Genomic DNA, 115,343 nt, shown 5'->3' on the forward strand with positions numbered 1-115,343 from the left:
CACCATTTTAATTCCATTGATGAGGTCTGTATGTCCATCAGCATCAGGCTCATGAATCAATCCTTTGTAGCCATCTCCGTTTGTTCTAGGTTTTGCGGTATAAACACGCATTACCATAAAAATTTTCTCTTTAACTTCTTCTTGAAGTTTCGCTAAACGGCGTGCATATTCAAGAACCGCTTCTTCATTATCTGACGAACATGGACCAATAATCAGGAGCAAACGGTCATCTTCACCTTTGATAATTGCCTCTAACTCTTTATCACGCTTAACTTTTCTTGCTTGTTGTTCACTATTCAGATGGTTAATTTCTTTTACAGCTTCAACATCAATTTGCGCGCTAACTTTTTTGAATGTCATTCTTTTTCTCGCTTTTCTAAATATTTTTTAATTATTGATTTATTTGCTTTTTTTGATAACTAATGTAAATCACAAAGTAGAGAATTACAGTGAGCACAGTTACTCCGATAGGATTGGTAAATAAAATTCCAATACAAATCAGAAATAGTGCGGCAAGAGCAAATATGCTCATACTTCTACCAGAAAGTGACCCATTTTTACAAGCAAGTACAAAACCTGCACTACTGATGAGGAACCAAATTAACAGTACAGTATAAGATAGAGAACCTGCCAAATAATTGAATAACTTATCTCCAAGAAAATAAGATAAAACTACCCCGATATAGAGTGTTCCTGAACAAAAGAGTACAGCTCTTTGAGGGACTTGATGTTTATTTAGCTTTGCAACAGCGCTCACATGCTTTCCTTTTCTGTTCTTTAGTCGGAAAAATAAAATTCTTGAAGAAGCATAAATTCCTGAATTGATAGAAGAGAATAGTGCTAAGATAATGACAAAGTTGACAATATCCCCTGCAAAAGGAATATGCATCTTATTAAACACCATTACAAAGGGACTCATCGAAGAATCAGTAAGAGTATGCCAGTTATAAATGATAAGTAATAAAAACATTGGAACAATATAAAACGATATAATCCGTCCAATCACGCCTCGAATTGCTTTTGGAATCGCTACTTTTGGATTCTCTGTTTCACTAACTGTTATAGCAATCAATTCTGAGCCACCATAAGAGTAAATAACAATGAGTAAGGAATTAATAACTCCTTTTATTCCATGAGGAGCAAATCCTCCATGATTATTCATCCTAGAAAATGTGGCTATTAGATTAGTATTGAACACCTCCTTAGCCACCAGAATCACGCCAAAAATAATAAGTAAAATAATGACACTTATCTTAATAAACGCAAGCCAATACTCCGTTTCAGCAAAAAAAGTAACTGAATACAAATTAATGAGTGAGGTCAATACCGCGATGATTAATACAAATATCCACGCTGGAATATTAGGAAACCATAGTTGCAAAAAGCTTGCTGCTGCAACTGCTTCCGCAATAATATTAATCATCCAAAGTGACCAATAAACCCAGTCTGTAAAGTCTGCTGCATGATTACCCAGATAGGGTTGAACCAAGCCTGATAAGCCATGTGGTTCCTCTGAAGCCAATACAAGTTTCTCCAAACTTTTCATTACAAAAAATAGTACCAATCCACCAATCAAATAAGCAATTAGTACAGAAGGACCTGCCACGCTAATCGCCGAGGCACTCCCCTTAAATAGTCCTGCTCCGATTGCTCCTCCCAGTGCAATCATCGTTATATGGCGTGTTGCCATTCTTTTCTTCAAACCCTGATTATTCTCCAATTATATATCCCCTTCTTCGTAAAAAACCTCTGAAACATTTGATATTTCTCAATCTTTAGGGTCCCTTTTTTTCCAATTTTTTCCCTCCTTGCTCTTTTGTTCCCGTCCACCTCACAGCAACAAAAGTTCTAAGCAACTAAAAAAGACGCCCCGAGGACGTCTTCTTGTCCTCAAAATGACTAACGCCAAAGAGGACTCACACATTTCACCAAATAGGCTAATGCAAGTCCTCCTTCTTAAACAACAAGAAAAATGTGTTGTATACGTAAATCATTTTTTAGACCTCTGAATTTTAATTATTTATTCAGTATAGTTAAAATTATTTTATTTGTCAATAATTTACCAATATACAGTCATTTTAATTTTTTTGATATTTTTTGGATTCTATTCGTCCGTTTAAAAATAAAAAATCCGATATTACTCATCGGATAAATTCTCTAATAAAAGGTTTATTAACAAATCACGCGCTTTAATCCATTTCTCACGTTCGTCTTTTAGGTGGACTCGATTTGATAAAAATATCACTGCTTTCTTTGCTCTTGGATTGAGCAAAATAAAAGTTCCTGTATAGCCTGTGTGTAGTAGCCAATCATTACTTTTTGCTGGTAAATCCCAAGCCAAACTCCTCTTTTTTGCGACTAAAGTATAGTTAGCCAACAGTTTGATATATTTTTCTTCAGCAAAATATCCTTTAACAAAAGCAGTCAAGTCAGACATCGTAGAAAATAGCCCTGCGGAGCCACATTCCACTCCTAAAACGCGTGCTTTTGGGTCATGGACAATTCCTACTGGCAAGTCATAGCTCGTTGGTACAGCGTGAGAAACAGGTCCAAAAGTTGTCTCATTCATTTCCCATTTTTTAAAAACTTGAGTGAAAAAAATCTCATCTAGTTTTTTGCCATAATATTCTTCTAACATAAAACCAAGTAGGATAAAATTGATGTCTGTATAATGAAAATTTTTATCGTCAGTGACTTGAATATGATTGATTGCCTGTTTTAACTCGTCAGCTGATAACTGGTCTCGATGAGGGATAAATGGATTAATGCCAGACGTATGTGTCAGTAATTGTCGCACACTGACAGAACTGTCAGCAAATGCTGGATAATATTTCTGAGCTGGAACATCAAGTTCAAAAACTCCATCAAAAACAAGATTAATGACAGCCGTACCTGTTCCTACAACTTTTGTCACTGAAGCTAAATCCCAGTATTCACCTGCTGACAGCACTACTTCCTTAGGTAAAATTGCAGCATTGCCCAGCACAAATTCTGTCACTTTTTCGTTTTCAATAATTGCAAAATTTGCACCAGGAAAAATTTCTTTAGCAATATAATCCTTAACCATTTTCAATACTTGCTGTTGATTTCTCATTTTTTCTACTTCCTTTCCTGAGATTTTTTCATGACAAAAATCTTGTCAGTAGATAAATAAACTCTGTCAGCACTGACAGAGTTTTCACTAGCTTAAATTGCTTATTTTACAAACCAAAGTTCAACATGGCTGGGAACTTCCAATGAGAAAGTCTTTGCTGATGCATCCAAATAAGTACCATCTATATCCTCAAATTGAGTCGAAAATGCTTCCAAATCAAACATTTTATCAATCATAAAGATTAAAAATTCTAAATCAAATGTTTCATCTGTCGCAGCACTCAAATCTTCTCCGTCAGCCACTGACAGCTTCAGCGAAACAAAAGGAAAATCAAACACTCCATCAGTAGTTTTCATCGAAAAAACGGATTCATAAAATTCAATAATCTCGTTATCAGCTACATTCAAATCTATCTCACTAATCGCAAAATCTGACAAGCCTTTAAAGTTTTCATCTTTGACAAAACTAACTTCATTTTTTTCGATTTCTGTCAGTGCTGACAAGTCTGTCAGTTCTTCCGCGGTTACCAAAAATACATCATTTTCAGGAGATACTGCTTCAAAAGTATAGCCAGCTTTGCCACGATAAAGCTTATCTACTTTTTCCAAATCACGTGCCAAAAGTTGCTCAATCTCAGATGCAGCAGCTTTGATTACTGTACGTGAATGTTTTTTATATCCATTGACAGAGCGCAAGCCTGGTGACTCTTCCAATTGAAAACGGTCAAGTTTCTCCTCATGTCCACCTAACCACACCATCGCACCCTCTTCCATTAGAACTTTCAATCCGAGCACATCACGGAAAAAATCCAGATTTTCCTCACGATGAAGAACACGATATACAGGTTGGAAAGCGACGATACTATTTATTATCTCACTCATTGTTTCCTCCAGTTATATTTAATCTCTCATGATAGAACAAGTCGCTTCGTCTTGCTATCTATTAGTTAGTAGCTTAGAACGAATGAACCTCTAACGTATAGATGCTCAAAAGTCCGTAACATAAAAATCCATCAGATTTTAAAGCAAGACTAGCATGCGCCAAAAGCATATTTAGTACAATATCACACTCATACCGTTCAGAAAAGACCAATACAATCTCATAACATATGTATTCCTATTTTCGCAAATTTCTCGAAAATTATCAAAGATTTACTCGTCATTTATTGAAGTATGATACAATATGTGCATGATTAGTAAAGATAAACTCCAACAGTTCTCTAAATTTCGCGCCTTTCCGGTCGTCCTTCTTGCTGTAATTTTTTCATTGCTCTTTGCCCCTCATCATCTCACTTCATTTATTACTACGGCTGTTGTTTTATCAATTGTCGGCAATCTCTTGGCATATAATAAATGGCAATGGCTCATCCTATTTATACTCTCTCTTGCTCCTACATTTACATCAACATTTTTTAGTATCCATCCACCTTTTTCAGTACTAGATAATATTATCTTTTATCTTATCTTTCTGCTCTCACTTGGTTTTTCTTATTTTATTGCAAGAAAAACAGATATTATCCCGAAATTCAATTGGAAGTACTTCTCAATAACAAAATTATTAACTGGATTTGCTCTTTTATTTCTTGCTTCTATCCTGACTGGTATCATTGCTCAACTCATCCGTCAAAGTCCCGATACGGCAAATCAAGAGGCTCTGAATCAGCTTCAAAAATTGATTCCTGTGGCAATATTTGTAATACAAACTGTTGCAGCAGGCTTCTTTGAAGAATTAACCTATCGAGTGGGGATTTTTGAAATTGTCTTCAAAAAGCACAGAAATATTGCTTTTCTTGTTGCGATGCTCCTCTTTGCATATATGCACGGTCCAACAGACCTCTACAGTTGGTTGACTTACGGTTTAATGAGTCTTATTTTAACTAGTTTTTATGCCAAATATCGCAACTTTTATCTCAATATGAGCATTCATATGCTTTGGAATCTTTTTGGTATTCTCGTCGCATTTCTTCTCAAATGAAAAAGCTGTTCAATATGAACAGCTTTTATTTTATCGAAGTGAGTGCGTGCTTCATCTCCTATAGATAGGACTATCTCCGCTTCGCTACGCTGTCCATTCGCTCTATCTCCGTTTCACTGCGCTGTCGATTCTCGCTACGGCACGAACGTGCCTAGTCGAAGTAGCAACTTTGAATTTCGCCCGACTTCCATAGGGCGTTGGCGCTTTTAGCGCCTAGGCTTCTTGGACAAGACCACTTCGCCTTGCGACTTCAGTCGCTTAGAGCGAATGGATAACGAAGTGAAGCGGAGGTGTGACCTCATATCGAAGATGTTAAGCAGACTGTTGCATACAGGTCGCTTAGTTGTTACACCTAGAGGTTGTACCTTAAATTCAGTGGGGAGTTAAAACTCCCACCGAATAAGTCTTGACTTTATTTAAGATAAAGCATTTTAAAGATGGCAACAGCTGCGAGTGCTGCGAGAATTGGTGACACGACTGGAACCCATGCATACCACCACTTAGATGAACCTTTAGATTCTCCAAGAATTGATTTTGGTAAAATGCTGTGAACCAAACGTGGTCCAAAGTCACGCGCAGGGTTAAGTCCTGGACCTGTAGGTCCTCCAAGTGCAACAACAAGTCCCATAACAAGGAAACCGAGGAATAAATGAGCAATCATTTTAGAGGCTGAAGCTCCTGAAACTGAAGCCCAGATTTGATTGATTGTATCCGATGAAGCAACATTTGCTCCTTGTTGTTTTGCATAGTTTGTCATCCAAGTAATTGATTGACTACCGAAGAAGATATTAGTTGCAGCAATCGCTCCGAAGAAAAGGACAAATGAACCCACGAATTCATTCAAGAAACCATTAATTGTTGCACCCATGCGTGTTTTTTCGTCATTGTCATCTACATTATCAATTGTTGAGAATGTACCGAGAATAGCGTTTGGGTTTGTTGTTTTAAGATAGTATGGACGATAAACCATAACAATCAATAATTGACCAAAAATTGCCCCTAAAACTTGCGCAATAATGTATTGAGCAACATGTGCCCAAGGAAAAAGTCCTGAAGCTGCAAGTCCAAGCGTAAACGCTGGGTTAATTTGTGAAGTAACATTACCAAAAGCGATAGCTGGCAACATTACACCAAGACCATATCCCCAACCAATAATCATCCAAGATTGCGCATGCGCTTTAGTCCCTTTAAGTTCAACGTTTGCTACTGCACCATTCCCCATAATGATGAGAAGAGCAGTTCCGATGAATTCAGTGATATATTTCACTGTCCATGTAACATCCATTTTTGTGGAGTCCTCCGAAATTTAATTTTGATATAATAACCTCAGCTATTATATCAAAAAAGGTAGGCTCCTTCAAATATTCAATGAATGGTATATATCCTTTAACGACTGCGAATTTCCTGAAAATTTGCTATAATTATAACAATTATCATGAATGGTGGTACCGCTAATTTCTTGTGGACAATAACAACGAATTAATGTTCCATTCTCAAATTCAGCGCCAGCTAGTTAGTGTGCTACTGGTCTGTAATAATTCTAAGACTGATAATAAATAGGGGGTTATTTGTATGCGATTTAATCATTTTTCGATTGTTGAAAAAAATTTTGATGAGAAATTAAATGAATTAGACCAACTCGGTTTTCGATGGTCTGTTTTTTGGGACGAAAAAAAGATTTTAAAAGATTTTTTGATTCAAAGTCCTATTGATTTGACTGTACTTCAAGCGACACTAGAGATGGATATTCTCCAATTCCTAAAATCTGAGCAATCTTTAGATTGGGAAATTTTTTGGACTTTAGCCCTGCAACTTCTCGATTTTACAGCAAATTTTGACTTTGAAGTAGGAAAAGCTACTGAATTTGCGAAATCACTCAATCTTCCCCAAGTTGATGCAGAGATAAATACTGAACATCTGATTTCTGCTTGTTATCTTCTTTTATGCACTCGTCGTAAAAATGGGATGACACTTGTTGAACACTGGGTTTCAGAGGGTCTTCTCCCAACTGATAATCAGTACCATTTTTTTAATGACAAGTCCCTCGCAACTTTTGACACCACTCAGCTCAAGCGCGAAATTATTTGGGTTGAAAGTCCAGTTGATACTGAGCATCGTGGAACTTATGACCTTATCAAAGTTCAAATCATTCGCCCAATTTCCGAACACAAACTTCCCACCATCATGACTGCGAGCCCTTATCATCTAGGTACGAATGAAAAAGCTAATGATTTAGCACTCCATGACATGAATGTCCCTCTTAAAGAAAAAGAGAACTGTGAGATAACCGTAAACAATCAACTTCCAGAATGTGAAGATTATAAGAATAATGAGAAACCTGTTGTAGATGGTGCTCCTTATCATTTTAGTCATGGTTGGACTTACTCTCTGAATGATTACTTTCTAGCTCGTGGTTTCGCTTCTATTTATGTAGCAGGTGTTGGAACCCGTGGCTCTGATGGTTTCCAAACCTCTGGTGATTATCAACAAATCTACAGTATGACTGCAGTTATCAACTGGCTCAATGGTCGCGCTCGTGCTTTTACTTCCCGTAAAAAAACTCACGAAATAAAAGCAACTTGGGCAAACGGCAAAGTAGCAATGACAGGAAAATCGTATCTCGGTACGATGGCTTATGGTGCTGCAACAACTGGTGTTGATGGGCTTGAAGTTATTCTCGCTGAAGCAGGCATTAGTTCTTGGTACAATTATTATCGTGAAAATGGGCTTGTTCGTTCACCTGGCGGATTTCCTGGGGAGGATTTAGATGTTTTAGCTGCACTCACTTACTCTCGTAACCTTGATGCCTCTGATTTCTTAAAAGGAAATGAACAGTATGTTAAGTCGCTTTCTGATATGACTCATGCCTTAAATCGTGAGTCTGGAGATTACAGTCAATTTTGGCATAATCGTAATTATCTTACTTATGCGGATAAAGTTAAAGCAGATGTTTTAATCGTACATGGCTTGCAGGACTGGAATGTTACCCCTGAACAAGCTTATAATTTCTGGAAAGCCTTGCCTAAAAGGCATGTAAAGCATGCTTTCTTACATCGTGGAGCACATATTTATATTAATTCTTGGCAATCTATTGATTTTTCAGAAACAATTAATAGTTACTTTGTGGCAAAATTATTAGGTAAAGATTTGAATTTGAATCTCCCTCCAATTATTTTGCAAGAAAATTCTAAGGAACAAAGTTGGACAACACTTTCAGACTTTGGTGCTACTGACAGCGTTCAAATACCTCTTGGTAAAACTGCTGTGTCATTTGCCCAATTTCAAAATCATTATGATGATGAAACTTTCAATAAATACAGTAAAGATTTCAATGTATTCAAAAAAGATTTATTTGAAAATCGTGCCAATGCTACTGTCATTGATATAGAACTTCCATCAGCACTGACTGTTAATGGTCCTATCGATTTAGAAGTAACATTAAAAATAAATGATACTAAAGGATTGCTTTCAGCACAAATTTTAGATTTTGGTGAGACAAAACGTCTAGAGGATAAGGCTCGCATTAAAGATTTAAAAGTGCTTGACCGTGGACGGAATTTCATGCTAGATGACCTCCTTGAATTACCACTGACCAGTAGTCCTTATCAAGTCATCACTAAAGGATTTTTGAACTTACAAAATGAGAATTTGATGACAACAACTTCTGTAAGCAGTGACGAATGGATGACTGTAAAATTTAGCCTCCAACCAACAATTTATCATTTAGAAAAATCTGATAAATTAAGGGTTATTCTTTACAGTACTGATTTTGAACATACCGTTCGAGATAATCGTGATGTGACTTATGATATTGATTTATCTCATTCAAAACTTATCATTCCCGTAGAAAGTGAGAAAAAATAATATGGCTATTATTGGAATCTTAGGAACTCCTTATAATGTAATAGAACGTTCTCCTTTTTGGTGGAATAAAGTAAGTTATACTCGTCAGTCTTTTATTGATGTTTTTCAAGATTTAGGACATACTGCCATTATCTTACCTGTTGACCAGCCCGAAAATGCTGAAAAATATATGAAACTCGTAGATAAAATTGTCCTAACTGGTGGCGCTGATATTGCTCCACGTTTTTACCACGAAGAACCACATCAAAAATTAGAAACAACTGACCCAAGCCGTGATGCTTTTGAATTGGCAGCAGTAAAAGCTGCCATTAACGAAAATAAAGCTATCCTCGGCGTTTGTCGTGGTTTACAACTCCTTAATGTTTATTTTGGTGGTACACTTTACCAAGATTTAAGCCAAACTTCAAGCGATATCAAACATCGTCAAAGTCCAACACCACAAGAAATCCCGACACATCATGTTACTATAAAAAAGAACAGCAGTCTTGGATTTCTTCCAGAAGAGTATCTAGTTAACTCTTTTCATCATCAGGTCATTAAAGATTTAGGTCAAGATTTAACGGCCATTGCCCACGCGACCGATGGATTTGTAGAGGCAATCGAAAATACCAATAAGCGAATCTTGGCTGTTCAATGGCATCCTGAATGTACTTGGCAAACTGAACATTTTGATAAGGAAATTTTTAGGTATTTCGCAGAAGAATTATAAGTTTTTAAGAATAATAAGAAAACACTCTATTTGAGTGTTTTTATTCGACGTAAAATAAGCATAACGATTGGGAAAAAGATAAAAGTCGAAATAGCATGAGCTAAATCAAAAGGTAACCCTGCAAGCCAGTAACCAACAAACCCTCCTGCACCAAAACCGTAAATCATACCTGATATAAAACTAATCAATACCCCAAATATCATCGCAAGCAGCGCTGTCAGTGCTGACAAAAACCAAATATTGTCTGTCAGTACTGACAGACCCTTAAAGATAACAATAATAATCGCATAAACAATAATCTGTCCCAAGACTAGTGGTGAAAATCCTAATAATAAACCTGTCGCTAACATCGTAAGCGCCATAATCCATAAACTATCTGATAATCCTAGTACGATTGCAAAAGCAAAAAACATTGCCGTAATTGGTTTGACATTAGGAAAAGCAGCCATCCAAATTCTCAAAGCCGAACTCAAGGCTGCCAATATTGCAATGATTGCCAAGCGATACACTAATTTTTTTCTCATTGTTTTATTATAGCTAATTCATTGTAAAAATCAACAGTCAAGTGATGCCAGAGTTGATTTCATAGCAAAGAAATACCACTATGCCACACTGATTACAGTTACTCCTTGCCTCCTTTCAATAGGTGCATTACAAAAAAGCTGAAATTATCAGCTTTTCTTTTCATGTGATAGGTTCAAGATAGGGGAGCACCTCGGTAGTCGCTCCAACACTACTTGCATAAATCCATGATTTCTCACTAAGTTGAGCAAAGTTCTCCGTTCGTCCTGTTAATATTACTCCCGCGAATTTTGCTGTAGCAAGCGTTGGGTGTTGCTTGACTTGCTTGAGAGCATCTCGGTAAGGGTAATACATTTTTACATCATCAGGTCCTGTGCCAGAACCAAAGCCTAATGCAGTAAAGTCAGAAATCGTATTCGCTTTCTTAATCGCTGCAACAAAATCACCATAGAGCTTATCATCCAGTCCGTAAATCGTATTTGTTGTGGTGGCTCCTAATATTTTCCGCTCATCTTGTGAATTTAATTTCCCTGTGGCCTCATCATAACTTGGCTCACCTTTACTATAATTATCTACATTCGTACTCAAGCCAATATATAAATTTGAACCTCCGATATTCGCCGTTTTATCGTCAGTTGCAAGCAAACACCAGTTAATCAATAAATTTTGAGGAATCATACGCTGAATTTCCTTGTAAGTATAGGCCTTATCAAAAGTAATCGCAACTTCTGCCAAATGATTCGGTAATTTTGTCAAGGTTCTTAATTCTTGAGGAGCTCCCTTTCCACCATTTAATAGATAATTATTTTCGGCAGTTGGACTATAAAAACTAGGTTGCTTTTGCCCATTCTTAAAAAACACACCATCTCCGATATTGCTATTCACCGATGAAGATAGCCACGTACCGCCATTATATGTATCTTTGTTTTCCTCAAGCATTTGCCCATAACTTACCGTATTCCCACCGATCGAAACCAGATAGCCATCCACATTTTTATAATTTTCTGTTGTATAACTCCCTCCAAGAAAACCCAACGTTTGTCCCGTTACATTAGTAATAACATTTGGATTTTGCGTTTCATAGGCAATATTGGCTTTGACAGCCTCCTGCTCCAGTGCCTGTTTCACATATACATTTCGTGCAAAGACAGCACCCACAACAACCACTCCTGTCGCCAATAGTGAAATCCCTACTCCCACCCAACGCCGACGCTTTTTGGTCTGTTTGACTAATTTTTTGAATTCTTTATCTAAATTTTCCATTCATCATAACCTTCTTCTAACAATATTTTTTTCAATTTTTTTCGTGCGCGGTACAAATCAATCTTAATTTTACTGACAGAATATCCTGTCAGCACTGACAAATCTTTAACAGACAGTCCCTCATAATAAAAATGCTCCAAAAGTTTTCTGTCAGTAACTTTCAACCTCGCTAAGAAAGGATGTAAATCAGGAGATGTTTCTGTCAGTACTGATAATTCCTCTGTCAGCGCTGACAAGATTTCTTGATACCTTTTATCTCGACGATAATGATCAATGTAGCTCCTTAGTGACACTCGATACATCCAAGAACGCAACTTTGATGGTGGGATAATGAGGTCAAGCTCAAGCATTTTAACAAAAACATCCTGCACAGTATCCTGCGCCTCTTCTGGTTTGATTCCTTGTAAGACTAGCCATTTTGTCACTTCTATCGCATAAACCATCAGTATATCCTCGTATTCCTGAAGCTCCAGCTCCCTCACCTCCTTTCACTTATATAACGAACAATAATTAAAACGGTTACAATTTATTTTCATTTTATCAGATTTTTTTACAAATCACTGCATGAAGTTGATATTATCAAATGAAGTCAAGACTTATTCAGTGAGAGTTTCGTAAAACATTTGTTCATTTTCTCTAGTCGATAAAGCGACTGATAAAAGGGCAACTCACCACTGAATTTAGTCGGACACACTTACTTCGATAAAAAATACTGACAGAAAGCTGTCAGTATACTTACAAAAATTATTTTACTTCATTTTGAAACAAATCGTTTAAGCCTTCACCCATTGTGGGATGAGTAAAGATTTGGTCACGCAAAACAGTATATGGAGTGTGCATCTTCATCGCTAAACTTACCAGATTAATCACCTCATGTGAATCCTCATGATAGAGTGTCGCTCCCAAAATTTCATCTGTTTCAGGGTCTACAAGAGCTTTCAATAATCCTCGCATCTCTTGCACAACTTTTGTCTTAACAATTGGTGCCGCCGCCATCTTAAACAAACGATAATCTACCCCAACCGCTTCGCTTCCTGTTCATCCAAACCAACACGCGATAAAGTCGGTGTGATAAAAACAGAATAAGGCACAATCGTCCGATCACTCAACAATCTTGACCCGTCACCAAATAATTGATTGTTCACAATCCGAAAATCATCCGTTGACAGATAATAAAATTGTCCACCTCCCCGAACATCTCCGAGCGCCCAAATATTATCACTGCTTGTTTTAAGCGTATCATCAACCTTGATATAGCCATTATCCAAAAGAGCAACACCTGCATTTTCAAGCTTTAATTCAGAGATATTAGGTCTACGTCCAGTTGCAACAAGTACTTTGTTTGCTGGATAACTTTTTCCACCAGCCATAACGCTGTCATCTGTAATCTTATCAATAGCAACACCAAGATGAACTTCTACTCCACTCTCTATCAAATCATTCAAAATACTTTCTGCCACATCTCTATCTTCCTTATGCAAAAAAGTCTCATGAGGTTCAAGAATCGTAACTTTAGAGCCAAATTTATTAAACATTCCAGCAAATTCTAAACCAATATATCCCGCTCCAATAATTACCAAATGCTCTGGCAATGAATCTAAATCCATCGCACCTTCCGATGTCACTACATTCTTCGCTTCATGAATCCCTGCAATTTCAGGAATAACTGGCGTAGCACCAGTATTGATAAAGATTCGCTCACCAGTCACTCTCGAAATTTCCCCATGATTGTCCACTTCAATCGTATGTTGATTAATAAATCGTGCAATTCCATCAATCACAGAAACAAGCGGTTCATCAGCAGCACCATGATAAGCACCATTATGAAGCATTTCTCGGACTTTGTACTTTGTTGCCATCGCCTCTTTGAAATCCATATTTTTGTGACCTGCGACAATCAATGTCTTCGATGGCGCACATCCAACATTTGGACAAGTGTCCCCATACATTGCTTGATCTCGCTCAATAATAACGACATCCTCACCATGTTGAGACAGTGATTTTGCTAATGCACGTCCTGCTTTTCCAAAACCAATAATGACATTTTTAAAAGTTTTCGTTTCCATAATTGACCCTTTTCTTATTTTTCTGAAACCATTTTATAATAATTTGAATCATTTAAGAAATATTTTGTTTACGATTATTTCGTATTAAGCAAAAAAACGCCAAAAAGCGTTTTTATATTTCATCATTAAAATCTTCTTCATCTACAAAGCAAAGCGCATTACTTGTTCAATGCTGCATCTAAATGTGCTAGTACTTTTGCTTTACCAAGAAGGGCAATTGTTTCTGGCAATTCTGGACCGTGCATTGAGCCAGATGCAGCAATACGGATTGGCATCCAAAGCATTTTTCCCTTGACCCCTGTTTCCTTTTGAGTCGCTTTAAATAATGGGAAGATATTTTCAGCAGTAAAATCTGCCTCATCAAGTTCTGCCAATTTTGCTCGGAAACTATTCAGAGCAACTGGTGTCGTCTCAGCAGCAAGCATTTCTCGTGCTTCCTCTGTCAACTCAGGAAAATCTCCATAGAAAAGTTCTGTCAATTCCACAATTTCATCTGCTGATTTCATTTGCGGTTGGTAAAGTTTAACCAACTCTTCTGCATGGTTATCTAGTCGTCCCGCTGCTTCAAGAAATGGTTTAGTGAGCGCAAAAACATCAGCAAAATCTGCATTCTTGATGTATTCATTGTCCATCCAGTCCAATTTCTTTTGATCAAAAGCTGCTGGAGATTTAGACAAACGTTTTTCATCAAAAAGTTCAATCAATTCCGCACGAGAGAAGATTTCTTTTTCCCCTCCAGGATTCCAACCAAGTAAAGCAATAAAGTTGAAAATCGCATCAGACATATAACCTTTTTTACGATAATCCTCAATAAATTGCAAAGTATTTGTGTCACGTTTTGACAATTTTTTCCCTGTTTCAGAGTTAATAATCAAAGTCATATGACCAAACCGTGGAGCTTCCCAGCCAAGCGCTTCATAAACCACCAGTTGTTTTGGAGTATTAGCAATATGGTCATCTCCACGAATCACATGCGAAATTTGCATATCATGATCATCAACAACAACAGCGAAATTATAAGTTGGATAACCATCACGTTTTTGGATAACCCAATCTCCGCCTATATTTCCACCCTCAAACTCAATATCACCCTTGACAATATCATTCCATTTGTAAATTGCTGTTTCATTTACAGAAATACGGACAACAGGCGTAATTCCTTGAGTTTTACGTTCAGCGATATAAGCTTCTTTTTCTGACGCATTCATCCCTGCATATTCATTGATATAATGCGGTGGAATTCCTGCCGCTTCTTGTTTTTCATGGTCAGCTTCAAGCTCTTCGGGTGTCTTGTATGAGTAGTAAGCTTTCCCTTCAGTAAGAAGTTGGTCTATATATTTTTGGTATAAAGAAAGGCGCTCAGACTGGCGATAATTTTCATGAGTCTCAGGACTTTCATCCCAATCAATCCCTAGCCAGCGGAGATTTTCAAGCTGTGAACGTTCCCCGTCTTCAACATGTCTTTCACGGTCAGTATCTTCAATACGGATAATAAAATCACCCCCATGATGACGAGCAAAAAGATAGTTAAAAAGAGCAGTACGAGCATTACCTATGTGTAAAAGTCCTGTTGGTGACGGTGCGTAGCGAACGCGAATTTTGTCTGACATTTCAGTTTTTTCTCCTGTAAATTTTTATAGTCTATAATACCATCAATCAAATCTATTTTACCACAAATTAAGATGCATTGGAAAAATGCAACTAATCCATAAATTCAAGAAAACGATGTTCCCAAAGATGTTGCTCATAGAAATCAATCGTAGTCTGGGCAGTCATCTGTTGATGATCAAAAGTCGAAGTCGCACCATGTTGCATAAAGTTTCGATAGCCCAAACCATGAGCGAAAACCAATGTACTATTCACACAAAACTCCGTTTGAGCGCCACAAAACTCAATACTTTCAACTTGTAAATCAGTCAACAACTCTTGGAGAGGCGTATGATAAAAACCATTTGCGTGCGTTTTGTCCATATATAAATCAACTTCACGCGCATCAAGGCTATCCACCAATTGCCACTCACTGCTTCCCTTTTCAAGCCAAGGATCATTATGCTGAATAAATAAAATAGGTCGACCCACCCTTCGATAAAGCGCAATCCGCTCATTCACTTGAGCCAGTAGTTCCTCTCTACGATAAATTCCATCGCACACATCGTTTTGCAAATCAATCACAAATAAAATATCTTGTACCATCACACACTCCTTTCAAATAAAAAACTAATCTTATTTCATATCATACAAGATTAGTTTTCAATTTCCAAATAGTAGCTCTGATTTTCAGAAAAAATTCACTTCTTCTCTTTCACAATATAAATCGGACGACGTTTCGTTTCTAAGAAAATCTTACTAATATATTTCCCGATTACCCCCAACATCAACAAAGTAAAACCGAAACAAAAAATGATAATAACTGTCATTGATGTCCAACCACTTGCTGAACGATGAAAAAATAATTGACGAATAATCAGAAAAAGAATCACTAAAATCGAGAGAAAAGTAGAGACGACTCCACTATAAGTTGCAATATTTAAAGGAGCTTCAGAAAAATTAATAAAACCATCAATAGAATATCGTAGCAAGCTCCAGAAACTCCACGATGTCTTTCCTGCTATACGCTCTCGATTTTGATAAGCAACATACTCCGTGCGATACCCCACCCAAGTCAGCAAGCCTTTAGAAAATCGGTTATACTCTGATAACTCTAAGATACTATCTGCCATTTGCCGTGTCATTAATCGAAAATCGCGTACTCCATCAATCACAGGCGTTGAACTAATCCGATTCATAATCCGATAAAATAAGCGAGAAAAAAGACTTCTCAACACTGGCTCACCTTGACGGTCTGAGCGTCTCGCTGCTACACAGTCAATATCAGGATGTTGAATTTTTTCATACATCTTAACTAATAACTCCGGAGGGTCTTGTAAATCCGCATCCATCAACGTCAAATAATCTCCCGTTGAAGCCTGCAAACCTGCGTATATTGCCGCTTCTTTCCCAAAATTTCGAGAAAACGAGAGGTAATGTACCTTTCTCGAATACTGATTTTCTAACTCACGCAACACTCTTAAAGTACCGTCACTAGAGCCATCATCAACAAATAAATATTCAAAATCTAATGGGAGTCGATTATGAATCTCCTCCATCGCCGAAAAAAAGAGTGGGAGAGATTCTTCCTCATTATAACAAGGAACAATGATTGATAATTTTTTCATACGATTTCTTTCTTTGCTTTTGAATTTTGTAAAACAGCTAGCCATTTATCTAATCCAAGAAAGGCCACAAACCCAATGAGTATTAGATACAAAGCCCAAAATTCTGGTAACCTTTGCCAAAATGGCTTTTGTACGATATTAATCACAACGTTCTGAGTAAATCCTGTTACTGGAACTTTTTGTGTCAACTGTTTGTTTTTTACTGCTTTATAACCATATGGCATTTTCACAGTGATTTTATCTCCGACAAGACCACTCACTGCTTGAGTTGATATGATTGTATCTCCGACGTTGTACTGAACGGTGTAATTTTGCGTATTTGGATGAACCCAAAGTGGGAAAATTTGATTTTTAACATTTGTAAATTTATAAGATTGTGGATTTGCCACATCTTGTGTATAGCCTTGCGGATAGAGATTTCTTATGTCATAATTCGTCTTCGGCCATGCAGTAATTTTTTGACTGCCAACAAGTTTGCCTGTCCTATCATTATAAAACTCAACCGTAGTCGTGCATATCCCCGTCGTTGTTTCTGGTTTTATCGTAGGTTTATTATTTTCTAACTTTTTACTAGTGCTTTTGTTTTCTGCTGCATAAGCTTTTTCTTCAAATCCCTTATCACCATACCACCATTTTGCAAACTTATTTGCCGTTGGGGCAACATAAGTATTATAGAGCGTTTCAACGGCGATAACCGTCTTATCAGGTAAAAGAGGATTAACTTCTATCGGTCCAGTATAACCTAGCGTGATTTTTTTCACACCATAATATCTTTCTTGCCAAATGCTCATAGGTGCGTTCACTCCCTTTGGAGTGTACCAGATAAGATATCCAGCACCAAACGGAGTATCTGCTCCAAGAGTTGATGTTCCTGGCATCCCTGTTGCGACTGCTTCGTTTTTTCCTTCTTTTCTCGCCTGCGCAAAAATCTTATTACAAGTATAAATGATATCATCACCAATTCTTACATTAGCAAAAAATTTTTCATAACTAGGAATATTGATAAACACAAGCACAAGAGAAATAAGAATAGGATAACTTCTTGTTACAAAATGGTTTTTTCTTAATTCGATATATCCAGCTAACAAGTTTAAAAAACTGATGAGAAAGAATATATTATTAGACCAGAAAATACGCGCTTCAATCAGTGGAGAAATAATCAATGCCCCACTCCAGCAAGTGCTGCTATAAAAAATACTAGACCTACAAATAAGCGACGATGGATTTGGAACGGAAGCGTAGAGTCAACCATTTTCTTTCGGTTAATCACTAAGATTATAATCAAAAACAAGCAAGCTAGGATAAGTAAGCCTGATGTACGAACTGTTTCCGAAATCAGTGTCCCAATCTGAAAACTCTTTGTTCCATAAGCTCCTGACATCTCTCCACCTGCAGTGACATCCCTAAAGATTGAGATAAAATCCGCCATCCCAAGCGTAATCAGTCCAATCCATTTCCAATCATTCTCAAAATGTTTATTATCAAAAAAAGAAAGTAGAAAAACAGCAATTACGGTCTGAGAACTTGCAATCTCATTTGCAGTCCCTGCTAAAATGCCCATGATGATAATAAATCCAAAACGTAGCGCTGGAAATTTCGTTTGATGATTGAAAACATAGGGAATTAAGAACACTAAATAAAGCGGAGTAACCCAAAGATAGTTCGCAGTTCCCGAATGCCATAATGCATCCATTCCAAAATTTGGAATAACCACCCAAAGAAGCAAGAAAGTCAACGCCATATACTGTGGACGAATCAATACTTTTTTTCCGAACACTAAAACATTAACCATAATTCCCATTAGAACATAAACCAGACCATTTAAAATTGCGAAAGTGCTCTGCTTTATGACGACTGTAAAAAAAGTCTCAAAAGCAATGGCTGAAAGCCTAGCGTTCCAAAATAAAAACTGAAAGACAACTGAGTAGGCAAATTGAGAAAGGTTAGTAATTCTTGGTAGTTTCCACGGATTTCCTCCCTTGTATAAAAAAGCAAAACGCACGTCATCTGTACTATATACGGGAACGTATTTGCTAAGATTATGCACAAAGATATAAGTAAGCAGACAAATAAGCACTGTTATCACTACTGCAATCAGTTTTCTTATCAAATGTTTTGGAATTTTTGAAGATACATTCATCTGCTTTCCCTTCCATATTAATTGTCCGTCTCATCTTTATTTATTTTCACGCGTGTTGGCGATTTCCAATTTCCTTTGGCATCGTAGTTGGTCGTATTTTTAATAGCCAGAAAGATTGTATTCACCACTGTGATGACATTAATTTGCCAAAAAAACAAAAGGTATAATGGTGCGAATAAAAGATATTTCATCTTTTTCCCCGAATCATCCAACACAAGTGCTAAAATAAGCTGACTCAAACCAAAAACAACCATAAACGAAAGAAAGATGACAAAACTTTGGAAAGTATAACTCGCGGAACTATACTCACCAATAACCATAAAGAGTACCACATCTACTAGCATTGTAATCGTGGTCAGAAAATAATACAAACACCAAGTAATTGATGAAAATTGGTCAATCAACATAATTACTTTATTAATGTTTTTAATCGGATGACGAAAGATACGTCTAAAGTTATCAATAAATGACTCTGTTCCTCCCATTGCCCACCGTAATCGTTGATGATAAAAATCTTGTCCATTATCAGGAATATTCATATAAAACAAAATTTCAGGAGCAAATATCGCGCGCCAACCATTATACTGCATATCCCATGCAATCGAAATATCTTCTGTTGCGCGATCCTGTCTAAAGCCACCTACATCAAGTGCCGCAGCTTTTCGATACATTGTGTTAGCACCATTAAAAGCATAGACAGAACCTAATGTTCCTTGTTGCGCTCTTTTAATCAATCCCATGATTGATGCAAACTCAACTGTAGTTGATTTTTCTAGTAGTCCATTTCTGTTCTGTGTTCCCATGTTTGCTGTGACTGCACCTGTATTTTGATAACGATTTCCGACAAAATAATTAACATATTTCCATATGGCATCTGGCTCTGGTGTCGTGTCAGCATCATTGGACAAAACATATTCACCTTTAGCAAATCCCATCCCAATATTGAAAGCGTGAGCCTTCCCATGATTTTCAGTAATTTGGATTAATCGAAGATTGGGAATACGGAGCTTCATCCGCTGGACAATACTCACTGTCAAATCTGTCGAGGCATCATCAATCACAAGAATCTCATAGTTATGATAATTAAGTCCATGCGCTAGATAGTTTAAAGTGTCTTCTATGACAACTTCCTCATTATGCGCAGGAACCATAATCGTAACTAATGGTTCTTCTTCAGGTTTAAAATGATAAAATGTTTTGATTTTTCCTTTATAGGAATGATGATAAACATAGCCACCAATCGTATAAGCAATCGCTGCAAGCAAGGGATACAAAAGCAGTCCCATGGACAAATAGGTCATAATTTTCATTATAAACTCATCAATCCTTTCTTGCGTTCAACTCCTTTTCGTTATCTTTATAACGTGCTTTGATATATTTTTTTGAGAAGTTTTGCTCAGGCTGTACGATATAATAGTCAGTATTTTCTCTAAACTGCTTATCTCCAAAACGCTCAGTATAAATCTCATCCATCAGAGCAAGTCGTGCTTCTGTGCGTGTTTCATCATAAAATTTTCTTTTGGCAAGCTCCTCAGTTTCAACTTTATTATTTCTTTTGACTAAAAAGATACTCACTGGAATAAAGATGACAATGGCAGCAAAGGCAACAATTGAGACATAGTCTAAAAATAGTCTTCCTTGTTTACCACTCCAGTGATAGATACCTGAAAATAAAGGTTTAGGAAAAATTGAATTAATCATTATCAGAAGGGGGAAAAGTAACACCAACCAGCCAAAAACTGAAACAGCGATCTGACCTGCTTTATACAGTGTTGAGCCATTAGCAAAAAAATCATCTTGCACTAATTTTTCTTCAATTTCGCTATTTCCCTGTGTAAATTTTTCTATTATTTTCTTGATAAATATGACTAATCGCTTCATCTTGTCCCTTCACATCATTTATAGAGAACCTCTGGTTATCTCCAGAGGTTCTCGTAAATACTTTAATCACCTAAATCCATTGGTACATTTCTTTGACCACTATTGTCTGTATAATCATAATAAAATGTTCCTGTACTCCAGTTTACCCCAACAAGGATACGATTCGTTTTCCATGTGGTTGTACCATAGTTATCACCAGCATTAAGGTCTTGACCTCCTGGCATTTCATAAACACTCAGATAAAAATCATTGCCCCGCTATAAGTAACAAAGCTATTATGTTGTTTAGTGATCGCATACAAAGCATTGAGAACCAATGACGGATTTACAGAAACACCATTCACTGTTGCGCTCGTGGTTGTTACATGGAAGTCTAAAGCGGATGGGTCTGAACAGCTTGTATCACCAATTGATGAAGCTTTGACTGTTTCAACATCTAGTGTGACCGAGTAAGACGCATCTACATTACTAATGGTCGTCTTCCCTGCCAGAGTCATTGTATGTCCATTCAAACCAAAGTTCATAGAATCAACATTGGGATTGAAGTTGGACAAACCAATCCAGTTCGTTGCCCTTGAATACTTTGTTGCATATTTACACTAAAATCTGCCATTGCTCCTGAAGATTGTTGACCATCTCCTTTAGGAAAGCTACTATCATTGAATCCCGGAGCTACTTTTATAAAGTCTTGCCCATTTGTTGCATTAACATTTACGGCAATCAGAAGATTAGGAACAGTTTGACCTGTGGTAGACTCTAGGTAACCTGTATAGTTTGCACCATTCAACGTATATTGATAAGGTACATATTTTGTAAGGGTATAGGTACCATCAATCACAAAATTCAAGCCTTTAACAATAGCATCAATATTAGTTGAAGTAATCAACGCGTTGCTCCATGAATTAGCCCCTGATACTCCTGTTGTTATCGCTGTGTTGTAAGTTCCTGTAAAGGAAACATTACCAAGTGAAGCTGTATAAGCACTAAAAGTTCCCGAAGTGGGACCTGTAACTTTGGCACCTGTTGTTCCCAAAGAAGCATCGTAACCAATATTGTAATTAATACTAATTGATTGAGGTTGAGCCGATGGGTCCGTTGTGTATGCAGGAAGCGGTGTGCTTGTTGCCGCATTTGACAGTTTTTTGTTGGATAAACTCAATCCAAAGAGTGCAATAACAAAAACTGTACTTAGGATAATATTTCTGATTATCTTTTTATTCATTTTGCTTACCTTCTTTTTTTATCCTGCTTTAACGTCCGTTAAGAAATCCTCTTGTTCTATTTCTTTAAACTTGCGAATAAGCGATTGTTGTTGTTTCAAACTGGCTGCGTCTTTATCTTTTTGAATAAGCTGAACTGCTTCGTTGAGATTTTTGGCTCTGCCATCATTGATATACTGCATTAGCATACCAACTGTTGGAATATCTAGGTAGCCTTCTGGTATTTCTGAATTTACTAACTCTTGCTCTATAACGGGTTTAACACTTTCAACCAGTTTTTGTTTTTTCTCTTTATAAGCTGGAGCTAATTTCTTCCGTTTTGTTGTTCTACCTGCAGGCAAGTAATCTCGATAAAATAAATACTTGAATGTAAAATCAAGCAAGACACCTAGTGTCCATGTCACAAAGCCAACACCAAACATCCGTAAACCGACAATCGTTGCTGATTCATTCAAGATATTACTTGAAAACATCCCACTCCCATTGATTGTATAAATAATCAAAAACAATGCAGGACCAACTGCGGCAGCAATCAATGCTTGTCGATTTACTAGTTTGTTGACCTGATACTCAAACTCACGCTTTAGGTCATTAATCTTAAAAATACTTCGCTCGATTTGCTCAAGCGCATCCATCAATCTCAAAAAATAATTATTCATTGCTATCTCTTATCCTTGCTACTCTCTCCAGTGATAAAGTCATCGAAACTGGTCGGAATGAACTTTTTAATCAAATACCAGAGTCCTCCTGAACCTAGCATTCCTGCGACAGCACCAAGTATTCCCACTTCTATTTTTATATTTATCGAAAGATAATAGACGAGTTTTGCTATCACCATATTTTATTCTTCTTCATTCTTCTTTTTCTTTCGCCTTTTTCCCAGAAGAAAGAAAATGAATCCTGCTGGAATAAAGCGTTGCGCTAATGTAAATAAACCTGCAGAAATCGCCATCCCTGCTATCGCACCACCAGCTCCTGCAGTTTCGACTTTAGCAACTTGAATCATTTTTTGTGTAGCTGTCATTGTTGGTTTAGTTTTATTTGCTGATGTTTGTTTTGCTGATGTACTTGTGCTGCTTGCTACTTTTGTCGTTGATTTTGGAACAGTATCTACTTTTGTTTTTTTCGTTGGAGCTTGGAGTGGTTTGTTCTTGACTACTGGTTTCTGATCTGCCTGCTCTACTGGTGGTATTGAAACTAAAGGTTCCTGACTCACATTATTAGCGGCTGGTGTTGCTACTGTTTGTGATTGAGCAGGAGAACTTGGAACATCTGATGTACTATCTGATGCGCTATTTGGTGGTGTTGCTTCTGTAGTTGGCGATTTTTCCCAAATTGTATAGCTTGTAATTGTAGTCGTCTCATCTCCGTTATCTGCGATTACTGTTGATGTCGTAGATGGTTTTGTTTGAGAAGATTTGATGTAACCTGTTGTATCTTTTAGTGTTGCACCTGACTCATCAATGTTAGCTGTTACATTAGTTGTAGTGACTATAATTTTGTGGTAGACATTGGTGGTTGTGTTTGTTATCGTAATATCACCATTTGTTGCCGTCGTGGTTGTTGGTGCTGATGTTTGTGAGCTTATCAGATGATAACCTGTTGTGTCGCTAAGAGGATTTCCCTGCTCGTCAACGTTATCCACTTGATTGACAGTCGTTGTGACAACTTTATGCCAAATGAGATAGCTTGTGATTGTAGTCGTGATATCACCGTTATCTGCTGTACTTGTCGTCGTTACTGACGGTTTTGTCTGAGTAGAGGAAACATAGCCCGTGAGGTCTGTAATGGTATTTCCCTGCTCATCAAGGTTTACAGTTGTGCTTATAGTGTTCTCTGCAACTTGATGCCAGATATTTGTAACAGTGCTTGTGGTTGTCGTATCTCCATTTGTTGCCGTCTGAGTAGTAATTACTGGTGTACCTGCTTGAACAAGTGTATATCCAGTTGAAGTATCAACGATTGGCTTGCCTGATTCGTCAACATTATTTACAACATTGACGGTTTGATTTACAGGGAGATGCCAAATGTTTGTCGTCGTTGTATCACCATTTGCTGCTGGTGTACTAGTCGTTGTGCTAAGCTTAACGTAACCTGTCGTATCTACTAGATTGTTTCCTTGGTCGTCTTGGTTGACGACTGTATCAACTGGCTTGTGCCAGATGACAGTTGTAGTATTAGTAGTAGTACTATCCCCATTATCATCGGTTACTACGGTATCTGCGCTTGTACTGCTAGAAAGTTGTACATAACCCGTTGTATCGGTCAATATATTACCTTGGTCGTCTTGATTAACCGTGACATCTTTTACTGTATTTACTGCTGTTGGGGTGTAGTAGACATTGATACTATTGGTTGCACTATCATTGTTTGCCACGGTAATGGCAGGGTCCGCTGAACTATAATCGAAACCTGCAATTGTTGGAGCATTATAAGTATAGGTATAATCATCGGCCGAGGTGTTGGTACTCACTGCATCTGGTGCTGTGACGTCAATGCTATCTCCTACATTTGCCATAATTGTTGATGAACTTGCAATTGTTTCGTTTGTGTTTTTATTGATATAGTTGACCGTTACAGGATTTGTTCCTTTATATGCTGTGAATGAACTGCCATCATTAGCAAAAGTCATCGTACCATAGTTATTTCCTGTTGCTCCAACTACTCCAAGAGAGAGTGAAGCGCTTAGTGTTGCCACGCTGGTCACTGTTACTGATTTACCTGCATTAGTCCCTGTTTGAGGTGTCAAGACGTAGGTCAATGTACCTGTTACTGTACCATCACTGTTTGTGACAGTATTTCCGTTGCTATCTGTATTTGGCTGCCAACTGAATGCCATGGTTTCGGTAATGGTGTTGTTGCTACTTTTCATTACACCTGGGTCGGGAGCAGTTGTGGCTTGGTAAGTTTTGCTTAAAGTGCCTGTTGTGTCGGTTGTACGGATACAAACTACATTTTGTCCAGCTGTTGCTCCAGATGTCCCTGAGCCTGAGTTTGCAATGGTTTGGTCAACATCAGTATTGTCGTACAAGTCTCTTCCTAAAAATACAGAGCTAGGTAAACCACCAACGCCCAGATTTTCATTTGTTGAATTGGGCAGGTTTGCTGAAATCTGGTCTGTAGAGTCTGGAGTTAAGATAAAACCAAGAGAGTCTCCTCCATCAAGGGCATTTGCTGTATAGCCGAAGGAACCATTTACTGTAATCGAAAAAGTGCCTTGAAAATTTGCAACTTTTGTCATATCCAGCGCGCCTTTAAAAAGTGCTAGTCCTGCAGAACTTTTTGTATTCGAAACCAATGTCGTAGAAAAGTTTTGTCCAGCTACAGGTGCTGTAGCTGTTCCTGCTGTTATCCATGAATCACCAGTTTCGATATCTGCTAGACCATAGGTATGATTACCTGTATCTGTCGTCTGACCTGCTATAAGCTGTTGGTTTGTTGTATCTGCAAAAACGTGTGCTTTCAGTGCGAAACTTCTACTCCCTAACATTGATGGATACTGACCACCTCCAAGAATGCTTGTACTAACGAGCAAACCTACTAGGAGCTTTGTCCGATGCCTTTTTTTAGTATTAGTTTTTGTTAAATTCGTGCCCATGATGCTCTCCAAAGTGCTACTCTATCTCTTTATTCCTTGATATCGCTGCTTATCTAATCATAGTAATTATACAATTTTAGCCCTAACATTACAATAGCTTTGCACAATATATTTTTAATGTGTATTAAATTAACGTGTCATCTTTTTATTACACGTTATGTAATGTAACTAAGTTTTTAATTATAAGAGCTTATGTTAGAATGGAGTTATGACTGAAATTACTTATAATCGTGTCGTTCCTAGCGATATTGACGTTGTGATGCATATTGAAAAACTTGATTTTTCCGAAAACGAGGCGCTATCTGTAGCGTCCATGGTTGAGCGGATTGAGTTGATTTCTGATAGTTTTATTGCTGCCAGAAATACTGATGGTCGGGTGGTCGGATATATTACTGGACCTGTAACTGAAAGTCGCTATTTGAGCGATGAGTGTTTTGAACATTCTGAGCCAAATCCTAATAGTGGTGGTTTTCAAAAAGTCATCAGCCTTGCAATTGACCCTGAATATCAAGGTTTGGGGATTGCCACTAAGCTTCTCATTCTTTTAGAAGAGGAAGCAAGGACTAAGCACCGTGCTGGAATCAGCTTGACCTGTCATGATTACTTGATTGATTACTATGAAAAGCATGGTTTCAAGAATGAAGGACTTTCCGAATCAAAATTTGGTGGGGATACTTGGTACAATATGGTAATGGAATTTTGATGAAAAATCTCACTGACAGAATCGTTGTCAGTGAGATTTTTTGTTAATTTTTACTGACAGAAAGTTGTCAGCGTTGATTTTGGGTAAAATATTGATTTAATTCGCGGCGATATTTTTCATGCCAGTCTTGTTTTTTATCGTCAATGAAATTGTCTGCAAAAGCAGCAACATCTGTGCCAATGACCTCTTTGACAGTCTGTCCATCTAAGCTAGCACGCTCCAGAAAATCAACAATTTCGTAAAAAACCTGTCCATCATAAAGTCCCATGTTAAATAAATATTTCTGGATGGCTTTGTAAGTTTTATAAAAATCTGCTGGAAGTGATTTTGCTCTTTTTTGCAGAGCATTCCACTCTTTTTTCTTGGCGACTTCGCCCAAGATTTTATCTCCTAGTGCCATTTTGTTTCCTTTCGTAAACTATAAAATACTTTGCTCGTGCATGATTTTATTTAATTTGTTTTTCTGCTTGTCCTCCCAGCCCTTATGCTCCACCATTTCATCAAGAAAAGTGGCGACATCTGGTCCTGTGATTGCCGTGACTTTGCGACCATCAGCGGCGGCTTCTTCAAGCAAATCAAGGATGTGGTCAAAGATAAATTTGAAGTCCTTCCATTTTTCAACGCCAGAGACCCAGATGTATTTTTTCATCGCATTATAGTCCGCGTAGTAATCATCGCCCAGCGCTTTTGCGCGTTTTTCAAATTTACGCCATTCACGTTTTTCCTCAAGTCCAAGCATTCGGTCGATCAGAGTTCTGTTTTCCGTCATTTTTTCAAATCCTCCAGTTTCGCTGAGATAAATTCCCATTTTTCCCAAAAACTTTGTCGCTCTTGCTGCCCTGATGTGCTTAGAGTGTACCATTTTCTAGGCGGTCCCATTGTCGAAGGCTTTTTCTCTATAGTGACAAGATTTTTCCTTTCTAGCCGCAGGGTAATTGTATAGACCGTTCCTTCCACGACATCATCAAAACCGAGCGCACGCAGTTTTTGCGTGATTTCATAGCCATAAGTTTCGCCCTGTCCGATGATTTCAAGGACGCAGCCCTCAAGAACACCTTTGAGCATCTCTGTGATATTATTCATTTTTTCCTCTCAATACTTTGTATTACTTAGTTCAACTATATTGTATCACGCACTAGCGGTAGTTGTCAATACTTATTAGTGATTTTATGCTCTGATGACAATAAAAAAAAGTCTGTCAGTATACTGACAGACTTCTCAGCTGTGCTGATAAGTCCTCTAGTCGCCGATTCAATGCTCACCCTAATCGCATTGAACTGACAGACTTCTCAGCTGTGCTGATAAGCTCTCTATTCATTGATTCAATGCTTATGGTAATCACATTGAACTGACGGAACTTATTTTTCAAAGTCTAAAACTTTTAGACCATCTTTGAAATTCTCATACAAGGCAGATTGAATCGTCAATTTAATGATGGACATATTTACTGCATTTTCATGGAGAGATAAGATATTTGGTTCATCCTTAATGACTGTGGCAGCAGAATCTCCCTCAATAATTTCAGCAATTGCTTGATTGGACGATAGACGTCCACCTGATTCTAGTGTGTCAAACCAAGTTGTGAAACTAACTGCAGATTGGTGTTTCATCACAGCAACTTTGCGTGCCGTTTTATCAGAAACCATATACAGCACATTTTCTAAATGTTGAGATTGCACAAAACTCATAATTGTTGTCGCTGTTTTTCCATCGCCAGACTGAACAGATAATGCTATATAACCTGGAAGCTTCTGCAGAATTTCAGCAAGCTCACCCTCTGTTCGCTTGGTTCCCACAATATTGGCTTTTTTATTCGCTTTTGCAATAGTTAATATGACCAAAGGAAGTGTCAGCACAGCGTAAGCTACAATGAGTCCCAAAATAAATCTTAGCCAAAATGTACCAAAATTTCCTTCCAAAATCATCGAAAAAATACCAACTGCAATCAAAAAAATAACGAAAAGTTGGGCAAAACGTTTAAAATACATGATTCAAACCTCATTTTTGAATTTACTTGTTTTTATCAAAGCAAGAGCTTGCTATCTCCGCCCTTCAGGCTACGCTGTCCGTTTGATTGCCATTTGGCGTTGCCTCTATTCTTGTCACTTTAGTGACTTAGAGATAAAGGACAAATGTCCTAGGACCATGCGAAGCTAGCTGCTAAAGAAAATAGACAAATGTTTTACGAAACTCCCACTGAATAAATCTTGACTTCATTTTATCATAAAAAGCCAACATAGTGTTGGCTTTTATAAAATATTAATTTCTTTTAGCTATTAATGTTTGTACTCAACTCCGCACAGAAACACTACCACAGAAATCGAGCGAATAGACACTCGTGGTATAAAACGCTGCCAAATTTTGAAGTGATTACTTCATCTGTGGATAATCTTTCCCTCCACCGATATTCGCATCAAAGAGTAGAACGAAAGCAGAGCCTAGTGTTGCTAGGTCAAAATGGAACTAGTAGACAAATTCAATCCTGCACTAAATCAGCAAAAATCATTCGCCCTGCACTTGTTTGCAGCACTTTTGCAACTTCAACAGTGACCGTTTTATCAATCATTTTCGCCGTGTCCTCAATGACAATCATTGTTCCGTCTGGCAAGTAAGCAACCCCTTGCTGACGTTCCGAGCCCGCACGGATAATCTGAACTTTGATTTGCTCTCCAACTACTAGTTGAGTCTTAACTGCATTCGCAAGGTCATTGATATTTAACACCTGAACCCTTGGATCTCTGCAACTTTATTGAGGTTAAAGTCATTTGTAATCAATTTTGCATGAGTGGCAGCTGCGTATTTAAGCAACTTGGTGTCTACTTCCCGCACCTCTTTGAAGTCTGTTTGAGAAATCTCAACATTGTCAAATTTAGTTAATTCATTGACCAAATCTAATCCTCGACGTCCTTTAGCACGTTTCAGCGGGTCAGAGCTATCAGAAATTAACTGTAACTCCAAAATCACAAAATTAGGCACAATAATCTTATCCGAAATAAATCCTGTTTTAAGCACATCCAAGATTCGACCGTCAATAATCGAGCTAGTATCTAGTAGAATACTTCTGTCAGCACTGACAGACTTATCGTCAGTAACTTCTGGTGCCAAAATTTCACGACGTTTACGGAACAGAACTTTTGTAATCTCATCCCCTCGTTTATCAAATAAGGAATAACCAAGATAAATCATAATCAAAATGAGCAAAAATGAAATAATATTACTCAAAATTGGTACATTTAGCAAAGTCAGTGGGATACTAGCAAGAACACCTACTAAAAGTCCTAAAATAATCCCAATGATATTGAATACCATTTTTGACATATTCATTTTTGAAATCTTAGAATCAATTTTCCTTAATCCCTTAAGCATTGAGCCGGCCAAAACAAATGAAAGAATAATAAAAATAATTGCACCAATCACACCGTCAACAACTTCGTACTGTAAAATTCCTTTGTTCCATCCGAACAATTTCCATAGCGCGGGTAGAGCAGCAATTCCTAGCGATGCCCCAACGATTGTCATGACAAGATGAATAATCCAACGACGCATACATTCCCTCCTCTATTATTATAAAATGGTTGGGCTTACAAAAAAGCCCTGTGTTAATTATAACACAAGACCTTGAAATATTCTTAATTCACTTTTTATCTTAATAAATTTCTAATTACTCTTTATCCTCTAATTCGTTATCACTAACGGTTTTTTTCAATTTATCTTCCATTTCAGCTAATCGAGCTTGGAGTTCAGCTTTTTCATTTTCATCCTTTTCTGCTTTTTTGCGACGCTTCGCTAAAAGAACAAAAACAAGAATCAGCACAAGTACCAATGCTAACGCACCGGCGATTAACCACCAGATATTTAATGGTTTATCATGCTTAATCGTTACGTCCTTAGCATTCAATTTCTTAGCTTGATTTGCTGTAATCTCAAAATCTCTATCAAACTCCCAGCGGTAAGCATAACGTGTTTTCTTACCATTTACCGTTGTTTCATATTGACCATTAGCATCCTTTTGACCATAAACAGTCAAATGCAACTTATACTTCCCTGCCTCCATTGGTTTTGAATATTTGCCATCTTGAGCAACACCAGTCATTGACACCGGAATCGGAAGATTAAAATTTGAGTTGGGAGCCATCTGCATTTGAGCATTATCATAATCATATTTAAGCTTTTTATTACTAATTCCTGTAACTGTCGCATTAACATTCATATAGTTTAAAAAGCCTGTTGATGTATTTTGGAGATTAGTCGTGATAACATTACGTGCCCCAACTTGAGTAGGAGTCACAGCATTCAGTTGTAATTTAGGTGCTACTGTCGTTGTAGATTGGCGCATCAATAATGCAATAACATACTGATATTCATTATTGACTGCCATTGAACTTTTTGATTTATCTTGTTTCAGTTCACTTGCATCTTGCTTAAAAGTCAAGCCACCAGCCATATAGCCAGCCGTCGCTCCTGCAGGCATCGTCACATCAACCTTGACATTTACCGTCTTTCCAGCAGGAATAACTGTCTTCGCTGGTACCTTGACATAGTCTGTCAACTTATATTTGAGCGTTTTATCCGCTTTGATACTATTGGGCTGATATTCTACCACACCATTACTGTTAGTCGCTGCTTGTGAAACAATTGTATCCACCGTAATCTGTTTCGCACTTGTATTTTGAACCTGAACCTCAATCGTTTGTTTTGCGTTAGGTTTCATCAGCAAGTCAAAATATCCCTCACCTGCCCTTGCCTGATTAGATGGCAAAACAGGAGTAATTGAAAAATTCATCGTCCCTGCAAATACAGTATGACTACCCACAACAAAAAGCAAAAGCGCAACGATACTTGATAAAATTATCTTAAAGATTTTCATGTTTCACCTCATTTGTAATATCAATCTGACTTCATAAACTACTAAAATCAGATGACTTATAGCAAAAAATTTGTTAGCCAAATCTTCTCTAGAAAGTCCATTTCCCCAAAGGGAAATGAACTTAAAGAAAATATTTTATGATTAGCTGAGTGTTGCTGAACTTGGAGTATCATAGAGTGACCAAGTCAAAGTTGTATTGTATTGAGCAACCTTAGCTGAACCAGCAGGAACATTCAATGTTACAGTTGGGCTAAGTTTACCTGAAAGTGTTTTAGCACTGTCCAAGAAGTTATCTGTATTCCAGCTTTGATGTCCTGTACCGTCATCTACTGGACTTGTTTTAGATGCACCAGTTGATTGGTCAGCAACAAGTGTAGAACCATCAGCTTTACCAAAGTCAAGCAAGTTGATACCAGTACCTGTACCAGCAGTATCCGCACTAAAGATAACTTGAGCACCACCACCTTCATTTGTAGGTGTCAAAGAGGTGATTCCCACAACACCATCTGGAGCTACTGAACCGGCAGGTGTCACAACATTATCGCCACCATCTTTATTGAAGTTAATTTTCGCACCAGTCAAGCTACCAGCTGAAGATGTAAATTGAGTAGATTGTTCAACAGTTACAGACCAAGTACCATTTGTCAGACCACGTCCATCAAAGACTTGGAGGTAAGGCACACCTGCTGTATAAGTTGCATCACCAGTTGAGTTTGCAACACCATAAACTAAACCATAAGCAGAGTAATCATTTGCCTTTTGGTAGTCCACTGGGTGATGACCAAAGTTGAGGTTAGGTGCAAAGCTAAGTGCAAGACCTGTACCTGGGTCAACAGGTGTAAAAGGTTCATCTGGGATACCCGGTGTTTCAGGATCTGTTGGATCTGTTGGGTCTGTTGGTGTTCCTGGATTTTCTGGATCTGTTGTTGGATCATCAGGTCCACCAGTTGTTGGTGGTTGAACTGGTGGAATTGTCGCTTGTCCAAATTCAACGACACCTGTAGTATTACTTGAGCCCAGTGCTGTTGCAGCATGAGCAGTTGATGTTGTACCTGCTGCAAAGAGCAGAGTAGCTGCGGCAAGAGTGCTTCCTGCAACCAATAATGTTTCTTTTTTCATTTATAAGTTCTCCTTTTAGGATTATTTTTATCAATAATAAACAAAGTTGTTAATCCACCAAGCAGTATGAAACCACTTAGTGAAAGTGAATCTGTAGAAGCTTCACCCGTTTTGGGAAGCTTTGTATTGACCTTAGGTGACTCTGGAACACTTCCTTTTGGAGGTGTAGGCGCCGTAGGTTCTGGTGCAGGAGGTTTTCCTGGACTAAATCCTACCACGCCTTGAGTCTTACTACTCCCCAAATCATCAGCATGATAAGGAGTTGCTATACTGCCAAGAGCAATACAAACAAGGATGAAAATGATTGCTTTTATTTTTTTCATCTATTCTCCTTATGTTATGGACTTGTTGGTGAGATTTGGTAAGACCAAGTCATTGTTCCTTGGTATTGTCCAGCAATTGCTGTCCCTGGAGTGACATGGAGATACATCCCCTTACCTGTAGTTCCAGCACCATTAGCATTTGCCCACGCATCATCTTTTGAAAGATTATCGTAGCCAAATCCTGCATATTCTTGGACAGTTTGCTGATTACTTATATCTGTATAGTTTCCTTTCGCGCCATTATAACCGACATCCCCTGTTAATTTTGATGCAGAGTTTGTGGTATTCGTCAGCGGAGTAGTCATCTGTACATTAAGCTGACTGCCATTAGACCATTTACTAAATATAGTGTTATAAGTTTGCATATCTGCATCTGTCGTACTTGCCCGCTTGTAGATTGCAGTGGTCATAATAGGGCTACTAAAGTTTGTTTGGTACACACCAAAATCAAACTGAGTAGGCACTACCTGATAAGCTGCACCTTGTGGACTCATCACTGCAACTTCTGTGTTTGCAATTGTTCCAGTATCAATATCACCGTAGAGTGTTTGACCGTTCACAGTCGCTGAACTCAAGAAGTTAGAGTTGCTCGTTGTTTGCACAACACCCGCCAAACCAGGTTCATTGATTCCTTGATTACCCGTAAGAGCTGTTGCTCCTGTGAAGGTCAATACAGGATAACCCAATTGTTTTCCTTGATAGTAACCATTTTGATAGTAACTTGACTGATTTGATGAGTTGTTAGTAAACAGATTAGATAAATCTACACCATTTTGATTTTTGTAGTCACTAATAAATTGTGACAAGTTTGTTGTTGAAGTTGAGGTATCATTCAATACTGGTGCTGTACCAGTAGGATTCCATGTCAATGCACTTCCAGTATTTGCACTATAACCAGAAAGATTAAATTGACCTGTGTTCAGCGTATATGGAGAAGTATAAGTTGCGATTCCCGATACGGTCAATTTTGCTAGAGAAGCAAGTACTGTTGTCTTAGGCAAAATCAAGTTTGAACCATCATTAAGCGTTGCATTACCAAATGTAGAGTAACTTGCACCATGATTGGCAGCAGTCGCTGTGGTCCCACCATTTAACAAACCAGCATTATTAAGCGTCAAGGCTACATTTTTGTTTAGATTAAACTGTGTGAAGCTTGTCATCTTATTTGCAGATATAGTCAAAGCATTTGTACCATCTCCAACATTAATCGTTGCTGTATTACCATTTAATGGCATACTATTTGTGAAGTTGTCATTATCTCCACCAGCTGATACACTTGCGACTGAACTCAAAGCATTGATATTGATTGCTGTCGTTTGTGACAAACCTGTCAGCCCTGTCGGACTTGTCAAGCTACTAAAGTTATATGCTGTTGATAGTATCTTACCAGTCATCGCATTTCCTGCTGCATTGACTGTGATGGTATTACTTCCCAAGGTTGTATTAGCACCTGTAGATGCATCTCCGTAAATCATTACGTTGTTATTTAGCAGGCCAGTTTGTCCAGTTGTTATATTTACTGTCGTACTGTTCGTAGTACCCGACCCTACGCCACCAGTAGCTGTTAAAACACCTGTTCCCGAAAGAACTGTGCCACTCGGAAGAGCTTTAGTCTTCGCAGATGAACTCATTGAGAATTCTAGGTCTGTATTTCCTTTTACAGAACCATTATAAGCGCCTCCTGTAATAACTTTGCTTCCCGAAGCCGGACTACCAGTAAGGTCAGCATCTACTACGCTAATTACCGTATTTCCTTTTAGGACACTACCACCAATACCAACATAACCATAAGCTGAACCGTTGATATAACTCCCTGAAGCTAGACTCGCTTGTGCATTGCCAACCATGCCCATTGTAGACTGCCCAGCTGCAATAGCTTGACTATCAACTTGACCGTTATACACATCTAACTCAGCGTTGCCGAGCTGAGCAGCATCTAAATAACCACCACCAGCTGAAGTATTTGTAATACCAGCATTGACGATATTAAGTGAAGAACCATTTAGAATCCCACCATAATTTCCTCCGTAGATACCGTAAGCTGCGACATTGTTTTGAATCACAGTTGCTTGACCTGTTTGGAAATAACCAAGTGGTCCACGACTTCCTGTACCACCACCACCAAATACTCTATATCCGGAGACATTAGATAGATTTGGATTTTGTGTTTCTGTGTAGGCATTCGTTCCTGTACTTGCATCCCCGCTTGACCAGCCTGCAGCTGTTACCATACCTGAACCACCAACGGTTGAACCATTACTTGTCCCTAACTCAACAGTTGTGTTTCCTTTGATATATCCTAAGAAACCACCTCCGCGAGTATAAGCAGCTGTTGTATCTTCCAGAGCCGAACCGACTGTAGGTACCGATACGACACCACCTTGAACCCAAGTATAGGCGTTACCAAACATTGCTCCTACTTTTCCATCTGAACTTGCTGCAACATTTGCATCCGCTTGTGCTGAGCTCGTACCGTTAATAAAACTATTTACTTCTGCTTGAGTAGGAGAATAAGTATAGCTTGTATTGGTTGAGATACCTGATGATGGACCATACAGTCCATTAAAATGCATTCCAAACACACCCGTTAGAGAAATGATTCGACCTGTTGTAAAACCAGTCTTCACATAGTTAGTGACATTACCATAGATAATACCACTTGATAAGCCAGTCCCTTGACCAGCACCAGCATACGCTCGGTCATCTCCCCCAACAAATATCGCATCTCCTGACGTAAAGCCAGAAGTGTCAAAGTTGTTGGAGATAGCGTCTGTTGTCGTTCCACTTGTTCCGATAGTGCCATAACGTCCACCACCGACATAATAGCCTTGACCATCATACCAAGTTCCTTTACCAGTGATTGTGTTATAGACAGTCCCTGTGACCTTGTCGGTACCCGATGAATTGAATGTACCATAGAAAGTATCTAAACCTATTGGCACACTATTGTTTACAGTGGTGACGACATTGCCGTTGATTGTAGCGGCATTACCACCACCCCAGATGTTTTGGATATTTCCTGAACCTGTCGTTACACGAATGTCATTGTAAACACTTCCGTTAATCGTACCAGCATTAGAGCCTTCGTACCAATTGATTCCTCCTGAGCCAAAACCAACAATAGTTGCATGAGCATCACCAGTCAAGGTATTATTTGTTGAATCCATCCCTGCAAGAATCTGTGTCCCACAGTTTCCTGTTGATGCTACCCAAAGATTAGTTCCTGCTTGGCCTGCACCGTGGTTAACATTACCATCGGTACTTTGCCAATTGACATCACTATTTTTTGAGCCACCTACTAGGTTTAGAGTTGAAAGACACCAAGCGCCTCCTGCCATAGCAAATTTATTGCCTTGAGCATAGAGGGAAACTTTCCCTGCTCCAGCAGTATTAAACGCTGTACCAGCAGTCGTTGCCGTTGAAGATGTAAAGGTCAGGTTTCTAAAAACCGTGTTACATCCGAAATAAATTTCTGGTTCTGCATTTGTATCAACATTCGTTCCTTTTGGGAAAGTCAATATATAGTTGGTACCAGTTGCCTGACTATTAGTGGAAGTCAACGGGTCAGCAGGATTGCTTATTAAAGTAATAGATTTTGCTCTCTTGTTCAATGCTTCAAAGTTATTAGAACCATTTGAGAATTGTGAGTTCCAATAGGCTGGTGCTGTTACATTTCCACCTATATACAGGATGTAGTCATAATTTGCATTATTATCTGTATAAATCTGTCCTGTTGCCGCATTCAACGAGCTAGATGCAATGCTGTAAGTTTTATAAACGGTTGCTGTTGCACCGTTTAGTGAACGAAGTAGCACAATTTGCGTTTTTTGCGCTGTACTGAGCAAGCTACTAATTGATTGCTGATAGCCAAATGTTGTTGGACTGGCTGCACTCACCATGGGAGTGGTTGGAAGACTTGGTCTTGCTGGTGCAGCGGTTGGTGTGATTGTTTGGGCAATCGCAACTCTAGGCTTAAAAATCTTTTCTACAGTTGCTTGCGAAACTTTTCCCTGTCCAACATCTTGATAAAGTATGCTAAAGTTTACAAAAGGTAGTATTGATACTATCATCAAGCACAACATACTCTTAAAAGCAAAGTGTTTTTTTCTGCCTTTTTTTCCAAATTTCAATGTTTTCATTTTTTTCTCACCTCCTTTCTAATTTTTTATTTTAATCGTTTGTTTCAAATTTAACTCAATAGAAATATTTTTCTTAATACATACATAGGATAGCAATATAAATGACGTTTTTCAATCGTTTTTAGCGAGTTAGAGATTTCATTTTTTGCATATTTGCATGGGTTTTCTGATTTTTCTTTGAAATAATGGTAATTTATCAAATAATGTAATTTTAAAGCGTTTTTATTTCTGTTTTCTGTATTTATAAAAAAAAAGAGAACTCAAAATATGAGTTCTCTTTGCTTTGGAGCCCTGTTTAGTTTAGATGTGTCAGGAGAAGACTAATTTCATGCACTCCATTAGTGTTGTCACACCAACTACTTCGATATTTTCAGGGATTTCTATTCCTGATATTGAGTTTTTAGGGGCGTAAACTTTTTTAAAACCGAGCTTTGCTGCTTCATTAATTCGTTGCTCAATCCGAGTAACCCTACGAATTTCACCAGTCAGACCAATTTCGCCGATAAAACATTCACGCGCATCTGTCGATAGTTCTTTATAACTTGAAGCTACTGCGATAGCTACCGCAAGGTCAATAGCAGGCTCATCTAATTTGACACCTCCAGCAGATTTAAGATAAGCATCTTGATTTTGCATGAGCAAACCTGCACGTTTTTCTAAAACTGCCATAATCAGACTTACGCGGTTAAAATCAAGTCCAGATGTCGTCCGTTTGGCATTACCAAACATCGTCGGTGTGGTCAAGGCTTGAATTTCTACCAAGATAGGTCGTGTCCCCTCAAGCGCACAAACAATCGCAGAGCCAGTTGAGCCTTCTAAGCGTTCTTCTAGAAAAACCTCCGAAGGATTATTGACCTCAATCAAACCATGGCCTTGCATCTCAAAAATCCCTATTTCATTGGTTGAGCCAAAACGGTTTTTTACTGCGCGCAAAATCCTAAAAGTGTTATTTCTTTCACCTTCAAAATATAAAACTGTATCTACCATATGCTCAAGCATCCGAGGGCCTGCAAGTTGTCCTTCTTTTGTGACGTGACCAACGATGAAAGTTGCAATATCATTGGTTTTAGCAATCTGCATCAGCTCTCCTGTCACTTCACGTACTTGACTTACTGACCCTTGTGTAGACTGTATCTCTGGTGTCATAATCGTCTGGATAGAGTCAATAATCAGAAAATTGGGTTTCAAATGTTCTATTTCTGAGCGAATAGACTGCATATTTGTTTCAGCATAAAGATAAAAATCTCTATCAATATCTCCAAGTCGCTCTGCTCGTAATTTAATCTGCTGAGCAGACTCTTCACCACTGACATACATGACACGGCCACGTGATGCCAACTGTGTGGATACTTGTAGAAGCAATGTTGATTTACCAATCCCTGGGTCTCCACCGATTAAGACTAAAGAACCTGGTACAACACCTCCACCAAGTACGCGATTAAACTCGTCTAAGTCTGTCTCGATTCTTGGTGTGTCAAAAAGTTCAACTTCATCTAGTTTCATCGGTTTTGAACGTTCACCAGTCATTGAAACTCTTTGATTTTTAACTTCTTGGACTTCAACTTCTTCAACAAATGAAGACCATTCTCCACAGTTTGGACACCGTCCAAGATATGTTGCCGATTTATAGCCACAATTTTGGCAAATAAAGGATGATTTTTTCTTAGCCATATTATGAGATGTGAGTTTCGTCCCAGAATTTTCTGATTCAACTTCTTAGCGAATAACCTGCATACAGAACGCTATCCAAACGGCAGAAATCTGATGTTTTGAGGTCAGATTTTTGCTAATCGATTTGAAATCAGGAAAATTAGAAAACTTTGATTTTATACTAGTTCACTTCTAAAAATGCACAGCAGTTTTAGTAGATGAACTGCAAATATACCGCCTTGCAACGAATGAAGGCGAACTAGTATAAACAAATGATAAACGAACTCAACTTCCTCCTTCTCCTAAATTTATATACGAAAAATTTTGTAAAATGTAACAAAAAAGCGGTTAAATCCGCTTGATTTTTAGTGCCACTGATGTGAATCGAACACACGACCTTCACCTTACCATGGTGCTGCTCTACCGACTGAGCTACAGCGGCTTGTTGTTGTATTGTATCTAATAAAATCAAAGTTTTTACCACTTTATCAGAAATATAGTAGAGCAGAGCGGTAAATTTGCTTCGCAAATTCTTATTCGCCGATTGAAAGCATACTTTCAACTCTACCGACTGAGCTACAGCGGCTGTTGTTGTATTGTATCTAATAAAATCAAAGTTTTTACCACTTTATCAGAAATATGGTAGAGCAGAGCGGTAAATTTGCTTCGCAAATTCTTATCCGCCGATTGAAAGCGTGCTTTCAACTCTACCGACTGAGCTACAGCGACTTGTTGTTGTATTGTATCTAGTAAAATCAAAGTTTTTACCACTTTATCAGAAATATGGTAGAGCAGAGAGGTAAATTTGCTTCGCAAATTCTTATCCACCGATTGAAAGCGTGCTTTCAACTCTACCGACTGAGCTACAGCGGCTGTCGTATTGCATAGACTTCCACTATTGTATTGGAGTTGCTCTTATAAAACTGATACTTGTCTATTTTATCAAATTTTGACAAAAAATCAACTCTAAAGTGATGTTGGATAATGTTCTACCAGCGCTGACAGATAATCTCTAAATGCTTTTTCAAAGGGAGAGTCGGCAATAATTTTTGCTTTGTTTCCTAGAGATAAAATCTGTCGGAAACTTGTTTCTTTTAGGGGAAGTGTTATGGTAATTTCAAAATTTTGATTGTCTTTTCGTATGATTTCTTTTTGACCGAGCCAGTCAACTACTTTTTCACGGAGACTCTTGTCAAAGACAATTTTGACTTTAAATAATGGAGTTGCCTGTAAAAAATCATCTTTCACAATGTCAACTTTTGGCACTTCACGGGCTTCAAAATGCAATTTTAGAACCTTTACATTCATCATTCGAGATAACTTAAAATTTCTAAAAGCTTTCCTAGAATCATCATAAGCGTGTAAATACCAATGGTCAACTTTGAAGAAAATATTGGTCGGCTCTACTTCACGCTGGCTTTCATTTCCAGCTGCATCAATATATGAAAATCCTACACGCTGATAGTTCTGTATGGCGTCCGCCAAGCATTGAGTTAAATCACGTAGTTCATCATGCGCTGTCATATTTCCTTGCCAATCAAAAAATATTTGTTGATTTTCTTGAACAATCATACTCGATATTTTTTCCAATGTCGCTGTTATCTTATCATTGGAAATTTGCTGATGAACGCTTGACAAAGCAAGTAAAATATTTTGCAAATCATTCGTTGATAAGAGATGTTTATCCAACTTATACGAATTTTCTAATGTCAATCCTCCGTATCGTCCTTGCTTGAGGTAAACTGGAATACCTGCTAGATTCAAGGATTCAACATCACGGTAAATTGTCTTTTTTGAGACTTCAAAACGCATCGCAAATTCGGTTGCTGAGACTGTTTCTCGCGAAAGTAATGTTAACAAAATTTCGATGAGTCGAGAGATTTTCAAAATAATTTCCTTAATTTTTATAGTGGACAGTATGATGTCCAGTTTGCTAAGTTATAATGATTATATCAAAAGAAAAGAGGAAATACAAAATGACTTTTACAATCGAACACAAAGATGCACTGACACTTCATGGCTGGACCGTCAAATTTGACGGAATTTCTTTGGCGACTTGGGAAACCATTGACGAAGTTCGCAGATTAAAGAGTGAACATTTTATTACCCTTGCGAAAACTGAAAATCTTCCAGAAAAAATGGCGAATAGTCTGGACGGATTTGGTTATGCAATCGGTGAAAACCGGACAGACGGATTTTATTATTTCGCTGGTGTCAATAGCGCTATTCAAGCACCTGACTTTTTCGAGCTACCAGAGAGCGACTATGTCATTCTTACAGCTAAAGGGGGAGATTCGAGAACTCTTTTTGACCGATTAAATACTGAACTTTTTGCAGATGTCTTACCTCAGCTTAAAGATACTTATGACTTCATAGATGGATTTGTGGTTGAAGTCATCACTGCTGGAGTTCCTCTTGATGCTGAAGTCGAACTAAGATTTCCTGTCAGTAAAAAATAACGATGGACAGCGGCGCAGCCCGTTCGCAGAACAGCGTGCGAAACACGTAGCACCCGTAGCGAGCATCGACAGCCTTTTTATCAAACTCTTTAGCGACTAGATAAAAATGTTTATCGCGCAGCCCAAAGGGCGGAGATAGCACGCACTTGCTAATTAAATAAATTCCTGTCAGTATACGGACAGGAATTTTTCTGATAAAAAAAACACTTCTCAGTGTCATTTCTTTTATAAAATCAAATTGAGTGCGTCGCCTAACTGGTAACAGCTAGGCGACTAGAGCTAGACTATAAGCAAGGCTGACGCGAAAGAGAGTCCATTACAACTCAACACATGCGCCCACAGAACCCTCGCCAACATCATCACACTCAATAGGTTTTAACTACAAATCAAAGTCATGTTTAATTAAACAAGTTCGATAATTGCCATAGGTGCAGCATCACCACGACGTGGTTCAACTTTAAGGATACGAGTGTAACCACCGTTGCGTCCTTCATAACGAGGTGCAAGGTCGCTGAACAATTTTTGAAGTGCAGTTGGGAAAGTTTCAGTTTCTTCGTTGAAATCTTTGATTGCGATTTCGTTACGTACGTAAGTTGCTGCTTGACGACGTGCAGAAAGGTCACCTTTTTTACCAAGCGTAATCATTTTTTCTACTGTACGACGTACTTCTTTAGCGCGCGCTTCAGTTGTAACGATTGTTTCGTTGATAATCAAATCTGTTGTCAAATCACGAAGCATAGCTTTACGTTGTGAAGATGTACGTCCAAGTTTACGATTGCTCATTTTTTTCCTCCTGTATTATTTTCTTTTTTTAAGGGAAAGTCCCAATTCAGTCAATTTAACTTTGACTTCTTCTACTGATTTGTGACCGAGGTTCTTGACTTTAATCATGTCAGCTTCGCTCATTTCAACAATATCAGCAACTGTATTGATACCGGCACGTTTCAAACCATTGTAAGCACGAACTGAGAAGTCCATTTCTTCGATGATTTTATCAAGTACACGTTCTGTTTTCACTTCATCTTTAACAACAAGTGTTTCAGCCTCAGCAGCAACTTCTGACAAATCAACAAACAGATTCAAGTGGTCTGTCAAGATTTTTGCAGAAAGTGACAAAGCTTCGTCAGCAACGATGGTACCGTTAGTAGTAATTTCAAGCGTTAATTTATCGTAGCTAGAATCTCCACCAACACGGGCAGGTTCTACTTGATAGTTTACTTTACTTACTGGCGTGTAAATTGAGTCTACAGCAATAGTGCCGATTGGCGCTCCGTCAACTTTATTTTCGTCAGCAGGAACATAGCCATAACCCTTTTTAACAGTCATTACAGCACGCATTGAGTGACCTTCAGCGATAGAGAACAAGTAATGGTCTTTATTGACAATTTCAATGTCGCTATCTGTTAAGATATCACCAGCAGTAACAGTCATAGGACCAGTCACGTCAAGTTCGATTTGTTTTTCAGATTCTACGTAAGATTTGATAGCAATTCCTTTAATCGCAAGAACGATTTGGATAACATCTTCACGTACGCCTGGGATTGTTGCGAATTCGTGTTGAACACCTTCAATTTGAATTGAAGTCACAGCAGCACCAGGAAGTGATGACAAAAGAACACGACGAAGAGAGTTGCCTAAAGTTGTACCGTAGCCACGTTCAAGTGGTTCAACAACAAACTTACCGTAATTTTCTGATTCGTCAAATTTAGTAATTTTTGGTTTTTCAAACTCAATCATGTATGTATTCTCCTCTAAAGCGAAAAGTGATTAGTGACAAGAGTGACTAATTATACACGACGACGTTTTGGAGGACGTGCACCATTGTGAGGTACAGGAGTCACATCACTGATAGATGTCACATTGAGACCAGCTGCAGCAAGTGCGCGGATAGCTGATTCACGACCTGAACCAGGACCTTTAACAGTAACAGAAACAGTTTTCAAACCTTGTTCTTGGGCAGCTTTAGCAGCAGCTTCTGAGGCCATTTGAGCGGCGAAAGGTGTAGATTTTTTAGAACCTTTGAAACCAAGAGCACCAGCTGAAGACCATGCAAGGGCGTTACCATGAACGTCTGTGATCATAACGATTGTGTTATTGAAAGTTGATTGGATATGAACAATCCCTGATTCAATATTCTTTTTAACACGACGTTTACGTGTAATTTTTGCCATTTTAACTCCTTTCTATTTAATTATTTTTTCTTACCTGCGATTGCTTTAGCAGGACCTTTACGTGTACGAGCATTGTTCTTCGTGTTTTGTCCACGTGTAGGAAGTCCACGACGGTGACGCATACCACGGTATGAACCAATTTCCATCAAACGTTTGATGTTAAGAGAAACTTCACGACGAAGGTCACCTTCAAGTTTCAATCCATCAAGTTCACGACGAATTGCATCTTCTTGGTCTGATGTCAAATCTTTTGTACGGATATCTTCTGAAACTCCTGCAGCTGCAAGAACTTTTTGAGATGTTTTGAGTCCAACACCATAAACGTAAGTCAATGAAATAACGATACGTTTTTCGTTTGGAATATCAACTCCAGCAAAACGAGCCATATTTTTCTATTTCCTTTCTATCCCTGACGTTGTTTGTGTTTTGGATTTACAGGGCAAATTACCATAACACGACCGTTACGACGAATAACTTTACAGTATTCGCAAATTGGTTTAACAGATGGTCTTACTTTCATTGTGTCTTCCTTTCTATAGGTTACTGTGCAAATGCACTCAATGAAGTGTCCGAATTACTTAAAGCGGTAAGTAATCCGTCCGCGTGTCAAATCGTATGGTGACAGTTCAACTTGAACCTTATCTCCAGGCAAGATACGGATATAATTCTTACGAATTTTTCCTGAAATCGTCGCCAAGACTTGGTGACCATTTTCGAGTTCAACAGTGAACATTGCATTCGGCATAGTGTCAACGACTTTGCCGTCTACTTCGATTACATCATCTTTTGCCAAGCAAAAGTACCTCCTTAAAAATTCCCCGAAAGATACAAATGTATCTAAAAGTCGGACTAGTGTATTTTATCATTTTTGAGCGGGAAATGCAAGCTTTCATCCTGAAAAAACCTTTATTTTTCTAGTTTTGTCCTCTCCTCCCCTTCTTATTCCTTTCATTTTAGTCCATGACAATGTTTTCGGGTGTTCCTATATCACTGACAGTCTTATTAAAACTATAAAAAAATCCGTCAGTATACTGACAGATTATTGATTTTGATACTTTTTGATGAAAATCTTGGCAAAATCGGCTACTTTGACTTCTCCAAGATGATAATCAGAATTTTTTATCGCTTTATAAAACTGTTCTGGATTTTGTTGTACACGATTGAGTTGAGCAAAACCTGCGACATTACTTTCCGAAAAACCCGATTTACGCATCGTATCTTCCACAGTCTCAATAGCCACTTGCTGATAAGTAACCTCAAGACCCACTGTGCGTAATGCCTGAATCCAGTCATCTCCAGTTACCCAGTCACTGACAACATATTGCACGCTCTTGTCGGTAAATGCTTGTGTCAGGCTTTCATAAACGACATCTGCGATATCCGTAGGATAAACCCAAGCCCGTACTGTATCAATCGCTACTGGCTCAAAAATGGTTTGAGAGGCTTTGATTGTCGCCAGTTCACTAAAAAGATTAGTATAAAAACCGACAGGACGAATATGGCGTACATTGACACCTTCAAGCGCATTTAAGGCTTCTTCTATGAAATGATAACTATAGAGTATCCCTGCTTCCTTGACATCAGCACCAACTGAGCTGAGGTTAACAACTTTTTTTACACCCGAAATTTTTACAGCTTGACTATAAATTTCTCCTAGAATTTGTGCATCTTTTGCCATGTCTTGAGTTGGAGTTCCACCAGAAACCATGAGATAAACAACATCACTTCCTTTGAAAGTATTAATCAGAAATTCTAAATCTCGATTTGAACCTATGGCTGCATGAGCGCCCATTTTCTCAATTTCAGCAGCCCTATCAGCTTTAGAAGAGATGACAGTAACTTCATGTCCTTCTGCTATCAGTCTTGGAATATAGTGCTGATTGATATTACCAAGTGAGCCTAAAAGAGTGATTTTCATAATGTAATGATGACCTTTCCATGTGCATGGCGACTAGCTTGTAACTCAACGGCCACCTGATAATCAGTAAGGTCAAACTTTCCTGCGAGCGGTACTTTTAACTCTCCCGAAATAATATATTTTAAAATATGTGACATATCCTCTTTTGTGCTAGCTCCTCCCGTTGCGCGAGCAATTCCTGCTGGAGGTTCCGGCATCATGATAATCGTAGACATTTTTTCTGGTTTAATCCCAAGAGCAAGTCCAACTTCTAGCGTATCATGGCTAAATAAATCCGTTACAGCTGTGATATTAATATTTTTCAAACTTTCTAGCAATCTATCCCGTACTCAACAGGTTCTGCGCCCAAGCTACGTAAATAATCAAAAGTAGTATTAGAGCTTGTCCCTATGACTTTTGCACCAGCTAACTTTGCAAGTTGCACAGCAAATGTACCCACACCACCAGCTGCACCGCCAATAAGTAAAGTATCACTGGCTTGCAAGTCCAAAGTTCGTAGCGCAACAACTGCTGTCAAACCACAAACTCCCAAAGTCGCTGCAATCTCATCTGAAATTTCGTTAGGTGTATGAAATAAACGATTTTCTGTTTCAACTTTATCATTTGCCAAAATATATTCAGCTGCAGCCCCTTTATACGTTGTGCCAAACACACGGTCTCCAACCTTATAATTTTCAATATGCGTTCCTACTTTTTCGACGACACCTGCAAAATCATAAGCAAAAGTTGCAGGCAATTGTACGCCAAATTGTGCGCCCATCTGAGGGTACCTCATAATCAACCAATCCATTGGATTGAGACCAACTGTGGTAACTCGAATGCGCACTTCATCCATAGATGGCTCAGGAATCGGTTGTTCCACTATTTTTAAAACATCTTTTGCTTCGCCAAATTTTGTGTATTGTAAAGCTTTCATTTAATTTCCTCCTGTTCTAATACTGTTTGACTGTTAAACCTACGACTTAACAGTCAAAGTTTGCGACTACACCTTTCTCTTACGTTGCAAGGCACGCACTTTGTGCACCGTTCTGCGAAGGTCTATGTTTGTTTCACTAGCTACGCTGTCCGTTTGATTGCCATTTGGCGTTGGCGCTTTAGTGCCTTACAGCCAATGGACAGGCGTGCTAGCAAGCAAAGCTTGCAAGAGCAAAAAGCAGCATGGTTACAGTTCATCTAATAATTTTACTGCGTAAAATTAAAACTGAACTAGTATAAAGTGCCTCTATTGCGACTTCTTGTAGCAGATAGTAATCTTAACCAACCGTTTTACCTTATTAGCATAATCAGGCTAGTTTGTGTTATAATAATGTCAGTAACTGACATCTCGAATTTAGTATAAGCTTATTAAAAAGATTTGTCAAGAAAAATGTCACAAACTGACATTTTATAATTTAAAAGTTTTGGAAGAAGAAAATGAAAAGCAAAGAAAAGTTACAAATTGCAGCCACTAAATTATTTATGGAAAAAGGTTACGAAAATACGACTGTACAAGAAATTTCGTCTTTAGCTGGTGTCACTGAACGCACCTTTTTTCGTCAATTCAAGGACAAATCTGATGTTCTTTTCGACTCAGAAAATCATTTAGGCAAACAAGTAGCAAGCTACATTTCAGAATATTCTTCAGATACCTTAAATCCGCTAAAGCTTGCTGTTTCAGGTTTTGCAGCAACTACTCTTTTCGATAAAAACAGAGAACGTGCACTTTCACGCACTCAGATTGTTAATTCACATCCTGACCTTATAGAACGCGAATTATTAAAAGCTCAGACTTTAATTGCATCCGTAGAAAATGCACTAAGCCCTCACTTTGACAGCTCACTTTCCGCTCTATCAGCAAGATTTTCAGTAGAAATCTTTCATCTTGCATTTGTTAAATGGACTCATGAGAAAGATAAAAAGTTCTCAGAACAGATTTGGGGTGTCTATGATACTTACAAAAAATTAATTGAACTTCCATAAGTACTGACAAACTAAAAAGTTACTGACAGAAATTCTGTCAGTAACTTTTTTTGATTAACCGAGTACAGATTTAATATCTTCTGTAACCCTGTTGATTTCTTGTTCACCTTTGATGTCTTTAACAAGACCAAGTTCAAGGTAATGTTCAATGATTGGTGCAGATTCTTTGATGTTAACATCCAAACGATTTTTAACTGTTTCAGGAACATCATCAGCACGCTGATAAAGGTCATGACTTCCACAAACATCACAAGTTCCTTCAACTTTCGTTGGATTAAAGATTTTATGATAAGTCGCTCCACAGTTACGACAAATATAACGTCCGCTCAGTCGATCCACAAGAATATCTGGATTGACCACAATATTGACTACAGCATCAAGCTTGATACCCAATTCCACAAGCATTTTATCAAGTGCATGGGCTTGATCAATTGTGCGAGGGTAACCATCGAGTAAGAATCCTGAAGCTTTGATATCATCTTGTCCTAAACGTTCTTTAACAATTCCATTTGTCACTTCATCAGGAACTAACTCACCTTTATCAATGAATGATTTAGCAAGCTTCCCCATTTCAGTCTCATTTTTCATCGCTGCACGGAACATATCTCCTGTTGAAATATGATTTACACCATAATTTTTGACGATAAATTCTGCTTGAGTTCCTTTACCAGCTCCCGGAAGTCCCATAATTAACAAATTCATTTTGCTTTCTCCTAATTTTTTCTGTCAGCACTAACAGAAAATTTCTGTATTTTCACTTTCTAATTCTAGCGTATTTTTAGTAAAAAATAAAGAAAAATCTTGCTTTACGCAAGATTTTTATTTCACTTCTAGTGGATTATCCATAAATCCTGTATATTTCCGCTTGAGCAAGTAACCTTCGAGCTGTTTGACAGCTTGGATAGCCACCTGAATCAAAATCAGTAATGATGTCCCACCAAGTGCAACGATTTTAGGAAGTCCCCAAATATTTTGCGCCGCAATTGGAATAATAGAAATCAAACCGAGAAAGAGTGCACCAACCGTTGATAAACGCATCAACAAGCGTGACACATACTTTTCAGTTCCTTTACCTGGACGTACTGATGGGATATAAGAACCTTGTTTCTGAAGGTTTTCTGCCATCTTTTCAGGATTAACCTGTACGAACGAATAGAAGAAAGTGAAAAGAACAATCAGGAGAGCATAGAAAAGCATTCCCGTCCAAGTTGTATACGACAAGGCGTTTTGAAGTGTTGCAAGCCAACCAACATTATCACCATTTGCACGTTGTAAAAACTGCAAAATGGTCGCTGGAGCTGTAGTGATAGAACCAGCAAAGATAACTGGAATAACTCCTGCTGGATTGACACGAAGTGGTAAATAAGAACTTGTAGGTGCCCTTGAGTCAACTTCGTATATTGAATAGGAACTTTGCGTTCCGCTTGTTGTACGAAAGTTGTCACATAAATAATAACAATCGCTGCAAGAATCAAGCCGATTACGAAAAGCCAAGACATAGGAATTTCTGATGGACGCACATTTTGGAATTTTTCTGTATAAACAGATTGTACCGCTGACGGAATACCAGAAACAATCCCGCAAAGATAATTACAGAGACTCCTGAACCAAATCCTTTTTCATTGATTTGTTCACCCATCCAAGTTACAACCATTGACCCTGTGGTCAAAATGGCTCCAATCATCAAATAACTTTGCAAATTTGGATTCTCAACAATATTGAGTGAGCTCATCGCTTGAAAACCAGCAGTGATACCAATAGATTGTGCCATAGCAAGCACTAAGGTAATATAACGCGTTGCTTGATTCAGCTTACGACGTCCAATCTCTCCTTGTTTTGACCACTCCACAAATTTCGGTAAAATATCCATTTGTAAAAGTTGAACGATAATAGATGCTGTAATATAAGGCGAAACTCCCATCGCGAAAAGCGAGTAGTTTTGCATCGCATTACCAGACACCAAATTCATCATGTTCAAAAACGGAAGATTACTGATTTCTGTCAAGTTTTGTACGTTGACACCAGGCACTGTAATATGTGCCCCTAATCGAAAGACAAAAAGGATGAAAATCGTAAAGAGGATTCTTGCTCGGACGTCTTTAACCTTAAAGGCTTCCTTAAGTGTTTTAAAAAACATAAAACCTCCTTAAAGCGTTTTAATTGTAAATAGACAATAAGCGGCTGAAAATCAACCGCCAATTGAATAGATTAAGCTTCTTCTACAGAACCACCGTTTGCTTCGATTGCAGCTTTTGCAGCAGCAGATACTTTAGCAACTTTAACTGTGAGGTTTTTAACTGTCAATTCGCCGTTCGCAAGAACTTTAACACCAGATTTAACATCTTTAACAATTTTAGCAGCTACAAGAGTTTCAGCTGAAACAGTAGCTCCATCTTCAAGACGGTTCAAAGTTTCAAGATTAACAATAGCATACTCTTTGCGGTTAACGTTCAAGAAACCACGTTTTGGCATACGACGGAATAATGGAGTTTGTCCACCTTCAAAACCAGGACGAACACCACCACCTGAACGAGATTTTTGACCTTTTTGTCCACGACCAGATGTTTTACCATTACCTGATGATGTACCACGACCTACACGATTACGTACTTTACGGCTACCTTCGGCAGCTTTCAATGAATGAAGTTCCATTTTTTCTCCTTATTTTGTACCTTGCTGTCGCCCATTCTACATGTAAGGAACGTGTAAAATGAACTCGCCGATACTTTAACTATATATTTCATCCGAATGTCGGACTATACTATTCTACTAAAATTACAATAAAATAGCAAATAATTTCAAAAAAATCTGCCACAGGGACAGACTTCTATTTCTTTTAATTAAGCTTCTTCAACTTTTACTAAGTGAGAGATTGAATTTACCATACCACGAATTGCAGCTGATTCTTCTTTCACTACTGAGCTGTTGAGTTTACCAAGACCGAGTGCTTTTACAGTTTTGCGTTGAGCAGGGATACGGCCGATTGGTGAATTTACCAAAGTAATTTTAATTTGAGCCATTTTTTCCTCCTTATGCTAAATCTGATACTGATTTACCGCGCAATGCAGCAACTTCTTCAGCACGTTTCAATTGTTTCAAACCATCAACTGTTGCACGAACAACATTAATTGGTGTATTTGAACCCAATGATTTAGTTGTAACGTCAGCAATACCAGCAAGTTCGAGTACGGCACGTACAGAACCACCAGCTGCAACACCTGAACCTTCTACAGCAGGTTTAAGGAGGATTTTACCACCACCGAATACGCCAAGCGCTTCGTGAGGGAGTGTAGTACCTACCATAGGAACTGTAATAAGGTTTTTCTTAGCTGCTTCAATTGCTTTACGGATTGCTTCTGGAACTTCTTGAGCTTTACCTGTACCGAAACCAACACGTCCGTTACGGTCACCAACAACTACAAGCGCTGCAAAGCGGAGACGACGTCCACCTTTAACAACTTTAGTAACACGGTTGATTCCAACAACGCGTTCTTCGAATTCTTTAACTTCTTCGTTTCTAGCCATTTTAATGATTACCCCTTTCCTTAGAATTTCAATCCAGCTTCACGAGCTGCTGTAGCAAGCGCTGCAACACGCCCGTGATAGAGGTAACCACCGCGGTCGAAGACAACTGCTTCAACGCCTTTAGCTTTTGCAGCTTCAGCAACGAGTTTACCAACTTCTGCGGCTTGTTCAGTTTTAGTTCCTGACAATTTGAGTGATGAAGCTGAAGCAAGTGTAACACCTGCTACGTCATCAATAACTTGTGCATAGATGTTTGTGTTAGAACGGAAAACGTTCAAACGTGGAGTTTCAGCAGTACCTGAAATTTTTCCGCGAACGCGAATATGGCGTTTTTGGCGGAGTTTGTTTTTATCTGGTTTAGAAATCACAATTCTACCTCTTTAAAATTTTTAAATTTCGATAGTTTTTGCCATCGATTTTCTTGCCTATATATATGCAAGCGGGGAGTTTTTGTCTGTCTAATTTAGGTTAGCATTGACAAAATCTTGGCACGACCCATATGTGTGTCCCACCAACTACGGATTATAATCTCAAAAAGATTATTTACCAGTTTTACCTTCTTTACGACGTACAAATTCGCCAACATAACGAATCCCTTTACCTTTATAAGGTTCTGGAGCACGACGACTACGTACATAAGCTGCCATTTGGCCAACAGCTTCTTTGCTGACACCTTCAACAACGATAGAGGTTGGACTAGCAACAACAAACTTGATACCTGCTGGAGCTTCGATTTCATCTGGATGTGATTTACCAACTGAAAGAACAAGTTTAGTTCCTTGAAGTTGCGCACGATATCCTACCCCAATCATTTCAAGGGCTTTAGAGAAACCTTCAGAAACACCAGTGACCATGTTATTGAAAAGGGCACGAGTTGTACCATGAATTGTTTTCATTTCTTTGCTGTCATCAGGACGAGTGAAAGTTGCTTCATTACCTTCAATATTCAACTTGATGTTTTCATTGAAAGTACGTGTCAATTCACCTTTAGGACCTTTAACAGTTACTGTAGCGCCGTTTTGTTCAACTGTAACACCAGCTGGGATAACAACGACTTTGTTACCAATACGTGACATGTTTTTTCTCCTGTTAGATTATCAGATTGCTAAGCAATCAGTTTTCACGGGTTTTAAATCAAATTAGACTTAAAAATTTTCTGTCAGTGCTGACAATAAATCTGTCAGTGCTGACAAATGCAACAATTACCAGATGTAGGCAATTACTTCACCACCAACATTATTTTGACGGGCAACTTTATCTGTTACGACACCAGTAGATGTTGAGATGATAGCTGTACCAAGTCCGTTAAGAACTTTAGGAACATCGTCAGATTTCACATAAACGCGAAGACCTGGTTTTGAGATACGTTTCAAGTTTGTGATAACTTTTTCGCCGTTTTTACCGTATTTAAGGAAAACACGAATTACGCCTTGTTTGTTATCTTCAACGTATTCAACGTCTTTCACATAACCTTCAGCTTTGAGGATTTCAGCGATTTGACGTTTAATCTTGCTTGCAGGTGCTTCTACAACATCGAATTTACGCATATTAGCGTTACGAATACGAGTGAGGAAATCTGCGATTGGGTCAGTCATTACCATAATGTAATTTCTCCTTATTTGTAGTTTGGGTGTGTTCAATCCCACTTTCAAATTAATGAGGTCTTTTTCATAAAAAGACCGAACTTAATTAGTATAGCAAAACTTCCGCACCATGTCAACACTTTTCTTTACAATGTTTTCGGGTGTGTCATAGTTTTTTTTATAAAAAAATACTGACAGAATTTCTGTCAGTAACTTTCATCATAGCTTACGAATTCGGACTTTTTGTATCATTACTTATCTTGTAAAAAAATGACATTGGGTTAGTATCAAATATTTCCAAACCCTCATCATCTGAAGTTATTGCAAATCTATCTTTTGTCCTATCTGTTTTATCCGTTTGTGAAGAATTTGCAAAAGTTGGCGAGCTGTTAGCCGCAGCAAACAAGAAGCCCATGTGTTTCCCAAGATTCACAGCACCGGCAATAATAACCCCATTCTTTAATTGTGGTCCAGATATAACTCTTTGATATTCTGAACTAAAAATGATGGTACCATTTTTCAAAACAGCTTTACCACTTCCGTCAGTAGTTTGCCATGTTCCGTTTAAAGAAGAATAGTCACCCGCGAGAATTTGAGAGCTGTTTGCAGCTTCATACTGACTAGTAGAGCTGGAACTTGTGCTTATATCTGAATTCGTACTCGTGCTTGAAGATTGTGAACTACTACTTTGAAGACTTTCCTTACTTTTTGCACTTTGTGATAAACTAGAATGCTCAGTTTTTTTACTTTCTTTACTCCCACTACTACAAGCTGTTAAAGTCGCTAAAGCTCCTAAAAAAATTACAGAAACTGTTACATACTTTTTGATTTTAACAAATTTCTTTTCCATAAATTTCTCCTATTCTTCAGCTATTATAGCAAATTATTACTCTTATTTCACTTCCTAGAAAACGCTTTCTTCATCATAAGCATTCTATGATACAAAAAAATTACTGACAGAAATTCTGTCAGTAATTTTTATTCGTTACACGATAATTAACAAATTACCATGATGCTTTTTTAACGCCTGGCAATTGACCTTTGTAAGCCAATTCGCGAAGACAGATACGGCAAAGTTTAAATTTGCGGTAAACTGAATGTGGACGTCCGCAGCGTTCGCAACGAGTATAAGCTTGCGTTGAGAATTTTGCAGGGCGTTGGTTTTTAACAACCATAGATTTCTTAGCCATTTATGTATTCTCCCTATCTTATTTAGCGAACGGCATGCCAAGTTTAGCAAGCAATTCATGTGATTCTTCGTCAGAGTTAGCAGTTGTAACGATAACAATATCGAGACCACGTACTTTATCAACATCATCATAGTTGATTTCTGGGAAAATCAATTGTTCCTTCACACCAAGTGTGTAGTTACCACGTCCGTCAAATGCTTTATTTGACACACCATGGAAGTCACGTACACGTGGAAGTGAAACAGTAACCAATTTATCCAAAAATTCGAACATACGTTCGCCGCGAAGTGTTACTTTCGCACCGATAGGCATTCCTTCACGAAGGCGGAAAGCAGCGATTGATTTCTTAGCTTTAGTGATGAGTGGCTTTTGACCAGAAATAAGCGCAAGTTCTGCAACTGCTTTATCAAGGTTTTTAGAGTTATTTACAGCATCTCCAACACCCATGTTGAGCACGATTTTATCAACTTTTGGCACTGCCATAATAGAAGTGTAGCCGAATTTTTCAGTCAACGCTGGTACTACTTCGTTAGTGTATTTTTCTTTCAAACGATTAGTCATTATTCTTTCTCCTTCCCTTCTTAATCCAGGATTTCGCCTGATTTTTTGTTGAAACGAACTTTTTTGCCGTCAACTTCTTTGTAACCTACACGACCAGCAACACCATTTTTATCAAGTACTTGTACGTTAGAAACGTGGATAGGTGCTTCGATTTCAAGAATTGCGCCATTAGGATTTACAGCGTTAGGTTTTTGGTGTTTCTTCATGATAGCAACACCTTCAACAACGACTTTATTCAATTTTGGCAAAGCTTTGAGGACTTTACCAGTAGTTCCGCGGTCTTTACCTGCGATAACTTTAACTGTATCACCAGTTTTTACAAACATGTCTACTTCCTTTCTTACGCCCAAAGGGCACCCTGAAAATACTTTTTCAGGGGACTATTCTGTTAATAATAACAGTAAAATATGATTCTGTCAATGAAAACTTTCGACAAAATCATATTACTATGATGCTTTATGACAAATGTATAAAACTTCGTTTTATTTTAAAGTACTTCTGGAGCAAGTGACACAATTTTCATGTATCCGCCTTCGCGGAGTTCACGTGCAACTGGACCAAAGATACGAGTTCCGCGAGGAGTTTTATCATCACGGATGAGCACTGCTGCATTTTCATCAAATTTGATGTATGAACCGTCAGGACGTTTTGCACCAGATTTAGTACGAACGATGACTGCTTTTACAACATCACCTTTTTTAACTGCTCCACCAGGGGCAGCTGATTTAACTGTAGCTACAATGATATCACCGATGCCAGCGAACTTACGTGATGAACCACCGAGAACACGGATAGTCAAAAGTTCTTTAGCACCTGAGTTATCTGCAACTTTCAAACGAGATTCTGTTTGAATCATGCTATATTCCTCCTAGTTTTGCTTAGATAATAACTGCTTCTTCAACGATTTCTACAAGACGGAAATGTTTGTCTTTAGACAAAGGACGAGTTTCCATGATACGAACGATGTCGCCAGTCTTTGCAGAGTTGTTTTCGTCGTGAGCTTTATATTTTTTAGAGTAATTGATACGTTTACCATAGACAGGGTGGTTACGCTTAGTTTCTACGACAACTGTGATAGTTTTATCCATTTTGTCTGAAACCACGCGGCCTTGATAAACTTTACGTTGATTGCGTTCCATTTATATTTCTCCTGACCTATTATTTGTTCAATTCAGCTTGCACAGTTTTTACACGTGCAATTGTTTTCTTGACTTCATCAAGTTTCGCTGTGTTTTCGAGACGACCAGCTGCTGCTTGGAAACGAAGATCAAACAATTCTTTTTTCAATTCTGCTTCGCGAGTAGCCAATTCTTCAACTGACAAAGCGCGCAAGTCTTTAAGAAGTGATTTAGTTTCGCTTAATTTCATTACGCTTCACCTCGTTTCACAAATTTAGTTTTAACAGGAAGTTTATGTGAAGCAAGACGTAACGCTTCACGAGCGACTTCTTCACTTACGCCACCCAATTCAAACATGACAACGCCACGTTTAACTGGAGCAACCCAACCTTCAGGAGCACCTTTCCCTGAACCCATACGAACACCAATAGCTTTGGCAGTGTATGATTTGTGAGGGAAGATTTTAATCCAAACTTGACCGTTACGTTTCATGTAACGAGTCATAGCAATACGAGCTGCTTCAATTTGACGGTTTGTAATCCAGTGTGAAGTAGTCGCTTGAAGACCAAATTCACCGAATGATACAGTATCGCCACCTTTAGCATAACCACGCATTTTACCGCGGAATTCACGACGGTGTTTTACACGTTTTGGTACTAACATGGATTATTTTTCTCCTTTCACAGATTTTTTAGTAGGGAGAACTTCACCACGGTAAATCCAAACTTTAACACCAAGTTTACCATAAGTTGTGTCTGCTTCTTCCCAAGCGTAGTCGATATCCGCACGGAGTGTGTGGAGTGGAACTGTACCTTCTGAATATCCTTCAGCACGGGCGATGTCAGCACCATTTAGACGACCAGAAACTTGAGTTTTAATCCCTTTTGCACCAGCGCGCATTGCACGTTGGATAGCTTGTTTTTGAGCACGACGGAAAGCGATACGCGCTTCAAGTTGTTTAGCAATTCCTTCACCAACAAGATGAGCGTCCAAATCAGGTTTTTTGATTTCAACAATGTTGATGTGAACTTGTTTACCAGTCAAAGCATTAAGTTCTGCACGAAGTGCATCAACGTTGCTTCCTGATTTACCGATAACCATACCCGGTTTAGCAGTATGCAAAGTTACGATAACTTTGTTAATTGCACGTTCAGTTTCAATCAATGATACTGAAGCATCTGCAAGTTTAGTTTGGATAAGTTGACGAATTGCCAAGTCTTCGTGAAGGTAATCCGCATATTCTTTTTCAGCATACCATTTGGCATCCCAATCGCGAATAACGCCAACACGCATACCAATTGGATGTACTTTTTGACCCACGTTTTTACCTCCTTATTCTTTCTCAGCTACAACTACGGTGATGTGAGCTGTACGTTTGTTAATTGGTGAAGCTGAACCTTTTGCACGTGGACGGAAACGTTTCATCGTTGGTCCTTCGTTAACAAAAGTTTCACTAACTACCAAGTTAGCTTTTTCAAGACCAAAGTTGTTTTCTGCATTAGCGATAGCTGAGTTCAAAACTTTCTCAACTTCTACAGCAGCTTTAGTCGGTGTAAATTTTAAGATTGCAATTGCATCTGCAACACGTTTCCCGCGGATAAGATCGATAACAAGACGAGTCTTACGAGGTGAAACGCGAACTGTTTTTGCAGTTGCTTTAGCTGAAGTAATTTCTGCCATTTTTTTCTCCTCCTATTAGCGACGTGTTTTCTTGTCGTCAGCAGCATGACCACGGTAAGTACGAGTTGGTGCGAATTCACCAAGTTTGTGTCCAACCATATCTTCTTGAACGTAAACTGGCACATGTTTGCGACCATCATAAACAGCGATAGTGAGTCCTACAAAGTTAGGAAAGATTGTAGAACGACGTGACCAAGTTTTAATCACAGATTTTCTTTCGGCGTTAACTTGAGCTTCAACTTTTTTCATCAAATGCTCATCGACGAAAGGTCCTTTTTTAAGACTACGACCCATTGTATGAGTTTCTCCTTTAAATTTTTTACCACGCTGGTTACCAGGACCAGGTTGGCGGATAGATTTATAGATGCACTTTCGACATCTCATTAAATTTGATAAACTTTATCAAATTTAACAAGACGCCGAGAGGCTTCTTGTGAAAATAAACGAATTATTTTCCGTCGTTGATACGACGAACAATAAGTTTGTTTGATTTTGCTTTTTTGTTGCGAGTCTTGAGTCCAAGAGCTGGTTTGCCCCATGGAGTCATTGGTGACTTACGACCAACTGGTTGACGACCTTCACCACCACCATGTGGGTGATCGTTAGGGTTCATTACAGAACCACGAACAGTTGGGCGAATCCCCATATGACGTGTACGTCCTGCTTTACCAAGGTTAATCAAGTTTTGTTGTTCATTACCAACAACACCAACAGTAGCACGGCAAGTTGAAAGAATCATACGAACTTCGCCTGATTGGAGACGAACGAGTGTATATTTACCTTCAGTACCAAGTACTTGAGCTGATGCACCTGCTGAACGAACCAATTGTCCACCTTTACCAGGTTTCAACTCAATATTGTGAATCAATGTACCAACTGGAATGTTAGCAAGTGGTAACGCATTACCAACTTTAATATCGGCATCTGGACCAGATACAACTGTCATACCTACTTCAAGACCTTTAGGGGCCAAGATGTATGATTTAATACCATTGGCATAAACAACCAATGCAATATTTGCTGTACGGTTTGGATCGTATTCAATTGTAGCAACTTTAGCAACAACATTGTCAGTATTACGTTTGAAGTCGATTAAACGATATTTACGTTTGTGACCACCACCGTGATGACGAACTGTAATGCGACCAAGGTTGTTACGACCAGCGGTCTTGTTCATGCTTACAAGCAAGCTCTTTTCAGGAGTACTTGTAGTGATTTCAGCAAAGTCGCTACCAGTCATATTACGACGACCGTTTGTGGTAGGTTTGTAAACTTTAATTCCCACGATTTTCCTCCTTTATTATTCTGCGTCTTCGCCAAAGATTTCAATTGCTTTAGAATCTTCAGTCAAAGTAACGATAGCTTTTTTGTAGCCTGATTTCTTACCAGTGTATTTACCTACGCGTTTAGCTTTAGGTTTTACACTGATTGTGTTAACTGATGCAACTTTCACATCAAAGACAGCTTCAACAGCTTGTTTGATGAGCAATTTGTGAGCACGTGAATCAACTTCGAAAGTATATTTCTTTTGATCCATTGCTTGCATAGAAGCTTCAGTGATGATAGGTTTACGGATGATATCATAAAGTGACATTATGCAAGAACCTCCTCAATTTGTGACAGAGCTGATTGAACGACGATAAGTTTATCAGCTGAAACGATGTCAAGTACAGATGCTGTGTTAGCAGTTGATACTTTCACGTTTTCGAGGTTACGAGCAGAAAGTGCTGCAAATTCGTTACCTTCGTTTGGAAGAACCACAAGAACTTTACGTTCGATTGAAAGTGCAGAGAGAACTTTAGCAAATTCTGAAGTTTTTGGTGCTGCAAATTCAAGTGAGTCAAGAGCGATTAATTTGTTTTCAGCAACTTTAGCTGAATAAACTGATTTAAGTGCCAATTGACGAACTTTTTGTGGAAGTTTGTAAGCGTAGCTACGTGGATTTGGACCGAAGACAGTACCACCACCACGCCATTGTGGAGAGCGGTTTGAACCTTGACGGGCACGACCTGTACCTTTTTGACGCCATGGTTTTTTACCACCGCCAGATACGAGCGAACGATTTTTGTGTGCGTGTGTACCTTGACGAAGGCTAGCGCGTTGTGAAATTACAACGTCGAATACGACTGATTCGTTTGGTTCGATACCAAAAACTGCGTCGTTAAGTGTAACTTCACCAGCTTGTGAACCATCTTGTTTAAATAATGATACTTTTGCCATTATAGATTTCTATCTCCTTTCCTTCTTATTTAGCTTTGATTGCTGATTTAACAACGATCAATGATTTCTTAGCTCCAGGAACATTACCTTTGATAAGAATAACGTTCTTTTCTGGAAGAACTTGTGCAACAACAAGGTTTTGTACAGTAACGCGTTTGTTACCCATACGTCCTGCAAGGCGTTTACCTTTAGGAACTTTGTTGGCTGCAACTGGTCCCATTGAACCTGGACGACGGTGATAACGAGAACCGTGAGCCATAGGTCCACGAGATTGTCCCCAGCGTTTGATTGGGCCTTGGAAACCTTTACCTTTAGAAGTTCCGGTAACATCAACGACATCTCCAGCTGCGAATGTATCAACAGTGATTTCTGCTCCTACTTCAGCGCCTTCGAGTCCTTTGAATTCACGAACGAAGCGCTTAGGAGTCGTATTAGCTTTAGCAGCATGACCTTTGGCAGGTTTGTTAGTCAAAACTTCACGAAGTGTATCGAAACCAACTTGAGTTGCTTCATAACCGTCTGTTTCAACAGTTTTAACTTGAAGAACTGTGTTAGGAGTCGCTTCAATCACTGTTACGGGAATTAATTCGCCGTTTTCAGTGAAGATTTGAGTCATTCCCACTTTTTTCCCTAAGATTCCTTTTGACATGAGAATTACCTTTCTTAATTAGAGTTTGATTTCGATGTTGACACCACTTGGAAGATCAAGTTTCATCAATGAATCAACTGTTTTTTGAGTTGGTTCGATGATGTCAATCAAACGTTTGTGTGTGCGCATTTCGAATTGTTCGCGTGAATCTTTATATTTGTGAGTCGCGCGGATAACAGTGTAGACGCTACGATCAGTTGGAAGTGGAATTGGACCACTTACTTCTGCATTTGTACGTTTAGCAGTTTCTACAATCTTTTCAGCAGCTGCATCAAGGATACGATGTTCGTATGCTTTCAAGCGGATACGGATTTTTTTAGTTGCCATTTTTTCTCCTTCGTCTATTTTTATAATAGGCTAGCTCCACGGGAAAACCGACACGTTAGGTATGGCAATACCTTCGGGTGTGTCGCAACCTCTCGTTTCATCGCTACATACTGTTTTTTAACAGCACCTATCCATTCTAACAGATTGACAGAGCACTGTCAAGGTTTTTTCTTCTATTTTTTAAAATTATTGTAAGATGTATTTTCTTCTGAGTTTTTCTAGTAACTTTCGAATTTGATTAATTTTATTTTCTATTTTTCATGCAATCGCTTGCATTATTTTTTTCGAAGTTTTATAATAAATTTATCAATTATATGAAAACGTTTTAATAGTGTAATTTAAAGATGTTTGGGGAACTTTAATGAAAAATAACTTTGTGATTCAACCTTATGGCAAAAAACCTTACCATACTGGAGTGGCTGTACCTGTTTTTTCACTTAGAACTCATCAAGATTTTGGGGTAGGACAATTCTCAGATCTGAAGCTACTAGCTGAGTTTATGAAACATTCAGGGATGGATATTATCCAGCTTCTTCCTATTAATGATACGACCATTTTTATGAACTGGAAAGATTCTTCGCCTTATCGTGCTGTTTCAGTCTTTGCTTTGCATCCAATTTACTTGGATTTAACACCATTTTTAGCGGAATTCACACCAGCTGATAAGCAGCTTTATTTGCAAACGCAAAAAGAGCTGAATGCGCTGAATCAAGTAGACTATGAAAAAACTCTGACTTTAAAATGGAAATATGCTGAGTTACTCTACCAAAAGATTGGAATAAAAACTTTAGCAAATCAGGATTTTATCACTTTCCACCAAGAACATAGTGGCTGGTTGGATTCCTATGCTGCTTTTTGTACTTTGCGCGATGTGTTTCACTCATCCGACAGCTCAAAATGGGATAAAAAGTATCATTCTTTTTCTGATACTCTCTTTGCTGAACTTCTCTCTGATTCAAAACTAATTCAGAAAATTAACCTCCACCTATTTGTGCAGTATTTACTTCATCTACAATTGAAAGAAGCTGTTGAATATTGTCATGAGCTGGGTATTGCTGTCAAGGGGATATTTCAGTGGGGGTAGATCGTAAATCTGCTGATGCTTGGGCAAATCCAGATTTATTCAATCTTGATATGCAAGCAGGAGCACCACCAGACGTTTTCTCAAAAACAGGACAAAATTGGGAATTTCCAACTTATAATTGGGAACAAATGGCTAATGATGACTATGCTTGGTGGAAACTTCGCATGAAAAATATGGCAGAATATTTCGATGCTTATCGTCTTGACCATATTCTCGGTTTCTTTAGAATTTGGGAAATTCCTACTGATGCCGTCCGAGGTTTGCTTGGACATTTTGCTCCCGCGTTAGCCTTACCTGACTGGGAAATTGAGAACTATGGCATTCCTTTTAGAAGCTGGGGAATTGAACGTTTTACGGAGCCTTTTATCAAAGATTGGGTAATTGATGAAATTTTTGGGCGAGACAATCGAGACGAAATTATCTTCCATTTTCTAGACTATATCGGAAATGGAAATTATCGTTTAAAGGAGTTTGTAAATACTCAACGCAAGGTCGCAGAGCTATCCAACGTTCCAGAATGGCAGATTGAGGGGTTGTTTGTCCTTCACGAAAATGTGTGCTTTGTACGAGACCACCAAAATCCTAATCTATACCATCCTCGGATTAAGATGATGGAAACTTCTTCTTTCAGAGAATTTGGGCAAGAGTTCAAAAAGAACTTGGAAAGGCTATATAATGATTACTTCTATGGAAGAAATTATGCTTTTTGGGAAGAACAAGTTTACAAGAAGCTTCCTGCCATAAAGAATGCCACAGATATGCTTGCTTGCGGCGAAGACTTGGGCATGGTACCTGACAATGTACCCGATGTGATGTGGAACCTAAAAATTCTTCGCCTTATTATAGAGAGGATGCCTGCTACTGACTACTTCATCAGTGATTTGGTTTATACTCCTTATCTCTCTGTCGTGACTACTTCTTCACATGATACAACTCCTCTACGCTTGTGGTGGGAGGAAAACCGTGACTTTACTCAACGTTATTATAATGAGATTATGCACTGGTCTGGCGCTGCTCCCGAACAAGCCAGCCCTGAGATTATACAGGAAATCGTTAGACGTCACCTCAACACGGAGGCTATGCTTGCGATTTTACCTATTCAAGATTGGATTGATATGACCTTAGATTTGAGAGTAGAACATCCTGAAGATGAACGAATTAATAATCCTGCATACACCTATCATTATTGGCGATACCGTCTTCACTTGAATTTGGAAGATTTGCGTGATAATAGTGATTTAACTGATTTCTACAAGCAATTCATTGGACAAACTCGACGTTCTTTACAGGGCGAAGAGTGAAAATCGGTCTGTCAGTACTGACAGACTTTTCTTTTTTATTGATAAAATCTTTTAAGTTTCTGTCAATATTTTCGTAGTCTTTTTAAGTGATTTTGTCAAACTTATACGTTGGAGAACATTTAAATTTTTGATATAATTTAATCAAAATGTCATCGGAGGAATTATGTTAAAGGAATTTAAAAACTTCATTTTACGTGGAAACGTGCTAGACTTAGCTGTCGGGTTATCATAGGTGCTGCTTTTACTGCTCTTGTAAAATCCCTAGTTGATAATTTAATCAACCCATTGATTGGTCTGTTTGTGCAAAGTACTGCGCTCGCTCATTTAGAATTTACAGTGGGTAAGGCGAAATTTACTTATGGTGCTTTCCTGAATGATGCAATCAACTTTGTAATTACCGCTTTTGTTATTTTTATTTTGATTAAATTAATTAATCGTCTATTTCCTAAGAAAGAGACAACTGAGGAAGAAAAAATCAATGAAGAATTGGACACTTTGCGCGAAATTCGTGATTTATTGAAAAAATGAGATAAAAAAAGCTGTCAGTATACTGACAGCTTTTTCAGCTCTGCTGATAAAGCCTTTATCCGCCGATTCAACGCTCACGTTAATCGCATTGAACTGACAGCTTTTTCAGCTCTGCTGATAAAACTTTTATCCGCCGATTCAACGCTCACGTTAATCGCATTGAACTGACAGCTTTTTCAGCTCTGCTGATAAAACTTTTATCCGCCGATTCAACGCTCACGTTAATCGCATTGAACTGACAGCTTTTAACTTACTGTTTTTATGAGTTTATCAAATTTTATTTTCAAAAAAATGAAGCGAAAAAGATTATCCAACACTACTCCTAACCAGACGCCTTCAAGACCTAGCCGTAATCCGATTCCCAGTATTGCTCCTAATATCAGCCTAATGCCAAACATTCCTATCGTAGTGGTATAAAAAGGAAGTTTTGCATTTCCCAATCCTTGAAAAGCTGCGGTGTAAGTTGTCGTTCCTGTTACAAAAAAAGTAGCCAACAGTGAGAATACAATCACGATATGACTGGCGTTGGCCGCAACTTTATCTGCTGTAAAAAGATGATTCAGGGGTGCTGAACTCACAAAAATAAGTAGACCTACAATAAGCATCATAATCGTTGCTAACCAGTAGGTTTTCCTGATATATTGTTTTATATTTTCATGATTTTTTTGCGCAAATTCCTGAGCGACTAAAATAACAGTCACAGTACTCATACCGAATACAGGCATATAATTAAACTGCGTGATACTCTCACCGATTGCATTTCCCGCGAAAACTCTACTACCAAAGCTGATGATAATCATCATAATGAGTAAATCTCCAATTCTCATGGACAATCTTTCACCCGTAGCCGGAATCGTCAATTTGATCAGTTGGCGATCTATTTTCGTTTTTAGAAATCGTTTTGTTGGACGATTGTTTTTTAATTTTATATAAAGATAGAAACTTCCTACGGTTCTTGCAATAATTGCTCCTAAGGCTGTCCCAAGAACGCCTAGATGGAAAACGAAGATGAAAAGTGCAGAAAGAACCAAGTTGAGAATATTTGCCAAAAGGCTCGCCCACATTGGTGTTTTGGTATCACCACTCGCCCGCATAAAACTTCCAAATGTTGTCATTAATCCAAGCAGAACAATCAGCCCACCAACTAGGCTCAGATAGAGACTCGAAAGCTGTCCGACATCTCCTCTAGCTCCTAAAAGTGTTGTCAACGGCTGAGCAAAAATAATGGAAAACAAACCTAGGATGCTACTAACAAAGACCGTCAATTTAATTGCTCCATCAATAAACTGCCCAACTCCTGCACCAGTTTTTTCCGAGCGTTTACGGGCAAATAAACTTGATACGATTGTTCCTAGGGCAATAAAAATCGCTTGATAGATTGTGATGATATTATTTGCCAATGAAACAGCGGCCACTGCTGATAAGCTGAGATGAGCAACAATCATGGTGTCACTTATCCCCACTAGCATTTGTAGAAAATTTTCAATAATTGCAGGAAAAGCAAAGGTCAAAATTTCTTTGTTACTTTTCATTTCAGACCGAGATAACGCTCAACTTCAGCTTGCATTTGTGTTACTTCAACAACAGTATCATGCAATACTTTCGCAGCTTCAAGTTCCTTCACCGCCTTTGGTAATGGGGTTTTACTGATTTTTTCTAAAGTTTTGACCAATTCAAAGTCGCTGGCATTTACTGACAAACTTTCTGTCAGTGCGTCGACCACTACCCTAGGAAATTTGTAAGGGCTCGCCGTGCTGACAATGACTGTGGTCGTTTTATCAGCATACTGACGATAAACATGGCTTGCTACTGCTGTATGAGGGTCAAGCACATAGTTTTCGTCAGTAAACGTTTGATGAATTTCCTTACTAATCTGTTCCTCAGATGCCCAATCTGCAACAAAGCTAGACAGTTTTTCGCGCATTTCTTCTGTAATTTGATATTGCCCTACCGTTTGCAAAGCTGTCAGCAAACGATTGGTTTTTTCATCACTATCATCAGTCAAATCAAAAATGAGTCGCTCTAAATTTGACGAAACAAGAATATCCATCGATGGTGAACTCGTCACATAAAATTCACGATTTTTATCATAATGTCCTGTTTTGAAAAAGTCTGTCAGTACATTATTTTTATTGGAAGCACAGATTAATTGGTTGATAGGTAAGCCAATTTTTTTCGCATAATAAGCGGCTAAAATATTTCCAAAGTTTCCTGTTGGAACAGAAAAATTAATCTTTTGTCCGCTAACAATGCTGTCAGTACTGACAAGTTGTGCATAAGCATAGACATAATAAGCCACCTGCGGAATTAGTCGTCCAATATTCATCGAGTTTGCTGACGAAAATTGTTTGCCAGCTGTCAGCATTTTTTGATGCAACTCCGCATCGTTGAACATCGTTTTTACCGCTGTTTGAGCTTGGTCAAAGTTTCCTTCAATCCCTACCACATGAACATTTTTCCCTTTTTGAGTGAGCATTTGTCGCTCTTGAATTTCACTCACGCCATGTTTTGGATAAAAAACAATAATCTTTGTGTGAGGAACATCTGCAAAGCCTGCCATAGCAGCTTTTCCTGTATCTCCAGAAGTAGCAGTCAAGATAACAATCTCATTACTGACAGCATTTTTGTCAGCACTTGCTGTCATCAGATGAGGAAGGATTGATAAAGCCATATCTTTGAAAGCAATGGTTTCACCATGAAACAGCTCTAAAACAAAATGATTCCCCACTTGTTTCACTGGTGCTATCTTCTTTGTATCGAACTTTTCACCATAAGCTAAGTCAACCATTTTTTCGATTTCTTCTCTAGAAAAATCATCAAAAAAAGCGTGCAAAATAAGCGTAGCTATCTCTTGATAAGAACTATTTTTCAAACGCTCAAAATCTAAATCAATACTTGGAAATTCGACAGGAACATACAACCCTCCGTCTGCAGCTAGCCCTTGTAAAATAGCTTGCGAAGCTGTTTTTTGATTTGATTTATCACGCGTTGATTGATAAAGAACTGACATAAAATCTCCTATCTTATTTTTTCACAATTATATCAAATGTTCTGTCAATTAGCAAAAAACCGCAATACTGCGGTTTTCTTTAACTTAGCAAGTGTATGCTAATCCCCCACCTCTATAAGGTGGCGGGATAAGCAGCACTAAGCTCTGCTTTCGTTCTACTGCCCTAGGGTCTTAGCACTTTAGCGCTTAGACTTCAGGGACAGGGTGACCTCATATCTTTGATGTGAGGTCGTGCCCTAACATTGGTGGGGAGAAAGAATTCCCCACCAATGAAGTAATCACTTCAAATCTTTTTGTACCAACAAATAACAAATTTTGTCATTCTTTGATTTCTTCAATCTGATGCATATCAAGCTCAACTGGTGTTTCATTCCCAAACATATCTACAGTTAAAGTCAACTTATCACCATTAATCTTAGTAATTGGAGCTTCGAACCCTGCCAATGCGCCATCAACAATACGAACACGTTTTCCTACAAAAAGCTCAAAATTCACTTCGCGTACAGCTTGTCCCATGCCAACCAAGATTTCTTGGATTTCTTCTTCAAAGAGTGGTGTTGGTTTTGAACGATTCCCATGAGAACCGACGAAACCTGTGACATTAGGTGTATTACGCACGATAAACCATGCTTCATCTGTCATATTCATTTCGACCAAAACATAACCTGGGAATAGATTTTCTTCAACATCTTTCATTTTCCCATTTACTTCTGTACGGATTGTTTCCGTTGGAATCTCAACACGTAAAATCTTGTCTGACATATTGTAAAGCTCTGCACGTTCAAGAAGATCTTCCTTAACCTTGCGCTCATATCCTGAGTAAGTTTGAATAACAAACCAGCCTTGGTCAAAACTTGTCAAATTGTTTTCGTCCATTTTTAAATACCTCTATCTTTTAATTTTGATTTAGTTTGATGTTCATTATATAGCATTTTTTGTATAAGAAAAAGGGCCTCGCCCTCCTAATATAATAATATTATATCACATTTCTTACGAATTGGAAGTGTTTTTTCCCATAGTAAAAAGAAAAAAGCTGTCAGTTCAATGCGATTAACGTGAGCATTGAATCGGCGGATAAAAGCTTTGTCAGCAGAGCAGAAAAAGCTGTCAGTATACTGACAGACTTCTTCCAATCAATTTATCGAAGTAAGTGCGTGCTATCTCCGCCTTGCGGCTAGAGAAAATGAACAAATGTTTTACGAAACTCCCATTGAATAAGTCTTGACTTCATTGTAAAAACAACAAAGGGCTGACCCCTTCTAGCTTCTAACGCTATAGATTATTTAATCAATGGAACTAAGTGTTCAACGCTGAAAGTAATCCCATGTTGTGTCACCCAGTCGAAAATCATGATAAAAATCAAGAAGAAAATTGTATATTCAATGACCATGAAAAAATCACGGACAGATTGCTTGCCCGTTGGCCAAGTCGTCAATTTCATTTCTTTAATGATACTACCAATAAATTTAAACATTCCCCTCACCGTTGTCAGAGAACAATTTTATATCTTTGAATATAAAATCACTCTACCTCAAAAAATAACACCGAGGTATATTTTTTAGAAAATACTGACAAAGTCCATTTCTTATTAAAATTCACTGACAGAAAGACTGTCAGCACTTATCTTGTTTCTTTATGCAAAGTATGTTTGCCACAAGTGCGACAAAACTTTTTTACTTCGATACGTTTTTCTTTCGCATTTGACGAAAGATTCAATGTGTAATTTCGTGAACCACATATAGTGCACGCTAATCCTGCTTTTTTTAACATATTATTCCTTATTTTAACAAAATTTCAATGGAATCGCAAACTATTTCGTCACTTTTATCAAATCATTCGCAATTAATCCCGCATATTGTATTGCACCGTCTCCTTTAGGATGGATATTATCACTATAAAACCAAGAACTTTTTCCCGCTGCAGCTTTGTGCCAATCAATAATATTAAGATTTTTGTATTTTTTCGCCATTTTATTGAGCAACTTATTGTCTGGGTTTTGCCATACTCGTGCTGCGTGGATATTAATCCAATATACTGGTTTATTTCCAGCAAACTTCATCACAGCTTCAACATCTGCCGCCTTAATCACTCCATTTGTTCCCAAACCAATCAACAGTGCATCTGGATTAGGAACTTTTGACTTCATCTTATTTAACTCAGTAATTGCAGAATCCGCCTGACGTCCTACAGCAGCATCGATAGTCATGCGTGGGAAAACTTCCTGTAGATTGGTGGAGCCCGCCACCATTACAGAATCTCCAACAGCCAATATATTCATTTTACTTGCTTTCTCAGCAGCCACAGGTTCAATTTTATATTTTGAAGCTACTGTTTTTAGAGGGAGTGACACTTTCTCATTCGCTGCAGCAAGTTCTTTTTTCTGAAGCGCTTCTTGTTGCGCCATGATACGCTCTGCAATAATCTTTTGGTCATGAGGAGAGGCAGGTGATAACAAAATAAATCCTAAAACAACAACAATCAAACCTGATAACATCATTGGAACGATACTCTGACGCTGTTTCCAACCCTTACCTTTAACAAAGTTTTGAAGAATTTCTAAAATATTACTATAATCAAACTTAGCTGCTGGTTGTTCTACAAAGCGATAAGAAAGCTCCGCCAAAGCAAGAATCAAGGCAAGTTGCCAAATGATATTGTACCAAGCAGTTGGTTCCAATAATTTAGCCTCTGCCAATACAAAAACTGGAAGTTGCCACAAGTAAATCCCATAAGAACGTGAACCAATATAATCGAAAACTCGATTAGAAAACAGTTTATTTGCGGGCAACGCCGGATGAGCAACTAACGCAACAAGTAATACCGAAAGCAAACTAATGACCCACATTCCCCATAGTAAGTCACTGCACTTTCTGCTGGCATAAAGAAATAAGCCACGAGAAGCACTAAAGAAACACCAATCGTAAGCTGTAAACCAAGCTTCACACCACGCTGATTTATTTTTTTCGAAAGTTTATTGAGTGGCCATATAAAAGCAAGACTCGCTCCCATCATTAAACTGAATAATCTTGTATCTGTTCCATAGTATACACGAGTTGGGTCAGTATCAGGTCTAAACATGATAATCATCAAAACTAATGATATAAAAGCGATGATATTTGCAATTACAAAATTTTTCCCACGACTTTTAACAAACTTAATGAGGATAAAAAGCACTAATGGCCAAATAAGGAAAAATTGTCCTTCAATAGCAAGATAATAAATATGCTTAAAAGGTGAAGCCCCAGCAATATTCGCAAAATAAGAACTTCCCTGTGAAATCTGCCACCAGTTTTGCACAGAGAATATTGCTGAGAGAAACTCTGAACGTAAACCTTGCCATAAATTCCTCTGGAAAAATAAAATATATGGCGTTACGACAAGAAAAACCGTAATCAATAGTGGGTACAAACGTTTAAGTCGTCTTCCCCAAAATTTCAGAAAGTTAATGCTTTGATTTTTATCATATTCCCGTAGAAGCGAGTCAGTTACCAAGTATCCTGAAAGTACAAAGAATAAAACGACACCAAGAAACCCACCACGAATGGTGTTTGGCCAGATATGATAAAGGATTACTGCTAGAACTCCCACAGTCCGTAAACCATTAAAACCTGTAATATACCGTTTCATTTTTTTCTCTTAACTCGACTTCCCTTTAAATATATTTAGTATTGTTTAATTTCCTGTTTGTAAATATTGTATTACAATTTGAAGCTATTCTCTATCTTTTGCACAAAACATCGGGAGTATCTTTAAACCAGTAATATCAAGCAATGTAACGTTTTGAATACGACGCTTTTTTCTTTTATTTTATCATATTCCATCGTATTTTTTATTCTCAATTTCCAAAAAGTCCCGTAATTTTCTTCCAAGCTTTTTTGGCACCATCCCCTATATTTTTAGCCGTTTTACCTAGGTCAAAACCACCTGAATCATTTGATGATGACGACGAACTTTCTCCCGTGCTCTCCGGTGTATTTCCTGTTGTATGAGCTTCGGCTTGTTCTTGAGTCACAATATCATCTTGATATTGCCGCTGTTGCGTCCAATAAGGTTGTAAAGCTGCAACGCCTGCTTCTTGATATGGATTTTTTACATCAAATGCTGTACCTGCTGTATAAGGTAACATATAGCTTGCCTCTTGACGGAAAATTACCGATGTTTGACCTTCTGACGATCCTGTCAATTCATTTTTTCCATCAGCATAGCCCACCCAAAGCGCCATAACAATGTCTGGGGTATAACCAACTACCCATTGGTCTTGCGACTCATTCGTTCCTGTTTTACCTGCTAATGTGTAGCTTTTAGGAGCAGCATTCCAAGCCGAACCATTAGTATAAGTTCCCAGCATCATTTGCGTCATTTTATCTGCTGTATCTTTACTAATAACTTGTTTTTTACCTACTTTTGCTGTCTTAATAACCTGTCCTGCTGCATTTTCTATTTTAGTAATAAGGTGGGCATCATACATCATCCCTCCATTAGCAAATGCTTGATACGCTTGAGCAATCTGCCAAGGGTTCGTTTGTACTCCCGCGCCAAGTGCAGTTGGTAACACATCATTTTTACTTGTGAGATTCAAACCAAACTCACGCCCTTTGGCATTTCCTACCTTTGGTCCAATTTCTTGATAGGTATTAATCGCTGGAATATTATATGAGTTTGCCAATGCAGTATACATTGGAATTTTTCCACGCCATTGATTATCAAAGTCAGTCGGTTTCCAACCGTTATAGTCAGCAGGTGAATCATCTACTGTTTTATCAATAGACCATCCTGCCTCAATAGCTGGTGTATACACAACAAGCGGTTTTATAACTGAACCTGGTGAACGTTTTGACATTGTTGCATAGTTAAAGTCAGTAAAACTGTTAGAGTTTGCTGTATTAACATTGCCCACTAACGCTTCCACTGCACCCGTTTTAGGATCAATAGCTACCGAAGCAGATTGAGCCGTCGTACCATTAGTTGATGGGAAAAAGCTTGGGTCCGCATACGTTTTTTGGAGACCTGATTGCATATTCTGATTCATACCAGTGTAAATCTTATAACCATTATTCATGATTTCTTGTAAGGTTAGACCGTACTTACTTTCTGCCTCAGAAATCACCGCATTGTAATAGCTTGGATATTTGTATTGACTATCTTCTGGATGATAATTATCCTGAACCTTAGACTGAAGATCAATCTTCATGAGACCATCTGCGGCATTTTGTTTGAGATATCCTGCATTGACCATGTTTTGCAGTACGGTGTTACGTCGGTCAGTCGCATACTTCCCTTTATCATAAAGTGGGTTATAAATTTCTGGGCCTTTAAGCATTCCAGCTAAAGAAGCCGCTTCATCGACCGTCACTTCACTCGCAGGAACTCCGAAATACTTCAGTGCAGCATCTTGAATCCCCCACACACCATTACCAAAATATGAGTTATTCAGGTACATATCAAGAATTTCATCTTTGCTATAATGCTTATTAATTTCAAGTGCAAGAAAAAACTCACGTGCCTTACGGTCAATCGTCTGCTCTTGAGTTAAATAAGCATTTTTCGCTAACTGCTGAGTGATTGTCGAGCCACCACCAAAGCGTCCTGCTGTTAGTACTGCAAGGGTAAATCTTTTTAAATTAACGCCATGATTAGTATAAAAAGTTCTATCTTCAGTCGCAACGACTGCTTCTGTAATATTTTTAGAAATTTGATTAATCTTGACCGGTGTCCCTTTTTGCCCATAAAGCTGACCAGCGACTTGATTATCTTTGTCATAAATTGTTGTTTGGGCAGCGATTGAGCTTTGCAATACTTTCACATTTGCTGTTTTTGCTAAATAAAAGAGATAAGAACCCGTTGCCACGATAGTAAGCAAAACAACAATAATCACAATTTTTGTCAGATTATAGCGTTTCCAAAATCTTTTAATCGGTCTCATCAGCTTTGCAAATTTTGTTTTCGCTGGTTTTTCTGGTTCTTCTTCTACCTTTTGGGGTTTGAGCCGTAAGTTGGGGATCTTGACAATTTTTTTGTCAGTCCCTTTCTTAGTTCGTCGACTAAATTTTTGATTTTCAGACATGTTTATTTTCCCTTAGATGTAAGTCTTGATGATTAAGATTTTTATTTTAAACGTAGGTAAACTATACTCGTGTCACTTAAAAATCAATTAATAATTTTGTTTGATAAAACTACAATCAGCGATATGCCAATTTTTATGTCGTAAATTCTTGAAGTAATATTAACTTGTTATCGCGCTTTACAACCTATTTAATCATAATAAGTTTTTTACCAGTAAGCTATTTTACTACAAATATACCTATCTATAACTTACATTTTTGTAAGTTAAGTTGATTTGTCATCTAATGATGTTAACATTTGTATTGAAAGAGGAATATAGAGAGTCTCGTTGAGAACATTCTGGTCTTACTAATATATAAAGTAACATCAATTTGTTACTGTCTTTTGCCAAAAATCTTATGACTTCCGCTTATTTTATCAAAAATTGCTTTGTGTTACAAATTAGACTATCATTTAATTTTATTTTCAAACTAACCTTATTAAGAACTATTATAATATGGAAAAAGCTTAATATCAAAGGTTTTGCATATTTCTCCATTCCTTAGGGTTTCAGCCCATGCAAAATAAGGTTTATTCATCCGCGCACTCATCTAAAATCTGCTATACTTATAGTAATCTTATTTTTCCGTCTGTACCATATAAGCTTGTATAAGGAGTATAAAACCTATGACTTATTCTAAAGTTAACCCTAGAGAAAATTTAAAAATAGCTTTATTCCTTGCGATGAATACCGGTTTCGTTGATGCTTTTACCTTTTTCCACTTTGGTGAAAGATTTGCTAGTCTTCAAACAGGGAACCTTATTCAGACTGGACTCAATCTTGCGCAAGGTCATTTTAAAGCTGCTTTTCAATTTATGATTCCTGTATTGTTTTTTATTGCTGGTGCGATAGTTAAAACTTTATTCACCAAGTATAAAAAAAGAAAAGGAGGAGATGAGGCTCAAGATTTAATTCTTGTTCAAATGGTAGGTATTGCCGTTTTTACGCTACTTTTCGCAACTGTGCTCCAATTGCCTCAAGCTATTTTTGTAGGTATTTTATCTTTTTTCATGGTTATTCAAGGAGATCTCTTTACTCGTGTTCATGGGCTACCTTATGCAAACATCATGTCTACAGGCAATATAAAATCTCTTGCGACTAACTTTGCTGAGTATTTAGTTGAGCGATATAAGAAATACTTGCAAAATTCATTCTTATTTTTTGAGCTTGTACTTTCTTTCGTCATTGGCGCTTTCCTTTCCTCTTTTGTAGGACATTGGCTCGGTAATTTCACATTATTAGGCTCGAGTGTACTTCTTTTGCTCGCTTATTTTGCTTATCATAAGGAAACAAAAAAGGCTGAAATCGCTTGATACAAAATACTATTTATCAACAGAAAAGGGTCGGATATAATATAGTGGAGAAGAATATTATTTATGGAATTTAACTTTGTTTTACCAAAAGATTTTAAATCTCAAAGTGTGGCACATTTATTAGAGCAGACTTGGCTGGTTCCTCGTAAACAGCGTCATTTTTTACGCATGAAAAAGCACTTTTTAGTCAATGACAGAGCTGTCAATGATGACGAAATGCTTGTCAGTACTGACAGAATCAAAATTATCTTTGACGAGGAAGATTTTCCTCTTTTGGAGGTCAACTTTGGTGATGAAAAACTGGCAGAAATTCTCTACGAGGATGAACATTTAGTCATTGCCAACAAGCCTGAGGGCATGAAAACGCATGGGAATACGAAAGACGAATTTGCCCTGCAAAATCATGTCGCCGCTCGTCTCAATCAGCCTGTTTATGTCGTCCACCGTCTTGACGAAGTGACTTCTGGCGCTGTTTTATTTGCAAAAAATCAGTTTGTCCTGCCGATTTTAGGGCGAATGTTTGAAAATAATGAGATTCACCGCGAATATGTCGCTTTAGTCCATGGACATTTTCAACAAAAAAAGCTGACGATTAATCAGCCGATTGGGCGTGACCGCCATGACAAGCGTAAACAAATAGTGTCAAAAACTGGAAAAATGGCGATCACTCATCTGTCAGTACTGACAGATTTTCGTCAGCACAGTTTAGTGGCACTATCGCTTGATACTGGGCGCACTCATCAGATTCGCGTGCATTTGCAAGCCATCGGACACCCAATTTTGGGCGATTTGCTTTATGGAAAAAAAGAGCATGAGCCAAGACTCATGCTCCATGCTCGTCAGATTGTCTTACGACAACCATTTTCTGAGCAAATATTAGAAATTTTAGCGCCTAGCCAATCGTTTGATGCTAGATGTAAGCAAGAAGAGGATAATGAAAATCAACGTAATCGCCGCTGATGCAGGGGCATCCATATAATAAGAGGCGATCAATCCAGCATTCAAGCCGATAAAACTAACCAAAACCGAAAACCCTAAAACAGATTTAAAAGACTTTCCAAGCCTCATTCCGATAGAGGCGGGCAATACCATAATTGCAGAAACCAGAAGTGCCCCTGCTGCTGGAATCATCAAAGCAATTGCAATACCAGTCACAACATTAAATGCAATAGAAATCATACGCACAGGTAAGCCATCAACATAAGCAGTATCCTCATCAAAAGTAATAACATAAAGCGGGCGTAAAAAGAAAACAAATCCGAGCAAAACAATTCCCGCTAAAATAAAGAGCATCACTACTTGTGTCATCGAAATCGTGATAATTGAACCAAACAAATACTGCTCCAAACTCACATTGGTTGCCCCTTTTGCAGAATTAAGAATTAAAAGTGCAATAGCAAGACCCGCTGACATCAGAATAGCTGTCGCGATTTCCATGTAATTTCGATAAATGGTTCTAAGGTATTCCAAGAAAACAGCTGCAATGACAACCATAACCAATGTTGTGATTGTTGGACTCCAGCTTAATAAGACACCAAAAGCAACACCTGCTAATGATACGTGAGATAAGGTATCCGATAGCAAGCTCTGCCTTCTCAATACAAGAAAAACGCCTAGCAAAGGAGAAAAAACAGAAATCGCCGTTGCTGCAAGGAGAGCATTGCGCATAAAATCATAATTTAATAAGTCAAGCATGAACACGGCGCTCCTTTTCCGTTGGCTCAGGTAGCCCTTCTCGTTCACTATGCAAATCAAAACAAGCGAACTTACCATTTTTATCTTTGTAAAGATGGATATTCCGATCAGCATATGCTTTAACTTCTTCGGGATCATGAGTGACCATCAATACTGCTTTTCCATGTTTATGAGCTGCGTGGTGCATTAATTCATAAAAATCACTACTTGATACATCATCCATACCTGTTGTTGGCTCATCCAAAATAAACAAATCTGGGTCACTCGCGAACATTCTCGCAATAGCAATACGCTGCTTTTGCCCCCAGAGAGTTCTCCAATACGTTTATCTCGGTAATCCCACATTCCGACAGATTCGAGCGCTGTTCTCACATGCTCAACATCATGTTGGTTCATTTTTTTGAACCAACCTCGTCTTGGATAACGACCGCTCATAACAAATTCATAGACAGAACTTGGAAAGCCAGCGTTAAAACTTGCAACCTGCTGAGGCAAATATGCCATTCGCAATTTTTCTCCACGAGTATTTTTTGTAGAAATGGTTACTTGCCCTTGTTTCGGATGCAAAATACCCAATGTTGTCTTAATCAAAGTTGACTTTGCAGCACCGTTTTCCCCTGTTAGAGTGACAAATTCACCTGAATCAACATGGTAACTAATTTTCTCAAGTACTGGCTCTCTGTCATAGTAGAAAGTCAGATTTTCAACATCAATATATCTCATTTTATCTCTTTTTTACTGGCTTTTTGTCAGTTATTTTTATATTTTTTCCATGGTCAATCTGTGGTAGAAAGCAACAACAAATTGACATCGTTTTATGCATTTCATGGCATAGAAACAGGCACCATTACCGCTACTGGCTTTTTCACCTTGTTCATTTACTCTAAACCACCATATTTGTAAAATGAACTAAAGTATTATTTTTGAAGTGTAGCGTTTAAGCACCAATTCTAGAACAAGTACAACTTAGTATTTAAGCCTATCAAAATTCCCTTATGTAATTGAAGTGATTACTTCATTGGTGGGGAGAAAGAATCCCCCACCAATGTTAGTAGAACGAAAGCAGAACTTGCTACTTCGCCTTATCGCTTTAGCGATTTAGAGCGAATGGACAGCGTAGCGAAGCGGAGATAGTGCTGCTTATCCCTCCACCTAAAAGAGGTGGGGAATTAGCACGCACTTGCTAAGTTAAAGAAACTCCCGTTCAAAACGAACGAGAGTTTCAAGGAGTTTATGAAAAGATTTTTAGGAAGGACTCTATTGTAGTGCGCTTCCCTTAACTTCTCCTTAAAATTACTTTATCGTTTCTTTCAAAGCTGTTAGATTTTCTTGCATTAGTGTAATATAGGTTTCACCAGCTTTTTTCTGTGCATCAGATAATCCCTCAACAGTATTGATGCCAATAAGTTTTGCACCAGCTGATTTAGCCAAGGTTTCTGCTATTTTACTGTTCGCATTATTTTCAAAATATACATTTTTCAGTCCAGCTTTTTCCATTTCGACTTTTAGTTTTGCAAGTGCACTTGGTGATGGCTCTACATCTGGGTCAAGGCCCGCGATAGCAATTTCATGTAAACCATAATCACGCGCTAAGTAACTAAAAGCTTCATGTTGCGTGATAAATGTCTTTTGTTTTGCATCTTTCAATGTATCAAACTCTGCATCTAACTTTTTCAGTTTTACCAAATATGCATTAGCATTTTTCTCAAAAGTTTTCTTATCATCTGGGAATTTTTTACCAAGTTGTTCAGCAATATAATCAACTTCCTTGATTGCTTCTTTAGGGCTAATCCATGTGTGCGGGTCGTCTTTGATTTTATCAACTGTCGCACTCGCTTCGACTTTTATCCCTTTATTTTTTATTGGTAATACCCATTTTTCAAGATCATTTGAGTTATAAATGATAACCTCGGCATTTGTCATAGTTGCTACTTGTTTTGCACTAGGTTCAAACTCATGGATTTCTTGGTTAGATGCGACAATATTTTCAACATTGATTTTGTCACCAACAATTGCTTTAGTAAATTCATACATTGGCTCAAATGTTGTTACAACTTCAGGCTTGCTTGCCGTTTTTTGACAACCAGCAAGAAATACAAGGGCTGGGATCACAAGGGCTAACAATACTTTCTTCATTTAAAAATTCCTCCGTTATGCTCAACTCTCTCTAAAATTTTTTTCACTTCGTAGTTGAGTTTCAACTTTATCGTTATTTTCTATCCGGCTTACTCAATATATTGTTTTCACCGAAAATCTCAATGTCTAATACTGCCAACTTTCAGGTTCATAATAAATTACTCCAAATCAAAGCTGGATTGATGTAGCTATTTGCGCTATCAAACAGTATTACAACTCGCTTTATCTTAATACCACTTCTTGAATGATACTCAAGAACTTGGTCTAAAGTGAATATTATTTTCGTGTAAAATTAATCTTGCTTTGTCACAAAACTTATTCGTTTGGTACCAAAAACTCTGTATTGTGGGCAAAGCTTAACCTTATCACTCACTTCGTTTCACTTTTTTCTGATGATAGTTCTTCTGAAAGTAGTTTCATAAATTTGATAATGGCTTTCTGTTCATCATCGTTAAATTTGTTCCCTAACTTTTGGTAGGTAGCAAGCGTCTTTTTATGATGTTCGGCATGTTCTTTTGCAATAGGCAACGCTTTTTCTGTCAGACTCCAAAGGACCACGCGTTCGTCATTTGAAGCTCTACTAGACATAATCAATTCTTGCTCCTGCAATTTTTTCAATGCTTTTGTCACCGCTGCTGGTGAAATCTTGAGTTGTTCAGCAATACGTGCATTAGTTGAAACCTCATTAGATAAAAGCATCAAAATATGCTCCTGAGTACTTGTCAATTTTAAATGACTTTCACATGCTCCTAACAAAATCTCATGTTTGTTTTCCGCATATTGCATAATCTTTCCTAGAAATTGGTCAATTTGATGCTCTAAATCCATCTGATTTCATCCTTCCATAATTAGTTTACTGGTTAATTATATAGCAATAAAAAAATAATGTCAACTGGTTAACGTTATTTTTTTAATTTTTTTATCAAAACAAGTATGTACTCCCGAGCTTCACACACCTTTTTACGAACGCTTCCCGCATCTCCATTTGCTTATTTGCTACCTAGTCGAAATGACAAATTTCGAATTTTAGCTGACCCATCAGTGCTTTAGTTCTTAGGTTTCTTGGACAAAATGAACTTTTACCTTGATTGAATTTATTGATAAGTTGAAGTGATTACTTCATTGGTGTGGTTCTTTCTCCCCCACCAATGTTAGGGCACGACCTCACATCAAAGATATGAGGGCACCCTGTCCCTGAAGTCTAAGCGCTAAAGTGCTAAGACCCTAGGGCAGTAGAACGAAAGCAGAGCTTGCCATTTCGCCTTATCGCTTTAGCGATTTAGAGCGAATGGACAGCGTAGCGAAGCGGAGATAGTGCTGCTTATCCGCCACCCTATAGAGGTGGCGAGAATTAGCACGCACTTGATAAGTTAAAATTCCCACTAAATAAGTCCCTATTCCATTTGAAAAACTTTCCCATCGGATAAATGAATCTCAAAACTGTCTTGAATTTCACTGTCAGTACTGACAGCATTATTCGTACTTACTGATGAACCTGTCAGTCGTTGATAAGTCAAAAAACCTTGGCTAAATTGTATTTCTCCTGATTGTCCTAATTTTTCTTGCTTTGCTAAAGATACCATCAGCTCCGCTGTCAGTCTATCTTTTTCTGTCAGTAAATGTTTCTGTGTTTCTACTTGCTCTTGTAAATAAAACTGTAAAAATAAACTAAAAATCAAAGCTAGAACCATAGTGTACAGCAAGATTCCAGCTCTGACATTACTCCTCAAATTTGTAAACAAATGTCCGCTTCCCTCCACTATCAAAAGTTATCATGATTTTTACCACTCCCATATTATCTAGTATTTGACAAGACTTTATCCCAAAAAGCATCGGCTGGTATCCTTTTCCCTGAGCATCTGTTTTGCGAAAATCATTGCCTACTAAACCATATCTCAACGCTTTACTTTTCGTAATATACAAAAAATTTTGAGAAACATCATCAAGTTTTGTTCCTTCTAGCTCTCCGCGCATTTGTTCGCAAAAAATTTGCCAATCTTTTTGTTGATTCGTCTGTCCTTTAGCCATTTGCTGCTGAAGGAGTTGAGTAAGTCCAGAGATAACAAGCACAGAACCAGATATTGCAAGAAGAGCGACTAGACATTCTAGCATTGTAAACGCTCTAATTTTTAATTTCAAGCCTCAATAATTCCTTCCCATGATTAATAACCACCGTTCGTTTATCATCTTTCGTTATTTTTATCGCTGCACCATTTACTGACAACTTCGAAAGATTGCTGTCAGTTGCCATTTTTGCGACGTTTAAATCTTCAATCTGTTGATTAATTTCTGTCAGTTGCTGACGAACATTTACAACTTCTGTCAGTACAACACTTACCAAAACTGACAGCAAAGCAAGTGTAATCAAACTCTCAAGTAGTAAATATGCCTTAACTGACCGTTTTTTTAAATTTTCCACTTCCCATCTCCAACTGATAGCTCACCGTTTTTTGTTCATCAGGTAATAAAATTTTAATTTTTTTCAAGCTTGAATTTTCACCCTGCTCATCAAACTGAATTGAAAAATCAGAAATTCTGACCTCATCAGGTATTTTTAGTCTATGATTTTCATAAGTTAAAAACGATTGACTCACCCCGAAATCTTCCCTTGTTGAGAGTAGTGCTGCATCTTCTTGAGTGTTTTTATACAAGTTTTCAAATTGTAAGACAAATAATTCTCCTCTGACCAAATGCACCGTTTTTGTCAGTACTGACGAAAATATTAGCGTTAAAAAACTTATGACAGTCAGTACTAGTAAGGACTCCGCTAGTGTGAAAGCTCTAATCTGCCAATTCACGTGTTTCTCCCTTATTTTGCGCATAATAGTCATCATAGCTCTCAACTTGCTTTTTAGTAATCATGTCCGCTGCCACCAAATCTGACAAAGTCGGTGTTTCTGTGTGATCTAGTTCATACAATTGTGCTTGGCTTTCAACCACCTTCACCACAGCAGCTTCGCCAGTCTTTTGGACTTGCTCTTTTTCTTTTAACAGATTAGGTACAAACAACAAAATTAAAATACTAATAATTGCTAGCACAATCAACATCTCAATCAAAGTAAACGCTTTAATATCTTTTCTCATTTTTTATCCCATCATTGTTCCCATATTTGAATAAATTGGTAATAGCATTGCCACATATAAAAGTATAATCATCAGCGCTACAAAAATAAAAACAATCGGCTGAATCCACTGCATCGCTCGTTCAACTTTTGCAAAAAAAATTTCCCAGCACTCTTCCGAGTATAGCAAAAGTTCCAAGCCCAACTTATCTTTCATCGCCCCATATTCAATCATTATCGCAAGTTCCGGTGCTAAAAACCCCAATTCACTTACCGCAACATCAAAGTTCACCCCAGCTTCTAATCTCTCAGTTAATACTTCTCCCACCTCTGAAAAAATTCGACTTTTTTGTCTTCTCATGATGATTAAAATTTTCTTTAAATCCACACCTTGAGCCAAAAGATTTCCCCATTCTCTTGCAAAATAAGCCGTTAAATATAAACGGACAAAGTCTGACAGAAATGGACATCTTGCTAAGAAAATAAAAGTTCGACTTGCTGGTTTCTTCTTAAAAATAACAACTCCTAAAGCTGTCAGTACTGACAAAAAAACAAAGCTACTTACAAAAAGTACTGGTAAATGATTAATCAAAATCATTGCCCAGCTTCTCCCAGAATCCAACTGTGGAAGTAAATAATTTTTTAAACCCAACATAATTCCTACTAGAAAAACAAGTAAAATAATCGGATAAGTTAACAGTCCAGCTAATTTCTTTTTTATCGTCAACTGTTGCCGTAGATTTTGCTCAATAAATGACAAAGTCTCCGACAAATGTCCATGAAATTCAACTAATTCAACCTGAGTCACTACATTTTTAGAAAAATTTAATGCCTCCAAAATTTCGGAAAGAGATTGACCAGCAGAAAGCCCCGCACGCAACTTCAACGTAAATTCTTGCTCAACTAGATGTGATAATCCAAGAAATTCAACAATTTCGCCAAAATGAAAACCATTAGCAGTCAGATTTGCCATCAACTGAATCAATTTTGCTTGTTTTATCAAACTCAACTTTTTCCGCTTCAACCTCAATAGCTGTAAGATATCCATCTTCAAATAATCTCGCCATTTTCTCATTCCATCTCCTGGCATTCCATTTTTCAAATTCACTTTCTGCAATATCAACCACTCCCTTCCCAGCAATAAGACGCTGATAAATCACCCTACGCAAACTATTTTTTAATTCCCATTCACTCAGTCCTAGCTCTAAAAGTCTATTCCACACTCCCGAAATAGACCGCGCATGAACCGTAGAAAATACAGTATAACCAGTCAAACTTGCTCTTAATACTGCACGTGCTGTCTTTTTATCACGAATCTCTCCAACAATTAATAAATCAGGACGATGACGCAATGAGCATTTAATGAGTTCATCATAATCATTACCGATGACTTCATTTACCTGCAACTGCACAAAGTCAGATTCTACAATTTCAACTGGGTCTTCAATCGTTATTACTTGTTTATTCATAAAATTCTTCTTTGCAAGTTCCACCATCAAGGACGTTTTTCCTGAACCTACTGGACCCGCAAACAAATATAATCCTCGCTTACAATGTAGACTGGCTAACAGCTCCTCATCCCGAAACCAAAACTCCAACTTCCTTGATTCCTCTCTTAAAATACGAATGACCAAGGACTCCCTCCCCTCAAAATCTCCAACCGTAGACATTCTTAAACGCTTAACACCAATGTCCAGCGAGTACCAACAAGCCCCTAACTGAGTTCTGCGTTTCTCCCCTGTATTCATCCCAGCGAGAAATTTAAAATGCGAAATTATCGCCTGCCCCAATTCCTTGTCTAAATGCTCAAAGAATAAACGCCTGTCTCCTTCTCTAAAATAAACATCGTATCCCTCCTGATGAGGAATAAAATAAATATCATGACTTTCTTTAGTCATCGCATCAGTTAAAATTTCGCTTGCCTTATCTTGAATCATATTTAACTATACGAATTTAAAAGTAAAAAGTAACAAAAAAAAACTCCAAGTTTGGAGTATTTTATTTGTCAGACTGGACTAGCTAAATCTATTAAATTTTTATCAAAGCAAGTACGTGCTATCTCCGTCCCCCTAGGTTGGAGATAAAGCAACATTTCGTACGACTGCCATATTAGGGCGTTGGCGCTTTTAGCGCCTAGGTTTCTTGGACAAAGTGACCTCATATCGAAGATGTTAAGCAGACTGTTCGTACAGGTCACTTAGTTGTTACACCTAGAGGTTGTATCTTAAATTCAGTGACGAGTTGCCCTTTTATCAGTCGCATTGCCTTTTGCTCTTACCATTTCGTCTTGCCAGCTTTGCTGGCTTAGAACGAATGGATAGCGGAGCGAAGCGAAGATGCAAGTTTTAGCAGCTAGCTTCGCATGACCCTAGGACATTTGTCCGTTTGCTTAGGGCTAAAGCCCCAAGAGCAAAAGGCATTGGTTGTAAGGCACTAAAGTGCCGATGAACATTTGTCCTCTATCTCTAAGTCACTAAAGTGACAAGAATAGAGGCAACGCCCTATGGCAATCAAACGGACAGCGTAGCGTAGCGAAGATAGCGGCTAGAGAAAATGGACAAATGTTTTACGAAACTCCCACTGAATAAGTCTTGACTTCATTGGTTTTTATTCAAAAAATAAACCCTAATTATATTCTTAATTGCTACTCTATCCTCTTCATCAATCTGAACATCTTCAAATATTGAAGCACTATCAATCATTGTTTCTAGAGATTGAGCTCCCTCAACCTTATAAGTGGTATCAATATCAGACTTCGCAACACCAAAAACATCAGCCATTTTTTGAATAACACCATGACTTGGTCTTGAACGTAATTTCAAATAGTCTGTCATTGTCGATGGCGCAATCCCAACACGTTCCGCTAATTCCTTTTGAAGCATTTTATTTTCAGAAAGATATTTCTTGATGTTTTGAGCAATAATCGCCGTATGTGAGTATTCTTTTGAGTACATACCGTTATTATATCACAAGCTTACAACTAAGAAAACCTTTACTTTATTAAAAATTATAGTAAAATTTTTGTTTCAGCACTCCACCTACTTGGTATTTTAGATGACTAAAGGTCAATTATTTTCTCACAAGAATATTTCCATTTTCTGAACCGAAAAAACTTCGTCAAATTGACGAAGTTAATTTTATATTTTGATGGACTTTTGACAATCCTATAAAAAGCAAGATTTGAAGTGATTACTTCATTGGTGGGGATTCTTTCTCCCCACCAATGTTAGTAGAACGAAAGCAGAGCTTGCCATTTCGCCTTATCGCTTTAGCGATTTAGAGCGAATGGACAGTGTAGCGAAGCGGAGATAGTGCTGCTTATCCCGCCACCTCTAAGAGGTGGGGAATTGCGATTGCGACTAGCCACTTTAGTGGCGTAGCGAGCATCGACAGCGTAGCCCAAAGGGCGGAGATAGCGCGCACTTACTAAGTTAAAAGAAATCTTCAAAGAGGCTGAGTTGATTATCATCAGGCATTCCTCCTAGAATACCCATATTTGTCATATTTTCAATAATTGTTTGAGAAACTCCACCACGCTTGCGTAGCTCCATTTTACTCAAGAATTCACCATCTTTTCTTGCTGAAACAATTTGTTTTGCAACGTTTTCTCCCAAACCATCCATTGTGACAAATGGTGGGATTAATGTATCACCATCAATCACAAATTCGGTTGCTTCCGAACGATAGAGGTCAATCTTACCAAAAGTAAACCCACGTTCCAACATCTCATTACAAAGTTCTAATGTTGTATAAAGGTTGGTTTCAACATTTGTCGCATCAAAACCTTTATCCTTAATTTCTTTCATCTTAGCTTTGACGGCTTCAAGCCCTGCACCCATGACTCCAATATCAAAGGCAGTCGCCCGAATAGAAAACCAAGCACAATAGTAAAGAATAGGTTGATGAACTTTAAAGTAGGCCACTCGTAATGCCATCATGATATAAGCTGCCGCATGAGCTTTCGGGAACATATATTTAATCTTAGAGCACGACTCAATATACCACTCTGGAACATCGTGTGCGCGCATCGCTTCGACATAACGTTCTCGCTCATCAACAGGCATTTTATTCCACATTCCTTTACGCACGCGCTCCATGATACTAAAGGCCATCGAATTATCCAATCCTGCGTGAATCAAATAAACCATGATATCATCCCGACAGCCGATAACGCTTGACAAGTCTGCAATACCTTGCTGAATCAAGGTTTGAGCATTGCCTGCCCAAACGTCTGTGCCATGAGAAAGACCAGAAATTTGTAACAAATCAGCAAAAGTTTTGGGCTTGGCCTCTGCAATCATGTTCATAGAGGTAAAAGTTCCCATCTCTGGGATACCAAGTGTACCAAGCTTAACTCCCAGTTGCTCAGGAGTAACGCCCAATGACTCGGTGCCACTAAAAAGCTGCATAACTCCCTCGTCATCCATTGGAATATCTTTTGGTACAATACCCGATAAACTTTGTAACTTACGAATCATCGTAGGATCATCATGCCCAAGAATATCAAGCTTCAAAATATTATCATGAATCGCGTGGAAATCAAAGTGAGTCGTTTGCCACTCAGCGTTGACATCATCAGCTGGATATTGCACAGGACTAAAATCGTAAACATCCATATAATTTGGGATAACGATAATCCCACCAGGGTGCTGACCTGTTGTCCGTTTGACACCTGTTGAACCAGCAGCCAATCGGTCAATTTCTGCATTACCATAAAACTGGTCATAATCACGCTCATATCCTTTGACAAATCCAAAAGCTGTTTTTTCTGCGACCGTGCCAATAGTCCCCGCCCGAAAAGCATAATCTTCACCAAAAATATCACGCACATCTAAGTGAGCAAAAGGCTGGTCATCACCTGAGAAATTCAAATCAATATCAGGAACCTTATCCCCTTTAAAGCCAAGGAAAGTTTCAAAAGGAATGTCATGTCCATCTTTGATTAACTTGTGGGCACAGTTTGGACAGTCTTTATCTGGCATATCATAGCCAGAACCATATGTTCCATCATCAAAACATTCAAAATATTGACATTCTGGGCAACGATAGTGAGGCGCAAGCGGATTAACTTCTGTAATCCCAATCATCGTTGCAACCAAACTAGAGCCGACGGAACCACGAGAACCAACGATATAACCACGCTCATTAGAGCGTTTTACCAACTCCTGCGAGATAATATAGACCACCGAAAAGCCATTCCCCAAAATTGAACGCAGCTCTTTTTCTAGCCTTGCATCGACAATATCAGGTAAAGGATTCCCATACCACTCATGTGCCCGTTCATAAGTCAAACGAACAATCCGCTCTTCAGAAGATTCTCCACCTTCAAAAACCATTTTAGGAGTATAAAGATCATCACGAACGGGGGTCAAAGTTTCAAATTCGTCAGCCATTTTTTGAGTGTTTTCAATAACAATCTCACGCACCGTTTTTTCATCAAGAAAACTGAAATCTTTTAACATCTCATCCGTTGTGCGAAAATGAGCTTCGGGAAGTGGTAACGGTTTAGCTTTTTCACCATGACCTTGAGTCCAGTTAATTTCCGCTCCCAGTCCTAGACTCCTCACAATAATTTCACGATAAATGGCATCTTCGGGGTTGAGGTAATGCAGATTTCCTGTCGCAAGTACTGGTTTACCAAGTGTTTTACCAATCTTGATTAGGTCTTTGAGTGTTTTTTCTAGTTCCTTTTCAGACTTAAACGACCCACCAGCTACCAACGCTCTATAGAGTGCAGGTGGAAAGACCTCAATGAAGTCATAGAATTTTGCAATTTCCAATGTTTCTTCAAAAGTTTTATTCGTAATCGCATCAAATACTTCACCAACTTCACAGCTAGAACCAACGATAAGACCTGTACGATGTGCTTCAAGAACGCTACGTGGGATTCTCGGTACTCCTGCATAATAACGAACATTACCATAACTGACAAGTTTAAAAAGATTTTTCAATCCCTCTTGCGTTTTGGCATAAAGCGTAACGTGCTTTGGACGAACTTTCTTGTAAGAATCTTCCGATACAAGCTTATTATTCAACTCTAAAAGACTTGTCCAACCTGTATTTCTCGTGCGAAGTTCTTCTAAGAAGACAAAAAGCAAGCGCCCTGTAGCTTCCGCATCAAAGTTTGCCATGTGGTGATGTTCAAGACCGATTTGGAACTTTTTAGTCAATTGACCCAAACCGAACCGCTTCATTTCGGGATATAAATTTCTAGCAAACTCTAGTGTATCTACGACAGGGTTTGTAATGATTGGCAAGCCATTTCTTGAATAGTTCATGTTCATAAAACCGACATCAAATGTGGCATTGTGGGCAACCAAAATTGTTCCTTCACAGAATTTTTGGAACTTCGTTAACACATCATAGAGTGGTTTTGCATTCTTTAGATGGTCGTCTGTGATTCCTGTCAACTCTGTGGTAAATTCACTTAGACGATATCCAGGATTGATAAATTCATCAAATTCATCAATAGGATTTCCTTTATGCATCTTTGTTGCCGCAATCTGAATTAAGTCATTATGAACGGCTGAAAGTCCTGTTGTTTCCACGTCAAATACAACGTAAGTTGAGTCATACATATCAACGTCCGCTTCATTATAAACGATTGGAATCTTATCTTCGACAAGGTTTGCCTCAACACCATAAATGATTTTAACTCCATTTTTCTTCCCTGCCTGATGAGCTTCTGGGAAAGATTGTAAACCACCGTGGTCCGTAATTGCTATCGCCTTATGGCCCCATCTTGCAGCTTGAGCAACAAGGCTTGAAGCGGAGGGAATAGCATCCATTTGACTCATGTTGGTATGGGCATGAAATTCCACACGTTTTTCATCAGATTTGTCTTCACGGACATTTTGTGTTGGAATTTCAATGAAATCTGATAGTTGAAGCACTAAATCGTTTTTAAAATTATCACGCTGTACCGTTCCTCGTACACGACACCAAAGTCCTGCCTTGATTTGCTTGGCAAGGTTGATTTCTTCATCTCCACGTACCCAACGTTGGACATAAAAACTGGATGTATAGTCAGTCATTTCAAATTCGAGAAGGTAGCTGATGTTGCCAGTTTTGCGAGATTTAATTTCTCGGAGCTCTCCTTTAAAGACATAACCCTCGAAAATAACTGGTCCGTTCGTTGAAAATTCACTGACAGAGCGCATTGGAGTGATTGGTTCATTGTTTTTAATTTCACGTCCAAGTTGAATTTTATCAGATTTTACAGCTTTGATTTGGAGAGCTACTCTATCTACAGTTGGTTTAGGCTGAATTTCAACTATAGCATTTGCGGTCATCACAAGGTCATCTTTATATTTATCATGTTCAATATTTCCTTGAACACGTAACCACAGCGCATCATTCAGGCTGTCAGCAAGGTTTTCATTTTCGTCAGTACTGACAGAATCATTCATCGCTTTAACTTGACTTACAATTTGGTCAAATTGAGCAATTTCCTCATCTTTACGCCCCCATTTGGAAATCATAAAAGTCGATGTCTCATCAGCCATTTTCAACTCTAAAATATGATTCGTTTTGCCTGACTCTTTACCTGTAAATTCACGATGAGCTGCTTCAAATACGGCACCTTCAAAAATGACTCCCGAACCTTCACCAGCAATAAAAGCCATACTCGTAATTGGGCTTTGTCCACTAATTTTTCGCCCAAACGCAATACCATCTGACAACGCTGTCTCAACGAATTCTGGTTTAGTTTCTCTAGTATTTTTATTTTCTCTCTCTTCTGTTCGCTGTTTTTTAATCTCGTTGACTTGAGCTTGCTCAGCCGCTTGTACCGCCAATCTTGCAGCTACTTTTTCTTCATGAGCAGCTACTGACAGCTCCGTAAGTTTCTGATCAATAACTGGACGAATTTTTAATTCACCAAAACCAAAATCAGCAAATCTTTGCTCTAAAGCTGGGAAATATTTTTTGACAAACCAGTCAATCCGTGGATTATCTTCAACGAGCAAATTAATTTGCACACCACGTTGTTCTAAATGATATTTTCTAAACACACTAGAAAATGCTGAGTCAGAAAGTTCTGGAAGGGTCAATGCATATTGATAATAGTCATTGAGCTTTTGTTCGTCAAAATCACTCTCACGGCTGCTTACAGAAATTTTTGTTTGGGCAATATTGGAAAAGGCTGTCTCTGTCAGTTCTGACAGCATTTTGTAAGTACTGACAGGCAAAATTTCATCAAAAACAAGCTGAAAATGCCAAAATTTACTTGCAGTATGCACCTCGACATTCTCAATATCAGCATGAGAGAAATAACTTGAATGGCGTGCACTATCTGGCAGTTTTATTTGCTCCATCAATTTCTCAAAAAGATTTTCCATGATTATATTCTTTCTATTACGATTTAACTTCTAATACTGCTTAATTTCTAAAAGTTCCTTTTAGAAATTAAAGTTTGCGTTTACGCAAACCATTTCTTCCGCAAGCGCAAGGCAGTATATTTGCAGTTCAACTACCAAATCTGCTACACAGATTTAAAGATGAACTAGTATAAAACTGCTCTTAGAGATTACTCCGCTAACTACTTATTCCTATCCAAATTATGAAAACTACTCAAAACCGTTTGTTAAGAAAAGCAGCATCACTCTTTCTTGAAGTTTTTGACAAATTTGTCAAAAGTCTAATATCAATTATAACACAAAAAACTTACCCACTCGGACAAGTTTTTTGTTATTTACTTTATACTATCTGAGCCAAGCATTTTACAGTGAGTTGACATGAATCTCAAAATACATCAGAAGAATTTATAAAAGTTTTATTCTTTTCGTCCATCCCAAGAAAATAAAGAGCTTCCTCTAAAGATTGAGCTTCTCCTCTTTCAAAATACCGAATCAAGTGATGAAGTGCAGTGACTGATTGATATTTGGTTGGGATACGGTCAAATGAAGCTAACTCTCTTTTAAATCCTTTACGCTCATCTTCAAGCTTTTTTGTTCCAATTTCTAATGTCTTTCGTTGCTTTTTATCTACCTGCTCAATAATAGATTTTTTTGTAAATCTTCTCAAACTCATTCCCATCAAAATAATATAAAGCGACATTAATGCGATAATTAGAAACAATAAAAACCCAAGAGAAAGATGAACAAATTCTCCTCCTACTACAATCACAGCCAGAAGTAAAATTCCTAAAACGAAGATTTTCAACCGTCTTCTACGAATAATTTGCTTCTCAAACTGACCATAGAATGTTTCACTTTTCTGCTTATTATCTTCTAAGTGTTCAAGCAGCGTTAGCACTTTTTGGCAATAAATTAAATCTTTATTCGCAGTTTCTTCCACGATTGTCCTTTCGTTTGTTTGTTCAAAAACTTTACTTTTGCCTGTCATCTTCTGATGAAGTCAAGACTTATTCAGTGGGAGTTTCGTAAAACATTTGTCCATTTTCTCTAGTCGCTATCTTCGCTGCGCTACGCTGTCCGTTTGCTTAGCTGCTAAAGCAGCAAGAGCAAAAGGCGATTCGACTGATAAAAGGGCAACTCGCCACTGAATCTAGGGTACAGCCTCACATCTTCGATATGAGGTCACCCTGTCCCAGAAGCCTAAGTGCTAAAGCACTAACACCCTAGGGCAGTCAACTTAGTGCTGCTTTACACCCAACCTAAGAGCTGGGGTATTAGCACGCACTTGCTTTGATAAACTTCAAATAGGAAGTAGTGCGAATTTTTGAACAAACTTATTTTTCATTTTCACGCATTAAGCGTGCTAGTATACGATTAAAACCACGTGGGTCTTTATACCCATGCTCAAAGTAAAAATCTGTAAACTCAATATCTTCAATCGTCAATTCTTGTTGGATTGCAAGCGACACAATATTAACATATTCTGCCATATCTTTGGTTTTTCCTATACATTGCAAGCCGAGAATCTTGTGAGTTCGCCGCTCATAAATCATCCAAATATTACTTGGAGAATGCCCCTCTAGATGCTGATTTAGCATATGTACTGCATCTGCATCATAACCTGACTCTACTGCTTGCTTCATAGTGATACCAGTCATAGCAAGAACGAGATTGTTCATTGGTACATGATAAGTTCCTTGCGTACTATTAATTTTTTGACGAGGACCGTTTAGATTAATTGCTGCAATTTCTCCATCTCGTACTGCATCTGAAGCATGGGGTAAATAGAGATTTTTATCAAGCAGGTTGACGTAAGTTGTTGAAACATCTCCAACTGCAAAAACATCCTGATGACTGGTCTGCATATATTCATCAACCAGTATTGCACCATTATCCCCAAGTTCAACTTGATTGCTTAGTAAGTATGAATTAGGCCGAAAACCAATCGTAAATATCACACCTTCTACTGCGAGAGCTTCTCTTGCTTCCATATTAATAACTGTGGCTCCACCCTCTACTGTAATGGAGGTTACATCAGCATTCAATATTGTTCTAATCCCTTCAGAATTGAGTTGTTTTTCTAGCAAATGACTTGCAGGCTCATCAAGATAATCATTCAATAGGCACTTGTTTCGATGAATGATTGTTGTTTGAATTCCTCGACTTTGAGTAATACGAGCAAGCTCTACTCCTGTCATTCCACCGCCAATAACAGCTATTGACTTAGCATTTTTAAGGAATTCATCTGTTTCGATAGCATCCTCCATACTCTTTAAAAAGTAAAGTTTGCTTTCTTTATCAAAAGGAATAGATGGCATTGATGGATAAGAACCTGTTGCAAAAATTAACTTATCATATGTATCTGTCAATAGTTCATCCGAATCTAATATGTGGTAAACTATCCTTCTTGATTTTATATCAATCTCCTCAACTACCGTTTTCATCCGCATATCCAGCCCCGCCTTTTCCAATTCATGGACAGAGGAATAACTTGATTGAAAAAGTGTCGGCTTTCTACCAGAAAGGTAAGAAATAATTCCTTGAGAAACAAAAGAAACCTGGTCACGCTTGTCATAAAGCGTGATTTCGGCTTCGGGGTACTCTTCTAACGCTCGCAACGCTGCACAAATGCCCGCATGAGAGCTACCAACAATTACTATTTTCATGGCAAATTCTTTTATCATTAGTTATGTTCAGAAATGCTGAACAACCTTAATTGCTCAAAATTTCAATCGTGTTAACAAGTTCATCTTTGTTGATTTCAACAACTTCACCTGTCGCACGTATTTTAACTTCGACAATACCTTCTGCAGCTTTTTTACCAATGGTAACACGCACTGGTAACCCAATCAGGTCACTATCAGCAAATTTAACTCCCGCACGTTCATTGCGATCATCAACCAATACTTGATAACCTTTACCACGAAGTTTTTCTTCTAATTCATTAGTCAATGCCATTGCTGCTTCATCTTTAGTGTTAACAGGAACAAGATGAATATCAAAAGGAGCTAATTCTTTAGGGAAGTTAATTGACCAGCTAAATTTGAATTCTTCTTTCGGTGTTTTTTCGACATAAATACGAGCAAATTGTTCTAAGATTGCAGAGAGCAGTCGGCTCACACCAATTCCATAACAACCCATAATCATTGGAATTGAACGACCATTAGCATCCAAAACGTTAGCATTCATAGCATCTGAATAACGTGTACCAAGTTTGAAAATGTGTCCAATTTCAATTCCACGAGCAAATTTCAATGTACCACGCCCATCAGGAGAAACCTCTCCTTCGCGAACAGTACGTAAGTCAGTAAACTCTGAGACTTCAAAGTCACGACCAAGATTTGCATTCTTGTAGTGGAAACCATCTTCGTCAGCACCTACAACAACATTTTTCATGACTTCAACTTCACGGTCAGCAATAATCTTTACATCTTTCAAGCCAACTGGTCCAAGTGAACCAAAATGCGCACCCAAAAGCTCAAATACATCTTCTTCCGCAGCTGCTTCAAGGAAATCACTTCCTAGATGATTGATTAATTTAACTTCATTAAGCTCATCATCACCACGTAAAAGGACAACAACCAACTCTTCATCAGCTTTATAGACCAATGTTTTCACAAGTTCTCGTGGTTCAATATCAAGGAAAGTTGAAACTTCTTCGATTGTTTTAGCATCTGGTGTTGCTACTTTTTCAAGTTCAAGCTCTTCAGTATAACTTGCTGTTGGTTCAAATTGACTTGATGCCATTTCTAGGTTTGCAGCATAATCACCACCTTCAGCATACACTAATGTATCTTCACCAGCGACCAACCATTTGTCAAGCTCCGTCTTGATATCCTCAAGCACTGAGCTTGGAATTTCTTCAATTGAACTAATATTTTTGCTTAATACAAGCCAATTTTCAATATTTGTACGGTCATCTGTAATCGCCATAAATTCTTGACTATCTTTACCGCCCATCGCTCCACCATCACCAATAATAGGACGGAATTTAAGACCAGCGCGCTCAAAGATTTTTTCATAGGCTTTTTTGTAATCATTATAAGTTTCGTCTAATGAATCATAATCAGCATGGAAGCTATATCCGTCTTTCATGATAAACTCACGACCACGTAAGAGCCCATAGCGCGGACGCTTTTCGTCACGGTATTTTGCAGCAATTTGATAAACATTGAGAGGAAGTTTTTTATATGAAGTGATTTCATCACGCACAAGTGCTGTCATTGTTTCTTCATGAGTTGGACCCAGAATAAAATCAGAGGAATCTCGATTTTTCAACTTATAAAGGTCTGCTCCATAAGTCTCGTAGCGACCTGATTCACGCCACAAATCTGCCGTCAATAAGGTTGGAGCGAGAAGTTCAACTGCACCAATTTCATCGAATTCCTCGCGCATAATATTCTTCAATTTTTCAAGTACACGATTAGCAAGAGGGAGGTAAGCATAAATTCCTGCTGATACTTGACGAACATAACCAGCACGCATAAGAAGAGCATGGCTAATAACTTGTGCATCTGATGGCATTTCCCGAAGTGTTGGGATAAGCATTTTTGATTGTTTCATTATATTAATTTCCTTTAAGATGTGAGGGGCGCTCGTTTTGAAATCATGAAATTTAGGAAATTACAGATTCATGCGAACGCACGGTTCTGGAAGTTGCCATTTCGCCTTGCGATTTCAAGCGATTGCGATTTAAACTTGCCACTTTATAGGATAGCCGTTTGCGCTTCAGCACTTACGGATATGCTAGTTGTTTTACCTAGTGGCTTAGTGAAATCGGCAGCGTAGCAAAGCGAAGATAGAACGAGTGGACAGCAAAGCATCTATTTTCACTGATTTCAAGCGCATCGAACTCAATTATATTAGTGGACAAAGGCACGTAGAATATCATTCCAAGTAACGGCAATAAAGAGTACAACCATAAAAACAACTCCGACAAGTGTAATGATTGATTCCTTCTCTTGTGATAGTGTCTTCCCCGAATCGCTTCAATGATGTTCAGTACAATTTTTCCACCATCAAGCACTGGAATTGGGAAAAGGTTCACAATCCCAAGGTTAATAGAGAGCATGGCAAGAAGATAAACAATAGCCGTCAATCCAGCACGAGCAGCTTCCCCACTCAACTGGTAAATTGCTACTGGTCCTCCTAATTTATCTAGGCTCGGTCGTGCAATCAAACTACCTAGCGCTTTAAAAATGGCTGTTGCTGCTTGTCCTGCTTGAACAAAACCGCCTGTCACCTTATCAAAGAAGCCCGTTTTAATTGATTGCATGATTCCTACACGGTAAGCACCATCAATTTTCTTTGGTGTTACTGACAGTTCCCTGTCAGCACCGTTTCTACTGATTTGAAGGTTTAATTTTTTGCCTTCAGAAGCTGTAATTGCTGACACAACTTCCGACCAATTGTCAGTATTTTTTCCGTTTACAGACTGAATCTTATCGCCAGCTTTCAAACCTGCACTATAAGCTGGTGTACTATGTTCAACTTGTCCAATTACATTTGTATTTGCCGGAACTCCACCTTGCATAAAGGTTAAGATGATAAAGGCTATAATTCCTAGAATGAAATTATTCAGCGGTCCGCCAAAGTTTGTCAGTATTTTATGAATTACACTTACTGATTGATATTGAACATCAATCGGTGCAATACGAACTTCTGTTCCATCTTCTTCGATGATTGTCGCATCATGATAAACACTGTACCGCTTTGTTTCTCCGAAAACTTCACCTTCAATGTATAACTCTTTTTCAAAATCATAATCAGTCACAAGCATTGGAATAGCGTGGTCAAGCTCTACGTGCTCTGACAGATTAATTCTTGTAATTTTATCACTGACAGAAACGCTATCAGTAATTTCTGATTCTGTCAGTCCCATGACAAGAGATGCTGGCATACCTTTTTTAATCTCAGTCTTGTCATCGCCCCAGCCAGCCAAACGAACATAGCCTCCCAGAGGTAGAATACGAATAGTATATAATGTACCGTCTTTAGCACGATGAGCAAATATTTTTGGTCCCATGCCGATTGCATATTCACGCACTAAAATTCCTGCACGTTTTGCCCACCAAAGATGACCATACTCATGAATCGCAACAATAATTCCAAAAATAATGATGAAGGTAATCAAAGTTTCAATCAATAAAAATCCTCCTGTTTGAGAAATAGGGAAAGTTTGTTTTTCATTTAATTAAACTTTTCCGTTTTAAACTCAATTTTTCCATTTCATTTAATCATTAGGTAAGCTCTAATACTGTTTAACATCTAAAGGCACCACTGGCACATTTAAGGTGAACTACACTAGTTGCGTAGCAGTGTCAATCCATTGTTGATTTTTACAATGGATTAGCCCTAGTATAAAAACTCAGAAATTCCAACTTGGACTGAATTTCTAAAAATATAGTGGCTTTTGAGACTATACATAATTGAAGTGATTACTTCATCAGTAGGAGATTCTTTCTCTCCTACTGATGTTAGCAAAGATATGAGGTCACACCTCCGTTTCACTTCGTTATTCATTCGCTCTATCTTCGCTTTGCTACGCTGTAGAACGAAAGCAAAGCTTGCCATTTCGCCTTACGCTTTGGGCTTTTGCTCTTACTGCTTTAACAGCTTCGTAGAACGGCGTGCGAAGCACGTAGCGAGGATGGACAGCGTAAGATAGCACGCACTTGGTTGGTTAAAAAAGTCCAAGTAAGTGCATGATTGGGAAAACGAAAATAAGATTGTCAAACCGGTCAAGGATACCTCCATGACCTGGCAAAAGTTTTCCAGAATCTTTCACTCCAAAATGTCGTTTAATGCTTGACTCTACTAAATCTCCAATTTGTCCCACAATAGAAAAAATTACTGTGAACAAGATAAGTTTTATAAATCCAATTTGAGGTAATTCTTTACTATAAAGGAAAAACATGATTAGAGCAACTACAACGGCCGAGACAATACCTCCAAGAGAGCCAACGACTGTCTTATTAGGTGAAACTGACGGCAAAAGTTTTTGAGGAAATCGCGTTTTTAATGAACGTCCTACCGCATAAGCACCAATATCTGTCGCCCAAACAATAAAAAGAGCCAAAAATACAATATAAATACTACTTTGACGCGCCGTCAAAAGATTTTGGAAGCCAATCCCTACATAAAAAGCTGATAAAAATGGAAATGCTACATCTTCAAAGGAATACTTTCCATTTGAAAAAACCATTCCTGTAAGCATTGCGAACAAAAAAAGTGTAAAGAGCATCATTCCGCCATCAATATTAAGTCCAAGGAAATGCTGACCAATAGGAAGAGCAAGTGAGAGAGAGGCCAAAGTAGCCAAAATTCCTTCAAATGAAAGAAGTTGGAGCTTGTACATTTTAAAGAGTTCATGCATTGCAATAATTACAAGCAATCCCACTAAAATCTGGAAGTACACTCCTCCTAATATCAGGAGTGCTAAGAAAATCCCTCCAGCTACTACTCCTGTTATAATTCTCTGCGTCATTATTTCAAACCTCCATATCTGCGGTCACGTTGCTGAAAGGCTGTTATCGCTTTATCAAGCTCAGCTTCATCAAACTCTGGCCATGCCACATCTGTGAAATATAGTTCACTATAGGCTGCTTGCCAAGTTAAAAAATTAGACATTCTTTGTTCGCCAGAAGTGCGAATAATCAAATCAGGCTCTCTGTATTCTACTGGCAAAATCGCAGTTTGTAGGTGTTCGGCCAAATCTTCTTCTGTCAGTGCTGACAAATCAAAACCTGAAGCTGATAAATCTTGAATTGCTAAAATAATGTCACGGCGTCCACCATAATTCATCGCAAAATTCAAAATCATTCCTGTATTATCTGCTGTTTCACGCGCTGCACGATCAATTGATTCTAACGTGGCTTTAGGTAAGCCTGAACGTTCACCAATCATCCGAATCTGAATATTTTCTTCTTTTAAAACCGGCACATATTTACTATAAAAATCAATAGGCAGACTCATAATAAACTTGACTTCGTCTACTGGACGTGCCCAGTTTTCCGTTGAAAATGCGTAAACGGTCATCACCGCAACGCCTCGACGTGCGCCATGAACAGCTACTTTTTTCAATGCATCCATTCCAGCCTTATGACCAAAAATGCGTGGTTTTCCTTGAGCTTTCGCCCAACGCCCATTACCATCCATAATCACACCTACGTGCTGTGGTACGGGAATTTCCTCTTGCGAGTTATTTTTCAAGTTATTAAACATAGCACCTCACAGTTAGTATTCCTATTTTACCATATTTCTAAGCAGATTTGTATCACAAATTTTCTTGTTAAATCTCTCCAAATCATTCTTCCCAAGCTTCATTTTTTTAATACATATTACCTTTAATTATACGAGTTACACTTTAATACCACACTCACCAAGAGGTGGGGTATTGCGATTGCTACTAGGCGCTTTCAGCGCTTTAGCGAGCATCGACAGCGCAGCCCGAAAGACAGAGATAGCACGCACTTGCTTTGATGAAATCTTCTTTTAGAAACGCAAAAATTCTGTCAGCATACTGACAGAATCACATTTCTTTTTCAACACCAATTGATTGATGATGCTGTTTTAAAAATCTATTTTTCTTCAAATGGATTTTCGATTTTATCCTCAGTTGGAGTTTCAACGGCAGCTGAAGCTGGAGTCACACCACTTTTTACTGTTTTCACAGCTGCGCGGTCAAAAGTTAAAATAACGCCTTCACAATCAAGCTCAATGGTACCTTTAGCAGAGTCAACACTAGATAATACACCATGTAAGCCACCAATAGTAACGATTTCTGAACCTGGTTGCATTGCATCCAATTGCTCTTGACGTTTTGCTTGTTGTTTCTTTTGGTTACGGTTCATAAAGAACATCATCCCACCCATAACGATGACGATGAGAATAAGAGAGAATCCTGACATTTCTGTCTCCTTTGTAAGATATAAGATGTGTTATTCAGAAGTAGCATCACCTGCTTTTATAGCTTTCGACACACCAAACTCAATGAACATTAGAGTTATTTCAAAATCTATTTCTTCGTCTATACAAATTTATAAGTAGATAACAAAATAACGTTTTATAACAAGTCAATTAAGTTTATTTTTGAACATTGCTCTAATTTTATCACAGTATATAGGCTCTGTCAAATCAATTCCTTATCGCATTTGGCTTCTAAATATAACACTCAAAGGGACTTTTAAAATTGAAATCATATTAGACGCGTGAAGTCAACACTGCTTCTTTGTCGAACTACGCTTTGATATGAGCTACGCTTGCTTCATCCGCAACCTTGATAGTGCACTGTCAAGCGCTCGGCATATATGCCTAGTGAATGAACGCAAGGCTACGTTCGCCGTCAAAAGCAACCCGTATTTCTGAACAATCTTATTAAAGATATTTACTCGCCTCTCGATATGAGAGTTTACTCATTTTATGACCATTTATTTTGATGAACTCACGTACCCAATCAGCGTCAGTTTTTGAAAAATCGCGGAGCGCCCAGCCAATCGCTTTGTTAATAAAAAATTCTTGGTCAAAAGTTGAACCTGACAAATTTTTTGTCAGTACACTTTCTAGTAAAACTATGTCCGTCTTTTCTTTAAAACCTAACTGACAATCAATCGCAAGTCTGCGCACCCAGAAATTATCATCTACCGCCCATTTTTCAATTTCTGTCTTAACATCGATTTGTGGCACAATATCTACCCTCGCTACATCGCTAAAGCGACCAGTCGCAGTGGTCATTGCTGACAGACTTTTGTCAGTAAGCAACAAATGTCCAACTAATTCATCTAAAGTATCAACAGTTTCCCACCAAGACTTTGTAACAGCGAGTTTTTTTATTTCAAACAAGTCAGCATTTGTCAGATGTTTTTTCATCTTTATCAAATAATCTGCCGCTAAATATTGAAATTCACGCTCAGGTAACTGCCACATTTTCCAAACAAATGACCAATCAATCACTTTATTTTTACATAGGTTTGCCAAGAATACTTTTTGCAATTGGCGTCGTACAGGAGTTTTTAAACCTATAAACTCAAATTGATGACGTAAATATGCAGCCTGTTTTTCAGCAACCTCTTGATTGCATTGCGCCCTAAAAATTTCAATAATTTCCTGCATCATAATTTTCCTGTCAAAAATTGCGCTTCTCCATCAGCAAATGACCAATCCGCATCACCATTTTCTACGATAGAAATGAGTAAATTTTTTGGATTCAAAGCTAAATCTTCCTTTAGATTAGCAGCTACTGCTTTGTAAAAAGCTACCTTAGAATCTTCTGTCCGTTTTCTCGAAATGACCTGAATCACCACTTCACGCCCTTTGTCGCGCTCGAAACCCAATCCTGTATCTTCTAAAATCATCTCATCTTCTTTATGCCAGCGCAAAATCTGATAACGATCACGTTCAGGTACACCAAAGCTTGACAACACAGCACGATGAATACCATTAAGCAACACTTTGGCTTCCTCTTTTGTCCATTTATCATAGAGGTCAATATTAATTAGAGGCATCTATTTTCCTTCCTCAATCTAATTCTTTTTAATTTTTAACTTAGCAGCACTATCTCCACTTCGCTACGCTGTCCATTCGCTCTAAATCGCTAAAGCGATAAGGCGAAGTAGCAAGCTCTGTTTTCGTTCTACTGCCCTAGGATCTTAGCGCTTTAGCGCTTAGACTTCAGGGACAGGGTGACCTCATATCTTTGATGTTAAGCAGACTGTTGCAGCTTTAGCTGCGTACAGGTCGCTTAGTTGTTACACCTAGAGGTTGTGCCCTAACATTGGTGGGGAGAAAGAATCCCCCGCCAATGAAGTAATCACTTCAAACATTTAATTAAACACCACCAGCCCTCTTCCCCCATCTATAAATAGCTGAAATCAAAAATGAACTCGTGGCTAATTCTTTGCAAACTTCAACATCAAGGTGCAAAATCAGCACAATGATATTCCATTTTCATCAGCTAGAACGACGAACACTATATCACAGAAACTCCCAGAATCTTAAACTGGAATCAATCTAAATCAAGCCTAAAATCACTAAAATATCATAAATCTTGCTTTTTCAACATCAAAAATCCAGCAAAGCCAAAAATAATAATTTCAATGAGTGACACAGCAAAATCTAACCAATGATTTCCCAATAATCCGCTTGTCAAAGCACCCGAAACGCTCGCAATAGACAAACCAATCGAACTTACAACAACACCAAGTCCCAGACGAATTCCAAGAAAAACGAACACTCCCCAGAACTTCCCACGTGTCAAAATAACAACGAAATATAAAATAACCATCGTCGCAATGCTTGACACAAGTAGGTTTAACAAAAGCAGCCAACCTTGATTTGCTGTAAATCCATGAATCACTGTCTGTACGAAATCTATAAATTCCTGATGGAAAAAGCCAAGCAAGAGAACAACTGGGATCACCCCAATAGCAAAATATGCCAAAAGATTAGTCACAATTGTCGCAAGAAGTTTCACAAAATAATACCTACTCCGTTTAACACCACTAGCTACAACTAAACTCAATACTTTATTATTATAATCCGTACTCATCAAGTGCCACGGATAAATAATAGAAAAAGCAGCAAATGCAATAAATAAAGCAAATACTAAAGGACCTTCAAGAAAAATCAGAGGCGCTGTTTCATGACCAGATTTTGCCTGAAATATCATTGCAATCCCCAAAGATGCAGCAATTGCAAACGAAACCGTCAAAATACCAATCACAATCAGGTACGCTCGGTCTCGAAAATTCCGATACATTTCCATCTTAAAAATATTTGAAACTGTCATCACACTCCTCATTTCACAAATTCAACAAATTTTGAATCTTTTTTAATCTCATCAAAGATTAATCCCTTACCAACTGACTCTTGAAATACTTCTTGGAACTTTTCTACAGTTGCATCAAAACTTACCACTTGATGCTCTACCTGATAGACCAGACCGCGCGCTGACAGAATTTCTGTCAGCACCGACACATCGCTGACAACCACTCTGTAAGTCAATACTTGATTTTTATCATTCAAATCAAAGCTGTCAGTAAATTTCCCATCTGAAAGTCCATAAACAACATCACATAGCATCTCAATATCTTCTTGAACATGACTAGAAATTAAAATCAGTTTCCCTTCTTTTTTCAAGCTTAATAAAGTTTCACGAAACCATGCCACAGATGCCGCATCAATGCCACGGAAAGGTTCATCAAAAATCAAAATTTCTGCGTCATTCATCAAAGAAATTAGCAAAATCAGCTTTTTTCCCATCCCTAATGAGTAGCTTGACACCCTTTTACCTAAAGCATCATCAATACCCAATTTTGCCGCCAATTGCCGAACTTTTTCTTCATCAAAATTTCCACGTAAACCACCAAAGTATCTCAGATTAAACCATCCAGTATAAGATTTATAAAGTTCAATATCATCCAATAGAATTCCCACTTTTGCAAGTACTTCTGGATTAGCTTTAACATCTACGTCAGCAATTTTAACTGTCCCTTGATAATTTGTAATAATGTTCGTTAGCACTTTGAAAAATGTTGTTTTTCCAGCTCCATTTTTTCCAACAATCCCATAAACTTTTCCAGCTTCAAAAGTAACTGATAAATCTCTCAGCACTCTTCTATCACCATAAGCAAAAGTTATACGTTCTGCATCAATTCTCATCCATTCCTCCTTTGAGATGAGCTCTACTCTCCTAAAGTTTCAAAGCAAAGTAGTAAACTCTTTCCTTGCACACATTATAGCATAAGCTCTCACTTATGATAAGCCGAGCCACGATTAATCATCTGTGCTCGATAAATTTGCTCCACCAAAACTAGCCTCATCAATTGATGAGGTAGCGTCATACGACCAAAAGAAACCTGTGCATCGCAGCGTTGATAAACTGCATCAGATAAACCTAATGAACCCCCAATTACAAAAATCAGATGACGAGTACCATAAACCTCGTTCTGTTTTACCAAATCAGCAAGCTCTTCTGAAGTCATCAAATTACCACGTATAGCTAAAGCAATCAATTTATCACCATCTTGCAAACGAGATAAAATCTTTTCTCCTTCGCGATTTTTTACCGCCTCTTGTTCTTTTTCAGAAGCATGGTCTGGTATTTTTTCATCTGGTAACTCAATGACTTCTAACGGCAACATGGTGCTCATACGCTTAACGTATTCAGAAATCCCCTCCTTTAGATATTTTTCTTTTAATTTACCTACTACGATTAATTTTATCTTCATTTTCTACTTTCTTTTCTAAAATGTTAAGATATTTTCCCCAGATTTATCACCAAATTCATTATTAAAAAATCAAAAACAATGATAATTTCTTAAATCTGTCTTATAATTTTAACTTTTTCCCCTGATGAAAACAAGATGAAAACATGATTTATCAACATTTTTTACTTTTTTTCCACTTTTCTGTGGAAAAAACTCCAAAAATATCCACTTACTCACACATTTTTAAAGCTTTTCCACAACAATGTGGAAAAAATTCATTTTAGTTCCATTTTACCTACTATTAAGCTATTATTAAGTGTATACAGATATAATCACACTATAAAAAGATTATGAAAAAATATCACTCGAAAGGGATAATTTATGTCAAAAGGTAATTTCGGGAAAATGCTCTTGACTGGTGTCGTAGGTGGGGCCATCGCACTAGGCGGGAGTGCAATTTACCAAAACGCAACAAACAATAATACCGCTAGTACTAGTGGTTCCTCCGTTCCAGTCAAGACTGTAAAAGTTGATGTTAATACAGACACAACTGCTGCAATCAAAAAGGTTTCTAACGCAGTTGTTTCCGTCCTTAACTATCAAAATCAGAGTTCCAGTGACGATGTTTTCAACAGTATCTTCGGACAAAATAGTGGAAACAACCAAAGTTCAGCAACTTCTAGTTTAGCTAGTGAAGGTTCTGGAGTCATTTATAAAAAAGAGAACGGTAAAGCTTATATCGTTACTAACAATCACGTTGTAGAAGGTGCTAATAGCCTCGAAGTCCTGTTAGCTGGTGGTCAAAAAGTAAAAGCTACTCTAGTTGGCACAGATGCTTACACTGACCTTGCCGTACTTAAAATTGATGATAGTGACGTTAAAGAAGTAGCTACTTTCGCAGATTCTAGTAACTTAACAATTGGAGAACCTGCAATTGCAGTCGGCTCTCCTCTCGGTTCTGAGTTTGCTAATACCGCAACAGAAGGAATTGTTTCAGCCATTAATCGTCAAGTATCAATGCAGAATGATGAAGGACAAAATGTCAATGTCAATGCAATTCAAACTGATGCTGCCATCAATCCAGGAAATTCTGGAGGAGCATTAATTAATATTGAAGGACAAGTCATTGGTATTACACAGTCAAAACTGACAACTACCCAAGATGGCTCAACAAGCGTTGAAGGAATGGGATTTGCCATTCCATCCAATGATGTGGTTAACATTATTGCTAAACTTGAAAAAGACGGTAAAGTTATTCGTCCTGCATTAGGTATTACGATGGTTGATTTGTCACAATTCTCAACTGATGACCTCAATCAGCTCAAACTTCCTGATAGTGTAACTGGTGGTGTGGTTGTTCATACTGTTCAATCAGGTATGCCTGCTAGTACTGCTGGTCTAAAAGCTGGAGATGTCATCACAAAGATTGGTGATACAACAATTACCTCTTCAACAGATTTGCAAAGTGCTCTTTATAAATATAATATTGGAGATACTGTCGCTATTACCTATTACCGTGATGGTAAATCTCACACAGCCAATGTTAAACTCAATAAATCAACAAGTGACTTGCAACAATCAAGCTCATCAAGCCAAAACCCTTAAAATATAACCTCCAGTTTGGAGGTTTTTTTATTTCTAATGCACTCAGACTAAAGACTGAAATATGTCCTAAATGAAAATTCTCATGATTTTATTTAGCGATTTATGGTAAAATAAAAGACAAGCATGAAAATTTTACTTTACTTAGAGGCTGAAGAATTCCTGAGTCGCTCAGGAATTGGCCGCGCAATGAAACATCAACAACGTGCATTAGATTTAATGAATGTAGACTGGACTAAAAATTCTGATGAAGACTATGATATCTTACATCTCAATACCTACGGTCCCAAGAGCTGGAAAATGTTAAAAACCGCTAAAAAAGCTGGAAAAAAAGTTATTTTCCATGGTCATTCAACTAAAGAAGACTTTCAAAATTCATTCATTGGTTCAAATTTTATCGCACCATTCTTCAAGTTATATCTGATGAAATTCTACCGTGCAGCAGATTTAGTCATTACACCTACTGAATATTCTGCGAGTTTAATCCGCGGCTACGGAATAAAATGTCCCATTTTACCCATATCCAATGGAATTGATTTGGCAAAATATTCTCGTAATCCGGCTAAAGAACTTGCCTTTCGCAAACATTTTAACTTATCCGATGATCAAAAAGTTGTTATAACTGCCGCACTTTATTTTAAACGTAAGGGGATTGACGATTTTGTCAAAGTCGCCGAAAAAATGCCTGATGTGACTTTCATCTGGTTTGGCTATCAAAACCTTTGGACTGTTCCAGGTTGGGTACGTCGTATCGTAAAGAAGAATCATCCTAAAAACGTTCTTTTCCCTGGCTATATCAAAGGTGAAGTATTTGAAGGGCAATGACTTCAAGCGATGCTTTCTTCTTTCCCTCACGCGAGGAAACTGAAGGAATTGTTGTGCTTGAAGCTTTAGCTAGTCATCAAAAAGCCATTGTCAGAGATATTCCTGTTTATAAAGGTTGGTTGGACGAGTCCTCCGCAAGTCTTGCTAGTGATATTACTGGATTTGTTGATAAACTTCAAGAAGTGTTGGATGGTAGAGTCAATCGTACTGAAGCGGGTTATAAAGTCGCCAAAGAGCGAACGATTGAGAAAGTAGCGAAACAATTAGTGGCTGCCTATCAACAGGCATTGGACTTATAGTCTGGAAAGAGAAAAATTTCTTTCTCATCACAATCCGTCTATTTATCGAAGTAAGTGCGTGCTATCTCCGCCCTTCGGGCTACGCTGTCGATGCTCGCTAAGGCGCTGAAGCGTCCAGTCGCAATCGCAACACCCCTACCTCTTAGGTAGGGGATGAAGCAGCACTAACTTTGAATTTCGTCCGACTAAATTCAGTGGTGAGTTGAAACTCCCACTGAATAAGTCTTGACTTCATTTACAGTTCGTACAGAGATGAGCCATTCTAAAAAGAGCGTCAAAGCGCAGTTGTTTTAAACGGTCACCGTTCGTTACACATCACAGGTAAGGACCCATTCGCTCTATCTCCGCTTTGCTACGTCGTCGATTTCACTAAGCCACTAAAGTGGCAAGTTCAAATCGCAATCTGTTCAAAGCAGCAAAGCGAAGTGGTTCACTACGCTGTCCGTTTTCTATAGCCACTTAAGTGGCTGATAAAAAGGCACACTAATTGCAGAATGACTAATAAAATGAGTAATATCATTTTAAAGTAGTTCTAATATATAATTAAAAACGAGAAAAATTTATGAGAGTTGGACTTTTTACAGACAGCTATTTTCCACAAATTAGTGGTGTGGCTACAAGTATTCAAACCCTAGCTGTAGAGCTTGAAAAACTGGGACATGAGGTATTTATTTTTACAACTACTGACCCAAATGCAGATGTCGACCACGAAAAAAATATCATTCGCCTGCAATCTATTCCTTTTGTCAGTTTAGCAGAACGTAAGATTGTATTAAAAGGGGTTTTTGCAGCCTATCAAATCGCTAAAGAATATGATCTTGATATTATTCATACACAGACTGAGTTTGGTATGGGAATTTTAGGTAAAATGGTTGCCGTGCAACTTCGCATTCCTGTTATTCACACACTGCATACAAAATACGAAGACTATGTTTACTATATTGCTAAAGGTCGCCTGATTCGTCCAAGCATGGTGAAATATATTATTCGTAACTTTTTACGTGGAACGGAAGCAATTATTTGCCCAAGTGAAATGGTATTGGAAACAGTTAATGGCTATGGCGTGACACTTCCTAAACGTGTAATTCCGACTGGAATCGAAATCGAACGTTTCAAACGTGAAGATATTACAGCTGAGGACACTTTAAAATTACGAGATAAATTAGGTATAAAAAAAGACGAGATAATGCTACTTAGCTTGTCAAGAATTGCAGCAGAAAAAAATATTCAAGCCGTCATTCATGCACTTCCTGATATTTTAACAGAGTTTCCCGTGAAACTTGTTATTGTAGGGCATGGACCTTATGCTGATACATTAAAAGCTTTAGTTTCCGATTTAAATCTTGATGATATTGTGATTTTTACTGGACGTGTAGAAAATGAACAAACAGCTTACTATTACAAAGCTGCTGATTTTTTCATTTCTGCCTCAACCTCCGAAACTCAGGGTCTAACTTACTTAGAGGCATTAGCTGCAGGTACACGTGTGATAGCTGCAAAAAATCCTTATTTAAATACCCTGATTAATGATGTAGAATTTGGACGACTATTTGATGGAGAGAACGATATTGCAGAACAAACCTGTGAAGCTATCGCTCACAAACATCCCATTGATAAGTTCAAATTTGAGAAAAAATTATATGAAATCTCTGCTGAACATTTTGCTAAACAAGTCTATCTCTTTTACTTAGACACAATCATTGAGTATGACACTCTTAAGAGCATTGAATCTGACCGCCTTCCGATGAAGATAGAAGATGCTATCCGCCAGATGCCTTTAACCGTAAAACACTCTATCAAACGTGAACAAATTCGTGCAAAATATTTTGCTAGAAAAGCCAGCAAATTGGCGAAAAATCTGCAAAGTTATGTTAAAATAGATAAGGACAAAGAGCAGGATTAAATCGCTCTAGAGAATTAAGCTCAGCTTAGACATAGAGAGAGTTTAATTTTTCACTCTATTTGAAAACTGTTCATTGAATGGGACTATAACCCAAGAAAGAATTTGATATAAATCAGGGTTTTGCCATGCAAAACGTCGAAAGGAATATTTAAAAATGAAATCACATTTATTAGCAATTATGAATCGTTTGAATCGCTTAGTTGAAAGCGGAGACCCAAAAGAAACTTATAACTTTGAACGCGAGGGTGTTGTTATGGCAACTGTTAGTTATAACCCGAAGAACAGGCTTTCTCTATTCGCTATCCTAAACAAAAAGATGCTTCTTTGTTTGACGATATTGACCTTGTTGCTATTGAAATCTATGATATGATTTACTAATATTTTCTTTTAGGTGCTGTTTTATCTTGTAAAGTAAAATACTTTTAGAGGTGAATAGCTGTAAATCTGCCCCTCTCTCACACAGTATTGACAAAAAGAAATTAAAAAAACTACAGCAAAGCAGTAGTTTTTTTGTAGCTGTTTTTTCGTCATTTTCGTAATTATTGTTTTTCTTTTGAAATCTTTGACATTTTTATATTTTGTAGTATAATGATTTCGAAGGAGAAATTTATGAAGAAGAAAAAATTGTTTACTGTTGGAGTTGTTGCGCTTGCCGCTCTTACTTTATCAGCTTGCTCAGCCAAAAATTCTGATGCAGCTAAAAAAGCTTTCATTTCTGATGCAACAACACTGAATAATTCAAAAGTTTATAATTCTCAAGAGTTAAATGTCAAAGTTGATAAATTCAAAGCAACTGGTGACAATGCTGACTCAATGAATAAATACCTTAATGGTGCTACTTTTGATATTAACGTTGGTCTTGACAGCGATAATCAACTTGCAAGTCTCGGGGTAAGATTAAAGTTGATAACAAAGCCTATAACTTAAATATGTTAATGTCTGAAAAAGGACTTTATCTCAATAGTGCTGATATCAAGACACTCTACAATGACAATAAAGGTTTAATTCCTAAATCTGATGAACAGGTCACAATGGTTTACGGAGCAATGGTTGATAGCCTAACAAAACCTTACTTTTTCCTTGATGCTAATACTTTAAACTCTGCAAACAGTTCTTCTAGTGAAAATTGGGATTCAACTTTTAAAGATATGTTTAAACAAACTCAAACAATCAAAAAATCTGATTTGGAAAAAGCTTTCAAAGATGTACCGAATTCTGATTTTACCAAAAATGGTGATAAAACTACTTTGAAGATTTCTGGAAAAAACGGTGATTTTAAAGACCTTATCAAAGGATTTACTTCAGTTAATCCGTCTATTCCAAAAGACCAGCTTGACTCTATTCTCAAAGAAAGTAAAGATGTCAACTTCGATAATCTTTCAATGACAATGGTGATTGATGGTAAAGCCCATACTATTGATGCCAGCTTTACTGGTAAGGTTTCTGATACTAAAGAAAAATCTACCATTGATTTCAAACTTTCGCTCGCTTCTAAGAGAAATAAACTCAAAGAAGCTCTAAAAGAACCTAGCACCTCTGATGCTGAAACAATGGCAGAATTACAAGCAGCCGCTATTGACAAACTTCAAGCTCAATTTAGCACTGCTCAATAATCGTCTTTATCGTCAGTTGCAGTCTAAAAGGGCGGAGATATATACACTTACTTTGATAAAAAACTCGGAAAAATTCCGAGCTTTTTATTTTATCAAAACAAGTGCTGCTTTGAATTTCGTCCGACTAAATTTAGTGGCGAGTTGAAACTCCCACTGAATAAGTCTTGACTTCATTGATAAACTTATTCACTTATGGACTTAATAATACTATTTTTCAATGCTTACCGTAATAAATTTCATCTATTTCTTTGGTATAGGACCCGTCTTCATTGTGGATGACGAGTGGAGGTAGAAAAATTTCTCCACCTGCCCTTCCATCTTTAATCGCATCAATCAGCAAGATGTTTGCTGGCTGATTTGCCTTAGGATAGACAAACTGAATCCATTTAGGTTGCAAATTATTAGCACGCATTTTATCAACAATTTCAAGAAAACGCTCTGGACGATGTACCATTGCAATGTGTCCATTGGATTTTAGCAATTTTTTTGCTGTATCAAAAATTTCATCTAGGTTTGTTGTTAACTCATGACGCGCCAATGTGTAATGATGACTTTCATTGATGTGACTATCTTCCGAATCTATTTTGAAATAGGGCGGGTTACAAAAAATTAAATCTGTACTTGATGTGTTCAAATATTTAGTCGTATTATTTAAGTTGTCGGTAATGACAGACATTCTGGAAGTCAAATCATTGAGTTCAATTGAACGCTGTGCCATATCAGCCAAACGCTCCTGTATTTCTACCTCAATAATATTTGCTTTAGTTCTACTGCTCGCAAAAAGACCAACGGCACCGTTCCCCGCACACATGTCAACAATTTGCCCCCGACTTGGAAGACGTGGAAAACGTGCAAGCAAAATAGCATCAATACTAAAAGAAAAAACCTCTCGGCTTTGGATAATTTTTACACCACTGCTTGCAATCTCATCAACTCGTTCATTTTCTTTCAATTCGACATTTCTCATACTAACATTATAGCACAAGATGCTTTTTTGCTTGTTCAAAAGCAATAAATAATGATTCTTAATCTTCCTTGAAAAACTGAAATTTTTATATTTCTTTCATTTCCGTCAGTACTGACAAAATTTATCATACAAAAAATTGGCAAGAGTCAAGGCTCTTACCAATTTTTACATTCTGTCAGTATACTGACAGTGTTTTATCAAAACAAGTGTGCGCTTAATAAGGTGAAATGATTCGCTAAGATGCTGAAGTGTCCAGCTGCAATGACTTTGCTCGACTGCTCCGCTCCTTAGGCAGTTAGGTTGCGCCTTAAATTCAGTGACTAATTGACCTTTTGTCAGTCACAGCGCCATTTGCGCTTACCATTTCGTCTTGCCAGCTTTGCTTTGCTGGATTGCGATTTGAACTTCCGACTTTATAGGATAGCCGTTTGCGCTAAAGCAGCAACGAAGTTGCGGAGATAGTGAAATCGGAAGCGGAGCAAAGCGGAGACAGAACAAATGGATAGCGGAGCGAAGCGAAGATGCGGACTTTGCCTGTTAAGAAAACGGATAGCGAAGATAGTAACTAGAAAAAATGAACAGATGTTTTACGAAGCTCTCATTGAATAAGCCTTGACTTGACTTCACTTAGCTTCATACCATGTTTTACCAGCATTTTCATCTACTTTTAGTGGAACTGCAAGTTCTATCGCATCTTCCATCGTCTTTTTGACTAACTTTCTGATTTCTCCAAGTTCTTCCTGAGGTACATCTAAGATGATTTCATCATGTACTTGTAGAAGTAATTTTGCTTGCGAATGAGATTCTATTAGTGCTTTGTCCAAATTAATCATCGCAATTTTCAAAATGTCCGCAGCCGAACCTTGAATTGGCGAGTTGATTGCAGTTCGCTCAGCAAAACCACGAACATTGAAATTTCTCGCATTAATATCTGGAATTTTACGACGCCTGTGACTCATTGTTTCGACAAAACCCTTGTCTCGTGCTTCGCGAACAATATCTTCCATATACTTCTTAATTCCTGGATAGCGTTCAAAATAAGTATCAATGTAGTTTTTAGCAGATTTTCGGGTAATTCCTAGATTTCGTGCTAAACCAAAATCAGAAATCCCATAGACTACTCCAAAATTAACCGCTTTTGCATTTCTACGGTCATTTGGTGTCACATCTTCTGCCCGCTCAATCCCAAATACCCGCATTGCCGTTGAAGTATGGATATCAGCACCATGATTAAAGGCATCAATCAAATGCTCATCACCAGAAATATGCGCCAATACTCGCAACTCAATTTGCGAATAGTCCGAACTCAAAAGCACTGCACCTTTGCTTGGTACAAACGCCCGACGAATCTTTCGCCCCTCTTCAAGACGCACTGGAATATTTTGTAAATTAGGGTCAACCGAAGATAAACGTCCAGTCTGCGTCAAATCTTGCACATAGCGCGTATGGATTTTTCCATCTTCTGCAATCTGAGGAATCAAGCCCTTCACATAAGTGGATTGAACCTTATTAATTTGACGGTACTCAAGAATCTTTGCCACTACAGGCGATAATGGTGCCAAATCTTCTAAAACATCAACCGCAGTAGAATAGCCTGTTTTTGTTTTTTTACCAGCAGGTAATTGCAGCTTCTCAAACAAAATCACACCAAGCTGTTTTGGCGAATTAATATTAAATTCTTCTCCAGCCAATTCATAAATTTCTTTTGTCAGTAATGACAACTTTTCCTCGTTTTCATTACCAATTTCCTCAAGTGTATCATTACTGACAGAGATTCCTGTAATTTCCATTTTTGCAAGCACTTCTGCTAATGGTAGTTCCATTTCTGTCAGTAATGACAATTGTTCATTTTCTTCAAGTTCTGACAACATTTTCGACTTTGCATTGACCAACACTCTGATTTTTCGAGCCAAATGTTCAAACAACACTTCATCATCGGGAACAGCAAGTTTCGTCCCCTTACCAAAAATTTCCTCATCTAAAGCAACTTGCCCAACATCAAATAGACGCGCAATAGTGGAAATTTTATTATCCTCAGTTGTCGAAATCAGGTATTTCGCAAGCATCGCATCAAATTTAGAAACTGGAAGTTCGCGCCCCAGATGATGTAACAATACTCGATTTTTCTTGAAATCATAGGTATTTTCAGGTAATTCCATTTCTGTCAGTACTGACAGATTCTTAGAAACATAGATTTTTTCAGCATTTCCCCATGCAAATGCGACAATTTTTTCCCGATGATAATTCTCGCCCAAAGTTTCCAAATAAAAGAAATCATCTTTACTGACAGAAAAATCAGAAGCACTGTCAGTAACTACTTCAAAAACAATTTCATCTTTAGTAGTTTCTGTCAGCTCTGACAGCCCACCATCAGACAATAATTTGTTCTTAAATTGAGCAAAACCCATCTCATCATAAAAAATACTAAGTGCTGAAATATTTTTAGATTGGATTCGAGTATCTTCCAAGCCAATTTCTATTGGCGCATTTGTATTGATCGTGGCAAGCTTTTGTGACAGATAAGCCATCTCCTTGTCAGCAACCAAATTCTCCTTCATCTTGCTTGCCTTGAGCGAATCTATATTTGCATATAAATTATCAAGCGATTCCCACTCTTGCAGCAGCTTCAATGCCGTTTTTTCACCAATTTTAGTCACTCCAGGATAATTATCTGACGAATCTCCCATCAATGCTTTTAGGTCAATGAATTGCGTTGGAGTAAGTCCCATTTTCTCATTCAAGTACTCAGGAGTAAATTCTTCAAACTCCGCCACACCTTTTTTAGAGATTTCTACTCGGGTATTCCAGTCTGTCAACTGAATCATATCCTTATCACCAGTAACAATGGTGACATCAAAATCCACATCTGGTGCCTCAGCCATTTTATCCAAGGTTCCAATAATATCATCAGCTTCGTAATTCACCAATTCATAATGACGAATCCCCAGTTTCTCAATCATTTCCTTGATAAATGGTAACTGCTCACGAAATTCATCTGGAGTTTTAGAACGTCCTCCCTTATATTCCGCAAACATTTCCGTCCGAAAAGTTGTTTTCCCAGCATCAAAAGCAATCAACACATGTGTCGGTTGAATACGTTCCATCAAAGACGACAACATCGTGTGAAAAGCAAAAATTGCATTTGTATGCAAACCATTTGGAGCCACAAACCGGTCCAACTGATTATACAACGCAAAGAAAGCCCTAAAAGCAATAGAAGAACCATCAATCAACAAAAGTCTATTCTTATTTTCCATAGTATCATTATAACCTAAAACACCACAATATCATCCATAAAAAATCACTCTCTCCTAAACATAATGATTTATTTTGGATTCTCCTGCAAAAAGACCTAAATAAGCATGAAATTCCCACATCTCAGTGAATTTTCCTACCCTAACATCAGTTGAAAATATAAAAAAACCAACAATGATGCTGGCTTTTTTAACTATCTCAAATTTATATTCTATAACACTCATTGAAAACCTAATATTGTCTACTTTACAAAAATCTTTCAGAAATAAACATTTACGTATACGTCAGATAGTATCTTTCCAGTTCAGCTAAGCTAAACAATAAAATCGTTTAGAGGTAAACTAGTGCAGAAAAAACATCTAAATAAAAAACTAACTTGAGTGAGGCGAAACAGTGATTTATTAGATTACGAAACAAAATTTTAAAAATGAAGATTTCTTTGATTTACTCCAACATAGAGTCTATTTTAGCCATAAACTTAACCATTTGAAGAGCTCAAATAATTACTATCACAAATAATGAGTGACCACTATACTATCAAGTAAATCATTCAAAAAATATATCTTTCTTTTTTATATTTTCAATCAAAGACTCTCCTCATAACTTTGCGCCTGCTGCCTCATCAATGAAGAAAAATGACTCATGTTCGGATTGTTTAAACATTGAAGCGGGCAAACTATTGTTTGGTTCAGAGTTGACGATTTCTTTGACAATTTTAGCTTTTCTTTCACCAGTTGCCATTAAAATGATTTTTTGAGCAGATAAAAGTTGCGAAAAACCTAGAGTAATTCCTTGTTGTAGATTAATTTCTTGGTCAAAATATTTTGCCATAACTTTTTTTGTCATATCAGAAAGTTCAACAACATGTGCCTTTTCATCAGGATTAAATCCTGGTTCATTAAGCCCAATATGACCATTCATTCCGATACCCAATAACACAAAATCAATGCCAAGCTCCTCAACAATCTGATTAATGTTTTTGATATCCACATCCAGATTTTTTGATAAGCCATCAAAAATATTAATTTGGTCAGTGCGAAATTTCATCGGGCTGAAGAAATCATCATAGAGCATTTGTGAGCACGAACCAACTGTTCCGCGTCCAACTCCAATCCATTCGTCCAAACCTAAAAGACGTACCCGTGAAAAATCTATTTCTCCATTTTTACGTACTTCAAACAGTTTATCCATCACTGGTCTGGGAGTTTCCCCGCACGCAAAGCAGAGCACTGCATCTGGTTTCTTTGAAATAATATCACTAACAATCTTTACTATTTGTTCAACTAATTCATCTTGTGAATCAAATTTTTTTAGTTCCATTAAATCCCTCATCCTCTGGAATTTCGACATATTTTTTTGCTGTAAATTCTTGAATAGCACTATGGCTTGATTCTATAAATAATTGTGCAAGTTCATGCGCATCCTCAAAGTTAGGAATATCATTTTGCAAAGCTACTTCAAGTAGCGCCCCAATATTGCAACCAGCGACCACAGCTACATTTTTATATTGTGAGGCAATCAAGACAGCTTGCTTATAAGGTGTTCCACCTACCAAATCACAGAAAAATACTAAATCATCCATCTTTGGAAATTGTTGTTCCAAATCAGACTCACTCATCTCTGCTGTAAAATCAATGAATTCGACACCTGAAAGTGTTCCTGCCAAGAGTTGCACAGTAGATTGTAATCCTGTCGCATAGTGACCGTGACCCGTTATAATAAGTTGCATTTTACAGAACTCCCAACCATGATAATACAAGTGCGAGAACAAAAGTAATCACGATGACCATAATTGGACTCACATTTTTCTTTTTTAAAAGCCAATACAAAAAGAAAGTATAGCTTAAAGCTAAAATATTTGGGAAAATCCGATCAAAAAATGAGGTCTGAATAGAGAGATTATGACCTGATGCAATATGAATTTTTGTCAAGACAGTAATTTGCACATAACTTGCAATCAACCCTCCAATTACGGTAACCCCAGTACATTAGCAGCATGCGAAATTGGTCCCATATTCTCATTGATCTGTGTGATAGCTTTTGTACCAGCATTATAACCTAAATGCGCAATAGGAATCCGCATAAGAAACATTCCGATATAAACAAGAAAGAATACTAACGGACCTAAAATACTTCCTTCTTTTGCAAAACTGGCTGTAATACCAGCCGTAATAGGCAAAATCGTAAACCATGTAATCGCATCTCCTATACCCGCAAGAGGTCCAAACAAAGAAACACGAATTGTATCAATCATCTCACGGCTTTCATGACTTTCTTCTAATGAGGCAGTCAACCCTTCAATAAAAGGAACTGCATAGTTGTTTGTATTGATAAAAGCTAAGTTGGCAGTCATGGCTTTTGCCAACCCTTCTTTATCCTCACCATATACTTTTTTAAGCATAGGCAGGATTGCTAAGGTATAGCCATCTGCCTGCATTCGTTGATAATTAAATGCTGCTTGATTATATAAAGAACGAATCGCAAGCATGGTAATATCTTTTTTGGTTAAAATTTTCTTTGGTGTTTCTACTTTAGATTCCATCTTCTTCACCTCCTCCAGTGAGTGCCAACTCCTCAATCGTTCTCATTTTCTTGTCTGTTTCATCTTTTTCACGTGCATGGTAAAATTCAATAAGAGCAAGTGCTACACCAATAACAGCTACAGGCATTAAATTACCAAAAGTAATAAAACCTGCCGCCGTAAAGCCTATAAGTAAATAAGCAGTATATTTGACTTTAAACATATTTTTAAGCAATAAACCAAACCCAACTGCGGGAAGAATTCCACCTGCAATGTTCAAACCATGATTAAGCCATGCTGGAAACGAATTAACAAATTGTTTCATCAACAGCTAAGAAGGTAATGACAAAGTAGGTAATTCCAACGATAACAGTAGGAAGCAACACCAATCTTGCAAATTTTTTAACATCTGCATTGGCTGCATAGATATCCAATTTCTTAGTGAAACCTGAAAATGCCGAATAATAGAATAGCATAATATATTGCATAAGAATACTAAAAGGAAGCGCCAGACCGATAGCCGTAGCAGCATTGTGTCCTGTGGTATGTGCAATGACAACTGTCATAATCCCGGCAAGTACGGATTAGGTGGCTGTGTTCCTCCTACAGGCGTCAAACCCGCAAATGTAAGTTCGGTCAATCCACCAGCAATAATACCAAGTGTCAGATCTCCCAATAAAAACCCAACAACAGTCGAAACAATCATCGGACGAAACCAGTAGAATCCTTCAAGCCAAAAGTCTATCCCAGCAACTAAGGCAAAAAGAGAAACTAAGATTCCTTGAAGTAGAGTAATATTCATAATAAATCATTCATTCCAAATTTTATCAGAATGTCCTTCCTATTTATTTTTTTCAA

The 115,343-nt window shown here is 38.0% G+C and carries 110 protein-coding genes, 1 tRNA gene and 13 pseudogenes (2 of these 124 only partly in view); 16 read left to right on the forward strand and 108 right to left on the reverse strand.

What is annotated here, in order from left to right; all coding sequences use genetic code 11:
* The 4 genes and pseudogenes from FLP15_RS00785 to FLP15_RS00800 all read right to left on the reverse strand — a co-directional run.
* Positions 1–360 (reverse strand): annotated as a pseudogene (locus FLP15_RS00785) (3-deoxy-7-phosphoheptulonate synthase); it reaches 683 nt to the left of the window's first position.
* 31 nt (positions 361–391) lie between these two features.
* Positions 392–1,720, reverse strand: a complete 1,329-nt coding sequence (locus tag FLP15_RS00790) for an amino acid permease (RefSeq protein WP_142765634.1) — start codon at positions 1,718–1,720, stop codon at positions 392–394.
* Positions 1,721–2,137: 417 nt separating this feature from the next.
* The gene (locus FLP15_RS00795) at positions 2,138–3,094 is read right to left on the reverse strand and encodes a serine hydrolase domain-containing protein (protein ID WP_142765635.1); all 957 of its coding nucleotides are present in this window, start codon (positions 3,092–3,094) and stop codon (positions 2,138–2,140) included.
* A gap of 101 nt (positions 3,095–3,195) precedes the next feature.
* Positions 3,196–3,975 (reverse strand): CppA N-terminal domain-containing protein, encoded by a 780-nt coding sequence (locus FLP15_RS00800; protein WP_142765636.1) that lies wholly within the window; start codon positions 3,973–3,975, stop codon positions 3,196–3,198.
* Positions 3,976–4,282: 307 nt separating this feature from the next.
* Here FLP15_RS00800 and FLP15_RS00805 point away from each other — a divergent pair, with 307 nt between their 5' ends.
* Positions 4,283–5,068, forward strand: coding sequence for a CPBP family intramembrane glutamic endopeptidase (locus FLP15_RS00805; RefSeq protein ID WP_142765637.1), 786 nt, complete (start codon positions 4,283–4,285; stop codon positions 5,066–5,068).
* 412 nt (positions 5,069–5,480) lie between these two features.
* Here FLP15_RS00805 and gla read toward each other — a convergent pair whose 3' ends face one another.
* Positions 5,481–6,353 (reverse strand): aquaglyceroporin Gla, encoded by an 873-nt coding sequence (gla, locus tag FLP15_RS00810; protein ID WP_142765638.1) that lies wholly within the window; start codon positions 6,351–6,353, stop codon positions 5,481–5,483.
* Between the two features lie 287 nt (positions 6,354–6,640).
* Between gla and FLP15_RS00815 the strand changes: the two genes are divergently transcribed.
* Positions 6,641–8,932 (forward strand): Xaa-Pro dipeptidyl-peptidase, encoded by a 2,292-nt coding sequence (locus FLP15_RS00815; protein ID WP_142765639.1) that lies wholly within the window; start codon positions 6,641–6,643, stop codon positions 8,930–8,932.
* 1 nt (position 8,933) lies between these two features.
* Complete coding sequence (locus FLP15_RS00820; RefSeq protein ID WP_142765640.1) at positions 8,934–9,641, forward strand: gamma-glutamyl-gamma-aminobutyrate hydrolase family protein; 708 nt, start codon at positions 8,934–8,936, stop codon at positions 9,639–9,641.
* Positions 9,642–9,667: 26 nt separating this feature from the next.
* Here the strand turns inward: FLP15_RS00820 and FLP15_RS00825 are convergent, their stop codons facing one another.
* From FLP15_RS00825 to FLP15_RS00895, 16 genes and pseudogenes are all read right to left on the reverse strand, one after another.
* Positions 9,668–10,165 carry an ECF transporter S component gene (locus FLP15_RS00825; RefSeq protein ID WP_142765641.1) on the reverse strand — a complete coding sequence of 166 codons (498 nt, stop codon included), beginning with the start codon at positions 10,163–10,165 and terminating at the stop codon, positions 9,668–9,670.
* Between the two features lie 160 nt (positions 10,166–10,325).
* Positions 10,326–11,426 carry an anti sigma factor C-terminal domain-containing protein gene (locus tag FLP15_RS00830; RefSeq protein ID WP_142765642.1) on the reverse strand — a complete coding sequence of 367 codons (1,101 nt, stop codon included), beginning with the start codon at positions 11,424–11,426 and terminating at the stop codon, positions 10,326–10,328.
* Positions 11,414–11,869, reverse strand: coding sequence for an RNA polymerase sigma factor (locus tag FLP15_RS00835; RefSeq protein ID WP_142765643.1), 456 nt, complete (start codon positions 11,867–11,869; stop codon positions 11,414–11,416). Before FLP15_RS00835 ends, FLP15_RS00830 begins: the two co-directional genes overlap by 13 nt.
* Before the next feature lie 301 nt (positions 11,870–12,170).
* A pseudogene (locus FLP15_RS00840) lies at positions 12,171–13,492 on the reverse strand (FAD-dependent oxidoreductase).
* Positions 13,493–13,650: 158 nt separating this feature from the next.
* A complete protein-coding gene (gene gltX, locus FLP15_RS00845) occupies positions 13,651–15,102 on the reverse strand; it encodes a glutamate--tRNA ligase (protein WP_142765644.1) in 1,452 nt (483 codons plus the stop codon).
* Positions 15,103–15,193: 91 nt separating this feature from the next.
* Positions 15,194–15,685: a cysteine hydrolase family protein gene (locus FLP15_RS00850; RefSeq protein ID WP_142765645.1), complete on the reverse strand. Its 492-nt coding sequence runs from the start codon at positions 15,683–15,685 to the stop codon at positions 15,194–15,196.
* 95 nt (positions 15,686–15,780) lie between these two features.
* Complete coding sequence (locus tag FLP15_RS00855; protein ID WP_142765646.1) at positions 15,781–16,707, reverse strand: glycosyltransferase family 2 protein; 927 nt, start codon at positions 16,705–16,707, stop codon at positions 15,781–15,783.
* Positions 16,704–18,847, reverse strand: a pseudogene (locus FLP15_RS13770) (DUF6056 family protein). The gene FLP15_RS00855 and the pseudogene FLP15_RS13770 overlap by 4 nt, the downstream one beginning before the upstream one ends.
* Positions 18,848–18,864: 17 nt before the next feature.
* Positions 18,865–20,157 carry a glycosyltransferase family 2 protein gene (locus FLP15_RS00870; RefSeq protein WP_142765649.1) on the reverse strand — a complete coding sequence of 431 codons (1,293 nt, stop codon included), beginning with the start codon at positions 20,155–20,157 and terminating at the stop codon, positions 18,865–18,867.
* Between the two features lie 10 nt (positions 20,158–20,167).
* Positions 20,168–20,728 carry a 6TM ABC transporter family protein gene (locus tag FLP15_RS00875; protein WP_142765650.1) on the reverse strand — a complete coding sequence of 187 codons (561 nt, stop codon included), beginning with the start codon at positions 20,726–20,728 and terminating at the stop codon, positions 20,168–20,170.
* Between the two features lie 62 nt (positions 20,729–20,790).
* Positions 20,791–20,952 carry a hypothetical protein gene (locus FLP15_RS12625; protein ID WP_190288317.1) on the reverse strand — a complete coding sequence of 54 codons (162 nt, stop codon included), beginning with the start codon at positions 20,950–20,952 and terminating at the stop codon, positions 20,791–20,793.
* Positions 20,953–20,963: 11 nt separating this feature from the next.
* Positions 20,964–21,251 (reverse strand): hypothetical protein, encoded by a 288-nt coding sequence (locus FLP15_RS00880; RefSeq protein WP_142765651.1) that lies wholly within the window; start codon positions 21,249–21,251, stop codon positions 20,964–20,966.
* Positions 21,248–21,949, reverse strand: coding sequence for a hypothetical protein (locus FLP15_RS00885; RefSeq protein ID WP_142765652.1), 702 nt, complete (start codon positions 21,947–21,949; stop codon positions 21,248–21,250). The genes FLP15_RS00880 and FLP15_RS00885 overlap by 4 nt, the downstream gene beginning before the upstream one ends.
* A gap of 18 nt (positions 21,950–21,967) precedes the next feature.
* Positions 21,968–22,606, reverse strand: coding sequence for a hypothetical protein (locus tag FLP15_RS00890; RefSeq protein ID WP_142765653.1), 639 nt, complete (start codon positions 22,604–22,606; stop codon positions 21,968–21,970).
* 2 nt (positions 22,607–22,608) lie between these two features.
* Entirely contained in the window at positions 22,609–22,785 is a 177-nt protein-coding gene (locus FLP15_RS12630) for a hypothetical protein (protein ID WP_190288318.1), read from the reverse strand.
* A 3-nt stretch (positions 22,786–22,788) separates the two neighbouring features.
* Positions 22,789–25,545: a beta strand repeat-containing protein gene (locus tag FLP15_RS00895; protein ID WP_142765654.1), complete on the reverse strand. Its 2,757-nt coding sequence runs from the start codon at positions 25,543–25,545 to the stop codon at positions 22,789–22,791.
* 208 nt (positions 25,546–25,753) lie between these two features.
* Here FLP15_RS00895 and FLP15_RS00900 point away from each other — a divergent pair, with 208 nt between their 5' ends.
* Positions 25,754–26,248: a GNAT family N-acetyltransferase gene (locus FLP15_RS00900; RefSeq protein ID WP_142765655.1), complete on the forward strand. Its 495-nt coding sequence runs from the start codon at positions 25,754–25,756 to the stop codon at positions 26,246–26,248.
* Positions 26,249–26,315: 67 nt separating this feature from the next.
* On the opposite strand, the gene FLP15_RS00905 is transcribed toward FLP15_RS00900, so the two are convergent.
* The 13 genes and pseudogenes from FLP15_RS00905 to FLP15_RS00965 form a co-directional block, all read right to left on the reverse strand.
* On the reverse strand, positions 26,316–26,648 hold the full coding sequence (locus FLP15_RS00905; RefSeq protein ID WP_142765656.1) for a DUF1048 domain-containing protein: 333 nt from the start codon (positions 26,646–26,648) through the stop codon (positions 26,316–26,318).
* A gap of 18 nt (positions 26,649–26,666) precedes the next feature.
* Positions 26,667–27,017, reverse strand: coding sequence for a DUF1048 domain-containing protein (locus FLP15_RS00910; protein ID WP_142765657.1), 351 nt, complete (start codon positions 27,015–27,017; stop codon positions 26,667–26,669).
* Positions 27,014–27,331 carry a PadR family transcriptional regulator gene (locus FLP15_RS00915; protein WP_142765658.1) on the reverse strand — a complete coding sequence of 106 codons (318 nt, stop codon included), beginning with the start codon at positions 27,329–27,331 and terminating at the stop codon, positions 27,014–27,016. Before FLP15_RS00915 ends, FLP15_RS00910 begins: the two co-directional genes overlap by 4 nt.
* A 275-nt stretch (positions 27,332–27,606) precedes the next feature.
* Positions 27,607–28,236 carry a pyridoxamine 5'-phosphate oxidase family protein gene (locus FLP15_RS00920; RefSeq protein ID WP_142765659.1) on the reverse strand — a complete coding sequence of 210 codons (630 nt, stop codon included), beginning with the start codon at positions 28,234–28,236 and terminating at the stop codon, positions 27,607–27,609.
* Between the two features lie 488 nt (positions 28,237–28,724).
* A pseudogene (locus FLP15_RS00925) lies at positions 28,725–29,794 on the reverse strand (PIN/TRAM domain-containing protein).
* 115 nt (positions 29,795–29,909) lie between these two features.
* Positions 29,910–31,115, reverse strand: coding sequence for a WxLIP family cell surface protein (locus tag FLP15_RS00930; RefSeq protein WP_142765660.1), 1,206 nt, complete (start codon positions 31,113–31,115; stop codon positions 29,910–29,912).
* Between the two features lie 141 nt (positions 31,116–31,256).
* Positions 31,257–32,234 (reverse strand): WxL domain-containing protein, encoded by a 978-nt coding sequence (locus FLP15_RS00935; RefSeq protein WP_142765661.1) that lies wholly within the window; start codon positions 32,232–32,234, stop codon positions 31,257–31,259.
* The gene (locus tag FLP15_RS00940; protein ID WP_120772480.1) at positions 32,231–32,557 is read right to left on the reverse strand and encodes an LPXTG cell wall anchor domain-containing protein; all 327 of its coding nucleotides are present in this window, start codon (positions 32,555–32,557) and stop codon (positions 32,231–32,233) included. The genes FLP15_RS00935 and FLP15_RS00940 overlap by 4 nt, the downstream gene beginning before the upstream one ends.
* A 14-nt stretch (positions 32,558–32,571) precedes the next feature.
* Entirely contained in the window at positions 32,572–36,696 is a 4,125-nt protein-coding gene (locus FLP15_RS00945) for a beta strand repeat-containing protein (protein ID WP_142765662.1), read from the reverse strand.
* Between the two features lie 309 nt (positions 36,697–37,005).
* Positions 37,006–38,367 (reverse strand): DNA repair protein RadA, encoded by a 1,362-nt coding sequence (radA, locus tag FLP15_RS00950; RefSeq protein ID WP_142765663.1) that lies wholly within the window; start codon positions 38,365–38,367, stop codon positions 37,006–37,008.
* 348 nt (positions 38,368–38,715) lie between these two features.
* Positions 38,716–38,788: transfer RNA gene (locus tag FLP15_RS00955), tRNA-Thr, on the reverse strand.
* Between the two features lie 134 nt (positions 38,789–38,922).
* Positions 38,923–39,195, reverse strand: coding sequence for a hypothetical protein (locus tag FLP15_RS00960; RefSeq protein WP_223804671.1), 273 nt, complete (start codon positions 39,193–39,195; stop codon positions 38,923–38,925).
* A gap of 117 nt (positions 39,196–39,312) precedes the next feature.
* Positions 39,313–40,233, reverse strand: a complete 921-nt coding sequence (locus FLP15_RS00965; RefSeq protein ID WP_142765665.1) for a helix-turn-helix transcriptional regulator — start codon at positions 40,231–40,233, stop codon at positions 39,313–39,315.
* An 89-nt stretch (positions 40,234–40,322) separates the two neighbouring features.
* Between FLP15_RS00965 and FLP15_RS00970 the strand changes: the two genes are divergently transcribed.
* Complete coding sequence (locus FLP15_RS00970) at positions 40,323–40,805, forward strand: AraC family transcriptional regulator (RefSeq protein WP_142765666.1); 483 nt, start codon at positions 40,323–40,325, stop codon at positions 40,803–40,805.
* A gap of 402 nt (positions 40,806–41,207) precedes the next feature.
* Here the strand turns inward: FLP15_RS00970 and rplQ are convergent, their stop codons facing one another.
* From rplQ to FLP15_RS01010, 9 genes are all read right to left on the reverse strand, one after another.
* Positions 41,208–41,588: a 50S ribosomal protein L17 gene (gene rplQ / locus FLP15_RS00975; RefSeq protein WP_142765667.1), complete on the reverse strand. Its 381-nt coding sequence runs from the start codon at positions 41,586–41,588 to the stop codon at positions 41,208–41,210.
* 15 nt (positions 41,589–41,603) lie between these two features.
* Positions 41,604–42,542, reverse strand: a complete 939-nt coding sequence (locus FLP15_RS00980) for a DNA-directed RNA polymerase subunit alpha (RefSeq protein ID WP_142765668.1) — start codon at positions 42,540–42,542, stop codon at positions 41,604–41,606.
* A gap of 50 nt (positions 42,543–42,592) precedes the next feature.
* On the reverse strand, positions 42,593–42,976 hold the full coding sequence (gene rpsK, locus FLP15_RS00985) for a 30S ribosomal protein S11 (protein WP_010906297.1): 384 nt from the start codon (positions 42,974–42,976) through the stop codon (positions 42,593–42,595).
* Positions 42,977–42,996: 20 nt separating this feature from the next.
* Positions 42,997–43,362, reverse strand: a complete 366-nt coding sequence (rpsM, locus tag FLP15_RS00990; protein WP_142765669.1) for a 30S ribosomal protein S13 — start codon at positions 43,360–43,362, stop codon at positions 42,997–42,999.
* Positions 43,363–43,379: 17 nt separating this feature from the next.
* The gene (gene rpmJ / locus FLP15_RS00995) at positions 43,380–43,496 is read right to left on the reverse strand and encodes a 50S ribosomal protein L36 (protein WP_014024193.1); all 117 of its coding nucleotides are present in this window, start codon (positions 43,494–43,496) and stop codon (positions 43,380–43,382) included.
* Between the two features lie 54 nt (positions 43,497–43,550).
* On the reverse strand, positions 43,551–43,769 hold the full coding sequence (gene infA / locus FLP15_RS01000; RefSeq protein ID WP_003130554.1) for a translation initiation factor IF-1: 219 nt from the start codon (positions 43,767–43,769) through the stop codon (positions 43,551–43,553).
* 246 nt (positions 43,770–44,015) lie between these two features.
* Positions 44,016–44,894, reverse strand: coding sequence for an NAD(P)H-binding protein (locus FLP15_RS01005; protein ID WP_142765670.1), 879 nt, complete (start codon positions 44,892–44,894; stop codon positions 44,016–44,018).
* Positions 44,891–45,199, reverse strand: coding sequence for a zinc-binding dehydrogenase (locus FLP15_RS12890; RefSeq protein ID WP_223804672.1), 309 nt, complete (start codon positions 45,197–45,199; stop codon positions 44,891–44,893). The genes FLP15_RS01005 and FLP15_RS12890 overlap by 4 nt, the downstream gene beginning before the upstream one ends.
* Before the next feature lie 5 nt (positions 45,200–45,204).
* Positions 45,205–45,810 (reverse strand): NADP-dependent oxidoreductase, encoded by a 606-nt coding sequence (locus FLP15_RS01010; protein ID WP_223804673.1) that lies wholly within the window; start codon positions 45,808–45,810, stop codon positions 45,205–45,207.
* A 497-nt stretch (positions 45,811–46,307) separates the two neighbouring features.
* Between FLP15_RS01010 and FLP15_RS01015 the strand changes: the two genes are divergently transcribed.
* Positions 46,308–46,853, forward strand: a complete 546-nt coding sequence (locus FLP15_RS01015) for a TetR/AcrR family transcriptional regulator (RefSeq protein ID WP_142765671.1) — start codon at positions 46,308–46,310, stop codon at positions 46,851–46,853.
* Between the two features lie 54 nt (positions 46,854–46,907).
* Here FLP15_RS01015 and FLP15_RS01020 read toward each other — a convergent pair whose 3' ends face one another.
* The 24 genes and pseudogenes from FLP15_RS01020 to rpsJ all read right to left on the reverse strand — a co-directional run bounded on the left by FLP15_RS01020 (position 46,908) and on the right by rpsJ (position 59,706).
* Complete coding sequence (locus tag FLP15_RS01020; protein ID WP_142765672.1) at positions 46,908–47,555, reverse strand: adenylate kinase; 648 nt, start codon at positions 47,553–47,555, stop codon at positions 46,908–46,910.
* 117 nt (positions 47,556–47,672) lie between these two features.
* Positions 47,673–48,990, reverse strand: a pseudogene (secY, locus tag FLP15_RS01025) (preprotein translocase subunit SecY).
* Positions 48,991–49,061: 71 nt separating this feature from the next.
* Positions 49,062–49,505 (reverse strand): 50S ribosomal protein L15, encoded by a 444-nt coding sequence (rplO, locus tag FLP15_RS01030; RefSeq protein ID WP_120772493.1) that lies wholly within the window; start codon positions 49,503–49,505, stop codon positions 49,062–49,064.
* Between the two features lie 188 nt (positions 49,506–49,693).
* Positions 49,694–49,873, reverse strand: coding sequence for a 50S ribosomal protein L30 (gene rpmD / locus FLP15_RS01035; RefSeq protein ID WP_120772494.1), 180 nt, complete (start codon positions 49,871–49,873; stop codon positions 49,694–49,696).
* A 10-nt stretch (positions 49,874–49,883) separates the two neighbouring features.
* On the reverse strand, positions 49,884–50,378 hold the full coding sequence (rpsE, locus tag FLP15_RS01040; RefSeq protein WP_120772495.1) for a 30S ribosomal protein S5: 495 nt from the start codon (positions 50,376–50,378) through the stop codon (positions 49,884–49,886).
* Between the two features lie 20 nt (positions 50,379–50,398).
* The gene (gene rplR, locus FLP15_RS01045) at positions 50,399–50,746 is read right to left on the reverse strand and encodes a 50S ribosomal protein L18 (protein ID WP_120772496.1); all 348 of its coding nucleotides are present in this window, start codon (positions 50,744–50,746) and stop codon (positions 50,399–50,401) included.
* A gap of 171 nt (positions 50,747–50,917) precedes the next feature.
* Positions 50,918–51,454: a 50S ribosomal protein L6 gene (rplF, locus tag FLP15_RS01050; protein ID WP_142765673.1), complete on the reverse strand. Its 537-nt coding sequence runs from the start codon at positions 51,452–51,454 to the stop codon at positions 50,918–50,920.
* A 126-nt stretch (positions 51,455–51,580) separates the two neighbouring features.
* Positions 51,581–51,979, reverse strand: coding sequence for a 30S ribosomal protein S8 (gene rpsH / locus FLP15_RS01055; protein ID WP_142765674.1), 399 nt, complete (start codon positions 51,977–51,979; stop codon positions 51,581–51,583).
* A 208-nt stretch (positions 51,980–52,187) separates the two neighbouring features.
* Positions 52,188–52,811 carry a DUF6287 domain-containing protein gene (locus FLP15_RS01060; RefSeq protein ID WP_142765675.1) on the reverse strand — a complete coding sequence of 208 codons (624 nt, stop codon included), beginning with the start codon at positions 52,809–52,811 and terminating at the stop codon, positions 52,188–52,190.
* A gap of 154 nt (positions 52,812–52,965) precedes the next feature.
* Complete coding sequence (locus FLP15_RS01065; protein WP_003129946.1) at positions 52,966–53,151, reverse strand: type Z 30S ribosomal protein S14; 186 nt, start codon at positions 53,149–53,151, stop codon at positions 52,966–52,968.
* Between the two features lie 18 nt (positions 53,152–53,169).
* On the reverse strand, positions 53,170–53,712 hold the full coding sequence (gene rplE / locus FLP15_RS01070; protein ID WP_142765676.1) for a 50S ribosomal protein L5: 543 nt from the start codon (positions 53,710–53,712) through the stop codon (positions 53,170–53,172).
* Positions 53,713–53,732: 20 nt separating this feature from the next.
* Complete coding sequence (gene rplX, locus FLP15_RS01075; RefSeq protein WP_142765677.1) at positions 53,733–54,038, reverse strand: 50S ribosomal protein L24; 306 nt, start codon at positions 54,036–54,038, stop codon at positions 53,733–53,735.
* 161 nt (positions 54,039–54,199) lie between these two features.
* Entirely contained in the window at positions 54,200–54,568 is a 369-nt protein-coding gene (gene rplN, locus FLP15_RS01080) for a 50S ribosomal protein L14 (RefSeq protein ID WP_075525616.1), read from the reverse strand.
* Positions 54,569–54,590: 22 nt separating this feature from the next.
* A complete protein-coding gene (gene rpsQ / locus FLP15_RS01085) occupies positions 54,591–54,851 on the reverse strand; it encodes a 30S ribosomal protein S17 (RefSeq protein ID WP_120772555.1) in 261 nt (86 codons plus the stop codon).
* Positions 54,852–54,870: 19 nt separating this feature from the next.
* Positions 54,871–55,080, reverse strand: a complete 210-nt coding sequence (gene rpmC / locus FLP15_RS01090) for a 50S ribosomal protein L29 (protein WP_142765678.1) — start codon at positions 55,078–55,080, stop codon at positions 54,871–54,873.
* Complete coding sequence (gene rplP / locus FLP15_RS01095; RefSeq protein WP_120772557.1) at positions 55,080–55,493, reverse strand: 50S ribosomal protein L16; 414 nt, start codon at positions 55,491–55,493, stop codon at positions 55,080–55,082. Before rplP ends, rpmC begins: the two co-directional genes overlap by 1 nt.
* Before the next feature lie 3 nt (positions 55,494–55,496).
* Positions 55,497–56,150, reverse strand: a complete 654-nt coding sequence (gene rpsC / locus FLP15_RS01100) for a 30S ribosomal protein S3 (RefSeq protein ID WP_142765679.1) — start codon at positions 56,148–56,150, stop codon at positions 55,497–55,499.
* Positions 56,151–56,162: 12 nt separating this feature from the next.
* Positions 56,163–56,510, reverse strand: a complete 348-nt coding sequence (gene rplV / locus FLP15_RS01105; RefSeq protein ID WP_075525611.1) for a 50S ribosomal protein L22 — start codon at positions 56,508–56,510, stop codon at positions 56,163–56,165.
* Positions 56,511–56,525: 15 nt separating this feature from the next.
* Positions 56,526–56,804: a 30S ribosomal protein S19 gene (rpsS, locus tag FLP15_RS01110; RefSeq protein WP_003129963.1), complete on the reverse strand. Its 279-nt coding sequence runs from the start codon at positions 56,802–56,804 to the stop codon at positions 56,526–56,528.
* 154 nt (positions 56,805–56,958) lie between these two features.
* A complete protein-coding gene (rplB, locus tag FLP15_RS01115) occupies positions 56,959–57,795 on the reverse strand; it encodes a 50S ribosomal protein L2 (RefSeq protein WP_120772559.1) in 837 nt (278 codons plus the stop codon).
* Between the two features lie 15 nt (positions 57,796–57,810).
* Complete coding sequence (locus FLP15_RS01120; protein ID WP_120772560.1) at positions 57,811–58,104, reverse strand: 50S ribosomal protein L23; 294 nt, start codon at positions 58,102–58,104, stop codon at positions 57,811–57,813.
* On the reverse strand, positions 58,104–58,730 hold the full coding sequence (gene rplD / locus FLP15_RS01125; RefSeq protein WP_142765680.1) for a 50S ribosomal protein L4: 627 nt from the start codon (positions 58,728–58,730) through the stop codon (positions 58,104–58,106). The genes FLP15_RS01120 and rplD overlap by 1 nt, the downstream gene beginning before the upstream one ends.
* A gap of 25 nt (positions 58,731–58,755) precedes the next feature.
* Positions 58,756–59,379: a 50S ribosomal protein L3 gene (rplC, locus tag FLP15_RS01130; RefSeq protein ID WP_120772562.1), complete on the reverse strand. Its 624-nt coding sequence runs from the start codon at positions 59,377–59,379 to the stop codon at positions 58,756–58,758.
* Between the two features lie 18 nt (positions 59,380–59,397).
* A complete protein-coding gene (gene rpsJ, locus FLP15_RS01135) occupies positions 59,398–59,706 on the reverse strand; it encodes a 30S ribosomal protein S10 (protein ID WP_003129973.1) in 309 nt (102 codons plus the stop codon).
* A gap of 361 nt (positions 59,707–60,067) precedes the next feature.
* Here rpsJ and FLP15_RS01140 point away from each other — a divergent pair.
* Both FLP15_RS01140 and mscL read left to right on the forward strand, forming a co-directional pair.
* A pseudogene (locus FLP15_RS01140) lies at positions 60,068–62,091 on the forward strand (4-alpha-glucanotransferase).
* Positions 62,092–62,254: 163 nt separating this feature from the next.
* A pseudogene (gene mscL, locus FLP15_RS01145) lies at positions 62,255–62,619 on the forward strand (large-conductance mechanosensitive channel protein MscL).
* 245 nt (positions 62,620–62,864) lie between these two features.
* Here the strand turns inward: mscL and FLP15_RS01150 are convergent.
* The 7 genes and pseudogenes from FLP15_RS01150 to FLP15_RS01180 all read right to left on the reverse strand — a co-directional run bounded on the left by FLP15_RS01150 (position 62,865) and on the right by FLP15_RS01180 (position 71,693).
* Positions 62,865–64,151 carry an MATE family efflux transporter gene (locus FLP15_RS01150; RefSeq protein WP_142765681.1) on the reverse strand — a complete coding sequence of 429 codons (1,287 nt, stop codon included), beginning with the start codon at positions 64,149–64,151 and terminating at the stop codon, positions 62,865–62,867.
* Positions 64,148–65,629 carry a threonine synthase gene (gene thrC, locus FLP15_RS01155; RefSeq protein ID WP_142765682.1) on the reverse strand — a complete coding sequence of 494 codons (1,482 nt, stop codon included), beginning with the start codon at positions 65,627–65,629 and terminating at the stop codon, positions 64,148–64,150. Before thrC ends, FLP15_RS01150 begins: the two co-directional genes overlap by 4 nt.
* Before the next feature lie 318 nt (positions 65,630–65,947).
* Positions 65,948–66,505 carry a transcription termination/antitermination protein NusG gene (gene nusG, locus FLP15_RS01160; RefSeq protein WP_120772567.1) on the reverse strand — a complete coding sequence of 186 codons (558 nt, stop codon included), beginning with the start codon at positions 66,503–66,505 and terminating at the stop codon, positions 65,948–65,950.
* A gap of 403 nt (positions 66,506–66,908) precedes the next feature.
* Positions 66,909–67,103, reverse strand: coding sequence for a preprotein translocase subunit SecE (secE, locus tag FLP15_RS01165; protein WP_120772568.1), 195 nt, complete (start codon positions 67,101–67,103; stop codon positions 66,909–66,911).
* 146 nt (positions 67,104–67,249) lie between these two features.
* Positions 67,250–67,399 (reverse strand): 50S ribosomal protein L33, encoded by a 150-nt coding sequence (gene rpmG, locus FLP15_RS01170; protein WP_120772569.1) that lies wholly within the window; start codon positions 67,397–67,399, stop codon positions 67,250–67,252.
* Positions 67,400–67,439: 40 nt separating this feature from the next.
* Positions 67,440–69,256, reverse strand: a pseudogene (locus tag FLP15_RS13675) (acyltransferase family protein).
* 208 nt (positions 69,257–69,464) lie between these two features.
* Positions 69,465–71,693 carry a PBP1A family penicillin-binding protein gene (locus FLP15_RS01180; RefSeq protein WP_142765683.1) on the reverse strand — a complete coding sequence of 743 codons (2,229 nt, stop codon included), beginning with the start codon at positions 71,691–71,693 and terminating at the stop codon, positions 69,465–69,467.
* Between the two features lie 665 nt (positions 71,694–72,358).
* Between FLP15_RS01180 and FLP15_RS01185 the strand changes: the two genes are divergently transcribed.
* Together FLP15_RS01185 and FLP15_RS01190 are read left to right on the forward strand one after the other, a co-directional pair.
* Positions 72,359–73,045 carry a YoaK family protein gene (locus tag FLP15_RS01185; protein ID WP_142765684.1) on the forward strand — a complete coding sequence of 229 codons (687 nt, stop codon included), beginning with the start codon at positions 72,359–72,361 and terminating at the stop codon, positions 73,043–73,045.
* A gap of 63 nt (positions 73,046–73,108) precedes the next feature.
* Positions 73,109–74,005 carry an RluA family pseudouridine synthase gene (locus FLP15_RS01190; RefSeq protein WP_142765685.1) on the forward strand — a complete coding sequence of 299 codons (897 nt, stop codon included), beginning with the start codon at positions 73,109–73,111 and terminating at the stop codon, positions 74,003–74,005.
* On the opposite strand, the gene FLP15_RS01195 is transcribed toward FLP15_RS01190, so the two are convergent.
* The 26 genes and pseudogenes from FLP15_RS01195 to rlmH form a co-directional block, all read right to left on the reverse strand.
* Complete coding sequence (locus FLP15_RS01195) at positions 73,931–74,740, reverse strand: metal ABC transporter permease (RefSeq protein ID WP_142765686.1); 810 nt, start codon at positions 74,738–74,740, stop codon at positions 73,931–73,933. The two genes, FLP15_RS01190 and FLP15_RS01195, sit on opposite strands and share 75 nt — an antisense overlap.
* Positions 74,733–74,963: a hypothetical protein gene (locus tag FLP15_RS13775; protein WP_425351483.1), complete on the reverse strand. Its 231-nt coding sequence runs from the start codon at positions 74,961–74,963 to the stop codon at positions 74,733–74,735. Before FLP15_RS13775 ends, FLP15_RS01195 begins: the two co-directional genes overlap by 8 nt.
* Complete coding sequence (locus FLP15_RS01200) at positions 74,927–75,463, reverse strand: metal ABC transporter ATP-binding protein (protein ID WP_425351484.1); 537 nt, start codon at positions 75,461–75,463, stop codon at positions 74,927–74,929. The genes FLP15_RS13775 and FLP15_RS01200 overlap by 37 nt, the downstream gene beginning before the upstream one ends.
* Before the next feature lie 570 nt (positions 75,464–76,033).
* Positions 76,034–76,876, reverse strand: a complete 843-nt coding sequence (locus FLP15_RS01205; RefSeq protein ID WP_142765687.1) for a metal ABC transporter solute-binding protein, Zn/Mn family — start codon at positions 76,874–76,876, stop codon at positions 76,034–76,036.
* 369 nt (positions 76,877–77,245) lie between these two features.
* On the reverse strand, positions 77,246–77,704 hold the full coding sequence (locus FLP15_RS01210) for a zinc-dependent MarR family transcriptional regulator (protein WP_142765688.1): 459 nt from the start codon (positions 77,702–77,704) through the stop codon (positions 77,246–77,248).
* Positions 77,705–78,270: 566 nt separating this feature from the next.
* A complete protein-coding gene (gene comGG, locus FLP15_RS01215) occupies positions 78,271–78,567 on the reverse strand; it encodes a competence type IV pilus minor pilin ComGG (RefSeq protein WP_142765689.1) in 297 nt (98 codons plus the stop codon).
* 28 nt (positions 78,568–78,595) lie between these two features.
* Positions 78,596–78,988, reverse strand: coding sequence for a competence type IV pilus minor pilin ComGF (gene comGF, locus FLP15_RS01220; RefSeq protein WP_142767397.1), 393 nt, complete (start codon positions 78,986–78,988; stop codon positions 78,596–78,598).
* 10 nt (positions 78,989–78,998) lie between these two features.
* On the reverse strand, positions 78,999–79,295 hold the full coding sequence (comGE, locus tag FLP15_RS01225) for a competence type IV pilus minor pilin ComGE (protein WP_142765690.1): 297 nt from the start codon (positions 79,293–79,295) through the stop codon (positions 78,999–79,001).
* On the reverse strand, positions 79,267–79,698 hold the full coding sequence (gene comGD, locus FLP15_RS01230; RefSeq protein ID WP_142765691.1) for a competence type IV pilus minor pilin ComGD: 432 nt from the start codon (positions 79,696–79,698) through the stop codon (positions 79,267–79,269). Before comGD ends, comGE begins: the two co-directional genes overlap by 29 nt.
* Positions 79,658–79,960 carry a competence type IV pilus major pilin ComGC gene (gene comGC, locus FLP15_RS01235; protein ID WP_120772581.1) on the reverse strand — a complete coding sequence of 101 codons (303 nt, stop codon included), beginning with the start codon at positions 79,958–79,960 and terminating at the stop codon, positions 79,658–79,660. The genes comGD and comGC overlap by 41 nt, the downstream gene beginning before the upstream one ends.
* 3 nt (positions 79,961–79,963) lie before the next feature.
* Entirely contained in the window at positions 79,964–80,986 is a 1,023-nt protein-coding gene (gene comGB / locus FLP15_RS01240) for a competence type IV pilus assembly protein ComGB (RefSeq protein WP_142767398.1), read from the reverse strand.
* The gene (comGA, locus tag FLP15_RS01245; protein WP_142765692.1) at positions 80,892–81,875 is read right to left on the reverse strand and encodes a competence type IV pilus ATPase ComGA; all 984 of its coding nucleotides are present in this window, start codon (positions 81,873–81,875) and stop codon (positions 80,892–80,894) included. The genes comGB and comGA overlap by 95 nt, the downstream gene beginning before the upstream one ends.
* Before the next feature lie 660 nt (positions 81,876–82,535).
* Positions 82,536–82,892 carry a helix-turn-helix domain-containing protein gene (locus FLP15_RS13780; RefSeq protein WP_142765693.1) on the reverse strand — a complete coding sequence of 119 codons (357 nt, stop codon included), beginning with the start codon at positions 82,890–82,892 and terminating at the stop codon, positions 82,536–82,538.
* Positions 82,893–83,369: 477 nt separating this feature from the next.
* A complete protein-coding gene (locus FLP15_RS01255; protein WP_190288320.1) occupies positions 83,370–88,277 on the reverse strand; it encodes a PolC-type DNA polymerase III in 4,908 nt (1,635 codons plus the stop codon).
* A 403-nt stretch (positions 88,278–88,680) separates the two neighbouring features.
* Positions 88,681–89,283, reverse strand: coding sequence for a hypothetical protein (locus tag FLP15_RS01260; protein ID WP_142765695.1), 603 nt, complete (start codon positions 89,281–89,283; stop codon positions 88,681–88,683).
* A gap of 346 nt (positions 89,284–89,629) precedes the next feature.
* Entirely contained in the window at positions 89,630–90,961 is a 1,332-nt protein-coding gene (locus FLP15_RS01265; protein ID WP_142767399.1) for an FAD-dependent oxidoreductase, read from the reverse strand.
* Positions 90,962–91,007: 46 nt separating this feature from the next.
* A complete protein-coding gene (locus FLP15_RS01270) occupies positions 91,008–92,858 on the reverse strand; it encodes a proline--tRNA ligase (RefSeq protein WP_142765696.1) in 1,851 nt (616 codons plus the stop codon).
* Between the two features lie 299 nt (positions 92,859–93,157).
* Positions 93,158–94,440, reverse strand: a pseudogene (gene rseP, locus FLP15_RS01275) (RIP metalloprotease RseP).
* A 537-nt stretch (positions 94,441–94,977) separates the two neighbouring features.
* On the reverse strand, positions 94,978–95,781 hold the full coding sequence (locus FLP15_RS01280) for a phosphatidate cytidylyltransferase (protein ID WP_142765697.1): 804 nt from the start codon (positions 95,779–95,781) through the stop codon (positions 94,978–94,980).
* A complete protein-coding gene (locus FLP15_RS01285) occupies positions 95,781–96,518 on the reverse strand; it encodes an undecaprenyl pyrophosphate synthase (protein ID WP_142765698.1) in 738 nt (245 codons plus the stop codon). The genes FLP15_RS01280 and FLP15_RS01285 overlap by 1 nt, the downstream gene beginning before the upstream one ends.
* A 356-nt stretch (positions 96,519–96,874) precedes the next feature.
* Entirely contained in the window at positions 96,875–97,204 is a 330-nt protein-coding gene (gene yajC, locus FLP15_RS01290) for a preprotein translocase subunit YajC (protein WP_120772590.1), read from the reverse strand.
* 466 nt (positions 97,205–97,670) lie between these two features.
* On the reverse strand, positions 97,671–98,405 hold the full coding sequence (locus tag FLP15_RS01295; protein WP_142767400.1) for a DNA alkylation repair protein: 735 nt from the start codon (positions 98,403–98,405) through the stop codon (positions 97,671–97,673).
* Positions 98,405–98,797: a tautomerase family protein gene (locus tag FLP15_RS01300; RefSeq protein WP_142765699.1), complete on the reverse strand. Its 393-nt coding sequence runs from the start codon at positions 98,795–98,797 to the stop codon at positions 98,405–98,407. The genes FLP15_RS01295 and FLP15_RS01300 overlap by 1 nt, the downstream gene beginning before the upstream one ends.
* Positions 98,798–99,330: 533 nt before the next feature.
* Positions 99,331–100,080: an ABC transporter permease gene (locus FLP15_RS01305; protein ID WP_142765700.1), complete on the reverse strand. Its 750-nt coding sequence runs from the start codon at positions 100,078–100,080 to the stop codon at positions 99,331–99,333.
* Between the two features lie 8 nt (positions 100,081–100,088).
* Positions 100,089–100,952: an ABC transporter ATP-binding protein gene (locus FLP15_RS01310; protein ID WP_142765701.1), complete on the reverse strand. Its 864-nt coding sequence runs from the start codon at positions 100,950–100,952 to the stop codon at positions 100,089–100,091.
* An 89-nt stretch (positions 100,953–101,041) separates the two neighbouring features.
* Positions 101,042–101,521, reverse strand: coding sequence for a 23S rRNA (pseudouridine(1915)-N(3))-methyltransferase RlmH (gene rlmH / locus FLP15_RS01315; protein WP_142765702.1), 480 nt, complete (start codon positions 101,519–101,521; stop codon positions 101,042–101,044).
* A gap of 360 nt (positions 101,522–101,881) precedes the next feature.
* Between rlmH and FLP15_RS01320 the strand changes: the two genes are divergently transcribed.
* From FLP15_RS01320 to FLP15_RS01340, 6 genes and pseudogenes are all read left to right on the forward strand, one after another.
* Positions 101,882–103,105, forward strand: a complete 1,224-nt coding sequence (locus FLP15_RS01320) for a S1C family serine protease (protein ID WP_142765703.1) — start codon at positions 101,882–101,884, stop codon at positions 103,103–103,105.
* Positions 103,106–103,228: 123 nt separating this feature from the next.
* A pseudogene (locus FLP15_RS01325) lies at positions 103,229–104,226 on the forward strand (LTA glycolipid anchor biosynthesis glycosyltransferase, IagA/BgsA family).
* Between the two features lie 562 nt (positions 104,227–104,788).
* A complete protein-coding gene (locus tag FLP15_RS01330) occupies positions 104,789–106,129 on the forward strand; it encodes a glycosyltransferase family 4 protein (protein ID WP_142765704.1) in 1,341 nt (446 codons plus the stop codon).
* Positions 106,130–106,283: 154 nt separating this feature from the next.
* A pseudogene (locus FLP15_RS01335) lies at positions 106,284–106,507 on the forward strand (YkuJ family protein).
* A gap of 231 nt (positions 106,508–106,738) precedes the next feature.
* A complete protein-coding gene (locus FLP15_RS12905; RefSeq protein ID WP_223804676.1) occupies positions 106,739–107,056 on the forward strand; it encodes a hypothetical protein in 318 nt (105 codons plus the stop codon).
* A gap of 8 nt (positions 107,057–107,064) precedes the next feature.
* Positions 107,065–107,742: a hypothetical protein gene (locus tag FLP15_RS01340; RefSeq protein WP_223804677.1), complete on the forward strand. Its 678-nt coding sequence runs from the start codon at positions 107,065–107,067 to the stop codon at positions 107,740–107,742.
* Between the two features lie 214 nt (positions 107,743–107,956).
* On the opposite strand, the gene FLP15_RS01345 is transcribed toward FLP15_RS01340, so the two are convergent.
* The 8 genes and pseudogenes from FLP15_RS01345 to agaB all read right to left on the reverse strand — a co-directional run.
* A complete protein-coding gene (locus FLP15_RS01345; protein WP_142765705.1) occupies positions 107,957–108,709 on the reverse strand; it encodes a tRNA1(Val) (adenine(37)-N6)-methyltransferase in 753 nt (250 codons plus the stop codon).
* Positions 108,710–109,332: 623 nt separating this feature from the next.
* A complete protein-coding gene (gene polA / locus FLP15_RS01350) occupies positions 109,333–111,966 on the reverse strand; it encodes a DNA polymerase I (RefSeq protein ID WP_142765706.1) in 2,634 nt (877 codons plus the stop codon).
* A 54-nt stretch (positions 111,967–112,020) separates the two neighbouring features.
* Positions 112,021–112,188, reverse strand: a complete 168-nt coding sequence (locus FLP15_RS12635) for a hypothetical protein (protein ID WP_190288321.1) — start codon at positions 112,186–112,188, stop codon at positions 112,021–112,023.
* 373 nt (positions 112,189–112,561) lie between these two features.
* Entirely contained in the window at positions 112,562–113,284 is a 723-nt protein-coding gene (locus FLP15_RS01355) for a 6-phosphogluconolactonase (RefSeq protein ID WP_190288322.1), read from the reverse strand.
* Positions 113,265–113,693, reverse strand: coding sequence for a PTS sugar transporter subunit IIA (locus FLP15_RS01360; protein ID WP_142765708.1), 429 nt, complete (start codon positions 113,691–113,693; stop codon positions 113,265–113,267). The genes FLP15_RS01355 and FLP15_RS01360 overlap by 20 nt, the downstream gene beginning before the upstream one ends.
* Before the next feature lies 1 nt (position 113,694).
* A pseudogene (agaD, locus tag FLP15_RS01365) lies at positions 113,695–114,506 on the reverse strand (PTS galactosamine transporter subunit IID).
* A pseudogene (agaC, locus tag FLP15_RS01370) lies at positions 114,496–115,287 on the reverse strand (PTS galactosamine transporter subunit IIC). Before agaC ends, agaD begins: the two co-directional pseudogenes overlap by 11 nt.
* Positions 115,288–115,326: 39 nt before the next feature.
* Positions 115,327–115,343, reverse strand: the final stretch of a protein-coding gene (gene agaB / locus FLP15_RS01375) for a PTS galactosamine transporter subunit IIB (RefSeq protein WP_142765709.1). Its footprint extends 481 nt past the window's final position; the window shows 17 of its 498 coding nt (coding positions 482–498); its start codon lies beyond the right edge, outside the window; the stop codon is at positions 115,327–115,329.

The sequence above is a fragment of the Lactococcus protaetiae genome (genome assembly GCF_006965445.1).
Taxonomy (GTDB): domain Bacteria; phylum Bacillota; class Bacilli; order Lactobacillales; family Streptococcaceae; genus Lactococcus; species Lactococcus protaetiae.

Coding starts and splice junctions, on each gene's coding strand:
- nusG (WP_120772567.1), bottom strand. CDS start 66,505: ATGGACGAAAACAATTTGACAAGTTTTGACCAAGGCTGGTTTGTTATT.
- FLP15_RS01195 (WP_142765686.1), bottom strand. CDS start 74,740: ATGCTTGACTTATTAAATTATGATTTTATGCGCAATGCTCTCCTTGCA.
- FLP15_RS00820 (WP_142765640.1), top strand. CDS start 8,934: ATGGCTATTATTGGAATCTTAGGAACTCCTTATAATGTAATAGAACGT.
- FLP15_RS01310 (WP_142765701.1), bottom strand. CDS start 100,952: ATGAGAATTGATGCAGAACGTATAACTTTTGCTTATGGTGATAGAAGA.
- rpmG (WP_120772569.1), bottom strand. CDS start 67,399: ATGTTAAAAAAAGCAGGATTAGCGTGCACTATATGTGGTTCACGAAAT.
- rpmD (WP_120772494.1), bottom strand. CDS start 49,873: ATGGCTCAAATTAAAATTACTTTGGTAAATTCACCAATCGGCCGTATC.
- FLP15_RS00930 (WP_142765660.1), bottom strand. CDS start 31,115: ATGAAAATCTTTAAGATAATTTTATCAAGTATCGTTGCGCTTTTGCTT.
- rplC (WP_120772562.1), bottom strand. CDS start 59,379: ATGTCAAAAGGAATCTTAGGGAAAAAAGTGGGAATGACTCAAATCTTC.
- FLP15_RS01355 (WP_190288322.1), bottom strand. CDS start 113,284: ATGGAACTAAAAAAATTTGATTCACAAGATGAATTAGTTGAACAAATA.
- FLP15_RS01210 (WP_142765688.1), bottom strand. CDS start 77,704: ATGGATTTAGAGCATCAAATTGACCAATTTCTAGGAAAGATTATGCAA.
- FLP15_RS00895 (WP_142765654.1), bottom strand. CDS start 25,545: ATGGGCACGAATTTAACAAAAACTAATACTAAAAAAAGGCATCGGACA.
- comGD (WP_142765691.1), bottom strand. CDS start 79,698: ATGCGCAAAATAAGGGAGAAACACGTGAATTGGCAGATTAGAGCTTTC.
- rpmC (WP_142765678.1), bottom strand. CDS start 55,080: ATGAAATTAAGCGAAACTAAATCACTTCTTAAAGACTTGCGCGCTTTG.
- FLP15_RS01010 (WP_223804673.1), bottom strand. CDS start 45,810: ATGAAAGCTTTACAATACACAAAATTTGGCGAAGCAAAAGATGTTTTA.
- FLP15_RS01340 (WP_223804677.1), top strand. CDS start 107,065: ATGTCTGAAAAAGGACTTTATCTCAATAGTGCTGATATCAAGACACTC.
- FLP15_RS01185 (WP_142765684.1), top strand. CDS start 72,359: ATGACTTATTCTAAAGTTAACCCTAGAGAAAATTTAAAAATAGCTTTA.
- rpsE (WP_120772495.1), bottom strand. CDS start 50,378: ATGGCTAGAAACGAAGAAGTTAAAGAATTCGAAGAACGCGTTGTTGGA.
- FLP15_RS01020 (WP_142765672.1), bottom strand. CDS start 47,555: ATGAATTTGTTAATTATGGGACTTCCGGGAGCTGGTAAAGGAACTCAA.
- FLP15_RS01120 (WP_120772560.1), bottom strand. CDS start 58,104: ATGTCACTTTATGATATCATCCGTAAACCTATCATCACTGAAGCTTCT.
- FLP15_RS00970 (WP_142765666.1), top strand. CDS start 40,323: ATGACTTTTACAATCGAACACAAAGATGCACTGACACTTCATGGCTGG.
- FLP15_RS01285 (WP_142765698.1), bottom strand. CDS start 96,518: ATGTTTAATAACTTGAAAAATAACTCGCAAGAGGAAATTCCCGTACCA.
- FLP15_RS00870 (WP_142765649.1), bottom strand. CDS start 20,157: ATGAAAATTATGACCTATTTGTCCATGGGACTGCTTTTGTATCCCTTG.
- FLP15_RS00920 (WP_142765659.1), bottom strand. CDS start 28,236: ATGTATTTTAAACGTTTTGCCCAACTTTTCGTTATTTTTTTGATTGCA.
- gla (WP_142765638.1), bottom strand. CDS start 6,353: ATGGATGTTACATGGACAGTGAAATATATCACTGAATTCATCGGAACT.
- FLP15_RS00910 (WP_142765657.1), bottom strand. CDS start 27,017: ATGACGGAAAACAGAACTCTGATCGACCGAATGCTTGGACTTGAGGAA.
- FLP15_RS00850 (WP_142765645.1), bottom strand. CDS start 15,685: ATGGTACAAGATATTTTATTTGTGATTGATTTGCAAAACGATGTGTGC.
- FLP15_RS01015 (WP_142765671.1), top strand. CDS start 46,308: ATGAAAAGCAAAGAAAAGTTACAAATTGCAGCCACTAAATTATTTATG.
- FLP15_RS00800 (WP_142765636.1), bottom strand. CDS start 3,975: ATGAGTGAGATAATAAATAGTATCGTCGCTTTCCAACCTGTATATCGT.
- rplP (WP_120772557.1), bottom strand. CDS start 55,493: ATGTTAGTACCAAAACGTGTAAAACACCGTCGTGAATTCCGCGGTAAA.
- FLP15_RS00980 (WP_142765668.1), bottom strand. CDS start 42,542: ATGATTGAGTTTGAAAAACCAAAAATTACTAAATTTGACGAATCAGAA.
- FLP15_RS01190 (WP_142765685.1), top strand. CDS start 73,109: ATGGAATTTAACTTTGTTTTACCAAAAGATTTTAAATCTCAAAGTGTG.
- yajC (WP_120772590.1), bottom strand. CDS start 97,204: ATGTCAGGATTCTCTCTTATTCTCATCGTCATCGTTATGGGTGGGATG.
- FLP15_RS12630 (WP_190288318.1), bottom strand. CDS start 22,785: ATGGTGATAGCAAAACTCGTCTATTATCTTTCGATAAATATAAAAATA.
- FLP15_RS12625 (WP_190288317.1), bottom strand. CDS start 20,952: ATGCCAGGAGGTCAAGACCTTAATGCTGGTGATAACTATGGTACAACC.
- FLP15_RS00935 (WP_142765661.1), bottom strand. CDS start 32,234: ATGAAAAAAGAAACATTATTGGTTGCAGGAAGCACTCTTGCCGCAGCT.
- FLP15_RS00940 (WP_120772480.1), bottom strand. CDS start 32,557: ATGAAAAAAATAAAAGCAATCATTTTCATCCTTGTTTGTATTGCTCTT.
- FLP15_RS01205 (WP_142765687.1), bottom strand. CDS start 76,876: ATGAAGAAAGTATTGTTAGCCCTTGTGATCCCAGCCCTTGTATTTCTT.
- FLP15_RS01005 (WP_142765670.1), bottom strand. CDS start 44,894: ATGAAAATCACTCTTTTAGGCTCACTTGGTAATATCAATCAGCACTAT.
- FLP15_RS13775 (WP_425351483.1), bottom strand. CDS start 74,963: ATGGATGATGTATCAAGTAGTGATTTTTATGAATTAATGCACCACGCA.
- rplE (WP_142765676.1), bottom strand. CDS start 53,712: ATGACTAATCGTTTGAAAGAAAAATACACTAACGAAGTAGTACCAGCG.
- FLP15_RS01255 (WP_190288320.1), bottom strand. CDS start 88,277: ATGGAAAATCTTTTTGAGAAATTGATGGAGCAAATAAAACTGCCAGAT.
- comGC (WP_120772581.1), bottom strand. CDS start 79,960: ATGAGAAAAGATATTAAAGCGTTTACTTTGATTGAGATGTTGATTGTG.
- FLP15_RS00905 (WP_142765656.1), bottom strand. CDS start 26,648: ATGGCACTAGGAGATAAAATCTTGGGCGAAGTCGCCAAGAAAAAAGAG.
- FLP15_RS01360 (WP_142765708.1), bottom strand. CDS start 113,693: ATGCAACTTATTATAACGGGTCACGGTCACTATGCGACAGGATTACAA.
- FLP15_RS01260 (WP_142765695.1), bottom strand. CDS start 89,283: ATGACAGGCAAAAGTAAAGTTTTTGAACAAACAAACGAAAGGACAATC.
- rplQ (WP_142765667.1), bottom strand. CDS start 41,588: ATGAGCAATCGTAAACTTGGACGTACATCTTCACAACGTAAAGCTATG.
- rplX (WP_142765677.1), bottom strand. CDS start 54,038: ATGTTTGTAAAAACTGGTGATACAGTTAAAGTTATCGCAGGTAAAGAC.
- FLP15_RS00830 (WP_142765642.1), bottom strand. CDS start 11,426: ATGGAAAATTTAGATAAAGAATTCAAAAAATTAGTCAAACAGACCAAA.
- FLP15_RS00945 (WP_142765662.1), bottom strand. CDS start 36,696: ATGAAAACATTGAAATTTGGAAAAAAAGGCAGAAAAAAACACTTTGCT.
- gltX (WP_142765644.1), bottom strand. CDS start 15,102: ATGTCAGACAAAATTCGCGTTCGCTACGCACCGTCACCAACAGGACTT.
- FLP15_RS00900 (WP_142765655.1), top strand. CDS start 25,754: ATGACTGAAATTACTTATAATCGTGTCGTTCCTAGCGATATTGACGTT.
- rplN (WP_075525616.1), bottom strand. CDS start 54,568: ATGATTCAAACAGAATCTCGTTTGAAAGTTGCAGATAACTCAGGTGCT.
- FLP15_RS00855 (WP_142765646.1), bottom strand. CDS start 16,707: ATGAAAAAATTATCAATCATTGTTCCTTGTTATAATGAGGAAGAATCT.
- FLP15_RS12905 (WP_223804676.1), top strand. CDS start 106,739: ATGAAGAAGAAAAAATTGTTTACTGTTGGAGTTGTTGCGCTTGCCGCT.
- comGB (WP_142767398.1), bottom strand. CDS start 80,986: ATGGATATCTTACAGCTATTGAGGTTGAAGCGGAAAAAGTTGAGTTTG.
- FLP15_RS01320 (WP_142765703.1), top strand. CDS start 101,882: ATGTCAAAAGGTAATTTCGGGAAAATGCTCTTGACTGGTGTCGTAGGT.
- FLP15_RS01180 (WP_142765683.1), bottom strand. CDS start 71,693: ATGTCTGAAAATCAAAAATTTAGTCGACGAACTAAGAAAGGGACTGAC.
- FLP15_RS01330 (WP_142765704.1), top strand. CDS start 104,789: ATGAGAGTTGGACTTTTTACAGACAGCTATTTTCCACAAATTAGTGGT.
- FLP15_RS00875 (WP_142765650.1), bottom strand. CDS start 20,728: ATGAAGCGATTAGTCATATTTATCAAGAAAATAATAGAAAAATTTACA.
- FLP15_RS00795 (WP_142765635.1), bottom strand. CDS start 3,094: ATGAGAAATCAACAGCAAGTATTGAAAATGGTTAAGGATTATATTGCT.
- FLP15_RS01065 (WP_003129946.1), bottom strand. CDS start 53,151: ATGGCTAAGAAATCTATGGTTGTTAAAAACCAACGCCCTGCAAAATTC.
- comGF (WP_142767397.1), bottom strand. CDS start 78,988: ATGCTAGAATGTCTAGTCGCTCTTCTTGCAATATCTGGTTCTGTGCTT.
- thrC (WP_142765682.1), bottom strand. CDS start 65,629: ATGTCAGTTCTTTATCAATCAACGCGTGATAAATCAAATCAAAAAACA.
- rplD (WP_142765680.1), bottom strand. CDS start 58,730: ATGGCAAAAGTATCATTATTTAAACAAGATGGTTCACAAGCTGGTGAA.
- FLP15_RS01305 (WP_142765700.1), bottom strand. CDS start 100,080: ATGACAGTTTCAAATATTTTTAAGATGGAAATGTATCGGAATTTTCGA.
- rpsS (WP_003129963.1), bottom strand. CDS start 56,804: ATGGGTCGTAGTCTTAAAAAAGGACCTTTCGTCGATGAGCATTTGATG.
- rplV (WP_075525611.1), bottom strand. CDS start 56,510: ATGGCAGAAATTACTTCAGCTAAAGCAACTGCAAAAACAGTTCGCGTT.
- FLP15_RS00815 (WP_142765639.1), top strand. CDS start 6,641: ATGCGATTTAATCATTTTTCGATTGTTGAAAAAAATTTTGATGAGAAA.
- FLP15_RS00805 (WP_142765637.1), top strand. CDS start 4,283: ATGATTAGTAAAGATAAACTCCAACAGTTCTCTAAATTTCGCGCCTTT.
- rplO (WP_120772493.1), bottom strand. CDS start 49,505: ATGGAACTTCATTCATTGAAAGCTGCCGAAGGTAGCCGTAAAGTACGT.
- rpsK (WP_010906297.1), bottom strand. CDS start 42,976: ATGGCAAAAATTACACGTAAACGTCGTGTTAAAAAGAATATTGAATCA.
- FLP15_RS13780 (WP_142765693.1), bottom strand. CDS start 82,892: ATGTACTCAAAAGAATACTCACATACGGCGATTATTGCTCAAAACATC.
- FLP15_RS01300 (WP_142765699.1), bottom strand. CDS start 98,797: ATGCCTCTAATTAATATTGACCTCTATGATAAATGGACAAAAGAGGAA.
- rpsH (WP_142765674.1), bottom strand. CDS start 51,979: ATGGTAATGACTGACCCAATCGCAGATTTCCTCACTCGTATTCGTAAC.
- FLP15_RS01270 (WP_142765696.1), bottom strand. CDS start 92,858: ATGAAACAATCAAAAATGCTTATCCCAACACTTCGGGAAATGCCATCA.
- rpsM (WP_142765669.1), bottom strand. CDS start 43,362: ATGGCTCGTTTTGCTGGAGTTGATATTCCAAACGAAAAACGTATCGTT.
- rplF (WP_142765673.1), bottom strand. CDS start 51,454: ATGTCACGTATTGGTAACAAAGTCGTTGTTATCCCAGCTGGTGTTACA.
- FLP15_RS01060 (WP_142765675.1), bottom strand. CDS start 52,811: ATGGAAAAGAAATTTGTTAAAATCAAAAAGTATGTAACAGTTTCTGTA.
- polA (WP_142765706.1), bottom strand. CDS start 111,966: ATGGAAAATAAGAATAGACTTTTGTTGATTGATGGTTCTTCTATTGCT.
- FLP15_RS00835 (WP_142765643.1), bottom strand. CDS start 11,869: ATGGTTTATGCGATAGAAGTGACAAAATGGCTAGTCTTACAAGGAATC.
- comGG (WP_142765689.1), bottom strand. CDS start 78,567: ATGGTTCTAGCTTTGATTTTTAGTTTATTTTTACAGTTTTATTTACAA.
- FLP15_RS00890 (WP_142765653.1), bottom strand. CDS start 22,606: ATGAATAATTATTTTTTGAGATTGATGGATGCGCTTGAGCAAATCGAG.
- FLP15_RS00915 (WP_142765658.1), bottom strand. CDS start 27,331: ATGAATAATATCACAGAGATGCTCAAAGGTGTTCTTGAGGGCTGCGTC.
- FLP15_RS00825 (WP_142765641.1), bottom strand. CDS start 10,165: ATGAGAAAAAAATTAGTGTATCGCTTGGCAATCATTGCAATATTGGCA.
- FLP15_RS01295 (WP_142767400.1), bottom strand. CDS start 98,405: ATGCAGGAAATTATTGAAATTTTTAGGGCGCAATGCAATCAAGAGGTT.
- FLP15_RS00880 (WP_142765651.1), bottom strand. CDS start 21,251: ATGAACTTTGGTTTGAATGGACATACAATGACTCTGGCAGGGAAGACG.
- rlmH (WP_142765702.1), bottom strand. CDS start 101,521: ATGAAGATAAAATTAATCGTAGTAGGTAAATTAAAAGAAAAATATCTA.
- FLP15_RS01265 (WP_142767399.1), bottom strand. CDS start 90,961: ATGAAAATAGTAATTGTTGGTAGCTCTCATGCGGGCATTTGTGCAGCG.
- FLP15_RS01150 (WP_142765681.1), bottom strand. CDS start 64,151: ATGAAAAGTAACAAAGAAATTTTGACCTTTGCTTTTCCTGCAATTATT.
- rpmJ (WP_014024193.1), bottom strand. CDS start 43,496: ATGAAAGTAAGACCATCTGTTAAACCAATTTGCGAATACTGTAAAGTT.
- FLP15_RS01200 (WP_425351484.1), bottom strand. CDS start 75,463: ATGAGATATATTGATGTTGAAAATCTGACTTTCTACTATGACAGAGAG.
- secE (WP_120772568.1), bottom strand. CDS start 67,103: ATGTTTAAATTTATTGGTAGTATCATTAAAGAAATGAAATTGACGACT.
- FLP15_RS00885 (WP_142765652.1), bottom strand. CDS start 21,949: ATGAATAAAAAGATAATCAGAAATATTATCCTAAGTACAGTTTTTGTT.
- rpsQ (WP_120772555.1), bottom strand. CDS start 54,851: ATGGAACGCAATCAACGTAAAGTTTATCAAGGCCGCGTGGTTTCAGAC.
- radA (WP_142765663.1), bottom strand. CDS start 38,367: ATGGCTAAGAAAAAATCATCCTTTATTTGCCAAAATTGTGGCTATAAA.
- FLP15_RS12635 (WP_190288321.1), bottom strand. CDS start 112,188: ATGAGTGTTATAGAATATAAATTTGAGATAGTTAAAAAAGCCAGCATC.
- FLP15_RS01345 (WP_142765705.1), bottom strand. CDS start 108,709: ATGAGAAATGTCGAATTGAAAGAAAATGAACGAGTTGATGAGATTGCA.
- rpsJ (WP_003129973.1), bottom strand. CDS start 59,706: ATGGCAACTAAAAAAATCCGTATCCGCTTGAAAGCATACGAACATCGT.
- FLP15_RS01280 (WP_142765697.1), bottom strand. CDS start 95,781: ATGACGCAGAGAATTATAACAGGAGTAGTAGCTGGAGGGATTTTCTTA.
- comGA (WP_142765692.1), bottom strand. CDS start 81,875: ATGATTCAAGATAAGGCAAGCGAAATTTTAACTGATGCGATGACTAAA.